The sequence below is a fragment of the Pseudomonas sp. Seg1 genome, assembly GCF_018326005.1.
GTDB lineage: Bacteria > Pseudomonadota > Gammaproteobacteria > Pseudomonadales > Pseudomonadaceae > Aquipseudomonas.
In genome coordinates this window covers 4,629,345-4,744,687 of sequence record NZ_AP021903.1, presented here as the reverse complement: position 1 = coordinate 4,744,687, position 115,343 = coordinate 4,629,345, and the positions used below count along the sequence as shown (strand labels likewise).

The following is a 115,343-nucleotide window of genomic DNA, read 5'->3' as shown; positions in this document are numbered from 1 at the left end:
ACGGTCGACGCCCAGATCACCGGTGATGATCCCGCGCACGATGCCGCTTTCGTCGATCAATGCTTCCTGAGCGGCGAAGCCCGGGTAGATTTCCACGCCGAGGTTCTCGGCCTGCTGGGCCAGCCAGCGGCACAGGTTGCCGAGGGAGATAATGTAGTTGCCTTCGTTGTGCATGGTCTTGGGCACAAAGAAGTCAGGAATCTTTTGCGCACTGTCGGCGTTTTTCAGCACGAAAATGTCGTCGCGGGTGACCGGGGTGTTCAGCGGGGCGCCGAGTTCTTTCCAGTCCGGGAACAACTCGTTCAGGGCACGAGGTTCGAATACAGCACCGGACAGGATGTGTGCGCCGACTTCGGAGCCTTTTTCGACCACGCAGACGCTGATTTCCTTACCGGCTTCGGCGGCCTTCTGCTTCAGACGGCAGGCGGCGGACAGGCCAGCGGGGCCGGCACCGACGATGACCACGTCGAATTCCATGTATTCGCGTTCCACAGGCTATCTCCTACTCAAGGCTCAACAGTTTTTTTTCTAATTTGGAGGTTTGATGTCGCATCCGTTATGCCTTTACGTTAACGTCAAGGGGGATAAAGGAGAAGCCACCTTTCTCTCTAGGGGGCGCATTATATCTACACCACTCCGAGCGTCCAATACAAACGTTTGTTTGAATTGGCTCCAGCCCAGAGAAATCAAAGAAGCGCGGCTTATGAACGACCATTTTGCCGTATTGACCGGAATAGGCGTTCCGGTCAAGATACGGGCGGTTTTGCGCTCGTCGTAGGCAGACTGGCGGTTTCAAGAGCACCTCTAAAGACAGGGCACAGGCAGTAGAAGGTGATGCGCAGCGCAGGTCCGGCGCGCAGTTTACACAGCGTGAAGATCCATGACTTGTCAGTCACCACTGACGAACGGTCACAGCTCCTCTCACCGTGAATCACCCCGCACCCATGTCGGCGTTTTTAGAGGTGCCCTTTTAGCCTGATGAGCATCAACCGCCAGGTTCGCCTAGGCGACTTTCTTTTCACCGGAGAGTAACGAGGAATCCATGAAGGTTCTTGTAGCTGTCAAACGCGTTGTGGATTACAACGTCAAGGTTCGCGTCAAGGCGGACAATTCCGGCGTCGATCTCGCCAACGTCAAGATGTCGATGAACCCGTTCTGCGAAATCGCAGTGGAAGAAGCCGTACGCCTGAAAGAGAAAGGTGTTGCGACTGAAATCGTCGTCGTCTCCATCGGCCCGACCACCGCTCAGGAGCAGCTGCGTACCGCACTGGCTCTGGGTGCCGACCGTGCCATCCTCGTCGAATCCGCTGAAGATCTGACCTCGCTCGCCGTGGCCAAGCTGCTCAAGGCTGTGGTCGACAAGGAACAGCCTCAGCTGGTGATCCTTGGTAAACAGGCCATCGACAGCGACAACAACCAGACCGGCCAGATGCTCGCTGCACTGAGCGGCTACGGTCAGGGCACGTTCGCTTCGAAAGTCGAAGTCTCGGGCGACAGCGTTGCCGTGACCCGCGAAATCGACGGCGGCGCGCAGACTGTTTCGCTGAAACTGCCAGCGATCGTCACCACCGACCTGCGTTTGAACGAGCCGCGCTACGCGTCTCTGCCAAACATCATGAAAGCCAAGAAGAAGCCTCTCGAAGTGCTGACTCCAGACGCTTTGGGCGTTTCCACCGCCTCCACCAACAAGACCCTGAAAGTCGAAGCGCCGGCTGCACGCAGCGCAGGTATCAAGGTCAAGTCGGTGGCTGAACTGGTCGAGAAACTGAAAAACGAAGCGAAGGTAATCTGATCATGACTATCTTGGTAATCGCTGAACACGACAACAAGGTGCTGGCTCCGGCCACACTGAACACCGTGGCTGCTGCTGCCAAAATCGGCGGCGACATTCACGTTCTGGTTGCAGGTCTTGGCGCTGGCGCCGTGGCTGAAGCTGCTGCGAAAATCGCTGGTGTGAGCAAAGTCCTGAACGCTGACAATGCCGCTTACGCGCATCAGTTGCCGGAAAACGTTGCTCCTCTGGTTGCTGAGTTGGGCAAGGGCTACAGCCACATCCTGGCTGCCGCGACCTCTAACGGCAAAAACATCCTGCCGCGCGTTGCCGCTGCGCTGGACGTTGACCAGATCTCCGAGATCATCTCGGTCGAAAGCGCTGACACCTTCAAGCGCCCGATCTACGCCGGTAACGCCATTGCTACCGTGCAATCGACCGCTGCGATCAAAGTGATCACCGTACGTGCCACCGGTTTCGACCCGGTTGCCGCTGAAGGTGGTTCGGCTGCTGTTGAAGTCGTTGGCGCTGCGCACGACGCTGGTATCTCCAGCTTCGTCGGCGAAGAACTGGCCAAGTCCGATCGTCCGGAACTGACCGCTGCCAAGATCGTCGTTTCCGGCGGCCGCGGCATGCAGAACGGCGACAACTTCAAACACCTGTACGCTCTGGCCGACAAGCTGGGCGCTGCCGTGGGTGCTTCGCGCGCCGCGGTCGACGCAGGTTTCGTACCGAACGACATGCAGGTCGGTCAGACCGGCAAGATCGTTGCGCCACAGCTGTACATCGCCGTCGGTATCTCAGGCGCGATCCAGCACCTGGCCGGCATGAAAGACTCCAAAGTGATCGTTGCGATCAACAAGGACGAAGAAGCGCCGATCTTCCAGGTGGCCGATTACGGTCTCGTGGCTGATCTGTTCGAAGCGGTACCTGAGCTGGAGAAGCTGGTCTAATCCAGCGGCTTCACTTATAAAGAGCCCGACCTTTTGGTCGGGCTTTTTTTTGACTCGGATTTGAGCGGGAGCGTTTTGCCATGGATCTGCGCCGCAGGTTGTTATTAGGATTGATCCTCTTGCCGGGGATGGCTGCGGCTGCCGGCAAGTGCGAGCGCCTCGTCGTCACCGGCAGCCCGGACGCGCCGCCGTACCTGTGGCAGGATCCGCAGAACCCCAAACAACTGATCGGTGCGAGCGCCGACCTGTTGCAACAAGTCGCCAAAGACCTCGGCATAAAGGTCGAGTTGCTTTACGCCGGCAAACGCTCGCAAGCCCTCGACGAAGTGCGCAGCGGGCGCATGGACATGCTGGCTGATGCGCCGCTGGCCTTCACCGAGCTGGAAAATCTCGACTACATCCATCCGCCACTGCTGGAAAACGACTATCTGGTGTGGACCCGCAAGGGCTCGACGCTGGCTTACAGTGAAGCCCGCGACCTGCACGGTCATACGGGTGGCTTGTCGGAAAAGTCTCGTATGACCCAGGCATTCGGCACTTTCGCCGAGCAGAATCTGACCCTGACCCGGACAGCAAACCTCACTCAGGCCTTTCAGAAATTGCTGTTGGGTGAAGTGGAATATGTACTCGCTGGCCGCTACTCCGGCATGGCCGCCGCGCAGGCGCTGGGTATGGCCAATGACCTGCTGGCGTTTGAGCAACCCATCGATCGGCCGGGGCTGTTCCTCGCGGTTTCCCATAACTCGGCGTGCAACGATCCGTGGTTGCGCGGACAGTTGGCCAAAAAGATGACAGAATTGCCCGCGTCCGGACTGACGGAAGCCGCGCTGCAACGCAATATCGAGCGCTGGAAGGCGCAGCAGCAAAAGCCGCAACAACCTGTCAGTGCCCCAAAACAGTAGGGATTCTTAGTGAGTATTCGACCTCTTTTCGCGGCTGTGGCCGTTCTGGCCCTGGCCGGTTGCGCGACCGATCCGGCACCCGTTGAACAAATGCGCCTGACCGAACAGACCATTGCCCAGGCCAAGGCCGTAGGCGCCACCGCTGATGACGTGCCGGAAATGAAACTGGCCGAAACCAAATACAACCGCGCCAAAGGCAACATGGCTGACGAGTCCTACCGCAATGCGCGCATGCGCGCGGAACAGGCCGAACTGGATGCGCGTCTGGCCGAAGCCAAAGTGCTGACCCAAAAGAGCGAAGAACAGGTGAATGTGCTCAACACTCGCATCGCCCGTTTGCGCAAGCAGTTGGGAGACGCCCAATGAGCCTCAAGCCCAGAGTTCTCGGTGGTCTGATCCTCGCCGGTTGCGCCAGCCTTTACGGCTGCGCCGGGCAACACAGCGAATCCGCTTTGCAAGAAGCCGGCGCCGATTTCCAGAAGGTCAAGGAAGACTCCAACGTGCTGCGTATTGCGCCGAAAGACGTGATTCGCGCCGGTGAGTCCCTGGCCCGTGCCGATCGCCTGTCCACTTACTGGGGCAGTGGTTCGGACGTGGTGCATTACGCCTACCTGAGCCAGCGCTACAGCGAAATCGCCCGCGAGCATACCAATCAGGTGCTTAACGAGGAGCGCGCTGCCAAGCTCGAACTGGAGCGTCAGCGTATGCAACTGGCCCTGCGTGAATCGAAACTGCTAAGCGTGCAGCAACAGGGCAAATGGCTCGAAGAACAAATCGTCGCGCTGGCCACCACGCAGACCGATCGTGGTCTGGTGATGACCCTCGGTGATGTGTTGTTCGACACGGGTGAGGCGGAGCTGAAAAACTCGGCCAATCGTGTCGTCCTGAAGATCGTGCAGTTCCTGCAGTTGAACCCGAAGCGTGTGGTACGCATCGAGGGCTATACCGACAGCACCGGCGGAAAACAGGAAAACCTCAAACTGTCCCGCGACCGCGCGCAATCGGTGGCCGATGTGCTGATGGATCTGGGCATCGACGACAAACGCATTCAGGTTGAGGGTTACGGCGACGAATACCCGGTGGACGCCAACGCTTCCGAGCGTGGACGCGCACAGAACCGTCGCGTTGAAATTGTTTTCTCCGACGAAAAAGGCCAGCTCGGCGCCGCCCGCTAAGGGTTGCGTCTCTGGAAAGCCCGGGCTGTCATGCAGTACCGGGCTTTTTTACGTCTGTCGAATAGCTCGCAAATCGATACAGTTGTGGCAGACACTGCACTGTATGGTCGACTAGAGTGACAACTGTCCCAGTACACTTCTAAACTGTTCCGGTATTGTTTCACACAAGAATAAAATGCCCGTGAAATCGAGTGCTGCGTCATGACCAATCTCTTGCTTTACCAACGTATTGCTCAGCAACTGGCCGAAGACATTCGCCGTGGTGTCTATCAACCGGGGGAGCGCGTGCCTTCGGTGCGCAAGATGAGTTCGCAGCTCAACGTCAGCCATGCGACGGTGTTGCAGGCATACGCCAACCTCGAGGATCAGGGGCTGATTCGTGCGCGGCCGCAATCAGGTTATTACGTGCACCAGACGCCTGCGCTGACTGCACCGACGCCGGATATCGCCCGGGTCGAGCGCCCGGGCCTGGTTACGCGCAGCAGCATCATTCAACAGGTGCTGGTCGAGTCGCGCCGCGAAGGTGTCTTCCCGTTGGGCGCCGCCGTACCGAGTGTTGATTACTTGCCGGTGCGGGCATTGCATCAGCAATTGGCCAAAGTCACGCGCTTCCACAGTCCGCGTGCGTTCAGCTACATGTTCAGCCCGGGTTTCGAACCGCTGCGTCGACAAGTGGCGATCCGCATGCGCGACGCCGGAGTGGTGGTTGATCCCTCGGAAGTGGTGATCACCCACGGCTGCGTCGATGCCTTGCAGATGTCGTTGCGAGTGCTGACCCGTCCGGGCGATCTGATCGCCGCCGAATCACCGACCTATTACGGTCTGCTGCAACTGGCCGACCTGTTGGGCCTGAAAGTCATCGAAATCCCCAGCGATCCTGCCACCGGTATGAGCCTCGAAGCCCTGCAACTGGCGGCCAATCAATGGTCGATCAAAGCGCTGGTGCTCACCACTCGCCTGAGCAATCCGCTGGGCGGCACCATGCCCGAAGAGCGTCAGAAACAACTGCTGCGCCTAGCCTCGGATTTCGATATCCAGATCGTCGAGGACGACATCTATGGTGAGTTGATGTTCGAACAGGGGCGCACCAAAGCGCTCAAGGCCTACGACCGGCTGGACCGGGTGATCTACTGCTCGAGTTTCTCGAAAACCCTGTCGCCCGGTGTGCGCATCGGCTGGATGATTGCCGGCAAGTATCAGCAGGAAATTCAGCGTTTGCAGACCTTCAGCACGCATTCGGCGTGTAGCGTTACGCAGATGGCGATTGCCGCCTATCTGGAAAACGGTGGTTATGACCGGCATTTACGGTACATCCGCCAGGAATACCGGAAAAACCTCAGTGCCTTCCAGTTGGCGGTGCAGCAGTACTTCCCCGAAGGTACGCAAATGACCCGGCCCACGGGCGGTTTCATCCTTTGGGTGAGTCTGCCGGGGCGAGTCAATACGCAAGAATTGCATGTCCGCGCATTGCAGCAGGGCATCAGCATCGCACCGGGACTGATTTTCAGTAACACCGAGCAATTCAACCACTGTATCCGCCTGAACTGCGGCATTCCGTGGAACCGTGAGGCGGAGCGGGCGTTGATGACGCTGGGCCTGCTGGCGACCCAACTGTGTCAGGAAACGGCCGGCGGATTCTGAACGAGCGGTCGGACATGCTTGTCTTGTAGCGTCCAACAAGCGAGCATATGGCCCTCTGCCGTTAGTGTCGTTGGGTCCATGAAAGCGATTTTTTCTGCCGCTGGGGTTTTGTTCTGTTTGCTGATGATCAGTCATGCGCCTGGTGTAATGGCGGCTGCGACTCAGGAAAAACCGGCAGCGACGACCACAGCAAAAAAATCGGCGGCAGTTGAAAAGGCTGCGCCTGCGAAGAAGTCGCAGCAAAAAGCCGTTAGAAAACGCACCCCGATTGCCTCCAAGTCGAAACCTGCCAGCGAAGTGGTGAAAACCAAATTGCCGCCGGCCAAACTGGACTTGAGCCTGCCCAAGGACATGGTCCAGGAGCTGAAACCGCCTGGTACCGTCGTCCTGCCCAAACGCGAGCCGATCCTACCGCAGTTTTTTGGCGAGAAAAACAGTGGGTTCCAGCTCAACGGCCGTTTGCTCAGCAACGAAATGCAGCTGCAACTGCGCAACGAAGAGCGCCGGGAAGTGGAAGGTGCGGCGTTGGATTTTGAATTCAAGCAGTAAATGCCATGCATCTGTGACCCGCGAACCAGACGCTTTGTCGGAGACTGGTCAGTCACATTCACTTATCCGTAAAAACCCCGGTTCAGGGAATTTTAAACAGCCGTTTTAGCGGTTACTCTGTTCCGCGTGCCTTTTACACATCGCCCGTCGCGAGGAATTGTTCGTCATGAAATGCCGTGAAGGCTGTGGCGCTTGCTGCATTGCCCCTTCCATCAGTTCGCCGATTCCCGGCATGCCTGATGGCAAACCTGCCGGCGAACGTTGCGTGCAACTCTCGGTCGAAAACCTGTGCAGCATTTTCGGCCGCCCGGAGCGCCCGGCAGTCTGTTCCGGCTTCGCTGCTGATGTCGAAGTCTGTGGCAGCAGTTCGGAAGAAGCGATCAGATTGATCGGCTGGTGGGAGCAAATGACGGCGGCGTGATGTGTCAAACGAACGGAACTTCAACAATAAGGAATAAGACTATGGGTTCGCTGCATCGTATCGCTGTGTTGTGTGGTTTGACTGCTGTGCTGGCGACGTCCGTCGCTCAGGCTGAGGACTGGAAGGTCGCCAAGGAGCAGGATGGCATCAAGGTCTCGCTGGCCGAAGTGCCGGGTTCTGATTACAAGTCCTACCAGGGTGTATCCCTGATGAAGACCACCATTGCCAAACTGCGCGCCTTGCAGGAAGACGTCTCCGGCGCCTGCGCCTGGATCTACGAATGCAAGTCGCAGAAGCTGCTCAAGCACGAAGGCGATCAAAGCTGGACCTACACTCAGTTCAACACGCCGTGGCCAGTGACCTCGCGTGATTCGGTGCTGCACATCACCACGGTTGAAGGCGCTGATGGCAGTCTCACTCGTAACCTCGAAGGTCTGCCGAAGTACATTCCGGAAGAGAAAGGTTTTGTCCGTGTCACTCAGGTCAAAGGCTTCTGGAAGTTCGTACCGAAAGGCGATCAGGTCGAAGTGACCTATCAAGTGCACACCGAGCCAGGCGGCAGCGTCCCGGCGATGGTCGCCAACAAGTTTGTGGTTGATGCGCCGTTCAACACACTGAAAGCCCTGAAAGAACGCGCGGAAAAGTAATCGTCGCGCAGACAGCAAAACGCCCCGATCAAGTCGGGGCGTTTTGCTTTGTATCTATATTGTGTTTCCAGATATGCGTTGCACGAAATTTTCACAACCTGTTCAAGACAATTCACCCGCGCTGTTTGCACGCTGTTCCGGTCTGCCGCCGCTTTAAATGAAAGTGTCGGATGGCGGGGCAGTAATCAATGGCAATGGTGCGAGTGATCGTGCAACATTTGCGCACCGCGCACGCCCCGGGGTCTGGAATGACCAACAGAGGGCATGGCGCCGCTGTATTTTTGCAACTTCAACTTCCAATGGGTCCTAAAACGACATGGCAAACCCGGACGCCCTGAATCAGCAGCGATCTTCTGCTCGCCTGCTGCAACCGACCGTCAAATCGCATCTGGCCTACACGCTGCTGTGTGCATTGGTCATGATGGTGATGTTTTCCGTGCTGCGCCTCGCGCTGCTGGTCTACAACCGCGAGATGATCCTCGACACCCCGGCCTCGACCTTCCTCGAAGCTTTCGCCAATGGCCTGCGTTTCGACCTGCGCCTGGTGGTCTACGTCTGCATTCCGCTGGTGCTGGCCCTGTTCAGCGCCCGGGCGATGGCTGCACGTGGTTTCTTCCGTCTGTGGCTGACGATCGCCTCGAGCATTGCCTTGTTCCTCGGCCTGATGGAGATGGACTTCTATCGCGAGTTTCACCAGCGCCTCAACGGCCTGGTGTTCCAGTACGTGAAAGAAGACCCGAAAACCGTGATGAGCATGCTCTGGTACGGTTTTCCGGTGGTTCGCTATCTGCTGGCCTGGGTGATTGGCACCGTTATTCTGACTCTGGCATTCAAAGGTGCCGACCGTGCCACGCGTCCACGCGGGCCGTTCAGCGGTGGCAGCGTTAGCACCCGTCAGGTGGCGCCGTGGTACACACGTCTTGCGGTATTCGTGGTCTGCCTGCTGATCTGCGTGGTCGCGGCCCGTGGCACTCTGCGCCAAGGCCCGCCAATGCGCTGGGGCGACGTCTACACCACCGACTCGAACTTCGCTAACCAGCTCGGCCTCAACGGTACGCTGTCGCTGATCGCCGCCGCCAAGGACCGCATGGGCGAAGATCGCGACAACATCTGGAAAGCCACGCTGCCGCAAGAACAAGCGCAGAAAGTCGTGCGCGACATGCTACTGATGCCGGACGACAAACTGGTCGATGCCGACATCGCCGCCGTGCGCCGCGAGTACACGCCGCCGGCCGACAAGACCCTGCCGATCAAGAACGTTGTGGTGATCCTGATGGAAAGCATGGCCGGTCATTCGGTCGGCGCATTGGGGGCACCGGGCAACATCACGCCGTATCTGGACAAGTTGTCGAAGGAAGGCCTGCTGTTCGACCGCTTCTTCTCCAACGGTACGCACACCCACCAGGGTATGTTCGCGACCATGGCCTGCTTCCCCAACCTGCCAGGTTTCGAATACCTGATGCAGACCCCGGAAGGCAGCCACAAACTGTCCGGTCTGCCGCAGTTGCTCAGTGCCCGTGACTACGACGACGTGTACGTCTACAACGGTGACTTCGCCTGGGACAACCAGTCGGGTTTCTTCAGCAACCAGGGCATGACCAACTTCGTTGGCCGTAACGACTTCGTCAACCCGGTGTTCTCCGACCCGACGTGGGGCGTGTCCGACCAGGACATGTTCGACCGTGGTCTGGTCGAGCTGAAGGCGCGGGAAAACGGCAAGCCTTTCTACGCATTGCTGCAAACCCTGTCCAACCACACGCCATATGCGCTGCCGACGCCATTGCCGGTCGAGCGCGTAACTGATCGCGGTTCGCTCAACGAACACTTGACCGCCATGCGTTACGCCGACTGGGCACTGGGTCAGTTCTTCGAAAAGGCGCGCAAAGAGCCGTACTTCAAGGAAACCCTGTTTGTCATCGTCGGTGACCACGGTTTCGGCAACGAACGCCAGATCACCGAAATGGACCTGGGCCGCTTCAACGTGCCGATGCTGATGATTGCCCCGGGCATTCAGGAGAAGTTCGGTACGCGTGACCACACCGTGGGTACGCAGATCGACATCGTGCCGACCATCATGGGGCGTCTGGGTGGCGAAGTGCGTCATCAGTGCTGGGGCCGTGACCTGCTCAACCTGCCGGCAGGCGATACCGGTTTTGGTGTAATCAAGCCGTCGGGCAGTGAGCAGACCACCGCCATCGTCACCGCTGACCAGATCCTCGTGCTGCCGAAAGACAAGGAAATGGGGCCGAAGATGTGGCAGTACCAGTTGGGTGCCAATCCACACGCCGAGATCGTGCCGAATGCACCGCGCACCGAAGAGTTGAAACTCAAGCTGGAGTCGTTCCTGCAAACGGCGACCAAGAGCCTGATGGACAACACCGCCGGTGTGATTAACGGCAAGCCGGACTGATTGTTCGTTAGCGCAAAATCCGCGCAATAAAAAAGAGGCCCTGAACAGGGCCTCTTTTTTTATGCCTGAATCTTTATATCCTGCCGAGTAACAACAGTACCAACAGCACGACCAACACCACGCCGATAATGCCCGAAGGACCATAACCCCAACTTCTGGAGTGCGGGAAGACCGGCAGACCACCGATCAGCAACAGGATCAGGATAATGATAAGAATTGTGCCCATGTCGATTTCCTTGTTGATTGTGTTCGAGAAGTCTTGCTGTTCAAGGGGCGACTGGAGACTAAGTAATTCCAGACGGCTTATAAATTCCGACCGGTGCGGATGAAAGAAAATTCAATGTTTTTTTAAGGTATTTGGATTACTCGCTTATTTCCTTTACAGCGAATGATCAAAAGATCGCAGCCTGCGGCAACTCGTGCAGGAATCGATGTAGGAGCTGCCGCAGGCTGCGATCTTTTGATCCTCCATTCAGCAACTTGATGGAGCGTGGGCCCACACGGTTCCTTCGCTACACTCGGCGCATCTTTCCCGGAACAACAAGGCTGTCCGCTATGCAAAATCGCATGATGATCACTGGTGCAGGCTCGGGCCTGGGTCGCGAAATCGCGCTGCGCTGGGCGCGTGAAGGCTGGCGACTGGCCTTGTCCGACGTCAGCGAACCCGGTCTGCAGGAAACCCTGAAAATGGTCCGCGAGGCGGGCGGCGACGGTTTTATCCAGCGCTGCGATGTGCGTGATTACAGCCAGCTCACCGCGTTCGCTCAGGCCTGCGAAGAGAAACTCGGCGGCATCGACATCATCGTCAATAACGCCGGTGTCGCCTCGGGCGGGTTCTTCAGCGAGCTGTCGCTGGAAGACTGGGACTGGCAGATCGCGATCAACCTGATGGGCGTGGTCAAGGGCTGTAAAGCGTTCCTGCCGCTGCTTGAACAAAGCAAAGGCAAGATCATCAACATCGCCTCCATGGCCGCGCTGATGCAAGGCCCGGCGATGAGCAACTACAACGTGGCCAAGGCTGGCGTGGTGGCGTTGTCGGAAAGTCTGTTGATCGAACTGGCGCAACAGGAAGTCGGTGTGCATGTGGTTTGCCCGTCGTTCTTCCAGACCAATCTGCTCGATTCTTTCCGTGGCCCGACCCCGGCCATGAAAGCTCAGGTCGGCAAGTTGCTGGAAAGTTCGCCGATTACTGCTGCGGACATCGCCGACTACATCTATCAGCAAGTGGCGGCCGGCGAGTTCATGATTTTGCCTCACGAGCAGGGCCGCATGGCCTGGGCAATCAAACAGAAGAATCCGCAACTGCTCTACAACGAAATGACCGCCATGGCCGAAAAGATGCGTGCCAAGGCCAAGCAGAACAACGGCTAAACTTGCCCCTGGCTTGACGCGTCGATAGGGTGGCCGCAATGGTCACCCTGTCTGGACGTGCAAATGCTCAACTACCTGTGGTTCTTCCTCGCGGCGCTGTTTGAAATTGCCGGTTGTTTCGCCTTCTTCATGTGGCTGCGTCAGGGCAAAAGCGCCTTGTGGGTGATTCCTGCGCTGCTCAGTTTGACCCTGTTCGCGCTGTTGTTGACGCGCGTCGAGGCGGCCTATGCCGGTCGCGCCTACGCCGCTTATGGCGGGATCTACATCGTGGCTTCGATTGGCTGGCTGGCGGTGGTCGAGCGGGTTCGGCCGCTGGGCTCAGACTGGATCGGCGTGGTGTTGTGCGTGATCGGTGCCAGCGTGATTCTATTTGGTCCGCGCTTTTCCGCCGCGTGAGAAAACGCGTGTTTAACGATTTGCAGGAAATGTCTGAAGGGCGGCCGCGCTGCACGGCGTAGGGCATTACTGATTTGCTCGCCACGCATTGTAGAGCCGCCGCAAGCCGCGCATCTTCAGGGCTCGTTAACCCTGAAGGACGAATCTCATGCTTGTGCTCAGCCGTGTCGTTGGTGAGTTGATTTCAATCGGTGATGACATCACCTTGCGCGTTCTGTCCGTGAACGGTTCCAGTGTGCGCTTTGGCGTCGAAGCGCCACAGAAGGTCAATGTGCATCGCTCGGAGGTCTATGAGCGGATCCAGCGCAAACAAGCCACGGAAAAGCTTCGCTGAGGCTTTCAGTCGAACAGGTGCTTGGGCACGTCGTGTTTGAGCATCAGTTGGCACTGCTCGCTTTCCGGATCGAAGACGATCAGTGCCTGGCCTTTGGTCAGCGCCTGGCGCACGCGCAATACGCGGGTTTCCAACGGGGTGTCGTCGCCGTTGTCGGTGCCGTCGCGGGTGACGAAATCCTCGATCAGGCGGGTGAGGGTGTCGACTTCAAGGGCGTCGTAAGGAATGAGCATGGGCACCTCGGCTAAATCAATGGCGGGATGCTACGGCGATTGATGTTTGGCTGCCAGTTTTTGTGTTGCCTGTGCCGGCCTCATCGCTGGCAAGCCAGCTCCCACAGTATTTGAGGGGTACACAAATACTGTGTTCCACCCTGAACCTGTTGGAGCCAGCTCCCACAGTATTTGTGGGGTACACACATACTGTGTTCCACCCTGAACCTGTGGGAGCTGGCTTGCCAGCGATGGGGCCGGTCCTGTCACCGCAGAAAATGGATTAACTCTCCGAACGCTGCCCCACCAGACTGTCCACCGACGGCACGCGCGTATCGCTTTCCATCTGCGTGTCATGCTCGATCTGATGACTGAAGCGGTCGAGTGACGCATTGGCTGGCGCTGCATCGCTGGCGAATACCGGCGGGCTCAGAATGTAGGCCCCGAGCAAGCGACTGAGCGCCGCGAGGCTGTCGATGTGCGTGCGCTCGTAACCGTGAGTCGCGTCGCAACCGAAGGCGAGCAGGGCGGTGCGGATGTCGTGGCCGGCGGTCACCGCCGAGTGTGCATCGCTGAAGTAGTAGCGGAACAGGTCGCGGCGCACCGGTAGCTCGTTTTCACCGGCCAGACGCAGCAAGTGCCGCGACAGGTGATAGTCGTAGGGCCCGCCGGAATCCTGCATGGCCACGCTCACCGCGTGTTCGCTGGAGTGCTGCCCCGGCGCGACCGGTGCAATGTCGATGCCGACGAACTCGCTGACGTCCCACGGCAATGCCGCCGCCGCGCCGCTGCCGGTTTCCTCGGTGATGGTGAACAGCGGATGACAGTCGATCATCAGTTCCTGGCCGCTGTCGACGATGGCTTTGAGCGATGCCAGCAGCGCGGCAACGCCGGCCTTGTCGTCGAGATGGCGGGCGCTGATGTGGCCGCTTTCGGTGAACTCCGGCAGCGGATCGAACGCCACCACATCGCCGACGCTGATGCCCAGCGAATCGCAATCGGCCTTGGTCGCGCAGTAGGCGTCCAGACGCAGTTCGACGTGATCCCAACTGATCGGCATCTCATCCACGGCGGTGTTGAAGGCATGCCCGGAGGCCATCAGCGGCAACACGCTGCCGCGAATCACGCCGTTGTCGGTAAACAGGCTGACGCGACTGCCCTCGGCAAAGCGGCTCGACCAGCAGCCGACCGGGGCGAGGGTCAGGCGACCGTTGTCTTTGACTGCGCGCACAGCGGCGCCGATGGTGTCCAGATGCGCGGAGACGGCGCGGTCGGGGCTGTTTTTCTTGCCCTTGAGCGTGGCGCGAATGGTCCCGCGGCGGGTCATTTCGAAGGGAATGCCGAGCTCTTCAAGACGTTCGGCGACATAGCGCACGATGGTGTCGGTGAACCCGGTGGGGCTGGGAATGGCGAGCATTTCCAGCAGGACTTTTTGCAGGTAGTTGAGATCTGGTTCAGGGATTTGTGTGGTCATGGAAACTCCTGATGGGTTGAGCACATCGATGGTTTCGATGAGAGGAAATTTTGTGTTGCCTGATCGGGCCTCATCGCTGGCAAGCCAGCTCCCACACGTTTCATGGTGCACACAAAAACTGTGGGAGCTGGCTCGCCAGCGATGGCGTCAGCCCGGATAACAGAGATTCAAGAAACAGCCGGCTGACTGTGCGGAAACAACAGATCGACAAAGCGCTCCGCCGTCGGCTGCGGCTCATGGTTGGCCAGCCCTGCGCGTTCATTGGCCTCAATAAACACGTACTCCGGCTGATCCGCCGCCGGCACCATCAGATCGAGGCCGACCATCGGAATATCCAGCGCCCGCGCCGCCCGCACGGCCGCATCGACCAAGGTCGGATGCAGAATCGCCGTGACATCTTCCAGGGTGCCGCCGGTGTGCAGATTCGCCGTGCGCCGTACGAATAGATGCTCACCGGCCGGCAGAATGCTGCTGTAGTCGTAACCGGCCGCATGCAAAGTGCGCTGGGTTTCATGATCCAGCGGGATTTTGCTTTCGCCGCCCGTAGCGGCTTGCCGACGGCGGCTCTGGGCTTCGATCAGCGCACCAATCGAATGCTGACCATCGCCAATCACTTCCGCCGGACGACGAATCGCTGCCGCCACCACTTCAAAGCCGATCACCAGAATTCGCAGATCGAGCCCTTCATGAAAGCTCTCCAGCAGCACGCGGCTGTCGAACTGCTTCGCCGTTTCGATGGCCTGCTGCACCTCTTCGATGCTTTGCAAATCCACCGCCACGCCTTGGCCCTGTTCACCGTCGAGCGGTTTGACCACCACGCGCTGATGCTCATCGAGAAACGCTAGATTGTCGTCAGCGTTGCCGGCCAATTGTTGCGAGGGCAATTTCAGCCCTGCGGCTTTCAGCGCTTTGTGGGTCAGGCTTTTGTCCTGACACAGGCTCATGCTGATCGCACTGGTCAAATCGCTCAGCGATTCACGGCAACGCACGCGGCGCCCGCCATGGCTGAGGGTGAACAATCCGGCCTCGGCATCATCCACTTGCACGTCGATCCCGCGTCGGTGAGCTTCCTCGACGATGATCCGTGCATAGGGATTGAAATTGGCTTCCGGTCCCGGACCGAGAAACAGCGTCTGATTGATACCGTTCTTGCGCTTGATCGCGAAGGTCGAGAGATTGCGGAAACCGAGCTTGGCGTAGAGGTTTTTCGCCTGACGGTTGTTGTGCAGCACGGACAGATCCAGATAGCTCAGACCGCGACTCATGAAGTGTTCGATCAGGTGGCGCACCAGCACTTCGCCGACACCGGGACGCGAGCACTGCGGATCAACCGCGAGGCACCACAGGCTGCTGCCGTTTTCCGGATCATTGAAGGCCTTGTGATGATTCAGGCCCATGACGCTGCCAATCACCGCGCCGCTGTCGTCATCCTCAGCGAGCCAGTACACCGGGCCGCCCTGATGATGCGGGGTGAGCAGCGTGGCATCGATCGGCAGCATGCCGCGCGCCTGATACAGCTGATTGATCGCCTGCCAGTCCGCCTCGCTTTGCGCACGTCGAATGCGGAAGCCGCGAAACACGCGGGTGGCCTGACGGTAATCGCTGAACCACAGGCGCAGCGTGTCGGACGGATCGAGGAACAATTGCGTCGGTTCAAGACCGAGAATCTGCTGCGGCGCGGCAACGTACAGGGCGATATCACGCTCGCCCGGTTGCTCGTTGAGCAGTTCCTGAGCAAGCGTTGCCGGGTCGGGAAAGGTGTGGCCGATCAGCAACCGGCCCCAGCCGCAATGCACGGCAATCGGGGCGGTCGCAAGTTCGTTGCCGTCTTCGGCCAGACGCGCCTGCAAACGTTCATACGACGGCGTCTGGCCGCGAATCAGGCGTTGGTTGATGGCCGTGGCGTGGGGTTTCATCAATCAGATTCCTTGTTCACTGAGCCACAGGTTCAGGGCTGCCAGTTGCCACAGCTTCGAGCCGCGCAACGGCGTCAGTTGGCCTTGCGGATCAGTCAGCAGTTTGTCGAGCATGGCCGGGTTGAACAGGCCGCGATCCTGACTCGGATCGAGCAGCAGTTCGCGCACCCAGTTGAGGGTGTCGCCCTGCAAATGCTTGAGGCCTGGCACCGGGAAGTAACCTTTTTTGCGGTCGATCACTTCACTCGGAATGACCCGGCGTGCCGCTTCTTTCAGCACTTGTTTGCCACCGTCCGGGAGTTTGAACTTGCCCGGCACTCGCGCCGACAGTTCAACCAGGCGATAGTCGAGAAACGGTGTGCGCGCTTCCAGGCCCCAGGCCATGGTCATGTTGTCGACGCGTTTGACCGGGTCGTCCACCAGCATCACCGTGCTGTCCAGACGCAAGGCTTTATCGACTGCCGCCTCGGCGCCGGGTTGTGCGAAATGTTCCTTCACGAAGTCGCCGGCAGCGTCATTGGCGGTTAGCCATTTCGGTTGCACGGTGGCGGCATAGTCGTCGTAGCTGCGGTCGAAAAACGCCTGGCGATACGCCGCGTAAGGATCGGTCGCGCCGTCCACTTGCGGGTACCAGTGATAGCCGGCGAACAACTCGTCGGCGCCCTGGCCGCTCTGCACCACTTTGCAGTGCTTGGCCACCTCGCGAGACAGCAGATAGAACGCGATGCAGTCATGACTGACCATCGGCTCGCTCATCGCGCGGAACGCGGCGGGCAGTTGCTCGATGATCTCTTTCTCGTCGATGCGCAGTTGGTGGTGCTGGGTGCCGTAGTGCTTGGCGATCAGGTCGGAATACTGAAACTCGTCGCCGCGCTCGCCGCCGGCATCCTGAAAACCGATGGAAAAAGTCGACAGGTCTTGCACACCGACTTCACGCAACAGCCCGACCAGCATGCTCGAATCGACACCGCCGGACAGCAACACGCCGACATCCACGGCAGCCCGTTGGCGAATCGCCACCGCTTCGCGGGTGCTGTCGAGTACGCGGTCGACCCAGTCTTCCAGGGTCAGATTTTTCTCGTCGTCGTGTGGGCCGTAGGGCAGGGTCCACCAGGTTTTCTGCTCGGTGGTACCGTCGGCTTCAATGCGCATCCAGCTCGCGGGTGGCAGCTTTTCAATACCGGCCAGCAAGGTGCGCGGCGCAGGCACCACGGCGTGAAAGTTCAGGTAATGGTTGAGCGCCACCGGATCGAGGATCGGGTTGATATCGCCACCCTTGAGCAGCGCCGGCAAAGCCGAGGCAAAACGCAAACGCTGGCCGGTGCGCGACAGGTACAACGGCTTCACGCCGAGACGGTCGCGGGCGATGAACAGGCGCTGGGCGTCGCGCTCCCAAATGGCGAAGGCAAACATGCCGTTGAGTTTCGGCAGCAGCGCTTCACCCCAGGCGTGATAGCCCTTGAGCAGCACTTCGGTGTCGCCACCGGAATAGAACGCGTAACCGAGCTCTTCAAGTTCGGCGCGCAGTTCCGGGAAGTTGTAGATCGCACCGTTGAAGGCCAGTGACAGGCCTAACTGACTGTCGATCATCGGCTGCGCCGAGCCGTCCGACAGGTCCATGATTTTCAGGCGACGATGGCCCAGGGCAATCGGCCCTTGGGCATGGAAGCCCCAGGCGTCCGGGCCGCGAGGGGCCAGGTGATGGGTAATTCGTTCAACGGCTGCAAGGTCTGCAGGTTGATGATCAAAACGTAACTCGCCAGCTAATCCGCACATAAAGTCCTTACCGGTTTTTCCGTTGGGGAGGGGTCAAACACTACCTCGCCAAAAGGGCGGGTACTCAGAAACTGACCCGCCTCGGTAAGTGGAGTTTTAGAACGATAAGTTATAAGACCGCTGGCAGTGTCGCTGCGGGGAGTGAGCTGACCGGTTCTGCTGCCACTTGGGTTTCAGCCTTTTTTGCTGCTCCGGTGACGGAGCGTTTGTGCTGCAAGTTCCAGCCGTTGCCTGGGGAATAGACCACGGGCGGGCGGTAGGCCGCTTCATTCAGTGGATGACGAATGCGCCAGGCCAAGGGGTTTGGCTCGACTTCATAGACACTGCCGGCAACCCGGATGAAATGCCGTCCGTTGTAGTTGCGCACTCGCTGATCATCGTCATCGGGATACGCCTGATCCATGATCCGGTTGGCGGCGTGGGCTTTTTGTTCGTATCCGGACAGAGCCCGTTTCCAAAGCAAAGCGTTTTTTTGCGGATTGGAATGGTCTTGCAGCTCAAACTTTTTGAAGAAAACAGCTGCCAACTCGCTGGACGAATCGGGGCTTTGGGCATGGGCGCTTTGACTATTGGCCTGCGCTGGGGAGAGTTTTTCCTTCAGGTCCAGCAGGGCGTTGAGTCCCTGCAGCTTTTCGCTGAACGTCCAGTCTTCGACACCGATAAACACTTCGCTCAGCAGAGTATCTGGCGTACCGGCGCGGATACGTCTGCTGAAATCGTAGATCAAGGTTTCGGAGAGTGACGGGCGTTGCTGTAATGCGCGATTTTCACGTCGTTTGTCATGCATCGACTGGTTGACCTCGGCGACGGGTACAGCCAGTTGCTTGACGTCGGAGGCGAATTTATCCAGTTGCCGTTTAAACAGGTATTCGAATAGTCCATGACTCAACGGGGCGAAATTTATGTCTTTTGAAAATGACACGACGGCCAGTTTTTCATTGAGGAAATCCTCCTGATCGCTGCTGTTCAGTTGAGAGGCGAATACGTTCCGCAGCGGCGATTGGCCAAGCAGACTGGCGGCCAGACGGATCCGACAGTTGTCTTCATTGTCGTCCTGGTAAAAGCCGCTGCCTTTGTCGTCAGGCACATAAAGGATGTAACGATCCTGAGTGGATTCATGAGTCAGGCGACAGATAATCAGCACAGCATTTACCAGATACTTGCCAAAGAGTTGCACTGAACAAAGTTGGATCGGCGCGTTATTGAAGCACTCACCATTGAATATATCGTCATTGCCCTCGGTAAATTGAGTCAGCATGAATAACTGCGATAGTTGAATGTCTTTACTGAAGTACCGGTTGTAAGCGGCCAGCCTCATATTGAGTTTGCCAAGCCGCATGGCTTGCAACTGGACATCTGGCCCTGCAAATTTTTGCGCAATCAGTTTCTGGTATTGATCACCCAGATCGAGTTTACGACTCAACGCTGCGAACGCCTGCGCGGTAAGTCTTGAATCTGCGGCGCCTTCGGCGGGTGCATCCTGAGCATCGGATAGCGTTGCGCTATCGGCGGAAAAGTAATCAGCAGCGGCCTCGGTCTCGGTGAAATTGAGCATTGCTGCCCGCAGCAAGGTACAGGCGTGCCTGTCCTTTTCCGAACCTGCCTTGGGTACGAGCTTGATGAGGTCCTGGACCCTGAACCGGGGGCCGTAGGTGGTACGCAACTCGTCTCGAAGTATCCGTCCGCAAAACTTGTTGGGGCTATCCAGTGTGGGCAGCAATGTTTCAAAAAAGGTCTGGAGCGGCAGTGCCTTTTTCAGTTCGGATCGATAGTCGGCAATTCTCGTTTTGTCGGCGTTCGGCAGCTTGTCGGTCAGGAATTTTTCGACAATTTTTGCTTTGTCCCAGTCATTGATCTCATTGAAGACCTGAGTCAGTAAGTTGTCGTTTCTTGGTGGGGCAGGTTGTTGCTCCAATGGCAAAGTCATACAAACACTCTCATCGCGGAAGGAACCCTGATGTTAGGCGCAGTGGCTGCGAAAAAATAACGCCATTAATGAATGGTTTGGTGCGTGAGTTCAGCGAGATTTTGAACGTTTGATATACGTATATACCGCACGCTTATTGGCCGAATATGTCTATTGCATCTGCATTGAAAACTATCGGTTTTTGTATTTCCTGTTTTTGTTTTAAATCGATAAGGTCAATGGCACATACCTGCAATAAAGGACTATTGCGATGACAACCACCCAGAACAAACCCGAGCTGCGGGCGCCGACGCAGACCGAGATACTCGGCACCTTGCTCGAAGCCACTGGCGATCTGGACAGTGCCGAAACACTGCAAAAGAGCCTGCCCGAGATACTCCTGAAAAGCTCGATTGCCACGCTGGCTGCGCTGGATCAGATCGCACGTGACCTGCATGCCATTCAGCTCAAGGTTGAAAAGGATCTGCTCCCGCTCAAACCCTTGAACACCTTCTGTATCACCGAATTGACCCTTGCGTTGAAGGGCAAGTGGTCAGCGGTGTTTGATGTTGAACAGGATCTTCTGAGTCTGCCGGGGCCCGATTGCGGTTGTGCGCCGACATCGACCGACGACAAGGGCATTGAAACCGTCCCGCATGCCACCCAGTCCCTGCTGCAAGCCGCCATGCAGAATTTCAGTGAAGACGAGGCGGCCGACGGTTTCCCCGAGGGCAGTCTGGTGCGGGTGAATAGTGCGCCGTCTGGTGTTGAGGGATTGACCCCGGCCGCGTTCGCCAAATTCTGTCGTGAACTGGATCTGGGCAAGCGGTATCAGGAACACCTTCAAAAGGTGTTCAGCATCGTCGAAAGCGACGGCAGGATTACGGCCAGCAGCGGCATGACCCGCGACATCGCCACGATGAAAAAATACCTGCTGCAACTGGATATGCATCTGGCCGGGCTCAGGTCTCACATCACGCCGGAAGGCGTGCGCATGTTGCGACAATTGGCGGCCGCTGACGGCAAGCCCTCCGCACAAACCCTGCGATACGGGCAAAGCCCCATGATCATGCAAGGCATCGAAATCCTCGACAGTTGCATCTGGGGCGTCGTGGTGTTTTCCGCACGGTCGGTCGAGTCGTACCCGGACGAATGGTGCCTTGTGTACATGGCCGGCGAGCCCGAACGGCCGCTGTACGAATACCCCAGTTTTACCGCGTTCAAACAGTACCTCACGCAGAAGCTGAGCGTGAAAAGCTACAAGGACTACTTCACCCACAGTCTCGATGAAGATGACAAGGCAGACTTCTTCAAAACTTTCGCCAGCACCTCCGATATAGGGCACATCCGGCAATTACCGATCAGCGTGCCGTTGTTCGAATTCATGCTGCAGAGTCATGTCGGCAAGCTGCAGATCGACGCGCGCAAACTGGCCGTGCCGACCGCCGATATCGATGAAGAGGTGCGAGACAAACGCCTGCTCGATTTCCTTGAGCTGGGTGTGACGATTGCGACGGTGGCGGGTTTTTTCGTGCCGGTCGTCGGGCAGTTGATGATGGGCGTCGCGGCCGGGCAACTGCTCGCCGAAGTGTACGAAGGTGTCGAGGATTGGCGCCGGGGCGATCATCAGGAGGCACTCTCGCATCTGTTCAGTGTCGCGGAAAACATCGCCTTGATGGGGCTGTTGGCCGGTGGGCAGAAAGCGGTGGGGTTGCTGGGCAGCAAACTGCTCAGTGCTCATCCGGAGTTCTTTGGGCAGTTCACTGCTATTACCAATCCGGCCGGACATCCACGGCTGTGGAAGCCTGACTTCACGATGTATGAGCATCGACTGCCGGAGGGGTTCACGGTGGCCGCCGATTCCAAAGAGATGTACGAGATCAGGGGCAAGATGGTCGGTCGCGTCGACCATCGGATCGTCTCCGGCTTCGTCGATGCGCAGACCCGGCGCTGGCGCCTCGACCATCCGCAGCGCCCGCAAGCCTATGCCCCTGAGCTGGAGCGCCATGTCGAGGGTGGCTGGCGATTGGCGAGCGAACATCCCGAGCTGGGGACCAGCACGCCCTATACCCTCAAGCGCATGGACCCGCATCTGAGCGAGTTCGTCGACAGCGATCTGGACATGATGCGCCGACTCAGCGGCGTTACCGAGGATGAGTTGCAGCGTGCCTTTATCGACAACCTCGCGTTGCCTGTTCGGTTGCGCGATACCGTGGAACGAGTGCGCATCGAGCGGCAGTTGCGCCTGCTCATCCGCGAGCTGGGCTTGGGTGAAATCCACTCGGATCAGCCAGTGCAGGAACAACTGCACGGTTTACCGAAGTTGTCAGGTTGGCCGACGGACCGTTACATCGAAGTCCAAGATAGCGAAGGAGCCGTCAGTGCCAGGTATCCCGCGCCCAGCACCCCTGACGACACACTCAGTGTGGTGGTCAGCGAGGATGAGCTGGATTCCGGGCAATTGCTGCAAACGGTGATCGACGGCCTGTATCAGAAGGAGGTCGATACGTTGCTGGGCAGCAAGGTGAATGGCGAAGGCGAAAGTCAAGCACTGGCGAAGAAGCTGGGTGCGGCACTCAAGGCTGATCGTCGTGCAGTGTTCGAGCGCATGTATCAGCGCTATGACCAGAGTGAGGTCGACGAGGTGAAGAAGTTGCGCAGCGTGTTTGCCGACATTCCTGCGCGTTACGCTCAGCAGTTGATCGAACAGGCGTCGAGCGTCGAGCGTGTGCATTTGCGCGCGACCGGGCGGGTGCCCCTGGGGCTGGCGCAGAAAGTCTGTGATGCCAGCGCCGCTGTGCGCCTGGATCGGGCGTTGAGCGGGTTTCACCTGCCGCGGATTGCCAATCCGGATAACGAAAAACTCGCCATCCAGTTGCTGCCCCGTTTGAGTGGTTGGGATCCGGCTCTGCGTCTGACCGTGCGGGAGAAGTCACTGACCGGGCCAGTACTGGAAGCCATCGGCGAGACGACGGCGCCCCCCTCGAATACCTGCACGCTGGTCAAATCCAGTGACGGTTATGAGGTATTCGCCGGCGACGAAAAATCCCTCGGACGCGTGGCGGCGAGCCCGGACAGCCTCTACACCGCGGTCCTCAAGGCTCTGTCGCCGCGCCAGCGTCTGGCCGCCGGTTTTCCCGATCCTGTTGACGCCGACAGTGCACGGCTGCGCAGCAAGCTGTTCGATGTGGCACTGGATGAGCGTGAAGCCAGTGCGCGGATCCTGACCGAGGGCAAGCTTGAACCACTGGTCGCTGAGCCTGCCTGCCTTCAGGCCGATCAAGCTCCGGCAGCGACGAGCCATCCCCGGACGTTACTGCGCAAGGTCAAAAAGCTCTATCCACGGTTTTCCGAGACGCAGGCCAGTGAGTTTATTGACGGCCTGGGAACTGACTCGCTGACCCGCGCAACCCAGGTCAGAACGTTGCGCCGCGACCTTGAGCACTTGCGCGAGGTGCTGGATAAATGGAGCGAGGACAAGGACGCCATCAAAGCGGTGGGCGGCGATTCGGCTGAAGTGCAGCACAGTCGCAAGTGGGCCGCCGAGCAGATCGAGAACAGCTTTCGACGGATTCTGCTGACTACCGATGAGAGTGGAAAATCAGTCTGCACCTTGAATCTGGACGGCATGCGGGTCGGCAAACTGCCAACGTTACCCTCCGGATTGAATTTCGATCACATACAACAGTTGTCGCTGAAGAATATGGCGCAGGACGACGACCTCGTGTATTTCCTCAAGGCCTTCAAGCAGGTCGAATACCTTGAACTCGACAGCAATACTCTGACCCGGCTACCTGAAGTGCTGTCGCACATGCCCAAGCTTGCCCGGTTGAGCCTGGCCGGCAACCAGATCAAGCTGACCGAACACACCCTGGCCAAACTGAGCCAATTGCGGACACTGCGCCGCCTGAACCTGAGCGGTAATCCGCTGGGCGCGACCCCGGACGTGAGCAAACTGTTTGACTTGCGTGCCTTGGCCCTGAACGACACCCGCGCCACCGAATTGCCCAAAGGCCTTGCACGCCTGCCGTATCTGGATTGGGTCGATTTGCGCGGTAACGAGATCAAGGACCTGCCGGCGTGGCTGTTCAAGGCTCCGAAACATTTCACTCAGGCACTCAATCTGCGTGGCAATCCGTTGTCGCTGAGCAGCCGCACCCATCTGGCCGACTATCGAAAAAACATCGGCATCGGCATGGGCTATCTGGAAGACGACATCGCTCGCCTCGATGAGCAGCAGGCGCGCTCGTTGTGGTTCAAGGATGGGGCTGGCGCGGATTGGGGGCGGCGTAACCGGATCTGGACGGCCTTCAAGGATGATCCGAGGGCCGAGGGCTTGTTTCATCTGCTCGCGGAACTGGGTAATACGGCCGACTCTGAAAAGGTGAGTGAGGACATGCATCGACGAGTCTGGTCGGTGCTTGAAACGGCCGAACCCGATGTGATCCTGAGTGAGCAGGTGCTGAACCTGGCCGCCAACCCGATCAACTGCACCGACAGTGCAGCCATGAACTTCAGTCATCTCGAAGTCGCGGTGGAAGTCAACAGAGTGACGCGGATTGCGAGCGGTCAAAGCAGCAGCGCGAAACCGCTGCTCATGCTTGGCCGAGGTCTGTTTCGGCTGGATCAGCTTGATCGGATTGCGCTTAAGCATGCCAGCCAAAATCCGGCGGCTGATCCGCTGGAAGTGAACCTCGCCTATCGCGTTGGTTTGGCCGATGCGCTCAATCTGCCGGGGCAGCCACGGCATATGAAGTTTGCCGTGTTGGGCGGAGTGACCGCGGCGGATCTGGAAACGGCAACAAACACGGTCAAAGCGGCGGAGCTGTCTTCCGAATGGCTGACGTTCATGCAGCGTCAACCATTCTGGGGTGACTACCTCAAGCGCACGTTTGCACGAAAATTCACCGCCATTGATGAGAAATTCGCGCCGCAGATGAACACGGTTTTCGAACAGGCAACCCAACTGACCACGGCGGATTATCTGAGCCAGATGGATGCCATCCAGTCAAAGCGAGAGAAGGCGGTACAAGCCGAACTCTCACGCCTGACCGACGATGCGATACGCCTCGTCGATCTGGGCATCTGTGCGTTGCCCGATGCGTGAAATCTACTTGCCGCGAATCAGCTGGCGCAGCGCGAAACGGTTCGGATGACAGGCCTCCGCCACGCTTCTTGGCAGCGGCAACGGCTCGTTGTCCAGCCAGGCGGCGAGCAGTTCGCCGGACAATGGCGCGGTAATCAGGCCGCGCGAGCCATGGCCACTGTTGACGTATAAACCGTCGAGCCATGGGCAGGCGATGTCCGGCACTTGCCGGGCATCCTTGCTCAGCGCGGCATAGGCTTGAATGAACGCTTCACGGTCGGCAAGGGGGCCGACGATCGGCAGGTAGTCCGGGCTGGTGCAACGGAAGGCCGCTCGGCCCTGGAGGTCTTCAGGCGCCTGTTGATCGATTTGCAGACGCGCCACCAGATCGCTGGAAATCTCCTCGAGCATGGCCAGATTGCCCAAGTGTTCGGCGATGGTCGGAGTCAGTTCGTTGCTGTTGAAATCGAAGCTGGCGCCCAGGGTGTGTTCGCCCAAGCGTGCGGGTGCGACGTAACCTTCGGCGCACACCACCGTGGCCAGTGTCTGGCTGTGTGCAGTCTGCGCCAGCCGGGTGATCTGTCCGCGAATGCGCTTGAGTGGCAACTCGGCGCTTTGCGCAAAACGCTTGATCTCGGCAGCGCCGGCCAATACCACGACGGGCGCGCTGGCGAGCAGACGGTCGCCGTCGAAGGCCTGCCACTGGTCATCGACCTTGCGCAGATCAAGCACTTCGCGATGGCTGAGCAGTTCGACATTCGCTTGCGCGGCTTGCGCCTGACACAACGCGGGTGGATGCACCCAACCGCCTTCGGGATAGTACAAACCGCCGTGGGCCACACCGACCCCGGCGCGGGCCTGTGCCTCGGGCTGGTCGAGCCACTGCAGCAGGTCTGGCGGGAATGCTTCTGCCAATTGCGCGTGGCGCTCGGCTTCCTTGGCGTTGAACGCCAGCTGCAGCACGCCACAATCGTCCCAGTCGCTGCCGCGTTGCAGGGTTTCCAGCAGGCGTCGGGTGTAGCCGAAGCCGCTGACAATCAGTTGCGACAACGCCGTGCCATGGGCTGACAGTTTCAGGTACAGCACGCCTTGCGGGTTGCCGGACGCTTCTTGCGCAACGGCTGCGTGGCGCTCCAGCAAACTCACTTGCCAGCCGCGTGACGCAAGGCTGGCTGCCGTGGCGCAACCGGCCAGACCGGCGCCGATCACCAGCACCCGCCGGTCACCGTTTAGCGGCGCAGGGCGCGCGAACCAGGGTTTTTCCGCTGGCGGCGGGGCGACGTCCTCGGGCCAGCCGAGGAATTCGCCACGGAGAATTTCCCATTTGTGGCCGATGCCCGGCGTGCGTTTCATCTTGAACCCGGCGGCGTTGAGCAAACGCCGCACCCAGCCGGTGCTGGTAAAGGTGCTGATGGTCGAGCCGGGCGCCGCCAGACGGGCCAGTTCGACGAACAGTTCGGCGGTCCACATATCGGGGTTCTTCGCCGGGGCGAAACCGTCGAGGAACCACGCGTCGATTTGCGCGTCCAGCTGCGGCAACTGCTCCAGGGCATCACCGATCAACAGCGTCAGCGTCACTCGACCGTTGGCCAGGGTGATGCGCTGGAAGCCTTGATGGATGGCCACGTAATGTTTGAGTAACTGATCGGCGAGCGGTTTCAGCGCCGGCCATAACGCCAGTGCGCGTTGCAGGTCGGCAGGGCTCAACGGGTACTTTTCGACACTGACAAAATGCAGCCGTGCGCTGGCCGAGGCATGCGCTTCGAACAGTTGCCAGGCGCAGAGAAAATTCAACCCGGTGCCGAATCCGGTTTCACCGATGACCAATCGCCCGTCCGCCGGCAATGCTGCGAAGCGCTCGGCCAGACGGTTCTGTTCAAGGAACACATAACGGGTTTCCTCCAGCCCCGACTGGTCGGAAAAATACACGTCATCGAACACTCGCGAACGCGGGCGTCCCTGGTCATCCCAGTCGAGTTGGGCGTGGGGCATTACAGGTTTCATGGCAGGCTCGGCAGCAACAAGGCCGCCATTCTAGCCGATCGCGCAGGGGCTGCTTGATCCATGGCAAGCCTTGGGTTTGCAAGCTCAAGGACAATGGGTGATTCAAGACCTGAACCGATAACCCTGTGGCGAGGGGATTTATCCCCGATGGGTAGCGAAGCGGCCCCAAAACCATTCAACCCTGCTGCCTCAGTCAAACCGCGTCTAATGGCTTTACGACTGCTACGCAGCCGGTCGGGGATAAATCCCCTCACCACAAGGGTTTCCATGCACGTCAGGTTTGGCACGCAATTCAAGGGTTGCCATTGCGCACAGAATCAGGGGAATTTCTCCTCCTTGCCCGTGCCCAATCCGCTAGTCTTGCTGAACCCTGGAAGGAGCCGTCCCATGTTTGAATCCGCTGAAATCGGTCACGCCATCGACAAAGACACTTATGAGGCTGCCGTCCCGGCACTGCGTGAAGCACTGCTGGAAGCGCAGTTCGAGTTGCAGCAGCAGAAGCGCTTCCCGGTGATCATTTTGATCAACGGTATCGAGGGCGCGGGCAAGGGCGAGACGGTCAAATTGCTCAACGAGTGGATGGACCCGCGCCTGATCGAGGTGCGCACTTTCGATCAGCAGACCGACGAAGAACTGGCGCGGCCACCGGCCTGGCGCTACTGGCGGATGCTGCCGGCCAAGGGGCGGATGGGGATTTTCTTCGGCAACTGGTACAGCCAGATGCTCCAGGGCCGGGTGCACGGATTGTTCAAGGACCCGCGCCTGGATCAAGCGATCAACGCGGCCGAGCGCCTGGAAAAAATGCTCTGCGATGAAGGCGCGCTGATCTTCAAGTTCTGGTTCCACCTGTCCAAGAAACAGATGAAGGCGCGGCTCAAGGCCCTCGCTGACGACCCGTTGCACAGCTGGCGCATCAGCCCGCTGGACTGGCAGCAATCGGAGACTTACGACAAGTTCGTCAAGTACGGCGAGCGCGTGCTGCGCCGGACCAGTCGCGACTACGCGCCGTGGCACATTATCGAAGGCGTGGATGCGCATTACCGCAGTCTGGCGGTCGGCAAGATTCTGCTTGAGGGTTTGCAGAACGCCCTGAAGCGTCCGGACGTGCATCCCCACGATGTCAGTGCTGCGCCATTGGGCACGGCGGTTGATCAGTTGAACCTGCTCGACAGCCTTGATCTGACCCAGCGTCTGGACAAGAAAGACTACGAAGAGCAACTGATCACCGAGCAGGCGCGGCTGTCCGGCCTGATGCGTGACAAACGCATGCGCCGCCACGCCTTGGTCGCCGTCTTCGAAGGTAATGATGCGGCAGGCAAGGGTGGGGCGATTCGCCGGGTGGCGGCGGCGCTCGATCCGCGTCAGTACAGCATCGTGCCGATTGCCGCGCCGACCGAAGAGGAGCGCGCGCAACCGTACCTGTGGCGGTTCTGGCGGCATATTCCGGCGCGGGGCAAGTTCACCGTGTTCGACCGTTCCTGGTATGGCCGGGTGTTGGTGGAACGGGTCGAAGGCTTTTGCAGCACCGCCGACTGGATGCGCGCCTACGGCGAGATCAATGACTTCGAGGAGCAGGTCGCCGACGCTGGGGTGATCGTGGTCAAATTCTGGCTGGCCATCGACAAGGACACGCAAATGGAGCGTTTCCAGGAGCGCGAGGAAATCCCGTTCAAGCGTTTCAAGATCACTGAAGACGACTGGCGTAACCGCGACAAGTGGGACGATTACCGCGCCGCCGTTGGCGACATGGTCGACCGCACCAGCACCGAGATCTCGCCATGGACGCTGATTGAGGCCAACGACAAGCGCTGGGCCCGGGTCAAGGTCTTGCGCACGATCAACCGGGCTCTGGAAGAGGCGTTCGAAAAGTCCGACAAGAAGGCCAAAAAGCACAAGGACTGAGCCGATGAACACGCATACGCGGGGTGAATGATTGTCGCGGTCGGTAATCGGGTGGACTTATGCTCAGGTCCACTCTCAACCGACAACAACAATGAGGTATGCCATGCGTGAAGTGGTGATCGTCGACAGCGTCCGGACGGGCCTGGCCAAGTCCTTTCGCGGCAAGTTCAACCAGACCCGCCCTGACGACATGGCGGCGCACTGCGTCAACGCGCTGCTGTCGCGCAATGACATCGACCCGGCGAGCGTCGAAGATTGCATCGTCGGCGCCGGCTCCAACGAAGGCGCGCAGGGCTACAACATCGGTCGTAACGTCGCGGTGCTCTCGCAACTGGGCACGGGCGTGGCCGGCATGACCCTCAATCGATTCTGTTCGTCGGGTTTGCAGGCGATCGCGATTGCTGCCAATCAGATCGCCTCGGGCTGCAGCGACATCATCGTCGCCGGCGGCGTCGAGTCGATCAGCCTGACCCTGAAAAGCGTCAACACCGATCACCTGATCAACCCGCTGCTCAAACAGCAGGCGCCGGGCATCTATTACACGATGGGGCAGACCGCCGAAGTCGTGGCGCGGCGTTATGGCGTCAGCCGTGAGGCGCAGGATCGCTATTCCCTGCAAAGCCAGATTCGTACCGCACAGGCGCAGGCCGCCGGCTTGTTCAACGATGAAATCGTGCCGATGGCGGTGAAGTATCGCGTCGAGGACAAGAACAGCGGTGCCGTGCAGATTCTCGATGGCATCGTTGATCGTGACGATTGCAACCGCCCGGACACCACTTACGAAAGCCTCGCCGCGTTGAAACCGGTGTTTGCCGAAGACGGTTCGGTGACGGCGGGCAACTCGTCACAACTGTCGGACGGTGCGTCGATGACGCTGGTGATGAGCCTGGAGAAAGCGTTGCAACTGGGCCTCAAGCCGAAAGCGTTTTTCCGCGGTTTCACCGTGGCCGGTTGCGAGCCGGACGAGATGGGCATCGGCCCGGTGTTCTCGGTGCCGAAACTGCTCAAGGCCAAGGGTTTGCAGGTGGCGGATATCGATTTGTGGGAACTGAACGAGGCGTTCGCCTCGCAGTGCCTGTACAGCCGGGATCGGCTGGAGATCGACAACGAGAAGTACAACGTCAATGGCGGCTCGATCTCCATCGGACACCCGTTCGGCATGACCGGGTCGCGTCAGGTCGGGCATCTGGTGCGGGAGTTGCAGCGGCGCAATCTGCGTTACGGCATCGTCACCATGTGTGTTGGCGGGGGGATGGGCGCGACGGGGTTGTTTGAGGCGGTGCGTTAAATAGGCAGGATTTGTGTTGTCTGATCTGGCCTCTTCGCGGGCAAGCCCGCTCCCACAGGTTTTGTGGTGTTCGCCACTGATCCTGTGGGAGCTGGCTTGCCAGCGATTGGATCACCCTTTATTACCGGTTTGAATCCAGAAGCTGCATCCGCGCGATATAGGCTTTTATCTCCAGCTCAGCTTTCTCGGGACTGTCAAACGGCCCCTCAAGGGTATTTTCCCGCGTGCTGAAAAACAGTTCGCCATTGACCCGACACACCCGGTCGCTGCGAAAGTGCGTGGCGGGGGCGGGGTCCTGGCGGCGCATGCCTAACATGGCGAGTCTCCTGATGGCGGTGGCAGTGGATCCAATGAGCTTATGCCTGAAGCACTTACCCTGCTTGCTCTGCCGATCAACGGCGGCGCGTCAATTTAATGCTGCGACCTGCACAGTTTCATTCGCGGCGTGTCCTGAACTGTCCCTGTGTTGCGTCCGTTGCCAAGCCTAGAATGAGCGCACTTGTCGGCAGGCTTCGGGGTTCGCATGCACATTTCATCGGGTCGCTGGGTGTACGGCTTGTTCCTGGCGCTGCTGACGGCGTTTTTGTGGGGCATCCTGCCGATCAAGCTCAAACAGGTCTTGCTGGTGATGGACCCGATCACGGTGACCTGGTTTCGCCTGACGGTGTCCGGCGGCTGTCTGTTCATTTACCTGGCGGCGGTCAAACGCCTTCCGAGCCGCAAAGTGCTTGGGCCCAAGGGCGGCTGGCTGGTGTTGATGGCCGTGCTCGGGCTCGTCGGTAACTACGTTTTGTACCTGATGGGCCTGAACCTGCTGAGTCCCGGCACTGCGCAACTGGTGGTGCAGATGGGGCCGATCATGTTGCTGATCGCCAGTCTGTTTGTGTTCAAGGAGCGCTTCAGCATTGGCCAGGGCATTGGCCTGGCGGTGTTGCTGATCGGGTTTGTGCTGTTTTTCAATCAGCGTCTGGCGGAGTTGCTGACCTCGCTGTCGGATTACACCGCCGGGGTGTTGCTGGTGCTGCTGGCGTCGACGGTCTGGACCTTTTATGCGCTGGGTCAGAAGCAATTGCTGACGGTGTGGAATTCGCTGCAAGTGATGATGGTGATCTACCTGTTCTGCGCCTTGTTGCTCACGCCTTGGGTGCATCCGCTCGAAGCGCTTGAGTTGAGCCCGTTGCAGGGCTGGCTGCTGTTGGCGTGCTGCATGAACACGTTGATTGCCTATGGCGCGTTTGCCGAAGCGTTGGCGCATTGGGAGGCATCGCGGGTCAGTGCGACGTTGGCGATCACGCCGTTGGTGACGTTCGGGGCGGTGGCAATTGCGGCCGGGGTCTGGCCGGAATATGTGCATGCCGAGCAGATCAATGCGCTCGGTTATGGCGGCGCGGTGCTGGTGGTGCTGGGGTCGGCGCTGGTGGCGTTGGGGCCTTCGTTGATTGCCGGATTGAAGGCGCGGCGGCTGAAGGTGGCAGCGAGTTGAACCGCGTCATCGTTCATCGCGGGCAAGCCATGCTCCCACAGGTATGCACATAACCCTGTGGGAGCGGGCTTGCCCGCGATGGCGGACGTTCAGGTGCTGAAGGACTCAGCCCTTGGCGCCAGCCTCGATCATGTTTTCCGGCCGCACCCACGCATCAAACTCTTCATCAGTCAGATAGCCCAGTTCCAGCGCGGCCTCACGCAAGGTCAGCCCTTCGCCGTAAGCCTTCTTGGCGATTTCCGCTGACTTGTCGTAACCGATGTGCGGGTTCAGCGCCGTCACCAGCATCAACCCACGTTCCAGATGTTGCGCCATGACTTCGGCGTCCGGCTCAAGACCGGCAATGCAGTGCTGCTGGAAGTTGCTGCAGCCGTCGCCGAGCAGGCGGATCGATTGCAGCAGGTTGTGGATGATCACCGGTTTGAATACGTTCAACTGCAAGTGACCCTGACTGGCGGCAATGCCGATTGCCACGTCGTTGCCCAACACCTGGCAGGCGAGCATCGACAGCGCTTCGCACTGGGTCGGGTTGACCTTGCCGGGCATGATCGAGCTGCCCGGCTCGTTGGCCGGCAAGCGCACTTCGGCAAAACCTGCGCGTGGGCCGGAGCCGAGCAGGCGCAGGTCGTTGGCGATTTTCATCAGCGCCACGGCGAGGGTCTTCAGTGCGCCGGACAGGCTGGTCAGCGGTTCGTGACCGGCCAGTGCGGCAAACTTGTTCGGTGCAGTAACAAACGGCAGGCCCGATAGCGCGGCCAGTTCCGCCGCAATTGCCTCGCCAAAACCGTGCGGCGAGTTCAACCCGGTACCGACTGCGGTGCCGCCCTGCGCCAGTTCACACACCGCCGGCAGCGCGGCGCGGATCGCCCGTTCGGCGTAATCGAGCTGCGCGATGAAACCGGACAATTCCTGACCGAAGGTGATCGGCGTCGCATCCATCATGTGCGTGCGACCGGTTTTCACCAGTTTCATGTGCCGGGCGGCCAATTCGGCGAGGCCACCGGACAGTTCGGCAATCGCCGGCAGCAGTTGCTCCTGCACGGCTTTGACGGTGGCGATGCTCATGGCGGTGGGGAAGCAGTCATTGGAGCTTTGCGAGCGGTTGACGTGATCGTTCGGGTGCACCGGCGTCTTGCCGCCGCGCGGGTTGCCGGCCAGTTCGTTGGCGCGACCGGCGATCACTTCGTTGACGTTCATGTTGCTCTGCGTGCCGCTGCCGGTCTGCCAGACCACCAGTGGAAACTGGTCGTCATGCTGGCCGTCGAGGACTTCGTCGGCGGCTTGTTCGATCAGGCGGGCGATGTCGGCGGGCAGGTCGCCGTTGCGGTCGTTGACCCGTGCGGCGGCTTTCTTGATCAGGGCCAGGGCATGCAATACCGGCAGCGGCATGCGTTCCTGACCAATGGCGAAGTTGATCAGCGAGCGTTGCGTCTGAGCACCCCAGTAGGCGTCGTCCGGGACATCGATCTGGCCCAGGCTGTCGGTTTCGATACGGCTCATCGTGCACACTCCTGTTGGTCTGTTTGCGCAGTTTAGGCCGGTGTCGGCCCAGGTGGTTCCCTCGATCCGATTGTTGACCGGCAAATCCCCGTCAATCAAGCGCGGCAAGGCCGGGGGTTGAGCCGCAGCGATTTTTAGGCGCAGAATGGTCGCCCTTGGGGTTTTACCTCGCTTTGCTTAAAAGGAAACTCGATGACTCGTCTTCGTGCCATCTGTACCGCGGTTGCACTGGTTTGCGCCAGCGGCCAGGTGCTTGCCGATACCGCCAGCCACAACGCCAGTGCCGAAGCTTTCCTGACCCTGGCGCACGCTGACAAACTGGGTACCCCGGTGTACATGCAAGTGCAGCAAATGTTCGCCCAGCGTTTTGAACAGACCAAAGCCCCGGAATCCAAGAAAGCTACCCTGGAAACCTATCAGGCCAAGGCCAACGCCGCTCTGGACCAGGCCATTGGCTGGAACAAGCTGAAGCCGGACATGGTCAAGCTCTACACCAGCAACTTCAGCGAATCCGAGCTCAAGGACCTGGTTGCGTTCTACCAGTCGCCACTGGGCAAGAAAGTCCTGGAAAAAATGCCGCAGCTGACCCAGCAATCGGCCCAGATGACCCAGGCCAAGCTGGAAAGCGCAGTACCGGTGGTCAACAAGCTGCTGGAAGACATGACCAACGAGCTGGCCCCGAAAGGCGCTGCTCCGGCCAAGAAAAAGCCGTAAGCGGAGTTCGTGATGACCATGCAACAACGCATCGAATCGACGCTGGGTCTGCTTCAGCCCGAGCATCTGCAAGTGCTGGATGAAAGCCACATGCACAGTCGCGGGTTACAGACCCACTTCAAGGCTGTGGTGGTCAGCGCGCAGTTCGACGGCCTGAACCGGGTCAAGCGCCACCAGAAGGTCTACGGCACGCTCGGCGAGCTGATGGGTGAGTTCCATGCGTTGGCGCTGCACACCTACACCCCGCAGGAATGGGCAGAGATCGGCGCCGCGCCGGCGTCGCCGACCTGTGCCGGCGGTAGCAAACACTGATATTGGACGGTTTTGTTCGTGGTGCTTTTGTGATGAGGGAATTTTTGTGGCGAGGGGATTTATCCCCGATGGGTTGCGCAGCAGCCCCAAAACCACAGAACTCGATACCTGAAATACGCATTATCAGGGTTTGGGGCCGCTTCGCGCCCCATCGGGGATAAATCCCCTCGCCACAGAGACATCAGCAGATCCTAAAACCACAGTGTTTTTGCTAGAATCCGCAACGCGCCGCTTAGTCGGCGCGTTTTTTTTGAATCCGGTTCACCCTTTACGAGGGTAGCCACCTGGAGAAATACCCATGACACAACCGATTGTCGTGGCGGCACTGTATAAGTTCGTCACCCTCGAAGATTACGTCAACCTGCGCGAGCCACTGCTGCAAGCGATGGTCGACAACGGCATCAAAGGCACCCTGCTGATCGCCGAAGAAGGCATCAACGGCACGGTTTCCGGCACGCGCGAAGGCATCGACGGCCTGCTCGCCTGGTTGAAGAACGACCCGCGCATGGTCGACATCGACCACAAGGAATCGTACTGCGACGAGCAGCCGTTCTACCGCACCAAGGTCAAACTGAAAAAAGAGATCGTCACCCTCGGCGTCGAAGGTGTGGACCCGAACAAAAAGGTCGGCACTTACGTCGAGCCGCAGGACTGGAACGCGCTGATCAGCGACCCGGAAGTGCTGCTGATCGACACCCGCAACGACTACGAAGTGGCGATCGGCACCTTCGAAGGCGCCATCGATCCGAAAACCACCAGTTTTCGCGAATTCCCCGACTACATCAAAGAACACTTCAACACGGCCGTGCACAAGAAGGTCGCGATGTTCTGCACCGGTGGCATTCGTTGCGAGAAAGCGTCGAGCTACATGCTCGGTGAAGGCTACGAAGAGGTTTACCACCTCAAGGGCGGCATCCTGAAGTACCTCGAAGAGGTGCCGCAGGAAGAAACCAAGTGGCAGGGCGACTGCTTTGTGTTCGACAACCGCGTGACCGTGCGCCACGACCTCAGCGAAGGCGACTACGATCAATGTCATGCCTGCCGCACGCCGGTCAGCGTTGAAGATCGCGCCTCCGAACATTACGTCGCCGGTATCAGCTGCCCGCACTGCTGGAACAGCCTGAGCGAGAAAACCCGTCGCAGCGCCACCGATCGGCAGAAGCAGATCGAACTGGCCAAGGCGCGCAACCAGCCGCACCCGATCGGCTACAACTATAAGCAAGCATCCACCGAGGCTTAACCATGTCTGCGCGCCTGCTCTATGTGATGGATCCGATGTGTTCGTGGTGCTGGGGGTTCGCTCCGGTGGCCAAGGCACTGGTCGAGCAGGCGCAGGCAGCCGGGGTGGAGTTGCATCTGGTGGTCGGTGGTTTGCGCACCGGCAGCGGTTCGGCGCTGGAACCGACCACGCGTCGTTACATCCTTGAGCACTGGCAAGCGGTCACCGAGGCCACCGGCCAGCCGTTCAAGTTCGACGGCGCGCTGCCCGATGGCTTTGTTTACGACACCGAACCTGCCTGCCGCGCGATCGTCACCGCGCGCAGCCTTGCGCCCGATTGTGCGTGGACACTGGTCGGGCTGATTCAGCAGGCGTTTTACGCTGAAGGTCGCGATGTCACTCAGGCCAGCGTACTGGTGGAACTGGCCGAGCAGGCCGGTGTGCCGCGTATCGAATTCGCCGCGCTGTTCGATCATGCCGATCAACACAAAGCGACTCAGGCCGATTTCAGTTGGGTACAGGATCTCGGCATCGCCGGTTTCCCGACCTTGCTCGCCGAACGCAATGGCCAACTGGCGTTGCTCACCAACGGCTATCAACCGCTCAGCGAATTGTCGCCCTTGCTCGGCCGCTGGCTGGAGCGCGCCGCCTGTGCCTGACCACGCCGATGACACGCCAGCCGTAAAGCGTGTCGACCGGCTGAGCTGGGCAGAAGTCCGGCGCCTGGCACTCAATCACAAAAAATCCCTGTGGATCGCCAACGGCGTGGCCGTGCTGGCGACGCTGTGCAGTGTGCCGATTCCGTTGCTGTTGCCGTTGCTGGTCGACGAGGTGTTGCTCGGCCACGGCGATGCCGCGCTGAAAGTCATGAACCATGTGCTGCCGACGATGTGGCAGCAGGCGGCGGGTTATATCGGCCTCATGCTGGTGGTCACCCTGACACTGCGATGCAGCGCGTTGTGTTTTGGCGTGTTGCAGTCGCGGCTGTTCGCACGGCTGGCCAAGGACATCGTCTATCGCATCCGCGTGCGCCTGATTGATCGGCTCAAACGTATTTCCCTCGGCGAGTACGAAAGTCTCGGCAGCGGCACGGTGACCACGCATCTGGTCACGGACCTGGACACCCTCGACAAGTTTGTCGGTGAAACCCTCAGCCGTTTTCTGGTGGCGATGCTGACGTTGGTCGGCACCGCGAGCATTCTCATGTGGATGCACTGGAAACTGGCCTTGCTGATTCTGCTGTTCAACCCGCTGGTGATTTACGCCACGGTGCAGTTGGGCAAACGGGTCAAGCATCTGAAGAAACTCGAGAACGACAGCACGGCGCGTTTCACCCAGGCGCTGAGCGAAACCCTCGATTCGATTCAGGAAGTGCGTGCGGGCAACCGTCAGGGTTACTTCCTTGGCCGGCTCGGCTTGCGCGCGCAGGAAGTGCGTAATTACGCAGTCAACTCCCAGTGGAAAACCGACGCATCCAATCGCGCCAGTGGCCTGCTGTTCCAGTTCGGTATCGATATATTCCGTGCGGCGGCGATGCTCACCGTGCTGTTTTCCGACCTGTCGATCGGTCAGATGCTCGCGGTGTTCAGTTACCTGTGGTTCATGATCGGCCCGGTGGAACAGCTGCTGAATCTGCAATACGCCTACTACGCGGCCGGCGGTGCGCTGGCGCGGATCAACGAGTTGCTGGCACGCGCCGATGAGCCGCAGTACCCGGGCGGTGTCGATCCGTTCAAGGGCCGCGACACCGTGGGCATTCAGGTGCAAGGCCTGAGCTTCGGTTATGGCGACGAATTGGTGCTGAACAAGCTGGACCTGTCCATCGCGCCCGGTGAGAAGGTGGCCATCGTCGGCGCCAGCGGCGGCGGCAAAAGTACCCTGGTGCAGTTGCTGTTGGGACTGTACACGCCGCTGGCCGGGACCATCCGTTTCGGCGGTTCGACCCAACAGGAAATCGGCCTGGAGACGGTTCGCGAAAACGTCGCTGTGGTGTTGCAACACCCGGCGCTGTTCAACGATACCGTGCGCGCCAACCTGACCATGGGCCGCACCCGCAGCGACGAAGCCTGTTGGCAGGCGCTGGAAATCGCCCAGCTCGAACCCGCTATCCGCGCCTTGCCGGACGGCCTCGACAGCATCGTCGGGCGCTCCGGCGTGCGCTTGTCTGGCGGCCAGCGCCAGCGTCTGGCGATTGCGCGAATGATCCTCGCCGAGCCCAAAGTGGTGATCCTCGACGAAGCCACCTCGGCCCTCGACGCCGCCACCGAATACAACTTGCACCAAGCCATGGCGCGCTTTCTCAACGGCCGCACGACGCTGATCATTGCCCACCGCCTGTCGGCTGTGAAGCAGGCTGATCGGGTGCTGGTCTTCGATGGCGGGCAGGTTGCCGAAGATGGCGATCATCAGCAGTTGATTGCCGACGGCGGGCTGTACGCCAAACTCTATGGCCACCTGCAACAAATCCAGCGCCCTTGAGTTTTGTCGGCGTTTCTGTGCTTAGTGCTTGAATTGCTTTGACTAAAGACGCCCGGAATACCTCCGCGGACAGCAACGTTGCACGATCGACATAGAGGACGGCAGCGCTGTCCCTTTGACATGTCGAAAATTAGCCTAGGCTGAGCTGTCAGGAGCGGTATTTTCCGGTGTTCATCTGGCAGTGCTTGCGCAAGGGATCTCATGAAGCAAAAGCGGACTCTCGGAACGCCACGGTTGTTGGGCATCGTCTGGCCATTTATTGCCGTCGTGTTATTTCAGGCCCTGTTGGGGGGCGTGAGTCTTTACGTGCTGTCGGCCGTTCGCGGGTATGTGGCGGGGGAGAGTCTCTGGTCCAAGGGCCAGAAAGACGCCATCTACTACCTCAATCTGTACGCCGACAGTCGTGACGAGTCGATTTTCCTCAAATACCAGAATGCGATTGCCGTGCCTCAGGGCGGCCATCAGTTACGCCTCGCACTGGATCGCCAGCCGCCGGATCTGGCTGCTGCGCGCGAAGGCATTCTCAAGGGCGGCAATCACCCCGATGACGTCTCCAGCCTGATCTGGCTGTACCTCAACTTCCGTCATTTCAGTTACCTGGAAACCGCCATCGACCGCTGGACCGTGGGTGACGCCTATCTGGTCGAGCTCAATGACGTGGCGCGCGAGATGCATCGGAGCATTGCGCAGAACAGCGCCAGCAGCGCCGACATCCAGGGCTGGAAGGCGCGGATCTTTGCCATCAATGACGGCGTGACCCCGGCGGCGAAAGCGTTCAGCGATGCCCTGGGCGAAGGCTCGCGGATGATCCTGCGGCTGCTGCTGTTCACCAACCTGGCCACGGCGCTGGGCTTGATCGTGCTGGCCTTGTTACGCACGCACAAACTGCTCAAGCAGCGTCATGCCTTCGCCGAAGCGCTGCAACTGGAGAAGGACCGCGCGCATGTCACGTTGCAATCGATTGGCGATGGCGTCATCACCACTGACGTGAGCGGCGCTATCGATTACATGAACCCCGCCGCCGAAGCCATGACCCACTGGAAGGCCGAACAGGCCGCAGGACTGCCACTGGCGGCGTTGTTCAACTTGCTCGACGACAACGCCCAGACCGAAGGCCTGACCCTGATCGAGCACATTCTCAGCGGCCAGCTCAGTGGTGGCAGCGAGCACTCCAAGCTGATCCAGCGTCTGGATGGCAGCACGGTTTCGGTGACGCTGGTTGGCGCGCCGATCCGCAATAGCGGCAAGGTCATTGGCACGGTGCTGGTGCTGCACGACATGACCCAGGAGCGGCAATACATCGCCAATCTGTCGTGGCAGGCCACCCATGATGCGCTGACCGGGCTGGCCAACCGCCGCGAGTTCGAATATCGCCTGGAACAGGCATTGCACAACCTCACGCGCCAGTCCGGGCGGCATGCGCTGATGTTCCTCGATCTGGATCAGTTCAAACTGGTCAACGACACCTGCGGGCATGCCGCCGGCGATGAACTGTTGCGGCACATCTGCACGTTGTTGCAATCAGGCCTGCGCGAGGGCGACACGCTGGCGCGCCTGGGAGGTGACGAGTTCGGCATTCTGCTGGAGAACTGCGCGCCGGAAGCGGCTGAGAAGATCGCCGAGTCGCTGCGCCAGACCGTGCAGAATCTGCATTTTGTCTGGAAAGGGCGGCCCTTCCTGACCACCGTGAGTATCGGCCTGGTCCATGTCGCGCAAACGCCGACAACCCTCGAAGCCTCGCTGCGTGCTGCCGACATGGCCTGCTACATGGCCAAGGAGAAGGGGCGCAACCGCGTGCAGGTCTACCATGCCGACGATTCCGAGCTGTCGCTGCGCTTCGGCGAAATGGCCTGGGTGCAACGACTGCACATGGCGCTGGAAGAGAACCGCTTCTGCCTCTATGCCCAGGAAATCTCGCCGCTGAAACCGAGCGACGGCAAGGGTGGGCACATCGAGATTCTGCTGCGTCTGCACGATGAAGCCGGTCGGATGATTCTGCCGGACAGTTTCATTCCGGCCGCCGAACGTTATGGTTTGATGAGTCAGTTGGATCGCTGGGTAGTGCAAAACGTATTTAAGGTTATTGCTCAATGTATTGCACAAGAACATAAAGGCCCATTAGCAATGTGTGCGATTAATCTGTCAGGCATTACTATCGGAGATGACGCGTTTTTGCACTTCCTGCGGGAACAGTTTGTTATTTATTCGATTCCGCCTGAAATGATTTGTTTTGAAATTACTGAAACCAGTGCAATTTCAAACTTGGGTAGTGCAATCAGATTTATTAATGAACTCAAAGGCTTGGGCTGCTATTTCTCGCTTGATGACTTTTGTGCCGGAATGTCTTCATTCGCTTATCTGAAACATTTGCCTGTAGACTTCCTGAAGATCGATGGGAGTTTCGTAAAGGATATGCTGGACGACCCGATTAACCGCGCAATGGTCGAAGTGATCAATCACATCGGCCATGTCATGGGTAAGCAGACAATTGCCGAGTTTGTTGAAACAACCCAGATCGAGCAGGCATTGCTTGAGATTGGTGTGGATTACGCTCAGGGTTATGTTATTGAACGCCCGCAATTGTTTACCTGCGACAGTTTGCTAAGTCGCCCCGCCAGACCGCAGCCGCTGTTATTCAAAGCGCCTGGCACGTTCCGTTGAAATCTCTCGCCGATCCTTACAATCACAAATCAAAAGGAGCCGAACAGTGATCGACACATTCAACCGAACCGGACCACTCATGGAAGCTGCAAGTTATCCCGGCTGGGCACAACAGCTGATCGAGGATTGCAGCGAGAGCAAGCGCCGGGTTGTCGAACATGAGTTGTATCTGCGCATGCGCGATAACAAGCTCAGCGCCAAAACCATGCGCCAGTACCTGATCGGGGGCTGGCCGGTGGTTGAGCAATTTGCCTTGTACATGGCGCAGAATCTCACCAAAACCAAATTTGCCCGTCACCCGGGCGAAGACATGGCGCGGCGCTGGTTGATGCGCAACATCCGCGTTGAACTCAATCACGCCGATTACTGGGTGCACTGGAGTCGCGCGCACGGCGTCAGTATGGAAGATCTCCAAGCCCAGCACGTGCCGCCCGAACTGCATGCGCTGAGTCATTGGTGCTGGCACACCAGTTCTGCCGATTCGCTGATCGTGGCCATCGCCGCGACCAATTACGCTATCGAAGGCGCGACCGGGGAGTGGTCGGCGCTGGTCTGTTCTACCGGGGTTTACGCCGCTGCGTTCCCCGAAGAAGACCGAAAGCGGGCGATGAAGTGGCTGAAGATGCACGCCCAATACGATGATGCTCATCCGTGGGAGGCGCTGGAAATCATCTGCACCCTGGCGGGCATGAACCCGAGCAAGGCTTTGCAGGCCGAGCTGCGTCAGGCGATCTGCAAGAGCTATGACTACATGTACCTGTTCCTGGAACGCTGCATGCAGCTCGAAACGTCGGAGCGTTTGCTGGTAAGTCGTGAGCGCAGGGTCGTGGTCGAGAGCTGATATTCGGCTAAACGCAAAACCAAATGTGGGAGCGAGCCTGCTCGCGAAAACGGTGTGTCAGTCAACTCATTGTTGAATGTCAGATCGCATTCGCGAGCAGGCTCGCTCCCACACTGTTTTGTGGTGTATGGAGGGACTCAGCCCGCCATCGCCAAGCGATTACGCCCTTCGCGTTTGGCCACGTATAGCGCACTGTCCGCGCGGCGCAACAGGCTTTCTACCGATTCGCCCGGAAGCAGGGTCGAGCAACCGAGGCTGACCGTCAATTCGATCAACTGCCCATCCGCGTAATACTCCGCCGCCTGCGCCGCATAGCGCAGACGCTCGCCGACCATCGCCGCCGCTTCCCGGCTGGTGTTGGACAGCAGGATCAGAAACTCTTCCCCGCCATAGCGAAACACCATGTCGACGTTGCGCAACTGTCCCTTGATCGATGCGGCCACGGCTTTGAGCACGGTGTCGCCAGCGCTGTGTCCATGACTGTCATTGACGCGTTTGAAGTGGTCGATATCGAGCATCAGCACGGATAAAGGTTGCAGATGCCGACGCGACATTTCGATCTCGCGTTGCAGCGTTTGCTCCATGGCGATGCGGTTGCCGGCGCCGGTCAACGGATCACGCAATGCGCTTTGCGTCGCGGCGCGATAGAGCAGGGCATTGCGCATCGGAAACAGCAACGACGACAGCAGCGATTCGAGATTGCCCTGATCCTGTTCGTTGAAACGTTGATTGCGCCGGAACACCAGTTCGCCCATGTGCTCGCCTTCGTGGCTCAAGCTGTAGCTGACCGAATGATGGCCTCGGGCGCCGAATTCCAGGCGCAGGTCACTGCCCTGATGCGCGTAGCTCAAGGCATCCAGCGGCACAAGACGTTGTACTTCGCGGAAGAACAGACCGAGGATCCGTTGCGGTTCAAGACTGGTTTGCAGTTGCAGGCTCATTTGCTGGCGCAGTTGCGCCAGGCTGGTCGGTCGCTCCAGAAGGGGAGGCAGCTGACCAAAGCCCAGGCGTTGCAATTTGGCACTGTCAAAGTCAATTGCATTGGTCTGGGAGGGTGATTTCATATGGCGTGAGCCCCTAAGCAGTAAGTCTGTCTTACAGGCTGGGTGAGAGCGGCTATGGGCTGCGCGTCATACTGATCCATCAGTCCCGTAGGACATTTGGCGTAAGTTTAGTCTGCCTGATGACGATTAGTCAGCTATCGAATCAGGCCTTGCCCCATTGCCTTCACACGGCATGCTTTGAGGAAAATTAGAGCGAAAGTCGTGCCATTCGGTTCGGTTTTATTTAACCCGTTATAAATCAACGACTTGATATGAAAGGTAAGGAGGTTGTGCTGGATATTTGACTGTTATGTGACGGCAGGCAGCGGCAAATGCGTGCCGCGACGGTAATCCGCCACGGCAACAAATGCGACGTATGGCATTACTGTGCGTTGAATGCCTGGCCGTTGATGCCGGTACTGTCCGGGCCCATCAAGTACAGATAGACCGGCATGATTTCCTCCGGAGTCGGATTGTTCAGCGGGTTTTCTCCCGGGTAAGCCTGCGCGCGCATGCTGGTGCGAGTGCCGCCCGGGTTGATGCTGTTGGCGCGTACTGGCGCCACGCCGTCGACTTCATCGGCGAGGGTTTGCATCAGGCCTTCGGTGGCGAACTTCGACACGCCGTAAGCGCCCCAGTAGGCACGACCCTTGCGCCCGACGCTGCTGGAGGTGAACACCACCGAAGCATCCTGCGACAGCTTGAGCAGCGGCAGCAGAGTGCTGGTGAGCATGAACATGGCGTTGACGTTGACCTGCATGACGCGCATGAAGTTTTCGCCGGACAACTGCTCGATCGGCGTGCGTGGGCCAATGATCGAGGCGTTGTGCAGCAGGCCATCAAGATGACCGAATTCACTTTCGATCATCGCTGCCAGCTCATCGTACTGATGGGGCAGGGCGGTTTCGAGGTTGAACGGAATCACCGCCGGTTGCGGATGGCCCGCCGCTTCGATCTCGTCGTAAACCTGGGTCAGATTCGCTTCAGTCTTGCCCAGCAGCAGTACGGTAGCGCCATGCGCGGCGTAGGTCTTGGCGGCAGCCGCGCCAATGCCGCGCCCGGCACCGGTGACCAGAATGACCCGATCCTTGAGCAATTCGGGACGAGCGGAGTAATCGAACATAAAAACCTCACAATCCATTCATGAAGACCTGCTTCACCCTTTGTGGTGAGGGGATTTGTCCCCGATGGGTTGCGCAGCAGCCCAGCATTCTTTCAGGTCGATTTGACGTGCAGGTTTAACGACGGCTTCGCCGTCGATCGGGGATAAATCCCCTCGCCACAAACGGCTCCTGCAAACAGTCGGGTCAGCAGCTGCAAAGCGCGCTATCGAGCACCTTGCGCAACTCCGACGGATGATCCACCACAACATCCGCACCCCAGTGCCGTGGGTTGTCATCCGGATGAATGTAGCCAAACGTCACCGCTGCCGTTTTTGTACCGGCATCGCGGCCCGACTCGATATCGCGTAGATCATCGCCTACAAACAGAACCGTCGACGGATCCAGATCAAGCATCTTGCACGCAAGGATCAACGGCTCCGGATCCGGCTTGCTGTTTTTCACATGATCGGGGCAGATCAGCAGCGCCGAGCGCTCGGCCAGCCCCAGTTGTTGCATGATCGGCTCGGCGAAGCGCAGCGGCTTGTTGGTCACCACGCCCCAAACCAGATTGGCTTTCTCGATGTCGGCCAGCAGTTCACCCATGCCGTCGAACAGCTTGCTGTGCACTGCGCAGCCAACCAGATAGCGTTCGAGGAATTCCAGACGCAATTGCTCGAAGCCCGGCGACTCCGGATCCATCGAAAACGTCACCGCAACCATGGCTTTGGCGCCGCCGGAAATTTCGTCGCGGATGTGCTTGTCGTTCATCGGCGGCAAGCCGCGATCCGCGCGCATCGCCTGACAAATGGCGATGAAGTCCGGCGCGGTGTCGAGCAGGGTGCCGTCCATGTCGAAAAGGACTGCTCTGATGGCCATCGGCTTACTCCTCGCGCAGGGTCTGGATCATGTAGTTGACGTCAACGTCGTTGGCCAGTTTGTAGTGCTTGGTCAACGGGTTGTAGGTCAGGCCGATGATGTCCTTGACGGTCAGGCCGGCCATGCGGCTCCAGGCGCCCAGCTCGGACGGGCGGATGAATTTCTTGAAGTCGTGGGTGCCGCGCGGCAGCAGCTTCATGATGTATTCGGCGCCGACGATGGCAAACAGGTACGCCTTCGGGTTGCGGTTGATGGTCGAGAAGAACACCTGGCCGCCCGGTTTGACCATGCGGAAGCAGGCGCGGATCACTGACGATGGGTCGGGCACGTGCTCAAGCATCTCAAGGCAAGTTACTACGTCGAACTGCTCGGGCATTTCTTCGGCCAAAGCTTCGGCGGTGATCTGCCGGTATTCGACACTGACGCCGGATTCCAGCTGATGCAGTTGCGCCACCGCCAATGGCGCTTCGCCCATGTCGATGCCCATCACGGTGGCGCCGCGCTGGGCCATGGCTTCGCTGAGGATGCCGCCGCCGCAACCGACGTCGAGGACCTTCTTGCCAGCCAGATTGACCCGCTCGTCAATCCAGTTGACCCGCAGCGGGTTGATGTCGTGTAGCGGTTTGAATTCGCTTTCACGATCCCACCAGCGATGGGCCAGGGCTTCGAATTTGGCGATTTCGGCGTGGTCGACGTTGCTCATGTTCAATTCCTCGAAAAACTTGAAAAAGGCTGTAGCCGCGGATTGTGTTCCGCGGTGTTTACGATTCGGTGTGGCCGCTGATGCGCTGGCCCCAGGTGCGGGCGGTGGCGCCCAGCTGTTGTTCGTCCATGCGCGTCAGGCGCCGGTCGTCGAGCAATTGTTTGCCGGCGACCCACAGATGTTTCACGCAATCGCGACCGGTGGCATATATAAGCTGCGAAACCGGGTCATAGACCGGCTGCTGGGCCAGGCCGGAGAGGTCGAAGGCGACGATGTCGGCGGCTTTGCCGATTTCCAGCGAGCCGACCTGCGATTCTATGCCCAGCGCCCGCGCGCCGTTGAGAGTGGCCATGCGCAGGGCGCGGTGGGCATCGAGCGCGGTGGCCGAGCCGGCGACGGCTTTGGCCAGCAGTGCGGCGGTGCGGGTTTCACCCAGCAGGTCGAGGTCGTTGTTGCTCGCTGCACCATCAGTACCGACGGCGACATTCACCCCGGCCTGCCACAAACGCTCCACCGGGCAGAAACCGCTGGCCAGTTTGAGGTTCGATTCCGGGCAATGGATCACGCTGGTGTTGCTTTCTACCAGCAACGCCAGGTCGTCATCGCTGATCTGCGTCATGTGCACCGCCTGGAAGCGCGGGCCGAGCAAACCGAGTCGGCCGAGGCGGGCCAGCGGCCGTTCGCCGCGCTGCTCGAGCGCTTGCTGGACTTCAAAGGCAGTTTCATGGACGTGCATGTGAATCGAGGCGTCGAGCTCCTCGGCGATCACGCGGATTTTCTCAAGGTTCTCGTCGCCGACGGTGTAGGGTGCATGAGGGCCGAAAGTGATCTTGATCCGTTCGTGATGCTTCAAGTCGCCGAACAGCTCGACACCCTGACGAATGGCTTCATCGGCGCTGCTGGCGCCGGGAATCGGGAAATCGAGGATCGGAATGGCGATTTGTGCACGGATACCGCTGTTGTGTACACGCTCACTGGCAACCTTCGGGAAGAAATACATGTCCGAGAAGCAGGTGATGCCGCCCTTGATCTGCTCGGCGATGGCCAGATCGGTGCCGTCACGGACGAAGTCTTCATCGACCCATTTGGCCTCGGCCGGCCAGATGTGGTTTTCCAGCCAGGTCATCAGCGGCAGATCGTCGGCCATGCCACGGAACAGCGTCATCGCCGCGTGGCCGTGCGCATTGATCAGGCCGGGAGCGAGCAGCACATCCGGCAGCTCGCGGATTTCCGTGGCGTTACATTTCAACGCTTCGGCGCGCGGGCCGATAAACACGATGCGACCGTCGCGGATGCCCAGGCCGTGCTCCTTGAGCACAACGCCTGCAGGTTCGACGGGTACCAGCCAGGTCGGCAGCAATAATAAGTCGAGCGCAATGGCAGGTTTCGGCATCGAGGGTCGGTTCCAGTGCTTTTATAAAGGATGGCGAAGTATACCCGAGCGTCTTCGCGGGGGATCGCTATAATCGGCGGCTTTTGTTCATGAGTGCGGGGTGAGGGATGCGCGATCGACTGTTGGCTGCGGAGAAAGTAAAGGCCATCGATTGGCGAGATGGCGCGCTCCACCTGCTGGATCAGCGTATTTTGCCGTTCGAGGAAACCTGGATTGCCTACACCAGCGCCGCCGGCGTGGCTGAAGCGATTCGCTCGATGGTGGTGCGCGGCGCGCCGGCCATCGGCATCAGTGCGGCTTATGGCATTGTGCTTGCGGCCCGTGCGCGGGTCGCCGAAGGGGGCGACTGGTACGCGGCGCTGGAAGAGGATTTCGCACTGCTGGCCGATTCTCGTCCGACTGCGGTCAACCTGTTCTGGGCGCTGGGTCGCATGCACGATCGGCTTGATCGTCTGAAGGACAATGCCGATCCGCTCGCCGCGCTGGAAGCGGAAGCCATTGCCATTCATGAAAGCGACCGCGAAGCCAATCTGACTATGGCGCAGCTGGGCGTCGACCTGATCCGTAAGCATCAGGGCAATGCCCAGGCGATCCTGACCCATTGCAATACCGGCGCACTCGCCACGGGTGGTTTCGGTACGGCGCTGGGCGTGATTCGCGCGGCGTTCCTTGAGGGCATGGTCGAGCGTGTTTATGCCGACGAAACCCGTCCATGGCTACAGGGCTCACGCTTGACGGCGTGGGAGCTGGCCAACGAAGGCATCCCTGTCACTCTGAATGCCGACTCCGCCGCCGCGCACATCATGAAGACCAAAGGCGTGACCTGGGTGATAGTCGGTGCTGATCGGATCACGGCCAATGGTGACGTGGCGAACAAGATTGGCACCTATCAACTGGCCGTCAATGCGATGCACCACGGTGTGCGCTTCATGGTGGTGGCGCCGAGTTCGACCATTGACATGAATCTGGCCAGCGGCGATGACATCCCGATCGAGGAGCGTGACGGTGCCGAGTTGCTGGAAGTCGGCGGCAAACGTGTCGGCGCCGATGTTGAGGCGTTCAACCCGGTGTTTGACGTGACGCCGGCGGACCTGATCGATGCAATCGTCACGGAGAAAGGCATCGTCGAGCGCCCGGATACCGCGAAGATGGCCCAGTTGATGTGCCGCAAACGCCTGCATTGATGGGGTATGGCGTCTGTGAAGACGCCATCGCTGGCAAGCCAGCTCCCACAGGTTTTGTGCTTGCCACCGATTCTGTGGGAGCTGGCTTGCCAGCGATGAGGCCTTAAAAGTCAATAAACATCCGCAATCCACGCCCCAATTCTGCATTCAAAGAAGCTCTGAGCCTCTCTCGTCCCCGTTAAGCCTGTCACCGGTCAACTAACTATGCTCCATGCGCATCTGGGGGATAGGTGCGTGGCGGCCTTTGTGATAACATCCGGCGTTTTCCGAGGCAGCTCCGCGGAGCTGTCTTTACTGCGCAAATCCACTCTCCAGATTGTTGATTTGTCGTAAGTCGGTGCATGGCACTCAGCCTGCCCCGACGAGCTTCGTTGCTCCCACATGGATATGACGAAGTTTCACCAGAAAAAGGAATCAGGCTTCTCATGGGCGAACTGGCCAAAGAAATCCTCCCGGTCAATATCGAAGACGAGCTGAAACAGTCCTATCTCGACTACGCGATGAGCGTAATCGTCGGCCGTGCACTGCCGGATGCGCGCGATGGCCTCAAGCCCGTGCACCGTCGCGTACTGTTCGCGATGAGCGAGCTGGGCAACGACTTCAACAAGCCGTACAAGAAATCTGCCCGTGTTGTCGGCGACGTGATCGGTAAGTATCACCCGCACGGTGATACCGCGGTGTACGACACCATCGTCCGCATGGCTCAGCCTTTCTCCCTGCGCTACCTGCTGGTCGACGGTCAGGGCAACTTCGGTTCGGTCGACGGCGACAACGCTGCGGCCATGCGATACACCGAAGTGCGCATGACCAAGCTGGCGCACGAACTGCTGGCTGACCTGCATAAAGAAACCGTGGACTGGGTGCCGAACTACGACGGCACCGAACTGATCCCGGCGGTCATGCCGACCCGCGTGCCAAACCTGCTGGTCAACGGTTCCAGCGGTATCGCCGTGGGCATGGCGACCAACATTCCGCCGCACAACCTCGGTGAAGTCATCGACGGTTGCCTGGCGCTCATCGACAATCCTGAGCTGACCGTCGATGAGCTGATGCAATACATCCCCGGTCCGGACTTCCCGACTGCCGCGATCATCAACGGTCGCGCCGGCATCATCGAAGCCTACCGCACCGGTCGCGGGCGCATTTACATGCGTGCCCGTTCGATCATTGAAGACATCGACAAGGTCGGTGGTCGTCAGCAGATCGTCATCACCGAGCTGCCGTACCAGCTGAACAAGGCGCGTCTGATCGAGAAGATCGCCGAGCTGGTCAAAGAGAAGAAGCTGGAAGGCATCACCGAACTGCGCGACGAGTCCGACAAGGACGGTATGCGCGTCGTGATCGAACTGCGTCGCGGCGAAGTGCCTGAGGTGATCCTCAATAACCTGTACGCCCAGACCCAGTTGCAATCGGTATTCGGCATCAACATCGTTGCGCTGATCGATGGCCGCCCACGCATCCTTAACCTCAAGGATCTGCTGGAAGCCTTCGTTCGTCACCGTCGCGAAGTGGTCACCCGTCGTACCGTGTTCGAACTGCGCAAGGCGCGTGAGCGTGGCCACATCCTCGAAGGCCAGGCCGTCGCCCTGTCGAACATCGACCCGGTTATCGCTCTGATCAAGGCTTCGCCGACTCCTTCGGAAGCCAAGGAAGCGTTGATCAGCACGCCTTGGGAATCTTCCGCCGTAGTGGCGATGGTTGAACGAGCCGGTGCCGATTCGTGCCGTCCTGAAAACCTCGATCCGCAATACGGTCTGCGCGAAGGCAAATACTTCCTTTCGCCAGAGCAGGCGCAAGCCATTCTGGAACTGCGTCTGCACCGTCTGACCGGTCTGGAGCACGAAAAGCTGCTGGCCGAGTATCAAGAGATCCTCAACCAGATCGGCGAGCTGATCCGCATCCTCAACAGCGCCGTGCGCCTGATGGAAGTGATCCGCGAAGAGCTGGAAGTGATCCGTGCCGAATATGGCGATCAGCGTCGCACCGAGATTCTCGATGCCCGTCTCGACCTGACCCTGGGTGACATGATCCCGGAAGAAGAGCGCGTCGTGACCATTTCCCACGGTGGCTACGCCAAGACTCAGCCATTGGCTGCGTACCAGGCTCAGCGTCGTGGCGGTAAGGGCAAGTCGGCTACCGGCGTCAAGGATGAGGACTACATCGCTCACCTGTTGGTTGCCAACAGCCACACCACGCTGCTGCTGTTCTCCAGCAAGGGCAAGGTGTACTGGCTCAAGACCTACGAGATTCCGGAAGCGTCCCGCGCCGCCCGTGGTCGTCCGCTGGTCAACCTCTTGCCGTTGAGCGAGGGCGAATACATCACCACCATGCTGCCGGTCGATCTCGAAGCCATGAAGCGTCAGGCTGACGAAGAAGAAGCCGAAGGCGTTGAAGCTGATGTAGAAGACCTCGAAAACAGCAACGAAACCGACGAGGAGCGCCGCGCGCGCATCAAGGCTGCCGACCGCAAGAAGGCGCCGTTCATCTTCATGTCGACCGCCAACGGTACGGTCAAGAAGACTCCGCTGGTGGCCTTCAGTCGTCAGCGCAGCGTCGGTCTGATCGCCCTGGAGCTGGACGAAGGCGACATTCTGATCTCCGCTGCCATCACCGATGGCGAGCAGGAAATCATGCTGTTCTCCGACGGCGGCAAAGTGACCCGCTTCAAGGAATCCGAAGTTCGCGCCATGGGCCGTACCGCCCGGGGTGTGCGTGGCATGCGTCTGCCGGAAGGACAGAAGCTGATCTCCATGCTGATTCCGGAAGAAGGCAGCGAGATCCTCACTGCTTCCGAGCGTGGTTATGGCAAGCGTACTGCCATCACCGAGTTCCCTGAGTACAAGCGTGGTGGTCAAGGTGTTATCGCCATGGTCAGCAACGAGCGTAACGGCCGCCTGGTCGGCGCGGTTCAGGTGCAGGATGGCGAAGAAATCATGCTGATCTCCGATCAGGGCACTCTGGTGCGTACTCGTGTCGACGAAGTGTCGAGCCTGGGTCGTAACACGCAGGGCGTCACCCTGATCAAACTGGCCAAGGATGAAACCCTGGTCGGTCTGGAGCGGGTTCAGGAGCCTTCGGAAGTCGAAGGTGAAGAGCTTGAAGGTGAAGAGGGCGAGGAGTTCGAGGGCAACGTCGTGATCGACGATGCCGCCGAAGACCAGCAGCTCGACGCCGCAGCAGACGAAGAGCCGCAAGAATAAGCGGACAAGCGAGGGGGCGGATGAAAATTCGCCCCCTTGTTATTTGTCCGGTATGAAATTTCGACATCATGGAGATTCCCTTTGGGAGCGAGCCTGCTCGCGAATGCAGACGCTGCGGTACCTCTGACACACCGCGGTGATGCATTCGCGAGCAGGCTCGCTCCCACAGGGCCATGTTGATCGGTAGTGTGATTTATTGCGTGATATCACCAAATCAGAGCGAGACTGGATGTGAGCAAGCGAGCCTATAACTTCTGCGCCGGCCCTGCGGCGCTTCCCGAAGCTGTCCTGCAACGCGCCCAAGGTGAACTCCTTGACTGGCACGGCAAGGGCCTGTCGGTCATGGAAATGAGCCATCGCAGCGATGAGTTCGTGTCCATCGCGACCCAGGCCGAGCAGGATTTGCGTGACCTGCTGAATATCCCTTCGAACTACAAAGTGCTGTTTCTGCAAGGTGGTGCCAGCCAGCAATTCGCGCAGATTCCACTGAACCTGTTGCCTGAAGGCGGCTCTGCCGACTACATCGACACCGGTATCTGGTCACAGAAAGCCATCGAAGAAGCGTCGCGCTACGGCCACGTCAATGTTGCCGCCACCGCCAAGCCTTACGACTATTTCGCCATTCCGGGTCAGAACGAGTGGAACCTGTCGAAAGACGCCGCTTACGTTCACTACGCGCCGAACGAAACCATCGGCGGTCTGGAATTCCAGTGGATCCCGGAAACCGGCGACGTACCGCTGGTGGCTGACATGTCCTCGGACATTCTGTCGCGCCCGGTCGACATCTCGCGTTTCGGCATGATCTACGCGGGTGCGCAGAAAAACATCGGCCCGAGCGGCATCGTCGTCAACATCATCCGCGAAGACTTGCTCGGCAAGGCCCGTGCCCTGTGCCCGACCATGCTCGACTACAAGGTCGCTGCCGATAACGGCTCTATGTACAACACCCCGCCGACCCTGGCCTGGTACCTGTCCGGTCTAGTGTTCCAGTGGCTGAAAGAGCAGGGTGGCGTCGAAGCCATCGCCAAGCTCAACGACGTCAAGCAGCGCACGCTGTATGACTTCATCGATGCCAGTGGTCTCTACAGCAACCCGATCAACAAGTCCGACCGCTCGTGGATGAACGTGCCGTTCCGTCTGGCTGATGATCGTCTGGACAAGCCGTTCCTGGCCGGCGCCGACGCACGCGGTCTGCTCAACCTCAAGGGCCACCGCTCCGTGGGCGGCATGCGCGCCTCCATCTACAACGCCGTCGACATCACCGCCGTCAATGCGCTGGTGGCGTACATGGCTGAATTCGAGAAGGAACACGGCTGATGTCCGAGCAAGAACTCAAGGCGCTGCGCGTTCGCATTGACGCTCTGGACACCAAAGTCATGGAGCTGATCAGTGAGCGTGCGCGTTGCGCCCAGGAAGTCGCACGAGTAAAGATGGCTTCGCTGGCCGAAGGCGAAGTGCCGGTGTTCTATCGTCCCGAGCGCGAAGCTCAGGTGCTCAAGCGCGTGATGGAGCGCAATCAGGGGCCGTTGGGCAACGAAGAGATGGCGCGGTTGTTCCGCGAAATCATGTCTTCCTGTCTGGCGCTGGAGCAGCCGCTGAAAGTGGCTTATCTCGGCCCTGAAGGCACCTTCACGCAAGCGGCGGCCATGAAACACTTCGGTCACGCAGTCATCAGCAAGCCGATGGCGGCAATCGACGAAGTGTTCCGTGAAGTCGCGGCCGGTGCGGTGAATTTTGGCGTGGTGCCGGTGGAAAACTCCACCGAAGGCGCGGTCAACCACACGCTGGACAGCTTCCTCGAGCACGACATGGTGATCTGTGGCGAAGTCGAGCTGCGTATCCACCATCACCTGTTGGTCGGTGAAAATACCAAGACCGACAGCATCAGCCGCATCTATTCCCATGCGCAGTCGCTGGCCCAGTGCCGCAAGTGGCTGGATGCGCATTACCCGAATGTCGAGCGCGTGGCGGTGTCGAGCAACGCCGAAGCGGCCAAGCGGGTCAAGGGCGAGTGGAATTCGGCGGCAATCGCTGGCGACATGGCGGCCGGGCTGTATGGCCTGACTCGTCTGGCCGAGAAGATCGAAGACCGTCCGGACAACTCGACGCGCTTCCTGATGATCGGTAACCAGGAAGTGCCGCCGACCGGCGACGACAAGACCTCGATCATCGTGTCGATGAGCAACAAACCCGGCGCGCTTCACGAGTTGCTGGTGCCGTTCCATGACAACGGGATCGACCTGACCCGCATCGAAACCCGTCCGTCGCGCAGCGGCAAATGGACTTACGTGTTCTTCATCGACTTCGTCGGCCACCACCGTGATCCGTTGATCAAGGGTGTATTGGAGAAGATCAGTCAGGAAGCAGTGGCACTCAAAGTGCTGGGTTCCTACCCGAAAGCAGTTCTGTAAGGGGCGGTAGTAATGAGTGGCAATTTCCTCGCTCTGGCACAGCCGGGCGTGCAACAACTTTCGCCGTACGTTCCGGGCAAGCCTGTGGATGAACTGGCGCGTGAGCTGGACCTTGATCCGGCCAAAATCGTCAAACTGGCAAGCAACGAAAACCCGCTGGGCGCCAGCCCGAAAGCGCTGGCGGCGATCCGCGAAGAACTGGCCGAGCTGACCCGTTACCCGGATGGTAATGGTTTCGCGCTGAAATCCCTGCTGGCCGAGCAGTGCCGTGTCGACCTGAACCAGGTCACCCTGGGCAATGGCTCGAACGACATTCTCGAACTGGTCGCGCGCGCCTATCTTGCGCCGGGCCTGAATGCCGTGTTCAGCGAGCACGCGTTCGCTGTGTATCCGATTGCCACTCAGGCGGTCGGTGCCGAGGCCAAAGTCGTCCCAGCCAAAGATTGGGGGCACGATTTGCCGGCGATGCTCGCGGCCATCGATGCCAACACCCGCGTAGTATTCATCGCCAACCCGAACAACCCGACCGGCACATGGTTCGGCGCCGAAGCGCTGGACGAATTCCTGCAGGACGTACCGGAGCATGTGCTGGTGGTGCTGGACGAGGCGTACATCGAGTACGCCGAAGGCAGCGATCTGCCGGACGGTCTGGACTTCCTCGCTGCGTACCCGAATCTGCTGGTTTCGCGCACGTTCTCCAAGGCCTATGGTCTGGCGGCGTTGCGCGTTGGTTATGGCCTGTCCACTCCGGTAGTGGCGGACGTGCTGAACCGTGTTCGCCAGCCGTTCAACGTCAACAGCCTGGCTCTGGCCGCTGCCTGTGCGGCTTTGAAGGACGAAGAGTATCTGGCGCAAAGCCGTCAGCTCAACGAATCCGGCATGCAGCAGTTGCAGGCGGGTTTTCGTGAGTTGGGTCTGAGCTGGATCGAGTCCAAAGGCAACTTCATCTGTGTCGACCTCGGTCAGGTAGCCGCGCCGATTTTCCAGGGGCTGCTGCGCGAAGGCGTAATTGTGCGTCCAGTGGCCAATTACGGCATGCCGAACCACCTGCGGGTGACCATCGGTCTGCCGGCGGAAAACAGCCGCTTCCTCGAAGCGCTGCGCAAGGTTCTGGCTCGTGGGTGATGTCACTGCTCTGCAATCTGCTGCACCTATGATCGGTCGCCTTGTAGTGGTCGGTCTGGGGTTGATCGGTGGTTCGTTTGCCAAGGGCTTGCGTGAAAGCGGCGTGTGCCGCGAAGTGGTTGGGGTCGATCTCGATCCGCAGTCGCGCAAGCTGGCGGTCGAGTTGGGTGTGGTGGATCGCTGCGAAGATGACCTGGCGGCTGCATGCCAGGGCGCGGACGTGATTCAGTTGGCGGTGCCGATTCTGGCGATGGAGAAAGTGCTCGCGCGATTGGCGAGCATGGATCTGGGTCAGGCGATTCTGACCGATGTCGGCAGCGCCAAAGGCAATGTCGTGCGCGCGGCAACCGAAGCGTTTGGTGGTATGCCGGCGCGCTTCGTGCCGGGCCATCCGATTGCCGGTTCCGAGCAGAGTGGGGTGGAAGCCTCCAATGCCGAGCTGTTCCGTCGCCATAAAGTGATCCTCACGCCGCTTGAGCAAACAGATCCGGCTGCGCTGGCGGTGGTCGATCGTCTGTGGCGCGAACTGGGCGCCGACGTCGAGCACATGCAGGTCGAGCGTCACGATGAAGTGTTGGCCGCAACCAGTCATCTGCCGCACCTGCTGGCGTTCGGTCTGGTCGATTCGTTGGCCAAGCGCAATGAAAATCTTGAGATCTTCCGTTACGCTGCGGGCGGTTTCCGCGATTTCACAAGAATCGCCGGAAGCGACCCGGTGATGTGGCACGACATCTTCCTCGCCAACCGCGAGGCTGTCCTGCGCACACTCGATACATTTCGCAGCGACCTCGACGCCTTGCGCGACGCGGTCGATGCAGGGGATGGGCACCAATTGTTGGGCGTTTTCACTCGCGCCCGGGTTGCCCGCGAGCATTTCAGTAAAATCCTGGCCCGCAGGGCCTATGTGGACGCTATGAATTCCAACGATCTGATCTTCCTGGCTCAACCTGGTGGCCGCCTGTCCGGTCGGATTCGCGTACCGGGTGACAAATCCATTTCCCACCGTTCGATCATGCTCGGCTCGCTGGCCGAAGGCGTCACCGAAGTCGAAGGTTTCCTTGAGGGCGAAGACGCCCTGGCAACCTTGCAGGCATTCCGCGACATGGGCGTGGTCATCGAAGGCCCGCACCACGGCCGCGTGACCATTCACGGTGTTGGCCTGCACGGCCTGAAACCTGCGCCGGGCCCGATCTATCTGGGCAACTCCGGTACCTCGATGCGTCTGCTGTCCGGTCTGTTGGCCGCGCAGAACTTCGACAGCACCCTGACCGGTGATGCTTCGCTGTCCAAGCGTCCGATGAATCGCGTGGCCAATCCACTGCGTGAAATGGGCGCCGTGATCGAAACTGCCGCTGAAGGTCGTCCGCCGATGACCATTCGTGGTGGCCACAAGCTCAAAGGTCTGACCTACACCATGCCGATGGCCAGTGCTCAGGTGAAATCCTGCCTGCTGCTCGCCGGTCTGTACGCTGAAGGCAAGACCACGGTTACCGAGCCTGCGCCGACCCGCGACCATACCGAGCGCATGCTGCGTGGCTTTGGCTACCCGGTGAGCGTTGATGGTGCGACGGCTTCGGTCGAGTCCGGCGGCAAGCTGACCGCTACTCATATCGAAGTACCAGGCGACATCTCGTCGTCGGCGTTCTTCCTGGTGGCTGCTTCGATTGCCGAAGGTTCGGAGTTGGTGCTTGAACACGTCGGCATCAACCCGACCCGTACCGGCGTCATCGACATCCTCCGTCTGATGGGCGCGGACATCACTCTGGAAAACCAGCGTGAAGTCGGCGGCGAACCTGTGGCTGACCTGCGCGTGCGGGCAGCTAAACTCAAGGGTATCGAGATTCCCGAAGCGCTGGTTCCGCTGGCCATCGATGAATTCCCGGTACTGTTCGTGGCCGCTGCCTGCGCCGAAGGGCGCACCGTGCTGACTGGTGCCGAAGAGCTGCGGGTCAAGGAATCGGATCGCATTCAGGTGATGGCGGACGGTTTGCTGGCGCTGGGCGTCAAATGTCAGCCAACTCCGGACGGCATCATCATCGACGGCGGCCAGATTGGCGGCGGCGAAGTGCATGGTCACGGCGATCACCGTATCGCGATGGCCTTCAGCGTTGCATCCTTGCGCGCCACTGCACCGATCCGCATCCATGATTGCGCCAACGTCGCGACGTCGTTCCCGAACTTCCTCGCATTGTGCGGTCAGGTCGGTATTCGTGTGGCACAAGAGGCTCAGTCGTGAAGAACATTGCACCGGTCATCACCATCGATGGGCCAAGCGGCTCGGGCAAAGGCACCGTTGCCGGGATTCTGGCCAAGCGTCTTGGCTGGAATCTGCTGGATTCCGGTGCGCTTTACCGTTTGCTGGCGTTCGCTGCGCACAACCATGGTGTCGACCTGACCAATGAAGAGCTGTTGAAGAAACTTGCCGCTCATCTGGATGTTCAGTTCATTGCGGCGACCGACGGTCAATTGCAACGGATCATTCTGGAAGGTGACGAGGTCAGCGATGTCATTCGCACCGAAAGCGTCGGCTCCGGCGCTTCGCAAGTGGCTGCATTGCCGGCCGTGCGCGAGGCGCTGCTGCAGCGCCAGCGTGCTTTCCAGGAAGCGCCGGGCCTTGTAGCTGACGGTCGCGACATGGGTACGGTGGTTTTTCCCGATGCACCGCTGAAGATTTTCCTGACTGCCAGTGCCGAGGAACGGGCGCGCCGTCGATATTTGCAGTTGAAGGGCAAAGTCGAGGGTGTTAGTCTGTCGAGTCTGCTAGATGAGATCCGTGCACGCGACGAGCGTGACACCCAGCGCGCAGTGGCCCCGCTCAAACCGGCGGCCGACGCGATACAGCTGGATTCCACGGAGTTGTCCATCGATCAGGTGCTTGAACGCATCATGAGCGAGATCGCCATTCGCGATATCGCCGGGTGACCAAGAAGGCCGCAGGGGACCAGTCATAGTCCTGCAGCGCTTCTTTTAAATGAAACTAACCCACACCGTCTGGGGTGTGGAGATGGGCGTATTCTTCGCCCTCATCTACAGGAATTAAAATGAGCGAAAGCTTTGCGGAACTCTTTGAAGAAAGCCTAAAAACCCTGAACCTTCAGGCAGGCTCCATCATCACCGGTGTTATCGTTGATATCGATTACCAAGCTCGCTGGGTAACCGTTCACGCTGGCCTGAAGTCTGAAGCACTCATCCCGCTTGAGCAGTTCTACAACGACGCTGGCGATCTGACTATCAATGTCGGTGACGAAGTTCACGTTGCTCTGGACTCGGTTGAAGACGGTTTCGGTGAAACCAAGCTGTCCCGTGAAAAAGCCAAGCGCGCCGAGTGCTGGATCGTTCTGGAAGCAGCCTTCGCAGCTGAGGAAGTGGTCAAGGGCGTTATCAACGGTAAGGTTAAAGGCGGCTTCACTGTCGACGTTAACGGCATCCGTGCGTTCCTGCCAGGTTCCCTGGTTGACGTCCGTCCAGTGCGCGACACCACGCACCTGGAAGGCAAAGAGCTGGAATTCAAGGTCATCAAGCTGGACCAGAAGCGCAACAACGTTGTCGTTTCCCGTCGCAGCGTCCTGGAAGCCGAGAACTCCGCCGAGCGTGAAGCTCTGCTGGAATCCCTGCAGGAAGGCCAGCAAGTCAAAGGTATCGTCAAAAACCTCACCGATTACGGCGCATTCGTCGATCTGGGTGGCGTGGACGGCCTGCTGCACATCACCGACATGGCCTGGAAGCGCATCAAGCATCCTTCCGAGATCGTCAACGTTGGTGACGAAATCGACGTCAAGGTTCTGAAATACGATCGCGAACGCAACCGTGTTTCCCTGGGCCTGAAGCAACTGGGTGAAGATCCATGGGTTGCTATCAAAGCCCGTTACCCAGAAAGCACTCGCGTTACCGCTCGTGTAACCAATCTGACCGACTACGGCTGCTTCGCTGAGCTGGAAGAAGGCGTTGAAGGTCTGGTACACGTTTCGGAAATGGACTGGACCAACAAGAACATCCACCCTTCGAAAGTCGTACAAGTCGGCGACGAAGTGGAAGTTATGGTTCTGGATATCGACGAAGAGCGTCGTCGTATCTCCCTGGGCATCAAGCAGTGCAAATCTAACCCATGGGAAGATTTCTCTGGCCAGTTCAACAAGGGCGATAAAATCTCCGGCACCATCAAGTCGATCACCGATTTCGGTATCTTCATTGGTCTGGACGGCGGCATCGACGGTCTGGTTCACCTGTCCGACATCTCCTGGAACGAAGTTGGCGAAGAAGCTGTTCGTCGTTTCAAGAAGGGCGACGAGCTGGACACCGTTATCCTGTCGGTTGACCCAGAGCGCGAGCGTATCTCCCTGGGTATCAAGCAACTGGAAAGCGATCCGTTCTCCGAGTACGTCTCGGTTAACGACAAAGGCGCAATCGTTACTGGCACCGTGAAAGAAGTTGACGCCAAAGGCGCCATCATCGTTCTGGCCGACGATATCGAAGCGACTCTGAAAGCCTCCGAAATCAGCCGTGACCGCGTTGAAGACGCGCGCAACGTTCTGAAAGAAGGCCAGGAAGTAGAAGCCAAGATCATCAGCGTTGATCGTAAGAGCCGCGTGATCCAACTCTCCATCAAGTCGAAAGATGATGCTGAAGAGAAAGAAGCTATCCAGAGCCTGAAAGAGACTCCGGAAGCTGTTACCGGCGAGACCACCATGGCGGCATTGATGCGCCAGGCATTGGCCAAACAGAACTAAGTTCTGCTTGATCATTAAAAAGGGCGACTTCGGTCGCCCTTTTTTGTGCCTGTGATTTGATGGGTGTGCTTACTTTTTGTGCGAACAGCGCTGCTTGTGAAACCATTCCATGCGCCCGATTGTCTGTTTCTTTAATCGGATCAATCGCCTATTCGCGACTAAGCTTGTCTTAAGCGTGTAGTGGTCGGGCGTAGCCTGGCATAAGGAAGTGAATGAACAAGTTTATTGCCCTCATGGCTGTGTTGGTTTTGGCAGGCTGCACCACTAGCGCCAAGACTCATGCGGTACGTGGCGTCAGCGGTATCGAGGTCGACTGCTCTGGATTGGGTTCTGGCTGGGAGAAGTGTCAAAAACGAGCAGCGAAGGAGTGCAAGGGGGCTGGCTACAAAGTGATCACCCGATCGGATGATGCCAAGGATGAGGATGAGTTTCCTTTTGGCTTCAACCCTGCTGGCTACGTGACGCGAACCATGTTGGTCATCTGTCGCTGAGTGTCGTGAGCTGGTTTGTTGATTTGATGCCCTGAAAATGGGCGTTTCAACGCCGAGGAATATATGTCAATCCCTGGGCTGTTCAAAATCTTCCGGGCGTGCTAAAACCTTTCAAGCGCTGATCTAGCTGCTTGAAAAAGAAGGGAAAAATATGACGAAGTCGGAGTTGATCGAACGAATTGTCACCCATCAAGGGCTGCTCTCATCCAAGGATGTGGAGTTGGCCATCAAGACCATGCTTGAACAAATGTCCCAGTGCCTGGCTACCGGAGATCGCATCGAGATCCGTGGGTTTGGCAGTTTCTCTCTGCATTATCGTGCGCCGCGCGTTGGGCGCAATCCGAAGACCGGTCAGTCGGTCAGTCTGGATGGCAAGTTCGTTCCGCATTTCAAGCCAGGTAAAGAACTGCGTGATCGAGTGAACGAGGAAGAGGAGGAGGGGGTTTGACAATCGCTATTTTTCCTGGGGTGGCTCATGCGTAACCTCAAGCGTATCTTTCTTGGCGTTTTCATTCTTTTATTGGTGCTATTGATTCTGGCATTTGTGCTGGAGAACCAGCAGTCGGTATCGTTAGTGTTTCTGGGTTTGTCTGGTCCGCAGTTGCCGGTTTCGCTTGTTGCGGTTTTGGCGTTGCTCATCGGCATGCTGATTGGTCCGATTCTTGGCTGGTTTCTAGGACGTTCGTCCAAAGCAGCGCGCAAACGTCTTACTTGAAACGATAGATGCAGGGCATCTGTCGAATTGCGTCTCTACCTGCCTATATCCATTCGTAAAACGTCCGTTAAGCTGTAAAATGCAGCCCTTGTTCGACAACGCCTTTAACGCACGTCGATTCAGACTGACTTTGACGGAGGCCATAATTGATGGCTTCTGAATTCATGGATTAGATGGTGCTCGTTGATGGCACTGTCCGCAGCTCAAGGGTATGGTTTCGCGTGAAAATTTTAGTTACCGGCGGCGCCGGGTTCATCGGCTCGGCAGTCATCCGTCATATCATCTCCAATACAACCGACTCAGTCGTTAACGTCGATAAACTGACTTACGCCGGTAATCTGGAATCCCTGGCAGAGGTTAGCCAGGACGCGCGTTATGCATTTGAGCACGTTGATATCTGCAATCGCGATCAAATCGACCGTGTTCTGCATGAACATCAACCAGATGCGATCATGCATCTGGCCGCAGAGTCTCATGTCGATCGCTCGATTTCCGGACCATCCGAGTTCATTCAAACCAATATCATCGGTACTTACACCCTGCTGGAAGCCGCGCGCCACTATTGGGCTGCATTGGAGGATGGGCGTAAAGCCAACTTCCGCTTTCACCACATTTCTACTGATGAGGTTTACGGTGATCTTGAAGGTCCGGAAGACCTCTTCACCGAAACTACGCCTTATCAGCCAAGCTCGCCTTACTCGGCAAGCAAGGCAAGTTCCGACCATCTGGTTCGCGCTTGGGCCCGTACTTATGGCCTGCCTACTCTGGTCACCAATTGCTCGAACAATTACGGCCCCTGTCATTTTCCTGAGAAATTGATTCCTCTGATCATTCTCAATGCACTTGAAGGCAAGCCGCTGCCGGTCTATGGCAAGGGCAATCAGGTTCGTGACTGGCTGTACGTAGAGGATCACGCTCGTGCGTTATACAAGGTCGTGACGGAGGGGGACATCGGTGAGACCTACAACATTGGTGGTCATAATGAGAAGCAGAATATCGAAGTGGTGCATACCCTATGTGCATTGCTGGACGAGCTGCGCCCTGACTCCGCTCACCGTCCGCACGCAAGTTTGATCACTTATGTTCAGGATCGCCCTGGTCACGATCAACGCTACGCAATCGATGCGAGCAAGATCCAGCGCGAGCTGGGGTGGACTCCCCAGGAAACTTTTGAAACCGGTATTCGCAAGACCGTCGAATGGTACTTGAGTAACACCGAATGGGTAGAGCACGTAAAGAGTGGTAGCTACCTGCAATGGATTGACCAGAATTACGCAGGTCGCTCGAACAAGGTATGAAAATTCTCTTGTTGGGAAAAAATGGCCAGGTTGGTTGGGAGCTGCAGCGCTCCTTGGCGCCGCTTGGTGAGTTGATTTCCCTTGATCGCGATACGGTCGATGGTTTGTGCGGCGACGTGTCTGACCTGGACGCGTTACGCGCCACCATACGTCAGGTAGCCCCGAATGTTATCGTCAACGCCGCCGCATATACTGCCGTGGATAAGGCAGAGTCTGAGCCGCAACTCGCTGAGCGAGTAAATGGTCAGGCACTTTGTGTGATGGCAGAGGAAGCGCTGTCCTGCGATGCATGGCTGATTCATTACTCGACTGATTATGTCTTCAGTGGGGATGGTTCTGCACCTTGGCGGGAAGATGATCCGGTCGCTCCCCTGAATCAGTACGGTGCCAGCAAGCTTCTAGGCGAGCAGGCGATTGTCGATTCGGGGTGTAAGCATCTAATTTTTCGTACCTGTTGGGTATATGCTGCTCGCGGCAACAACTTCGCAAAAACCATGTTGCGACTGGCGAAAGATCGTGAGTCTCTCGATGTTATTGCCGATCAGGTAGGCGCGCCAACCGGTGCTGATCTGATTGCCGACGTGACTGCTTTTGCAATTCTCAAAGTGATGCAGCGTCCCGAATTGGCGGGTGTTTATCACTTGGCCGCCCGTGGAGAGGTTTCATGGCATGGGTATGCCACCCAAGTCATCGATTTCGCCAAAGACAACGGCGAAGCGCTCGCCGTGACGTCTGTAAACGAGATAGCCACGACTGCTTATCCAACGCCTGCACGTCGCCCACTCAATTCACGGCTGAATACTCAGAAGTTGCGCGACAATTTTTCTCTGCACTTGCCGGATTGGCAAAGTGGTGTAACCCGAATGCTTAGGGAAGTTTTGAACAAATGACCACGACAAATCGTAAAGGCATCATCCTCGCCGGTGGCTCCGGCACTCGTCTGCATCCTCTGACTCTTGGGGTGTCCAAGCAGATGTTGCCGATTTACGACAAGCCGATGATATTTTATCCGCTGTCGGTGCTGATGCTGGCGGGCATGCGTGAAGTCCTGATTATTTCCACGCCTGAAGATTTGCCATGTTTCCGTAAACTGTTGGGTGATGGCAGCCTGTATGGCATCAAGCTGACGTACGCCGAGCAACCAAGTCCGGATGGCTTGGCACAGGCTTTTATTATTGGTGAAGAGTTCATCGGCGAGTCCCCTTGCTGCCTGATCCTCGGTGATAATATTTTCTACGGTCAGCACTTCTCGGATAATTTGCGCTCTGCCAGCTCTCAGCAGCATGGTGCGACCGTATTTGGTTATCACGTCTCCGATCCCGAGCGTTTTGGTGTTGTAGAGTTCGACAAAACCGGCCGGGCGCTAAGTATTGAAGAAAAACCGCTGAAGCCAAAATCCAACTATGCAGTGACCGGGCTGTATTTCTACGACAACGATGTTGTCGAGATCGCTAAAAATATCAAACCGTCCGATCGTGGCGAACTTGAAATCACCGATGTTAACCGTGCGTACCTCGAGCGCAAGACACTCAATGTTGAAATGCTAGGGCGTGGTTTCGCCTGGCTCGACACCGGGACCCATGATTCTCTACTCGAAGCGAGCCACTTTGTGCACACCATTGAGCAACGCCAAGGCCTGAAAGTGGCTTGTCTTGAAGAGATTGCCTATCACAATGGTTGGATTACCGCCGAGCAGTTGGGCGCTCAAGCTGATGCACTAAAGAAGACCGGGTACGGTCAGTACCTGCAGAAGCTGCTGGATTCACCATCTCGCTGATTCGAGCGCCGAGCCTTTTCGAGTCGAAGCGTTTTAACCGGTGCAAGCAGGAATGGCATGCCAGTAAAACATCCCAAGGTCGCGGTTTTGCTGGCTGCCTACAATGGTATGCAGTGGATCGAGGAGCAATTGGCCTCGATCCTCGGCCAGTTAGCTATCGACGTAACTATTTATATCAGTATTGATCCCTCCACTGATGGTACCGAAGGGTGGTGTGCTGCTTACGCCGCTGAGCATCCTGAAGTTTTAGTCTTGCCGGCTGCCGGCAGCTTCGGTGGAGCATCTCGAAATTTCTTTCGACTCATACGCGATGTCGACTTTGACGGTTACGATTTTGTTGCCTTCGCTGATCAGGATGACATCTGGCACACGAACAAGCTTCAGCGTGCGACGCATGTCCTCCAAACCCGTGAGGTGGATGCCTACTCCAGTAACGTCACGGCTTTCTGGCCAAATGGCAAAACTCATTTTCTGGACAAGGCACAACCTCAGGTTGCCTGGGATTTTCTTTTCGAGGCTGCGGGGCCCGGCTGTACGTACGTAATGAGTAAGAGCCTCGCGGATTCTCTAAAAAAATCGATGCTCGATAATTGGCGGCTTTTACAAGATGTCAGTTTGCATGACTGGTATTGCTATGCATTTGCCCGCAGCCATGGTTATCGTTGGTACATCGATCCTGAACCATCCATGAACTACCGCCAACACGAGCGTAACCAAGTGGGCGCCAACAAGGGTTTAAGCCCACTGGTTGCCCGCTACAAAACCATTCACGATGGTTGGTGGTTTAATCAGGTGCAACTGATTGCGCACTTGATCGGGCATGACTCACACCCCTTTGTACGAACCTGGCTGAAATTGCGGCGCAGGCACCTTTTGAGGCTGTCCTTCAGCGCCTGCCATTGTCGACGCCGGATGCGCGATAAGATTTTTTTCTTTTGCATTTGCTGGGTTACTGCGTTGATAGGGAAGATGACTAGATGATGGCCCCGAAGGTATTAGTTACAGGGGGGGCTGGTTTTGTTGGCGAAGCGGTAGTTTTCAAGCTGTTAGTGGACAAGAAGTTCTCCCCAATTGCATCTGCGCGCGGTATCACGCGCCTGAATGGACTGTGCCCGACCCAAATCTTCGACTTGACCCGCGTCGATGCCTTGCCCGTCCTTGATGATGTACAAGTTGTCATTCATGCCGCTGCTCGAGTGCATGTCATGAATGAGGCCTCAATGGACGCTTTGGCCGAGTTCCGTAAAGTAAATGTGATCGGCACCCTCAGGTTGGCGGAGCATGCTGCTGCATCAGGGGTTAAACGCTTCATCTTCGTTAGTTCAATTAAGGTCAATGGCGAAAGTACATGCTTGGGTATGCCGTTCAAAGCCGATGATCGACCCGATCCGCAGGATCCATACGGCGTATCCAAATACGAGGCTGAGGAGGGATTAAAGCAATTAAGTCGAGACACCGGCATGGAAGTGGTGATCATTCGCCCTCCACTGGTCTATGGTCCAGGGGTGAAAGCAAACTTTCGCAGCATGCTGAGTTGGCTGGCCAGACGTATCCCTTTGCCTCTAGGTGCTATCAGCAATCAACGAAGTCTGGTTTCGATCGGAAATCTGGTGAGTCTTATTGTTACGTGCATTGATCATCCCGCAGCCGCCAATCAGATCTTTCTGGTGAGCGACGGTGAAGACTTGTCTACAACTGAACTGCTCCGTCGGCTTTCTAAGGCGTTGGGTAACTCCGCGCGGCTTGTGCCATTCCCTGAGACGTTATTAACGCTAATGGCATCAGCGCTGGGGAGGAAGGCTATCGCGCAGAGAGTCTGCGGTTCCCTCCAAGTCGATATTAGTAAAAATCGTGATTTATTGGGATGGAGTCCTTCCGTCAATATGGACAAAGCCATGCGTCAGACCGCTGGCTATTATCTGGATGAACAATCGAAATGACTGTTTGGTGGCTTCTATTCGCAGTTTTCGCCATTTCATGGGCATCGACGTTTGTCTTGCGCCGTTATGCGCTGACGAAGAGTTTGATGGATATACCTAACGAGCGTAGCTCTCATTCGGTCCCTACGCCGCGCGGGGGCGGGGTGGCCATTGTAGTTTCCTTCCTTCTAGCGCTTCCCGTGCTTGCGGGTCTTAATCTGATAAGCGCCTCTACGCTGTATGGGGTCTTTGGCTCGGGTCTACTCGTCGCGTTGATAGGGTTCGCTGATGATCATGGCCATATTGCCGCCAGGTGGCGTTTGTTGGGTCATTTCATTGCGGCGGTATGGGCTCTGTTCTGGTTTAACGGTTTCCCCACAATCGATTTATTTGGCGTCGTTATTAATCTGGGGTGGTTTGGTGACATCCTGGGTGTGGTGTATTTGGTTTGGATGTTGAATCTGTATAACTTCATGGACGGGATTGATGGTTTGGCCAGCGCCGAGGCTATCAGTGTTTGCCTTGGAATGGGGTTGGTTTGTTGGATCAGCGGGAGCAGTGACTTGGCTTGGATGCCTTTGATTCTGGCAGGGGCAGTAGCAGGTTTTCTATGGTGGAATTTTCCACCCGCACGGATTTTTATGGGAGATGCAGGAAGTGGTTTTCTGGGGTTGGTGCTTGGGGGGTGGCAATCCAGTCTTCGGGAAATTCACCGGAAATGCTGTGGAGTTGGATGATTATGCTCGGCGTTTTTATTGTCGATGCAACCTGGACTTTAATTCAGCGTCTCTTGCGCGGCGACAAAGTATACGAAGCCCATCGTAGTCACGGATATCAGCATGCAACTGATCGGTGGGGTAGTCATGGACTGGTAACGGCGGGGGTCGTGATAATAAATGTGTGTTACTTGTTTCCACTGGCATTGATGGTCGGAAACAATTGGTTAAATGGTGCTTTCGGTGCGCTCTTGGCCTATTCCCCGCTAATGGTGCTGGCATGGAAGTTTAATGCTGGAGTGGCGGCATCCAAGTAGTCGGAGATATTTGAAGGGATATTAAAATTTTCGAGGAAAAGAGAGTTTCCAGGGCTTCCTTTTAATAAGCCTATCTGTCGATGTTTTGCGAGCTAGCCAGTCCGCGATCAAGGTGGCTGAGATCTTATAGTTAACAGCCCGCTGTTTTTTGAAAGCAACTTCGTAGGCGTTCAAAAAACGGCGGGCTGTTTAGATTACATTGGGGTCAATTCAGTTGAGTTGTTTTCCTGTTAGGCGCCGGCTCATCCTCTGAGTCGGCGGCCCAGATGAGCCAGTTTGCGTAAGATTTTCCACCCGGTACGCCCACATTTTCTTACTGCATCAAACAACGCAGGGTATTGTGCGAGCCGGTTGGCCAGGCTGCGCACCGCTCTGACTCCGCCTCTGTTTAGCTCCTGGCGACTAGAGTTAATCTCTTGCTGAAGGATACTGAGCTCTACCTGAAGTGCAGCTAAGCGATGTCGAGATTCCGCTTCCTGCGCTGTGACGTCGCGATAGCTACGGAGCATTGCCTGCAGGCGGAAATTTTCATATCTAGGCAGCCCGAGCATGTTGTTCGCCAGTCGACGCATGGCAGGCCAGGTCTTATATGTACGCAGCATTGACTGTGGACGGACACGATAAAGGCAACCAATCTTTGGAATGATCGCAATTTTTCGACCCGCTGCCGTCAACTTCAAGTAAAGCGCCCAATCTTCCCACATGGCCTTGCTGGATTCGTCCCATCCACCAAACTCTCTCAGCGTGGATGTTCTAAACCCTGCGTTCGCATGCCCAAGCTGGTTATCCAGTTGCGACGCAATTACACCGTCGCCAAGAGGGCGGTACACATACATGCCAGATCGCACGATGTTGAAATCAGTACCGTCATCAAAAGCACAAAGATAAGGAACGGCCGCGGCGTGCTGCGGATTTGATCTGAGAGAGAAAACGATATCTCTTACAAAATCATTCAACGGTACATCATCTGAGTCGATATTGATGATGAAATCAGTTTGTGCGGCCGCGAGGCCCGTATTTCGCGCCCCAGCCAAGCCCTTGTTTTGGGGGTGCCGTATTATCCGGTATGGTAATAGCAGATGTTCTTTTACCAGACTTTGCAATCCATCAACGTAATCTTCCTCTGACGCGTCATCGACGAAAACAACTTCTGCTGGTTTCAGGCTTTGATTGTTGATTCCGAAAATGAGGTCTTCGATGTAATCAAGCGGTGTATTAAATACAGGAACAATTATCGTGGCTTCGCCTGTGTTCCCTGCAAGTAGCTTGGGCTGCTGATCTCCAGGGAACGCCTTGACCAACTCATTGATATCATTTTGAGTTTGAGCCATCGTCGAAACGAAGGACTCTCGCAAATCATGAAATGCAGCTGACGACAATGAGAGGAGGCCATGAATTCGCGCGCGGAAGCTCAAAGCATTGGGGTCGGCTAAACAAATGCTTCGGAATTCCTCGGGGATCATTTCAGGAACCCCGCCGGCGTTGGCCATCAACGGGACAGTTGTGGAGAAGGCAACATCAAGTAGTGCGTAGGGATGATTGTCACCAAGATAGGGCATCAGGCAAATCGCGCGGTGCGCTCGCTCGTGTAAAGCATCAATCGCCTGCTGCCGACTTAAATTACAAAATTCCTCAACCTGATAATGCTCTCGCAATACCTCAAGCATGGAATCTGTTTGTGGGTTGCCATGAACTTTAGGCCCGATCAGGCAAATGGTGGTAATCCCGGCTTTTTTCCATTGCTCTACATCCACGCCAGCAAGGGAGTCCAGGAGCAAGTCATAGCCTTTCATACGGGAACGTTTCCCGTAAAAAATCAACGTATCAATCTTGGTCGATGCGTCAAGCTCAGAGACTGGGCTATGAAGAGGGTAGCGCAGCAGGACATTGTTTTCCGCTGGGACGTTAATGCCGGCTTCAGCATAAAGCTCGCGCAGGAAGGTAGTAGGGAAGACTGCTAAGTCAGCACCTTCCACAGAAATTTTTTCTTTTTCGGCCGTACCCGAATGGGATAGTCCGAGCCACGATTCATGCGCATTCTCAAGATAATGGGTTATGCCATGGCAGTGGGCGATAATTCTGATCGTTTGCGGCAGCAACCCTGTTTGTTTCGCCTGAGCGATTCGGCAGCCGATACCTTGATAATCGCCATATTGAATTGTCGAAATATCAGGAAAATAAAATAGAAATTGCTGCACTGCTTTTAGAAATTGATCTTCTAAAGGTAAGGACTGTATGTCGGATTCAACCAATAACATTGAAGTGGACACAAGTTTTTCAGCGCGCAGAATTTCCTGGGTGAGTCCGTTAGCTACGCCGCCGAACAAGCAAAGTGATTTGTCGTAGCCGTAAGACTCTCGTTGCTCTCGAACGAATGTACCAATTCCTCCAGTGTTGTGAATTCCGGCGTATTCCGTAGTCACTAGAAGATGCTGTGGCCACTCATCGCCATGCAGTAAGCCAACGTCGATAAGGAATTCTTTGTAGAACTCTTCGGAGCAAGCGCATTCAATGAAAATCGTAGAGATAACCGGATCGTATTGATTCGCACGAGTATGCCCTGATCGGATGATCTCCAAGCCACTTGAGACGAAATAACGTTCAAGTTCCGTAAAGGACCATTCCCGGACGTGTGATTTGTTCTCAGGTCGGCTATTTACATCTTCATAATCGAGAAGTGTACGATCAGGAGTTGATACAACTAGACGGCTGCCAGGGCGCGCGATTAATTGCGCGCGCATCCATGCGACCAGAGGTCTTGGGTCGGTCAAATGTTCGATTACATCTGACAAAATCATGACGACTGGAGCTGTATTCGTCAGTTCCAGTGAGATTCGGGAAAGATCATCCCAGGATGTCAGGTCACATTCTACCCATTGCCATTCAGGATAGGCGGCGCGGCTTAGGGATAGGGAACCATGATAGTCGATCCCCATGACGTCATATCCGCCACCCTGGAAATAGTGAACGAGCTTATGGCCGCCACCGCACCCGATATCGATCACATGGGTGATTCCCTGGCGATCAGCTATATTTCTCGCCTCCCAGAGAACATCCGGTTGCCAGACTACGTCGTTATTCTGGGCGTCTTCGTAAATGACGTTAACGGAGCGTGCCTCACCTTCGGAGGAAAAATTACGCTCAGGCGTTGTAAAATGCAGACCAATCGCTGGTAATTCATGCTCTTGCGTGGCGATTAGTTCGTTTTCGAAGTTAAATTTTGACATAGGCCTGAAAAATATCTCTACGAATGTAAGGTACGATGTTTTTAAACGATATTTACACAGTTGATTCGGGCGAGGAGGTCGGCTCGCCTTCGTCTGCCGTGCTGCTTGGCAGCGCGACCTCTCCCCAGAACTTCTTGTTGCCAGTCACGCTGATAGCGCAAAAATCGTAGAGTCCATAGCACTCTTGATAAACTTGCAGGGAGTCGTGTCGCGCTATTCCTGCGATTAGCAAGTATTCGCGTGGTGCCACGTCAAGCTTGATCTTGGTTAAAAGGCAGCGTCGTTCTCCAGCTTTTATTGGGCCAATCGATGAGTTTTCATACATTGAGTGTGCCCCCCAATCAATGTGCCCGACTGGTCGCGAATGCCGACACCGAAATCCACCGAGTCAAAGGCTGCATTAAACTTCACGACCAGGCGAACGGTCATCCATTCCCCTATACCAAAATTCGAGCGCTGAACGCCTTCATCATCGGTTATATACACTTCTTCAATGAGCGCGCTGTGATCACCCACGACATGGTCTCGCCGAATGTCAATAGACTCAAGTTCGGCCAGCTGGGAGTGCTTTTCCTCTGATTGAGCGGTTGTTACGGTGCTCGAATCGACCTGCTTGGTCGGGGCTTTTGCCTCTTCCCGGCTCATTTTGTAGTACACCGTCACGCCATCGGCCGTACCGCCCTCGAACACTTTCTTCCCGTGACTGAGAACGATGGCTCGTGTACATACTCGCTCGACCGCATGGGTGTCGTGAGTAACGAAGAACACAGTACCCCCGTTTTCTCGGAACTCATCTAGCTTGCGCATGCAGCGGGCTTGAAAAAATACGTCACCGACCGACAGGATTTCATCGACGATTAAAATTTCAGGCTCGAAGGATATTGCGACAGCGAAAGCAAGACGTGCGTACATCCCGCTACTGTATGTCTTCACTGGCTGCTCGAGAAAATCTCCGATGTCGGCAAATGCAGCGATTTCATCGAATTTGTTCTCTACGACTTCTTGCGAAACGCCCAGGATTGTAGCGTTCAGAAAGATATTTTCACGGCCTGTAAATTCAGGGTTGAAACCTGAGCCCAACTCTAGAAGAGCAGTTACGCGTCCGTTGATAGCTACCTTGCCTGATGTGGGTGTCAAGGTGCCCGCCAGGATTTGGAGTAACGTTGATTTTCCTGACCCATTACGTCCAATCACGCCAATTGTTTCGCCGCGTCGAACTTCGAAACTAACGTCGTTAAGAGCCCAGAACTCCTTATACAGTTGGCGATGACCGCGATAGATCATTTGCATCATCCGATCGCTCGGCTTGCTGTACACCTGGTACATCTTGGAAACGTTTTCTACAGAAATTACGACATCAGAGGACATCAGCAAATCCTTTTCTCGTTTTTTGGAACCAGGCGTAGCCCAGGCAAGCAATGGCGATCGCCACTAGCGTATATATTCCTAACCCATACCAGTCCGGCATTTGCCCAAAAATCAACACCGCCCTTTGCTGTTCGATGATCATCGTTAATGGGTTGGCGTTCATTATAGGTCGGAGGTTTTCAGGCAAGGCGCTGACAGGATAAAAAACCGGGGCAAGAAAGGTCATAACCGTCATTAGTACGCCGATGGTTTGCCCAATGTCGCGTAGGAAAACTCCGAGCGACGCCAGCATCCATGCAAACCCTAGTGTCATGATTATCAATGGCACGATAATGAGTGGTGCAAAAATAGCTGTCCAATGTAAAAAGCCGTTCAAAATAACAAAGGCTCCCAACAGCACAATGAAACTAACTGCGCAGTGGAACAGTGCGGCCCCCAAGCTGATCACCGGAAGTATCTCCAGAGGAAACACTACTTTTTTTACATAATTAGTATTGCCGATAATTAACCCTGGTGCTCGATTCAGTACTTCGGCAAACAGGCTTTGTACAATCATTCCGACAAACAAGACGACAGCAAACTGAGTTTTGGTTTCCCCAGTGTCAACATTCCAGCGTGCTTTAAATACTACCGAAAAAACGAAGGTATATATAAGCAACATGAAAACAGGGTTCAAAAATGACCAAAGCAGGCCCATCATAGACCCTTTGTAGCGTCCTACCACCTCCCGCTTGATCATCTGCATGATCAACCGACGATTGGTACAAAGGCTTCGGGTCAACGCGAAGATGGAGGTAGGTTGATTGGCGTGTGGGTTCATTGGTATCCCTCTGGGTTTCGTTCTTGCCAGCGCCAACTGTCTGCGCACATCTGCTCTAGGCCACGGCTCGTCTTCCAGCCCCAAACACTTTCTGCATGGGAGGAGCCAAGGTGCTGCTTGAAAACACTCTCCAGCAAAACACTATTCCGGATGTCACCTCCGATGAAGTTCGGACGGGGTTCCAGTATGTCGTGAGCAGAGTGATGGCTGTCGGAAAAATTGTCTGGAATCAGCGTTTTACAGCTCGCCTGAGCAAGAGCTATGACAGTGTGCGAGCCAATGTAGCCTGCTCCACCTGTAACTAAAATCATAGATATACCTCTTTGTGTGTCCACGCTGTGCTCGCTAGTTTGCGTGCGGTAACGTCATGTTTAAGTATGCGAGGAGGTGTCACATTGTCTTCCTCAAGGGCAAAATCACATCTGGCTGGTCATCTCTGGTCCGAGGCAGTCTGGCTGCAGCCGCGAATGTTGATAGCCAAATGTGTTTCAGGGGGTGAGAGGCGCTTTAGCCTCTTGAGGTGCGGGCCGCGGTCACAGGTAGACTGGGCCTGCATTAGATGTGGCTCGCTAAGTGCTGATCAAGGCGCTTACGACAATCTGTATTTGCCAAGGAGTCGGAAAGCGTGGCGAGAGGTCCAGGTTTTCCATCCTGAGATTTTCGCAAGGCGCTGTTGCCCTGCACATGGCTAAGGAAATCAGCCTGCGCGCGGTCAGGAATAGCAGAAACAAACAGGGAGTAATTGATCAAAATTCGCATGAAAAAACGTGCTTCATCCCGATGTTGTGGGAGTTCGTTCTTGCGTTTATCCGAATAGTTAACTTCCTTGATGAATTTGACCATTCGATCAGATACAGGCTGAAAGTCCTGCATAAGTTTTGCATTTATCAACCCTCCACCGCCTGTGACCGACGTCATTCTCTATTCCTGAAACTTGGCTTACTCCCCTAAAGTGTTATCTAAGGGTAGGGTTGTGTTTTCATTTTCGTATTCATTGAATCCGATCCGGCGCTCGCCTTTGACTCCTGTAAAGTAGCTGCTGGCCATAGCGCCGCAGATTGTAATCTAGAGTGGGTGAATTTTCTATTGCCATCAGTTCGGCGCGGTTGCCTGTCCACATTGATTGGCGTGGGCACCCCCCTGGATGGCACGCGGCAGCTTCAAGAAGCCTGGTTTTGGGCTTTCAGCTGGGACGGAAGGGGTATTCCCCCAGGCTGAACCTCAAATGCCAATGGCGGGCGAGGCACCCATTGCGCTACGACGGCATGCTTGACTCCAAAAAAGTGATGATCAGTTCGCAAAGCAGACTTTACCGATGCCTCGGTTTGGCTAAATCAATGGGAAGCAAATATCCGCTTCGACCTCCGTCATCGCTAGGGTTACAATGGGCAATTTGCTAGCGAATAAATCTTTGAAAATCCAGCTTACAGAAAAAAATAAGGGTCGCGGCGTTGGGTTGGTAAGCGACTTGCCTGAGTTGCAGGGCGCAGGTGCTGATGAAGAGCGCGCCGATGTCGCAATACTGATGTGCACCTACAACGGCTCTTCATTCCTGCGGGAGCAGTTAGACTCTTTCGGTCGGCAGTCCTATCGTGACTGGACGCTTTACGTTTCGGACGATTCGTCTGCTGATTCGACGCGCGATATACTTGATGAGTATCAGCGTCGCTGGGGGAGCGGCAAGCTATTCGTTTTTGACGGGCCTTGCCAAGGCTTCGCAAAGAACTTCATGTCGCTCCTCAAAAGACCTGAGGTGCAAGCGCGTTATTACGCGTTTAGCGATCAGGATGATGTCTGGTTCGATGACAAGCTTGAGCGCAGCGTGGTCCGTTTGGCGTCCATGCCAGAGCAGAAGCCGGCATTATATTGTTCAAGAACCAGGCTGACTGATGCCGAGGGTAGTCCGATCGGATTCTCCCCTCTTTTCGCTCGTCCGCCATCTTTTCAGAACGCACTCGTCCAGAGCCTTGCGGGTGCGAATACCATGCTGATCAATCAGGCTGCTCGGGAAGTCCTTTTGAGCGTTCCTGAGGATTCCACGGTGGTAGCGCATGATTGGCTTGCGTATTTATTGGTCACTGCGTGCGGTGGCTGCACGTTCTACGACTCTGGAGCAACTCTGGACTATCGGCAGCATGGGGGTAACATTATCGGGGCGAATGCGAGCTACAAAGATCGCCTCTTTAGGGTCCGCAATATGCTCTCGGGGCGATTTGTCGAGTGGAATGACGCGAATCTCGAAATTCTCAGGGCCTTTTATCCATTGCTGACTCAAGAAGCCCGAGCAACGCTTGAACACTTTGAAGCCGGGCGTACCCTGGGCTTCAAAGGGCGGCTATGTGAGTTCTACAGGGCTGGTATCTATCGTCAGACGCACGCGGCCAACATCAGCTTGATCGTCGCGGCCTGCCTCGGGAAAATATGAAGGCTCAAGAGTGTGCGCTGCGTCAAACACGGGAATGGCTGTCTCGCCGAGCTGCTGCATGCCCTCACCGAATGCCTCTCTGGCCTGCGTATGATAATGTACAAGCGTTTTCAATAGTTTTCTGCTCATGAGGGCGGCCATTGATGTCAGGTTATGCCAGTCAACCGCGGCGGCACCCACTGGATCGCTCAGCATTGGCGCGAGGATCTGAGCAAATTGATTGTTCGCCTGTACCAGGGTACGTCTCGGCGAATCCTTTTCTGCGCATACCGTTGCCACAATGAGCCTGCTGGAATCTTCTCATTGTGTTCGTCAAATATGGAGCGCTGAAAAATCCATAGATTTTTTGGCTCAATCATATGGAAACAACTTCGTTTTTGCCCAGGGCGGAGTACAAATTGTTGGATGGCCGTATTCAGGTGTGCATTTCCCGGAAAATGGTCGAAAACTGATACAAATACGTAATGCACGGATGAAAATTAACTGAATAGCATGTCCGTTGCTATTAGAGCCTAATATGAACACCATAAAAGCCTCCGTCATAATACCTACAAAGAACCCTGGGATGATTTTTCAGGACGTTCTCAGCGCGGTTGTTGCGCAAAAAACCGATTGGCCATTTGAAATAATAGTTATCGATTCCGGTTCTAAAGATGGCACGGTTGAGTTTGTACGAAGTTTTCCTCAGGCGTCGCTAATCGAGATTCCTTCCATTGAGTTTGGCCATGGCCGCACACGCAATCTTGCTATCTCGAAATCCAGGGGTGAGTTTGTCGCGGTTATTACTCATGACGCCAAGCCTGTTAATCATGACTGGTTGGCTAACTTGGTCTCTTGCGCAGAAAGCGACGAAAGAATTGCTGGAGTATTTGGTCGTCATATAGCTTACCCAAACGCGTCAATTTTCACAAAAAGAGAACTGGAACTTCATTTCGGCGGTTTTGACTCCTTTCCGATCGTTCATATGGAAGATGAAAGTCGTTATGCCAATGATGTTGGATACAGGCAGTTTTTACATTTTTTTTCGGACAATAATGCGTTGATCAGGCGCTCGGTATGGGAGTCCATACCCTATCCGGATGTTGACTTTGCTGAGGATCAGGCATGGGCCAAGCTTATTATCGAGGCTGGGTATCGCAAAGCGTACTCCGAAGCTGGCGCTGTTTATCATTCTCATGACTACACGTTGTTCGAGCGCTTCCAGCGCAGCTTCGATGAGAGCTATGCGTTTCGGCGTTTTTTCGGATACGTTCTTTCTCCAGATCTCAAGTCCATGATCCGTTCTGTTGCCGCACTGAGTCGGAGAGACATCAGCTTCGCCAAAAAAACAGGATTACTGAAAGGCTCCCCCGGAATCGTCCTTCACGCGTTGGTGGATAATGTGATGCGGGTTTTGGGACATTACTTGGGAGCACGAGGTGACAGAATACCCGCCGCAATTGTCAGCCGTATATCTCGCGATAAAAAGTTATTTGCTCAGTAGGGATTTCCATGAATTTTACAGTCGCGAAGAACAAAGCCAAGCAAGCGATAAGCTATTATCGTACGCACGGACTGCTGCCCCTGGTAAAGAAAACGATTGAAAGCATCGAGTCAAACAAGTCGGCGATTTTTACAAAGAATGATGTTCTTGGTTTTTATGATTTTGCACTCTACCAACCTTCAGGTGTGACCTATGTGGAAGGGAGTGCTGAAGCAAACACGGTTACATGGGTTGTACCTGCTTATGGCAAAGGATCAGGCGGGCACCTCAATATTTTCCGTTTTGTGTTCCTGCTAGAGAAGCTCGGCTACGAGTGTCGGGTTGTAATCGTCGGGTCTCACCCGGAATACGACATTAAACAAGCAAAGAGACAGATCTCTGACTGGTTTTTCCCATTAAAAGCTCAAGTGTATGATGGTCTGGCTTCTGTTCCGGCTTCTTACTACATGATGGCAACATCCTGGCAGACCGCTTACTATGTTCGCAACTTTCAAAATGCCAAGCATAAATGTTATTTTGTTCAGGATTTTGAGCCCTATTTTTATGCTGTCGGATCGGAGTCTGCGCTGGCCGAAGCTACATATTCTTTCGGATTCAACTGTATAACTGCCGGAGATTGGCTGGCAAACAAGCTTCGAGCGGAATATGGGGCTGATGCATATCCTATTGGTTTTTCATATGATCGTGCTTTGTATAAAGTCAAAGAGGCGAAAAGAACAACTGGGAAGAAGGTCTTCTTCTATGCCCGTCCTCCTACTCCGCGGCGCGCCTTTGAGCTTGGGTTGATTACGTTGAATGAAGTAGTCAAGCGAATTCCCGATGTGGAGGTTATATTTGCCGGTTGGGACGTTTCGTCCTTTAAAATACCGTTCGCTCACGTGAATGCCGGGACCATGAAAGTTAGTGATCTACCCGATCTCTACAACCAGTGCGATGTGGCTCTTGTGCTCTCGTTTACGAATCTGTCGCTCCTTCCGCTAGAGTTGATGGCGTGTGGGGTGCCTGTTGTCAGCAATCGTGCTCCTTGCACTGAGTGGCTGTTGAATGATCGTAATTCCATCCTGACTGAAGCAGTACCTGAACGTCTCGCTGACGCAGTTTGTGAGCTGTTACAGCGCCCAGAGACGCATGCTGCAATTCGCTCTGAGGGACTGGAGACTGCGAATTTTTCCAGTTGGGAATTAGAAGCTGAAAAGCTCAAGAATGCGTTAATTGAAATTGATAACTAATTTGCAGGGCCCGGTAATGCATAACAATCCTCGTTGTATAGTCTTAGGCGCCAGCGGATTTATTGGTTCCCGTCTTTGCGAAAAGCTTGGGGAGAAATACCCCAATGTCAAAGCCTTCGGTCGAAATCCCATGTATAAGGATGCATTCAAGAAATGCAAGTGGATTGAGGGTGATTTTGCCGACGCCAACCAGATTGCGAACGCAATTGGTGATTGCGATACAGTGATTCATCTGGTTAACGCTTCTACGCCAGCAAGTGCAAATATTAATCGTGTTGCTGATCTTCAGGCGAATGTTGTATCGACGCTGAATCTGTTAGATGCATGCGTAAATTCCGGGGTGAAGAAGATAGTATTTTTATCTTCGGGTGGAACGGTGTATGGCGTTCCATCAGTCATTCCGACTCCCGAAGCCTCCGAAAACAACCCAATAACCGCCTATGGCGTCAGCAAGCTCACCATTGAGAAGTACCTTTCTCTATATTATCACCTGTACAAACTTGACTATTGTGTTCTGCGTGTTGCCAATCCATATGGACCGTATCAGACCAACAAAAAGAATCAGGGTGTCATTTCGGCGTTTTTTCAACACGCCATACACGATGAGCCGATAGATGTTTGGGGGGATGGTGGAGTTGTAAGGGATTACGTATTCATTGATGACGTTGTCAATGCTATTGAACTGGCACTTAGTAATAGTAGTCCTTATAAGGTCTTCAATATTGGTTCTGGCGCGGGTATCAGTATCAATGAGATTATCTCGACACTAGAACATACGGTCGGAAAGTCGATCGCCGTTAATTATTTGCCTGGCCGGAATATGGATATTCCTGTAAGCATTTTGGACATTAATCGCGCCAAAACCCATTTGGGGTGGAGTCCTCAGGTTGCTTGGCAGGATGGAATACTTGAAACCTATAACTGGATAAAGTCCTCGGGGCTGTAGTTTTGGGTTAAATGTTTTTTGGCTTTGGTCTATCCGGGGTGATCTTATCATCCCGATTGATTTTTTGTTTCTTTAGTTACAGTGAGCTTTACCGAATTTATTAAGTTTCATGCAAGGCTTTTGCGTCATCGGCTAATTTTCTTCGATATCTGAGGCTGGGCGTAAAACTCTAAGAATATAATGCGGTGAGTCGCGAATAGAGCGCGTCGCTTCCGATGATAACGTTCTTGTTTCTTCTCGATGAAGTGGTGTTGACCGGGTTAATGCCGAATCGATTATTTCCTGAACACACATCAGATATTTCGAGTAAACAGCAACAAAGGTATTTTGATAGCCCGAATGGTGCGATACCGTACCAATCGATTTGTTGTGTACGCTTGGCTTTCACCTCTACCGTGAGCCTCCACTTCGGTTCACCATAAGGAAGGTTCATACGTTTGCATTTCCCACACCTTTTCTGCGTCAATCTACCTTTCTTTGTAGGATTTAAGGCTGCTCACTTGCTCAGATTCGACCGGATGGCCGGGGGCATTTGCCAATGAATTTTTATTTTGGGTGTGGCGAGGATCGGGTTCTGAAGGGACGACGGTGATGCTGACGAAAAAAGACGGGTCACCAAATCTGTTTTTTTGGTTTTAAAGTGAGTGGGATGGGCTTATAAGGTTTCACTAGCTTGAGCGCAGCTGAAGGGAGAATTCTGAGGTGTTTGAAGAGTTTATGGACAAGGTCAGAGAGCGTCTGTTAGCGCTCCCCCGGCGTCAGAAACGACTGATTCAGGTCGGCACAGACATTTTTTTGGTCTGGACTGCCTTGTGGTTGGCGTTCATCGTTCGTCTGGGTATTGATGATATGTACAACCCGTTCAGGGTGCATTTCTGGCTTTTTGTCTGCGCTCCTGTCGTCGCAATTCCTCTTTTTATCCGCTTCGGCATGTATCGGGCGGTCATGCGTTACTTCGGTAACGATGCCTTGATCGCCATTATCAAGGCTGTCAGTTTGTCTTCGCTGATTCTGGCGCTAGTGGTGTATTGGTACAGCAATCATGAGTCTGTGGTACCGCGCTCCATCGTGTTCAACTACTGGTGGCTCAGCCTGGTCATTATCGGTGGATTGCGACTGTGCATGCGCCAGTATTTTATGGGCGATTGGTTCAGTGCGGCTCAGCACGTGCCGTTTGCCAACCGTGACAACGGGTTGACCAAAGTTGCGATTTACGGGGCCGGTGTTGCTGGCAACCAGCTTGTGGCAGCACTGCGTATGGGCAAGGTGATGCGCCCGGTGGCTTTTATCGACGACGATGCCAGCATTGCCGATCGATCAATTTCGGGTCTTCAAGTGTACAAGCCCAAACATATCCAGCAGATGATCGACGTGACGGGCGCGCAGGAAATTCTCTTGGCTTTACCTTCATCTACCCGTGCGCGACGTAGAGAAATCCTCACTATTCTGGAGCGTTTCCCGCTGCACGTCAGAAGCGTACCCAACTTCACCGACCTTGCCAGCGGTCGAGTAAAGGTCGAAGACATTCAGGAAGTAGATATTGCTGACCTTCTGGGACGCGATTCGGTACCAGCGCAAGCGGACTTGCTTGAACGGTGTATCAAAGGCAAGACAGTGATGGTCACTGGCGCTGGCGGTTCGATTGGTGCAGAGCTTTGCCGACAGATTTTCTCACTTGGTCCGACAACACTTCTGTTGTTCGAGCACAGCGAATTCAATCTCTATAGCATTCTGTCTGAATTGGAGCAGCGGGGCTGTCGGGAGTCGGTGACTGTCCGTCTGTTGCCGATCCTGGGCTCCATTCGGCACCAGGACAAACTTCTGGATGTAATGAAGACCTGGAAAGTTGAAACGGTCTACCATGCGGCGGCTTACAAGCACGTGCCCATGGTTGAACACAATATTGCCGAAGGTGTGCTCAATAATGTTATCGGGACGCTTAATACTGCTCAGGCGGCGTTGCAGTCCGGGGTTTCCAATTTTGTCTTGATATCCACGGACAAGGCCGTACGTCCGACCAATGTCATGGGCAGCACGAAGCGGTTGGCCGAGATGACCCTGCAAGCTCTCAGCCGTGAAATTGCCCCCGTGTTGTTTGGCGATAACGACAAAGTATCTCGGGTCAACAAGACGCGTTTTACCATGGTGCGCTTTGGCAATGTGCTGGGGTCATCTGGTTCGGTGATCCCGCTATTTCACAGTCAAATCAAATCCGGTGGCCCTCTCACGGTCACTCACCCGAAGATCACCCGCTATTTCATGACCATTCCTGAAGCTGCGCAACTGGTCATCCAGGCTGGCTCAATGGGTCAGGGCGGCGATGTGTTTGTTCTGGATATGGGAGAACCTGTGAGAATCGTCGAATTAGCAGAGAAGATGATTCATCTTTCTGGTCTGAGCATTCGTTCTGAACGTAATCCTCAAGGCGATATCTCCATTGCGTTCACCGGTTTGCGCCCAGGCGAAAAGCTCTACGAGGAATTGTTGATCGGCGATAACGTAGCCGCTACACCACACCCGATGATCATGACGGCCAACGAGGATCATCTGCCTTGGGATGTGTTGAAAGTCAGATTGAGCGATCTGCTTTTTGCCGTTGAGAAAGACGATTATTCCCGCGTTCGCCAACTCCTGCGCGAAACTGTCAGCGGCTACACCCCCGACGGCGAGATCGTCGACTGGATCTACCAGCAACGCCGTCTCGAACCCTGATTGTTTCACATCCTGTAACGCACGCATTTTTGACATGCTCCATCCATGACCTACTTTTGAATAGCAGCTTGGGAAAAGCTGCTTTCTAAAATGATGATGGAGCGTCACTTATGCGTACCGGTTACTTCTACTCCCTGATATTTGCTTTCCTGACCAGCGCGTCGATTGCAGCAATTGCGGCACCTGCCACACCCCCCCGAGCCAGCGAAGGCGCCGATGGTGATGGACGCTGCGACACCTTCTCAAAGTGCAAAAGTCGATCTCAATGGTGCCGACGCAGCAACGCTGCAAAAGGAGCTGTCCGGTGTAGGCGAGGCGAAGGCCAAAGCGATTGTTGCTTATCGTGAAACAAACGGGCCATTCGCATCGGTGGATGAGTTGCTGGAAGTGAAGGGGATTGGCAAGGCGATCCTGGATCGCAATCGCGATAAGCTGGAAGTGAACTAAGCTGATTGTTCAACGCCAAGGGGCCGGTCATTGACCGGCCTTTTTGTTTTCAGGTGAACAAGGCTAGGCGGAGACGGTGTTGAGGCGTTTATCGGAAAACTGAAAATTACGGCTATCATATTACCTAAAAATTATGCCTATAATAATTTCTGTTGCCTTCGATCACACTGGAGGCCATGTCCCTTATGCATGTCAGGAGCACGTTCATGAATTCTGTTCAGTCCCAAGGTACAGCGCTCGTCACTGGCGCATCGTCCGGTATTGGTGCGATCTACGCGCAACGACTGGCGGCTCGCGGTTTTGATTTGCTGTTGGTCGCCAGGGATCAGGCGCGTCTGGAAAGCGCAGCGAGCAAGTTGCGTGATGCCCATGGCGTTCAGGTCGAGGTACTGAAAGCGGATCTGACGCAGAAAGACGATGTGCTGAAACTCCAGCAACGTCTGCGCAGCGACTCAAGCATCAGTTTGCTGGTGAACAACGCCGGTGTGGCGGCGGACGGACTGCTGGCCAATTCGGACGCGGAACAACTGGAGCGATTGATCCAGCTGAATGTCACAGCCGTCACGTTGCTGGCCTCTGCGGCCGCAGCGAGTTTCGCCAAGGCCGGTCGCGGCACGATCATCAATATTGCCTCGGTGGTGGCGCTGTTTCCGGAGCGTTTCAATGCGACCTACAGCGCCAGCAAAGCTTACGTGCTGAGCCTCACACAATCGTTGAATGCCGAGCTCGATGGCACCGGCGTCAAAGTGCAAGCGGTGCTGCCCGGTGTTACCCGTACGGAAATCTGGGAGCGATCAGGCATCGACGCCAGCGCTATCCCGGCCGAAATGGTGATGGAGGCCGGCGAGATGGTCGATGCCGCGCTGGCAGGTCTGGATCAGGGGGAACTCATTACTATCCCGTCCCTGCCGGATGCGGGCGAGTGGCAAGCCTTTGTCGCTGCGCGGCACGTCATGGTACCGAACCTTTCCCGTAGCTCGGCAGCCAATCGTTACAAGTAAGTTTTCCTCAATCGGTCAGAGGTACACGCGGTATGGATCAGCGTCGAATAGTCGTCACAGGCATGGGCCTGGTTTCACCCTTGGGCAGCGGTGTCGAAGTTGTCTGGCAGCGTTTGCTGGAAGGGCGTTCGGGCCTGCGCAATTTGCCTGAAGCTGTGGTCGCTGACTTGCCCACCAGTGTTGGCGGCAGGGTACCAACCGTGGAAGAGGACGCCGAGGCCGGTTTCGATCCGGATCGCGCCACACCACCCAAAGAACAGAAGAAGATGGATCGCTTCATTCTGTTTGCCATGGAGGCCGCCCGGCAGGCGCTGGAGCAGGCTGGGTGGCATCCGTCTGAAGAAACAAGCCGCGAGCGCACCGCGACGATTATCGGCTCGGGTGTGGGCGGGTTCGGGGCGATTGCCGATGCCGTGCGTACGACTGACAGTCGAGGCCCGCGTCGTTTGTCGCCTTTCACCATTCCTTCTTTTCTGGTCAATCTGGCGGCCGGTCATGTGTCGATCCAGCATGGCCTCAAAGGTCCGCTGGGCGCGCCGGTGACGGCGTGTGCCGCCGGGGTTCAAGCGATCGGTGACGCTGCGCGATTGATTCGTGCCGGTGAAGCCGACATCGCTGTATGCGGTGGAGCGGAAGCTTCGATCGATCGGGTCAGCCTTGCCGGTTTCGCGGCAGCTCGGGCGCTGTCCAGTGGCTACAACGACACCCCGCAGCGCGCCTCGCGACCGTTCGACAGCGGTCGTGATGGCTTTGTCATGGGCGAGGGCGCGGGCCTGCTGGTGATCGAATCTCTGGAGCACGCCTTGGCCCGTGGCGCAAAACCCTTGGCGGAGTTGGTAGGTTACGGCACCACGGCCGATGCCTATCACCTGACAGCGGGTCCTGAAGACGGCAGCGGTGCACGGCGCGCAATGGAGTTGGCGCTGGCTCAGGCCGGCGTTAAGCCGGCTCAGGTGCAGCATCTTAATGCTCACGCCACGTCCACACCGGTGGGTGATCTGGGGGAACTGGCGGCGATTAAAAGCGTATTCGGCAAGGAAAACAAAATCGCTGTGACCTCAACCAAGTCCGCCACCGGACATTTGCTTGGCGCTGCCGGCGGGCTTGAAGCGATCTTCACATTACTGGCAATTCGTGATCAGGTCGTACCGCCAACGCTCAACTTTGAAAACCCCGACCCTGCGAGCGAAGGGGTAGACATTGTCCATGGCCAGGCCCGGGTGATGCCGATCGAATATGCCTTGTCCAATGGCTTCGGTTTCGGCGGGGTAAACGCCAGCGTGCTATTCAAGCGTTGGCAGGATTAGTCTTCCGTCTGTTTGAGATGGTCGCGGGTGACGTCAAGAATGCGCTGCGCAAACTCGGCATCCGCGACACTGCGTGACAGCAACAGAGCGCCGACCAGGGTCGACATGATGACGATGGCGCGGTCGGCACGATTGTCACCTTCAAGGGTGTTATCGATCTGCCCCAGTCGCGCGTTGAGTACGGCATCGCTGGTCGGGCTGGGTTGTCCGCGCAGACCCAGTTCCGAGGAGATGGTCAGGAGAGGACAGCCTTCCTGCGGGGAGGTCTGATGCCATTCGGACAGGTAGGTGTCGATAAACGCGTGCAGCGGATTTTCTTGCGCAAAGATTTCCGCGCAAAGCCCATCAACCTGATCACTCGCTTCCTGCAGTGCCTTTTCGACCAACTCATCCTTGGATTTGAAGTGCGAGTAGAAACCGCCGTGGGTCAAACCCAATGCCTTCATAAGTGGCTGCAGACCGGTCGCGCCGATGCCGTCCTTGCGAAATCGTGCCGAGGCTTCCTTGATGATGCGCTGATGGGTCTGGGCTTTGTGGTCTTGCGAGTAACGCATTTGGAGCTCTCCGCAACAATGCCCCCATCTTAACCAAGGAAAATTAGATGGTGACTGTACTTCTACTTCTAAAAAGCATGCAGGCAGGTCCGAACGGATCTGAAAAAACAAACCCCGCCATTCAGGCGGGGTTTTCTTTAGCGGTCTTGCGCTTCTTTCGCGTCCATTTCCGCGTTGCGTTGCGCGACGCGCTTGCGTTCTTCATCGGTCAGTTCGACCTTGTTGGCGGTGTCTCGCAACATCATCAACCCGCCAACGATCGAGCCGATTGCAACGACCAGAATCAACCAGGCATACCAAGGCATAACGGCTCTCCTTAAAGGCAGATCGGTGGGCGAGGATTTCGCCGTGAACCGCTGCATATAACTTTTGAGCGAGATCAGTTCGCAGTGGTTCCATTCTAGGCCCGTTATGCCTGTTGCATGCGATCAAATCCTAAAGACCGGTGAGCATGGCATCGGCTGGTGCGTTGGCGCGCAGTTGGCCGGTAAGAAGGAAGTAGCCGAAGCCTACGGCCATGAACCCGAGGAAAATCAGCCCGATCAACGCGTTGAACCACGCCATCGCCACCAGACACACCACCGCCAGCACCAATGCAATCAGCGGAATCAGCGGATAGCACGGCGCACGGAAGGTGCGTTCCAGATTCGGTTCCGATTTACGCAGTTTGAACAGGCTGAGCATGCTCATGATGTACATCACGATGGCGCCGAACACGGCCATGGTGATCATCGCCGCCGTGAGGGTCATACCGCCGAGATTGATCAGGCCGTCGCTATAGATGGCGGCGATGCCGATGATGCCTCCGACAATGATCGCGCGATGCGGGGTCTGGAAGCGCGACAGCTTGGCCAGTGAGGCCGGTAGGTATCCGGCGCGGGAGAGGGCAAAGAACTGGCGCGAGTAACCGAGGATGATCCCGTGGAAACTTGCCACCAGGCCGAACAGGCCGATCCACACCAGCATGTGCAGCCAGCCGGAGTTGTCGCCGACCACGGTTTTCATGGCTTGGGGCAGTGGGTCGTTGATGTTGGCCAGGGTGCGCCAGTCGCCAACGCCGCCGGCAAAGAACATCACGCCCATCGCCAGCAACACCAGGGTCAGGATGCCGCTGATATAGGCCTTGGGAATCGTGCGTTTTGGATCCTTGGCTTCTTCGGCGGCCATGGCTGCGCCTTCGATGGCGAGGAAGAACCAGATGGCAAACGGAATCGCCGCGAACATTCCGGCAATCGCTGGCGCCCCGAACACATCTGAACCCGCCCAGCCATTGAGGGCGAAGTTGCTGAAGCTGAACGCCGGTGCGACGACGCCCATGAAGACCAACAACTCGGCGACGGCCAGAACACAGACAATCAACTCGAAGGTTGCCGCCAGCTTCACGCCGAGGATGTTCAAGCCCATGAACACGATGTAGGCGCCGACCGCCGCGTGTTTCGGATCAAGTGCGGGGAATTGCACATTCAGGTAAGCGCCAATGGCCAGGGCAATGGCCGGCGGCGCGAAAACGAATTCGATCAGCGTTGCCAGCCCGGCAATCAATCCACCTTTTTCACCGAAGGCGCGGCGGCTGTAGGCGAACGGTCCACCCGCGTGCGGGATCGCCGTGGTCAGTTCGGTGAAGCTGAAAATGAAGCAGGTGTACATGGTCGCGACCATGAACGAAGTCACCAGAAAACCCAGTGTTCCGGCCACGCCCCAGCCATAACTCCAGCCGAAATATTCACCGGAAATCACCAGCCCGACAGCGATGCCCCACAGATGCAAGGTGCCCAGGGTGGGTTTGAGTTGTGTGTTCATGTGTTTGCTCCCTGAAGGTTTGGAAAGCTCGGGGGAGGCTGTGTGCAGCGGGCGTGCCATTGCGGGGAATCAGGTCGTAATGTGCTGAAAGCTGTCGTATCGAAGATGTTCGCCGCCTGACCAGCACATTTCTGTGCGCCAGTTGAGTGCGATGTTGTCTGTACTGCCGCCATCGCGGGCAAGCCCGCTCCCACAGGGTTTTGTGCCGACCGCAGAATCTGCTTTCACCGCGAAACCTGTGGGAGCCGGGCTTGCCCGCGATGTGGCCGGCCCAGCCAGCGCAAAACCTGGCTGTAAAGCCCGCATAAACCGACTCTTTACGCTTTCTTTATGCCCAGCCAATCCCCTCGGTCTCGTTCCTTTACAGCCTCCTTTCCGACAATGCCTCCACACGCGGCAATACGCCGTAACACGGAGATCTTCCATGAGCGTTCTGGACGGGGTGTCCCTGCTGCTGGCAGTGGGACTGTTCATTTATCTGTTGGTTGCGCTGTTGCGCGCGGACCGGAACTAGGAGCGGCTATGCACAGTTATGACTATTGGCTGATCCTCGCGTTCTTCGCGGTGGTCTTGCTGCCGGCGCCTTTCCTCGGGCGCTTCTACTACAAAGTGATGGAAGGTCAGCGCACTTGGCTGACGCCGATTCTCGGCCCGGTCGAGCGCGGCTGTTATCGCCTTGCCGGGGTCGATCCGCAGGCTGAACAGAGCTGGCAGAAATACACGCTGGCGCTGCTGGCGTTCAACCTCGCCGGTTTCCTGCTGCTGTTTGCGATCCTGTTGTTCCAGGATCATCTGCCGCTCAACCCGCAAAACCTGCCGGGTCAGGAGTGGACGCAAGCGTTCAACACCGCCGTCAGTTTCATGACCAACACCAACTGGCAGTCCTACAGCGGCGAAGCGACCCTCAGCTACCTGAGTCAGATGGTCGGCCTCACCGTGCAGAACTTCGTCAGCGCCGCGACTGGCCTGGCTGTACTGGTTGCGCTGTGCCGTGGTATTGGTCGCAAGTCGGCCAAGACCCTTGGCAACTTCTGGGTCGACATGACCCGCGCCACCCTATACGGCTTGTTGCCACTGTGCCTGCTGCTGGCGCTGTATCTGGTCTGGCAGGGCGTGCCGCAAACTTTCGCGCAATATGTGAATGCCGTGACGATGCAGGGCGTTGATCAAGTGATCCCGCTGGGGCCTGCGGCCAGCCAGATTGCGATCAAGCAACTGGGCACCAACGGTGGTGGCTTCTTCGGCGTGAACTCGGCGCACCCGTTCGAGAACCCGACCGCGTGGAGCAACCTGTTCGAAGTCACTTCGATCATCTTGATCCCGGTGGCGCTGGTGTTCACCTTCGGCCACTACGTCAAGGACCTGCGTCAGAGCCGCGCGATCATCGCCTGCATGCTCGCACTGTTCCTGATCGGCGGCGCGACCTCGCTGTGGGCCGAATATCAGCCTAACCCTGCGCTGAACAACGTTGCTGTCGAACAGACTGCGCCGCTGGAAGGCAAGGAAGCGCGCTTTGGCACCACCGCCACTGTGCTGTGGTCGGTGACCACCACGGCGGCGTCGAACGGTTCGGTCAACGGCATGCATGACAGCCTCAACCCGCTCAGCGGCATGGTGGCGTTGGTCAACATGATGGTCGGCGAAGTGATCTTCGGCGGCGTCGGTGCCGGGCTCTACGGCATGTTGCTCAACGTACTCATCGCGGTGTTCCTCGCCGGCCTGATGATCGGCCGCACCCCGGAATACCTCGGCAAGAAACTGCAGGCGCGGGAAGTGCAATTGCTGGTCGTCACGCTCCTGGTGATGCCGGTTGGCGTGCTGGTGCTCGGTGCGATTGCCGCCGTTCTGCCAGGCCCTGCGGCAACCATCAGCAACCCCGGCCCGCACGGTTTCAGCCAATTGCTCTACGCCTATACCTCGGCCAGCGCGAACAACGGTTCGGCGTTCGGCGGCCTGAGTGCGAACACACCGTTCCACAACCTGATGCTCGGTCTGGGCATGTTGATCGGGCGCTTCGGTTACATCCTTCCGGTACTGGCACTGGCCGGCAGCCTGGCGATGAAGAAAACCGCACCGATCGGCCAGAACAGCTTCCCGACCCACGGCCCGCTGTTCGTGACCCTGTTGACCGTGACCATTTTGCTGGTGGGCGGCCTGACCTTCTTGCCGACCCTGGCGCTCGGCCCTATCGCCGAACATCTGAGCATGGGCTTCTGAGGACTGAATGATGAATATGCCCGCAATCAAACCCGTTGCCGCCAAGGCACCGGAACAAGCGAAAACCGCGATCTCGGCCCTGTGGCGCCCGGCGCTGGTGCAAGCCTTCGTCAAGCTCGACCCTCGGCAACTGGTGCGCTCGCCAGTGATGCTGGTGGTTGAACTCACCGCGATCTTCACCACCGTGTTGTGCTTCATTCCGGACAATGTCGTACCGACGTTCGTCGCCGCACAAATCGCCCTGTGGCTGTGGTTCACGGTGCTGTTCGCCAACTTCGCCGAAGCCTTGGCCGAAGGTCGCGGCAAGGCCCGCGCCGACAGCCTCAAGGCCGGCAGCGAAGGCCTCAGCGCCCGACGCAAACAGGCCAATGGCAGCTTCCAGGTTGTGCCCGCAGCCAGCTTGCGTAAAGGCGATATCGTGCGCGTCGAAGCGGGGGAAATGATCCCCGGTGACGGCGAAGTCATCGAGGGTATTGCGGCGGTCAACGAAGCGGCAATCACTGGTGAATCCGCTCCAGTGATTCGTGAGTCCGGCGGCGATCGCTCGGCGGTCACTGGCAACACCCGACTGGTCTCCGACTGGCTGCTGGTGAAGATCACCGCCAACCCCGGTGAGTCGACCCTCGACCGCATGATCGCGCTGGTCGAAGGCGCCAAACGCCAGAAAACCCCGAACGAAGTGGCGCTGGATATCCTGCTGATCGGCCTGACCCTGATCTTCTTGCTGGTGGTCGTGACCCTGCAACCGTTCGCCCACTTCGCCAATGGCAGCTTGCCGCTGGTGTTCCTGGTGGCGCTGCTGGTGACGTTGATTCCGACCACCATCGGTGGCTTGCTGTCGGCCATTGGTATCGCCGGGATGGATCGCCTGGTGCGCCTGAACGTGATCGCCAAATCCGGGCGTGCAGTGGAAGCGGCGGGTGATGTGCATGTGTTGTTGCTGGACAAGACCGGCACCATCACCTTCGGCAACCGTCGGTGCAGTGCGGTGTATGCCGCGCCGGGTGTCAGTGGTCGCGATCTGGCCGAGGGTGCGCTGTTTGCCTCGCTGGCAGATGACACCGCCGAAGGTAAATCCATCGTCGAGTACCTGCGCGGTCTGCATCCGCAACCTGAGCCGTCGCTGGAAACCCTGACCGCTGTGCCGTTCAGTGCGGAAACCCGTTTGTCCGGTGTCGATTATCAGGGCCGCGTGTATCGCAAGGGCGCGGTGGATTCGCTGTTGAATTTCCTCGGCCAGAAACGCACCGATCTGGCCCCGGCGCTGTCGCGGGAAATCGACAAGATCGCGCAGAGCGGCGGCACACCGTTGCTGGTGTGTGCCGACGGTAAACTGCTCGGCGCGATCCATCTCAAGGACGTGGTCAAGCCAGGTATCCGCGAGCGTTTTGCCGAACTGCGCAAGTTGGGGATTCGCACGGTAATGGTCACTGGCGACAACCCGCTGACCGCTGCGGCGATTGCTGCCGAAGCAGGCGTCGATGACGTCCTCGCCGAAGCGACCCCGGAGAAAAAACTTGCGCGTATTCGTCACGAACAGAACGACGGTCGCCTGGTCGCGATGTGCGGCGACGGCGCCAACGATGCTCCGGCGCTGGCTCAGGCTGACGTCGGCATGGCGATGAACGACGGCACCCAGGCTGCCCGCGAAGCGGCGAACATGGTCGACCTCGACAGCGACCCGACCAAGCTGTTGGACGTGGTGCAGATCGGCAAGGAATTGCTGGTGACACGCGGCGCGCTGACGACCTTTTCCATCGCCAACGACGTGGCCAAATACTTCGCGATCCTGCCAGCGCTGTTTGCCTCGATCTACCCGCAACTGGGCGTGCTGAACATCATGCACCTGACCAGTCCGCAGAGCGCGATTCTGTCGGCCATCGTCTTTAACGCCTTGATCATTGTGGTGCTGATTCCACTGGCGTTGCGTGGTGTGCGAGTGCAGGCGGCGAGTGCGGCGGCGTTGTTGCGACGCAATCTGCTGATTTACGGATTGGGCGGGATTGTGGTGCCGTTCGTGGGGATCAAGGCGATCGACATGCTGCTGACGGCGTTGCATCTGGTGTGAGGCTGCAAAGAGCCCCTCACCCTGACCCTCCCGAAACGTCGGACCGCCCGGAGGGAGAGGGGACTGACCGAGGTGTTTTTTGGGGCTGCACCGACCTGAGAGATCGAGTCGAACTGAGGTTTTGAACAATGCGATGTTCGGCTCCCTTTCCCCCCTCGCCCCTTGGGGGAGAGGGCTGGGGTGAGGGGGAAAAGAATTCCCTGACACTCCACCAAAGTTTGCCCAACGAATTCGAGGATTCTGAAATGTCCACAATGATACGTCCGGCCCTGAGCCTGCTGGTGCTGATGACCCTGGTCACCGGCGTTGCCTATCCACTGGTGGTGACTGGCGTCGCGCAAGTCGCGTTCCCCGCACAGGCCAACGGCAGTCTGGTTCACGACGCCGATGGCAAGGTTCGCGGCTCGTCTCTGATCGCCCAGGATTTTGTCGGCGATGCCTGGTTCCACCCACGGCCATCGGCCGGTGCGTTTGCGACCGTTTCCAGCAGCGCGAGCAACCTGGCGCCGAGCAATCCGGCACTGGCCACACGGGTGATCGACGACGCCAACAAATTGCAGGTTCCCGGGCAAGGTCCAGTGCCATTGGCGCTGCTGACCACTTCCGGCAGCGGCCTCGATCCGCACTTGCCTCCAGCGGCAATTGCCTATCAACTGGCGCGTGTCGCGCAAGCGCGCAATCTGCCGGTGTCGACCTTGCAGCAACTGCTCGATGCGCACATCGAACAGCCGTTGGTAGGGCCGCCGGTGGTGAATGTGCTTGAGCTGAACATGGCACTGGAAAAACTGTAGAAGATGATCGTTCCCACGCTCTGCGTGGGAATGCATCAATGGACGCTCCGCGTCTGCATTAGTGGGACGCAGAGCGTCCCGGGCTGCATTCCCACGCAGAGCGTGGGAACGATCAACATCTGACTGAAGAGATCAAGCATGAGCGACTCCGGCCGCGCCGACGCACTGTTAGCTGACCTGCCCCGCGACGGCCGTGGCCGACTCAAGGTTTTTCTCGGCGCCGCTCCCGGCGTCGGCAAGACCTATGCGATGCTCCAGGCTGCCCACACCCAACTGCGCCAGGGCGTAAAAGTCATCGCCGGGGTCGTCGAGACCCATGGCCGCGCCGAAACCGAAGCGCTGCTCGGCGGCCTGCCGCAGCAGCCATTGGTGCGCTCGGAATACCGTGGTGTGATGCTGGAAGAAATGGACCTCGACGGCATCCTCGCCGCCAAACCGAAACTGGTGCTGGTCGATGAACTGGCACACAGCAACGCTCCCGGCAGTCGCCATACCAAACGCTGGCAAGACATTCAGGAACTGCTCGCCGCCGGCATCGACGTGTTCACCACGGTCAACGTCCAGCACCTCGAAAGCCTCAACGATCAGGTGCGTGGCATCACCGGTGTGCAGGTGCGCGAAACGCTGCCCGACTGGGTGCTGCAGGAAGCCTACGAACTGCTGCTGATCGACTTGCCACCGCGCGAATTGCTTGAGCGACTGCGCGAAGGCAAGGTCTACGTGCCGGAGCAGGCCCGCGCTGCGATCGATGCATTTTTTACCCAGACCAACCTCACCGCACTGCGCGAGCTGGCGATGCAAACCGCTGCCGCACAGGTCGATAACGATCTCGCTCAGGGCTATCGGCAACTCGGTCAGGCCGCGCCGGCGGTGCGCGGACGTTTGCTGGTCGGTGTCGATGGCGATGCGCAGGCCGAACGCCTTGTGCGTCACGCCAGTCGGGTGGCGCAGCGTCGGCATTTGCCGTGGAGTCTGGTGCACGTCGACAACGGCACGGTGCGTGACGAGCAATCGCGTCTGCGCCTGCAAAGCGCTCAGCAGCTGGCCGAGCGCCTCGGCGGCGAAGTGGTGTTGCTGCGTGCCGGCGAAGTGGCGAAAACCCTGATCCAGCATGCCGCTGAACGCCGGGCGAGTCTGGTGCTGGTCGGCCAATCGCGACCGCGTCTGCGTCGTCGCTTGTTCGGTGGCGGCTTGGCTGCACGCTTGTTGCGGCAGGCCCATGGTCTGGAAATCAACGTCCTCGACAGCGATCAGGAGCAGCATCAACCGCGCCCTCGATCAACGCCGACACTGGTGTGGTTCGACTACGCGCTGGCGCTGGTCGCCACGGTGCTGGCCAGTGCCCTGGCGTGGGCGGTGTCGAGTGTGTTGCCGCTGCCGAATATCTCGCTGGTGTTCCTCGCGGCAGTGTTGCTGGTGGCGGTGCGCAGCAGTCTTGGCCCGGCGCTGGCCTGCGCGGCGTTGTCGTTTCTGACCTACGACTTTCTGTTCATCCCACCGAATTTTTCCTTCAGCATCCAGCGCGAAGAAGACGTGCTGACCTTGCTGTTCTTCCTGTTGATGGCGGCGCTCACCGGTAATCTCGCGGCACGTCAGCGTCGGCAATTGCAAGCGTTGCGCGACACCCAGGAAGAAACCAGCGAACTGCTCGATCTGTCGCGCAAACTCACCGCTGCTACTGATCGGCAGGCCGTGGTCAGCGCCGCTGCGCAGCACCTCAATGGCTGGAGCGATCTGCAATTGTGTCTGCTCAATCGCGACGGCCAGGGTGGCTGGAAAGTCGAGACCGGCGGGCCACTGGAATTCACCGAGTCCGAACGCGCCGCCGCCGACTGGGCCTGGCAGCACGATCAACCGGCCGGCATGGGCACGGGCACGTTGCCGTTCGGTCGCTGGTGGTGGTGGCCGCTGTCGGTCGAAGACGGGCCGTTGGCCTTGCTCGGTGTTTGCGCCAAAGAAGGCCAGACCCTGAGTGGCCAGCGTCGTCGTTTGCTCACCGCGCTCAGTCAGCCATTGGCGCAAGCACTGGCCCGCGCGCAACTGGCGGACGATCTGGAAGCGGCGCGCCTGCACGGCGAAACCGAGCAACTGCGCAGCGCCTTGCTCGCCTCGGTATCCCACGATTTGCGCACACCGCTGACCTCCATGCGCGGCAGCATTGACAGTCTGTTGGCCCTCGGCGAAGCGATCCCCCTGGAGGATCGTCGTGAGCTGCTCGAAGGCACCCGCGATGAAGCCGAGCGCCTCGACCGCTACATCCAGAACCTGCTCGACATGACCCGCCTCGGCCACGGCGCGCTGAAGCTGGCGCGGGACTGGGTGTCGCCGGCCGACATCGTCGGAAGTTCGCTCAATCGCCTGCGTGCGGTGCTCGCACCGTTGCAGGTCAGCACCGATGTGCCGGCCGAGTTGCCGTTGTTGTTCGTGCATGCGGCGCTGATCGAGCAGGCACTGGTCAATGTGCTGGAAAACGCCGCGCGCTTCTCGCCCCTTCACGGTCGTTTGCAACTGAGCGCCGGAGCGAATAACGATGAGATTTTTTTCTCGGTCAGTGATGAAGGGCCGGGCATTCCCGAAGATGAGCGAGCGAAGATTTTCGACATGTTCTACACCGCCGCCCGTGGTGATCGCGGTGGCCAAGGCACGGGGCTGGGCCTGGCGATTTGTCAGGGCATGGTCGGTGCGCACGGCGGACGAATCAGCGTTGGCGACGGCATCGATGGGCGCGGCACCCGCATCACCCTGCACCTGCCGTTGCAGACGCAACCGGGGATGGACGATGAAGCCTGATTGCGACTGCGCTACTCTCTTGCCAATCTTTTCTGTTGATGTGAATTCATGAGCCAGACTGCGACCATTTTGGTCATCGACGACGAACCGCAGATCCGCAAGTTCTTGCGCATCAGCCTCGCTTCACAAGGCTACAAAGTGCTCGAGGCCGGCACCGGTGCCGAGGGTTTGGCGCAAGCGGCGCTGAACAAACCGGACTTGCTGGTGCTTGACCTGGGCCTGCCGGACATGGACGGTCAGCAGGTGCTGCGCGAGTTCCGCGAGTGGGCCACGGCGCCGGTGCTGGTGCTGTCGGTGCGCGCCAGCGAAGGGCAGAAAGTCCAGGCGCTGGATGGTGGCGCCAATGATTACGTGACCAAGCCGTTCGGCATTCAGGAGTTTCTTGCCCGGGTGCGCGCCTTGTTGCGCCAGGCACCGGCGGGCGAGGCGCAGCAGGCAGCGCTGAATTTCGGCCCGTTGACCGTGGATCTGGCGTATCGGCGCGTATTGCTGGACGGCGCCGAAGTGGCGCTGACCCGCAAGGAATATGCGGTGTTGGCGCAACTGGCGCGGCATCCTGGGCGGGTGATCACGCAGCAGCAATTGCTCAAGGATATCTGGGGGCCGACGCATACCGAGGACAGTCACTATCTGCGGATTGTGGTGGGGCATTTACGCCAGAAACTGGCGGATGATCCGACGCAGCCGCGGTTTATCGTGACGGAGGCGGGGGTCGGGTATCGACTATTGGAGGGTGGGTTCAATCAGTAGTGAAGGACGCTGATTAAAAGCTCCGGGATTACTCGCGCATACCATTCGTCGGGACTGTCATTTCTGTCAGGTGCCAACCGCTATTCGCCCGCTGTAGCTTGCTCTCGCCGAGCTCACATATTCAACTGCCTGCGACTCGGTGACTAACTCGACCAACGGATCGACGTGGAGCACTTATGGACAAACTCGCCAAATTTGAAATGGATCAGTCTGAGGCTGTCATCACGGGAGCCGCTCATTCTTTACAGATGCATCCCGGATTGATGCCACACGGCTCGGCTGATACGACGCTATCAGCGTCAGCCTAGCGGTGGTAAAAAACCGTATAGCTTCGAGGTTAATGACCCACGCATTGCTAATGTCAACGATCAGGGCCTTGTCACTGCATTAAGTGCGGGTCAAGTCACGGTGACAGCCAAGGATGCGACAGGGCAACATAAAAGCTACATCTTGAGTATCCCTAACGGACATCGCTATTTTTCTTTAGGCCCGGGGCCACTGGCTACCCTGGTAGATGACGCAAATAGAGAAAGAGTGAGGTTGGCAGATATCAATGAGTTAAGGATTCTTCACCAGCGCTTTGGCGATCAGTGGCCGCTGAATGATGGACAGTTCTGGTCGACAACAGGGTCTACGGATAAGCCAGAGCCTCAGCCTCCTTATCCGATTGAAACCGGAATAAACGTTTACACGAAGAACCTGAAAACGGGAGTTGAGCAGACAAATGACACTGGCCATGTCTTTAATGCACTCGGCAGAAATCTGTAGGGGCAGGCCTTCAGCTATTTGCGAGTGATTCAGGGAGCTGATAGTCGGCTCCCTGTGCGTTGCATATAACCAAAATATCTAGGGTTTGCTGATGCGCTCATCCCTGTTCGCTGTCATACCGATCCAGCGTATCCCGCGCAATCTCGCGTCCCAACGCGATCAACTCCGGCGCCTTGTAAAACTCGAAAAACCGGCAAACCCGCTTCGGCACATTGATCAGGATATCTGGCGGGTATCCGGCAATCTTGTACTGCGCCAGCGAGGTCTGCATCACCTCGAAACTCTGGTTGATCAAATCCAGCAGCGAGGCCGGGCCGACGTTGTCGATGATGAATGACCCGGTGGCGGATTTCGGCGCGCCTTCGCGTTCGGGCGCGGCGGCGGGTTGCTGGGCTTCGGGTTCGGCGCCTTCGAGCCACGGGTTGATGTCGGCGGCCTCGGCGCGCAAGGCTTCCTGTTCCAGTCGCAGTAACTGTTCAGCTTGTGTCCGGCGGAACGGCATCTTCGAACCCAGCGAACTGATCAGGCTGTCGAACCGGCTGCGAAATGCCGCAGGACGCTGGATCACCGGCAATTTGTAATGGCGCTGGTTGGTCGAGTTGAGATTGACCGCGATGATCAGATCGCAGTGACTCGACACCACCGGCACGATTGGCAGCGGGTTGAGGATGCCGCCGTCGACCAACATCCGATTGCCCTGCATGACCGGAGTAAACAGACTGGGAATCGCCGCCGAGGCACGCATCGCCTGATGCAGGCAGCCTTCCTGAAACCAGATTTCTTGCTGATTGGTGAGATCCGCGGCGACGGCTGTATAGGGAATGCGCAAGTCCTCAATGTTGATCTCGCCAACGATCTTGCGGATCTGGCCGAAGACCTTTTCGCCACGAATCGCGCCGAGGCGGAAGCTCACGTCGACCAGGCGCAGCACATCCAGATAATCGAGACTTTCGATCCAGTTTTTGTAAACGTCGAGTTTGCCGGCGGCGTAGATCCCGCCGACAACCGCGCCCATCGAACACCCGGCAATGCAGGCAATTTCGTAACCGCGTTTCTCGATCTCTTCAATGACTCCGATATGGGCATAACCCCGGGCGCCACCGGAGCCCAGCACCAGTGCGACTCGTTTTTTCATCCAGCTTCCTCCCGACAAGGTTCCACAATGCACCCATCGCCGGGCTGGCTCAATCGCCGAAGTCGTTGAGTGCGCCGCTGACGTCGTTTTTTCGATACTGCATGCCCCTTCAGCGCTATCCTTCTCAGTTGCGCGGATTCAAGCGCCGGCAAGGCACTTTTTCGCCGCCTGACCGTCTTACCTGCACGACTGTTGACCTATTTTGAGGTGTAAGTGATGAAAGCCTGGATCTGTGTGCCGTTGATGGCTCTGGCATTGGCCGGTTGCGCCGGTAAAACCGCTTACCGCGACAGCTGTGGCAGCCAGCTCGATGCGGCGTGGCATGAACTGGATCTGGCCAAGGCCGAAGGTTTCGCCGGTACGGTCAGCTACTCCAAGGCCCTGTCGTTGCTGACGGCCGCCAAGACCCAACAGCAATTCGAGGGTTTCGAAGGGTGCAGCAACAAGGCCGAGAAGGCGCGTTTCTACATTCGCGAATCCCGCGCCGGACGCTAAGCTGCTGACGTAGCGCAAGGATGCGGCTGCGACACAACGGCAGACTCATCCGCAAAGCCATTTGAATCAGGAGCAAGTGATGTCTGCATTGGTTGATCGTCTGGTGGCCCATGTCCTGAGCCTGGAAGTGCGGCTGCTGGCCTGTCAGGCGCGATTGACTGCACGTACCGACCCCGAAGCGCTGCACGATCTGCGCACTACGGTACGGCGCTTGCGCAGCCTGTTGCGGCCGTTGCGTGGTTTGCCGGGTGTCGAGCAGTTGGAGGGCGCGGCGTCGGCGGTCGGCCAGTTGACCACGCCGTGGCGTGATCGCGAAGTGCTCGCGGCGTATCTGCTTCAACACGATCAGCCTGAAGCCGCGCAACGGCGTCTGTTGCAAATGGCCGAGGCCTATCCGGCACTGGCGGCGAGTCAGGAGGTGGCTTCGCTGTTGATGATGCTCGATGCGTTCCCGCGTTTTCTGCGCGCATCCCAGCGTCAAGGCTTGCTCAAGGGGCTGGATAAACGCATCGAAAAACGCCTCGGCAAACAATGGCAGAAACTCGACGAGGCGCTGCACGATCCGGCCCATGACCGCCATCGTCTGCGTCTGCTGATCAAGCGCGTGCGCTATGGCATCGAAGCCTATCCCGAACTGGATCGCTTGCCGCAACCGGCGCTGGAGCGTTTGAAGTCAGCCCAAGGCGCGCTCGGTGACTGGCACGATTGCTGGCAGTGGCTGGCGAAAGCCGAGCAGGAAGCGGACTTGCAGCCCTGCGTCGCGACGTGGCAGTCGACCATGCTCAAGGCCGAAGCCAAGGCTGATCGCGTGCTCGAAAAACTCAGTTCGACCTGCTTCAAGTAATCCTGAATCAACCCAAAACCCCTGTAGGAGTGAGCCTGCTCGCGATAGCGGTCTGACATTCAACAACTGTGTTGGCTGTCAGACCGCTATCGCGAGCAGGCTCACTCCTACAAGGGATTTCAGTGTGGCTGATATGGGTTTAAGGCCTTTCTGTCAGCGCATTTGACCGGAATAGACGCTGCGGCGCTGTCTTTGGCTGGTTAAGATCCCCGCATTCACTTTTCGCTTTCCGAGGTTGCCATGCGCTTTTGTGATCTGCTCGAGGCGGTCCGCCGCGATCCGCAACTGACCATTCCCGCCGAATGGGGTCAGGGCCGCGCCAGTTTTGGTGGTCTGGTGGCTGCGCTGCAATACGAAGCCATGCGCGCCAAGGTGCCGGCAGATCGCCCGGTGCGTTCGCTGGCGATCACCTTTGTCGGCCCGGTCGAACCTGAAGTTCCGGTGAGCTTCGAGGTGGATGTGCTGCGTGAAGGCAAAGCGGTCAGCCAAGTGCTGGGGCGCGCCATGCAGAACGGTCAGGTGGTTACGATAGTGCAAGGCAGCTTCGGTGCATCGCGGCCTTCGGAAGTGGCGGTTGAAGCCTATCCGGCAGCAGAAATGAAACACTGGGACGAATGCCCGGAGTTGCCCTACATCAAAGGCGTAACGCCTGAGTTCATGCGCCATCTGGCAATGCGCTGGACTGTAGGCGGCATGCCGTTCACCGGTACTCCATCACGGCTGATGGGCGGCTGGGTGCGGTTGCGCGGGGATGTGAGGGAAGAGCCGGTCAGTGAGGCGCATCTGCTGGCGCTGGTCGATGCGTGGCCACCGGCGTTGCTGCCGTACCTGAAGAAGCCGGCACCTGGTAGCACGTTGACCTGGACCATTGAGTTTGTTCAGCCGTTACATGATCTGAGCACGCTGGACTGGTGCAAATACCTCGCCGACATCGAATACGCCGCCGACGGTTACGGCCACGTCGCCGCCAAGTTGTGGAGCGCGCAAGGTCAGTTGATTGCGATGAGCCGCCAGACCGTCACGATCTTCGCCTGACTCAATGCCGACGGTGGCGCTCACGCCAGGCGCGCCACCAGCCGCCGCTGAGAAAGAAGCGCGGAAAAGTCAGAAACTGTTCAACCAACAACCGTGACACGGCATCTTTGCGATCACTGAACGGCTCGGAGGCTTGCGCCTCCAGGCTGTGACCGTGACGCTGCAAACCCAGCGCCGCGACGATACCGATCACGCCGATGGCCACACTGGCCAGACTCAGGCTGAACACCCCGGAAACTATCAGCAGAAACGCAACGATGAACAACGGCACGGCAATCAGATGCAGCACCAGATTGGTCGGGTGCTGATGATTGCCCGGGTACGCGCGCCATTGCCACGCGGGAAGGTTGGGGTGACGTTTGCCCATGTTGACTACTCCTCGATCCATGTTGAACACATGGGTTGAAGAATAGGCCGGGGCGGGGAGGGCGGCGAATCAAGGTTGGCTATTGAAGTGATAGGGACAATGGTCATATTTGATGCTGGTTCGGCTGACGCCATCGCGGGCAAGCCTGCTCCCACAGGGATCTCCACCGAACACAGATTCCGTGCACACCAGTGATTCTGTGGGAGCGGGCTTGCCCGCGATAGGGCCCTTAAAGTTTCAACTGCCCGATAGCCTTGCTCAATTCCCCGGCCAACGTCGCCAACTCATTACTGGTCGTCGCCGAATCCACCGTCTGTTGCACGGTGTTCTCGGTCACATCGCGAATGCTCACCACCGCGCGATTCATCTCTTCGGCCACCTGACTCTGCTGCTCCGCCGCCACGGCAATTTGGGTGTTGCTCTCACGCATCTGCGCCACCGCTCCGGTGATCTCCGCGAGTGCTTCGCCAGCCTCTTGCGCCTGCTGCACGCAGTCGTCAGCCTTGTACGAACTCTCCTGCATGAAATCCACCGCATCGCGCGTGCCGGCCTGCAATGCCGAAACCATGGTGGTGATCTCATCGGTTGAGGTCTGCACTCGTTTGGCGAGGTTGCGCACTTCATCGGCAACCACCGCAAAACCGCGGCCCATCTCGCCGGCCCGGGCCGCTTCAATGGCGGCGTTGAGCGCGAGCAGATTGGTCTGTTCGGCGATGCTGTGGATCACGCTGACCACGCCGTTGATCTTCTGGCTGTCCTCGGCCAGACGCTGGATCATCTCGGCGGTCTGCTGCACGCCGCTCGATAACCCGGCAATCGAATGCTGCACCCGGGCCACCACTTGCTGACCACTGCCCGCCAGACCGTCAGCGGTCTGCGACAGATCGCGGGTGGCGCCGGCGTGTTGGGCAATGTGATAAACCGTGGCGGTCATCTCGTTGATCGCCGTGGCGGCCTGATCGGTTTCGCTTTGCTGGCCGAGCATGCCGTGACGCACTTCGTTCATGCTTAATGCCAGGCGCGCGGCACCGACATCCAGTTGCCGCGCGGTGTTGGCCACGGTGGTCACCACGCGTTGATAACCGGCCTGCATCGCGTTGAAGGCATTGGCCATCTGCCCGACTTCGTCTTTGCAGGCCAGCGGCACCCGGGCGGAAAGGTCACCGCTTTTTTCGACATGCAACATCACATCTTTCAACGTGTTGAGCTGGCTGAGCAGGAAGCGGATCAACAGTTGCGAAGCGCCGAGCATCGCCAGCATCAGGATGAGCACGGCCACCGCGTAATTGGCGAAACGTTCGCTGAATACCTGCGTCAGGCTTGGGCCATAGGCGATCACCGCGACTTGCTCACCATCGGCGCGACTGAACACTTCGGCGCCCATCAACGGGTTGTCGCCGAACAGCGGCATGTGATTGATCTCGTTCCAGCCGTGGTTGTCGGTGATCTCCAGCAGCGGTTGATCGTTGAGGCGTGGCGCTTCTCCACGTTTGAAAGTCAGCACCTGATCGGCCTTGGGCAAGGCTTGGCCGACTGGCCAGGCCTTGAGCAATTGCGCCTGAGCCTGAGCGGACGCCCGCGCCGCGTGGCTGCGGGCCTGCTGTTCAAGTTGCACGGCGTACAACACCAGCAGCAGGGTGGTGACGAAGGCGACCGCGTTGACCGCCCAGAATTTGTATTTCAGCGAGATATTGCTAAGCCAGGCACCCATGGAGGTCTTCTCTGATAGCGGAAACAGTTTTGGCAAGGTGCCAGCATTGTGCCGCTACGCAGGTCTGCAGATCTTGATATGGGTCAACAGACGATGGGGTCCCGCCTTTGTAGGAGTGAGCCTGCTCGCGATGGCGGTGTGTCAGTCGCCTCAAAGTTGAATGAGCTGCCGCCATCGCGAGCAGGCTCACTCCTACAGGGGGAATTCTGGTGTGTCAGGAGAGACTGGGGAGCTTGAAGAATGCGCGGGCGCACGCAGTGCTATGCGCCGCCAGATCTTCCTCGGTCTCACCTCGATGCAACGCTACCTCGCGCAGCACTTCGGTCAGATACGCCGGTTCATTGCGACCATTCTTCGGCTTCGGGCGCAAGGTGCGCGGCAACAGGTACGGCGCATCGCTCTCCAGCATCAGCCGTCCGCGTTTGATCTCTTTGACCAGCGGATGCAAGTGCGTGCCCCGGCGTTCGTCGCAGATCCAGCCGGTAATGCCGATGTGCAAGTCCAGGTCGAGATAACTGAACAGCGCCTTTTGCTCGCCTGTGAAGCAATGCACCACGGCGGCGGGAAGGTGATCGCGGAAGTCTTTCAAGATTTCCAGCAGGCGCTGACTGGCGTCACGTTCATGCAGGAACACTGGAAGTTGCAGTTCGACGGCCAGTGCCAGATGTTCTTCGAGGACTTTTTCCTGCTGCGGGCGCGGCGAGAAATCACGGTTGAAGTCCAGTCCGCATTCACCCACCGCCACCACGTTGGTTTCCTTCAGCAAACTGCGCAGACGGCGGGCGCTGTCAGCATTCCATTCACTGGCCGAATGCGGATGAATCCCTGCGGTGGCGAACAGGCGTTGCCCGCCGTCATCCAGTTGCTGGCACAGCTCCAGTGCTTGCTCGCTACCCTCGACGCTGGTGCCGGTCAGCACCAATTGGCAGACCCCGGCCGCATAGGCGCGGTCGAGGACGGCCTGGTGTTTGTCGGCGAAACTTGGGTTGGTCAGGTTGACGCCGATATCGATGAGTTGCATGGTTGCTACCTCGGGCCGAAGGCCGGAAAGCATACCAGAGCTGTAGATTCATAAGAAAAGCCAAGAACTACAACGAGTTATAGCTGTCTTTTGATGCCGCGACGCAGCCCGGTTTGGCAAAGTTGCCACTACTGTGCCAGTCTCTCGCACTTTGCCAGCGCTCATGGCGCTCTGTTTTCGTCGGTGATTTCGACCGTTCAGCGGTGAAATCGCCCCGTATTCTTTTCGGAGAGTGGATGGTTCGTCCCTCGGTTTTGTTGCTGTTGTGTGGATCGTTGCTACTGCCGATGACGGCGGTTGCGCGCCTGCCCGGGCCGCTACAAGCCGTGCCGGCAGCGAAAGTCCGCGATCTGGCGGAAATTCGCAGCAGTCGCGTGCTGCGGGTGCTGGTCAACCAGAGCCGCAACAGCTCCGGCGAAGTCCAGGGTCAGTCCATCGGTATCGAATACCATCGCCTGCGCGCCTTCGAGCAATACCTCAACGGTCATGCCCGTGACGGTCAGGAAATCACTCTCAAGATCATTCCCAAAGCCAAGGATCAATTGCTCGGTGCATTGCAGCGCGGCGAAGGCGATCTGGTCGCGCCGGGTGAATTGCTTGAGCTGCAACCGGGGCACGCGGTAGCCAGCAGTGAGCCGATCGCCAGCAACGTGCCGCTGGTGCTGGTTGGCATCAAGGGCGAGCGGCGCTACACCAAGGTCGAGCAACTGTCCGGTAAAACCCTCGCGTTGCCCACCGGCAGTGCGGCGGGCGAAGCGGTCAGCCAGCTCAATCAGAAACTGGCCTTGCACAAACTGGCGCCGATCAAGATCGAATGGGTCGACCCGACACTGGCGGTCGAAGACGTGCTGGAAATGGTCCAGGGCGGAATCTTTCACCTGACCATCGTCGAGCAACCGATTGCCGAGCGCTGGGGCAAGATCCTGCCAAAACTGCGATTTGATCGACAGGTGATGATCAGCGAACCGGGCGAGGAATACTGGTTCGTGCGCCGGGATGCTTCGATGCTGCGCGCGAGCATTGATCGCTTCCTCACCGGTTACAAGAAACCGGCGAACGAAGACGCGGCGTTCCTGCGCATCTATCGCCGTCTCTATCAAGTTCACTATCCATTGGCCAAGGCTGATCGCCAGCGTCTGGAAAAACTGCGGCCAACCCTGCAAAAGCATGCCGAAGCGCAGCGCATGGATTGGCTGAATCTGGCAGCACTGGCGTTCAAGGAATCGGCGCTGCAACCCAATGCCCGCAGCGGCAGTGGCCCGACCGGCCTGATGCAGATCACCCCGTCCGCCGCGCAACGGGTCGGCGTCAACAATATTCAGAATCTCGATGCAAACGTGCAGGCCGGAGCCAAGTACCTGGCAATGATCCGTCGCAAATTCTTCAACAGCCCAAAACTCAATGAGCGCGAGCGCATGGCGTTCACGCTGGCGGCCTACAACATCGGCCCCGAGCGAGTGCAGGGCATGCGTGCCGAGGCCCGCCGGCGTGGGTTGAATCCCAACCAGTGGTTCTTCCAGGTCGAGCGCATCGCCATGGAGCAGGTGGGAATGGGGCCCGTCAGCTATGTTAATAGCGTGAACAAGTATTACTTGGCGTTCGACCGGGAGCGGGAGTCGTTGGAGCCCGGGGCGCAGAAAGTCGTCTCACGAAAATGATCGAATAATTTGATTGTTATGGCGGAATATTTGCGCTTTTAACATGAAATTAACTGATTAATATAGCGGCCAACCAACACACACAACTTCTCGCAAAAACAAGGAACGCCCCATGAGCTCTCTGATCAACAAAGTACTGTTCACCCGCGCTGGTTACGGTCTGACCATTCTGCGCATTGCTGTCGGCGTGATCTTCGCCGCCCACGGTTCGCAGAAGCTTTTCGGTCTGTTCGGTGGTTACGGTCTGGCGGGCACCGCGCAGTACATGGACAGCATTGGCCTGCACCCGGGCTACGTGATGGCTACGCTGGCTGGCGGCACTGAATTCTTCGCTGGCCTGGCATTGATCATCGGCCTGCTGGTGCGTCCGGCCGCGCTGGGTCTGACCTTCCTGTCGCTGGTGGCAATCTTCACCGTGCACATCAGCAACGGCTTGTTCATGGCCAACAACGGCTACGAGTTCGCACTGGCCCTGCTCGGTGGCAGCCTCGCCGTACTGATCGAAGGTGCCGGCAAGCTTTCGGTGGATCGCGCCATCGCCGGTTGAGCGCTCTAGGTCAAGCCAAAAGGCCCGCATTGTGCGGGCCTTTTTTGTTGCGGCTGATTCTTGACACTGATCGGTCACGTTCTCTAGGATGTTGCCCATGCGCCGATTTAAACAGCTACTTGCGGGGCGCCAGGTGACTTCAACAGTTGCCGTCAGAAGCCGGAACAGGGCTTCGAAATACCGCTAAAGCGCTGGTTCGGTGTTGCCTCTCACCTGCCATGCAGACTTTTGAGGCAGAGACACGAAACGATGAATGCACTACGCCCTCCAGCACGTCCCGCGCCGATCACGGCACATATCACCCAGCGCAACCCGAAAATCCTCCTTGGCGGTAAACATCAGCCGACGCTGTTGCGTTATCTCGATGGCTGGCCACGTCGCAGTGGCGGTCCTGCCGCGTTCCTGATCCAGTTTGTTGAAGACGGCGAGTCGCTGGTGCGTTTCGCCAGTGACAGTTTTGATCTGGCGGTGATTCAGGCGCCGTGTGCGCAAGATGCGCCGGAGATGATCAAGCAACTGACCCGCGTTGCACGACAGGGCCTGATCACTCGCCGCTGATACGCCTTACAGGTATTCGATCGCCACGATATAGACGAATTGCTCGCCAGTGGGCGTTTGTACTCGCACTTCTGCATCCAGCGCCTTGCCGATCAAGGCGCGGGCCAATGGCGAGTCGATGCTGATCAGGCCCAGTTTCAGGTCAAGTTCATCCGGGCCGACGATACGGTAGCGCGATTGCTTGCCGTCTTCGTCTTCGATGGTCACCCAGGCGCCGAAGTAGACCTTGTTCGGATCGCTGGGTTTTTCACTGACGACTTTCAATGCTTCCAGGCGTTTGGTCAGAAAGCGCACGCGACTGTCGATCTCGCGCAGCATCTTCTTGCCGTAGGTGTACTCGGCGTTTTCCGAGCGATCGCCCTGAGCCGCCGCCTCGCTGACCGATTGCGTCACCTGCGGGCGGCGCACATGCCACAACTCATGGAATTCAGCACGCATCCGCGCTTCACCTTCAGGGGTGATCAGCGCGGTGCCGGCGGTGCGGGGAGGGCGATAACGGCTCATGGCAACTTCTTGTGATTAAGACGGCTGGAGTCTATCAACCCTCGCGCAACACTGTCAGCGGACTTGCGTTGAGTGCCCGACGCGTGCCGAACACCCCGGCACCGCCAATCAGCGCCGCGCCAATCAGCGGCAGCACCAACAACCACGGATGCGGATGCCACGGCAGATCGAACGCGTAGCGATACAGCACCAGACTCACGACTTCCGAACCGATGGCCGCAAGCAAACCGCTGACCGCGCCGAGCAGGCCGAATTCGATGCGTCGGGCCTTGATCAGCAACTTGCGCTCGGCGCCGAGTGCCCGCAACAGCGCGCCCTGGCGAATGCGTTCATCCAACGTTGCCTGCAAGCCGGAAAACAGCACCGCCATGCCGGCCGCCAAGACAAACAACAATACATATTCCACCGCCAGAGTGACCTGAGCGAGGATGCTGCGCAGCTGTTCGAGCAGCGCCTCGACCTGAAGAATGGTCACCGCCGGGAAGGCCCGCGACAGCTCGATGATCTGCTGATCGTGACCGGGCGCCAGATAGAAACTGGTCAGGTAGGTTGCCGGCAGATCCTTCAAGGTGCCGGGCTGGAAGATCATGAAGAAGTTCGGCTGGAAGTTGTCCCAGTTGATCTCGCGCAGGCTGGTGACCTTCGCTTCACGATTGACGCCGCCAACACTGAACACCATGTGATCGCCGAGCTTGAGCTTGAGGCTTTCCGCTACTTTGCCTTCCACCGAAACGCCCGGCACATCGTCGGTTGGCTGATCTTGCCACCATTGGCCGGCAGTGAGCTTGTTGCCCGCCGGTAAATCCGCCGCCCAGGTCAGGCTCAAGTCGCGCTGCACCGCACGGTCGCCCGCCGAATCCTTGCTGACGATTTGCTGCACCGGTTCGCCGTTGATGCTGATCAGTCGCCCCGGAACCACCGGGTACAGCGGCGCCGCTTGCGCCGATACCTTGATCAGATGATCGGTGAACGCCTGTTTGTCCGCCGGCAGGATGTTCAGGGCGAAGTAGTTCGGCGCGTTTTTCGGCAACTGGTTTTGCCAGGTGTCGAGCAATTCGCCGCGCAGCAGGGCGATCAACGCCATCGACAATAGAATCAGACCAAACGCCAATGATTGCCCGGCAGCCGCCAATGGATGGCGCAACAGTTGGCCAAGACCCAGACGCCATGGCAGCGAAGCGCGGGCCAACAGGCGGCGCAAACTGTTCAGCAACAACAGCAGCAGCCCGCCGAGGATGACCGCCGCGACGACACCGCCACCGAGCAGGGCAAACGTCAGCAGCAGATCAAGACTCAAGCGCCACATGATCAGACCCAGCGCGCCCAACGCGGCGCCGTAAACCATCCAGGTGCTCGATGGAATCGGTAGCATGTCCCGACGCAATACGCGCAACGGCGGTACCCGACCCAGCGCGGCGAGCGGCGGCAGGGCGAAACCTGCCAGGGCCACCAGCCCGGTGCCGATCCCGGCAATCGCCGGAAACACACCACCCGGTGGAACATCGCTGGGCAGCAGATCATGCAGCAGCGCGAACAATCCCAGTTGTGCCAGCCAGCCGAGCAACGCGCCACTGAGTGCGGCGAACAGCCCCAGCACGGTCAGTTGCACACTGAACAGCAGCATGGTTTCCCGGCGTGACAAACCAAGGCAACGCAACAAGGCACTGGCGTCGAAACGCCGACTGGCAAAACGATTCGCCGACAACGCCACGGCCACACCGGCCAACAGAACCGCGACCAGACTGGCCATGTTCAGATAGCGCTCAGCCTTGCCCAACGCGCCGCCAATCTGCCGATTGCCGTCGCGGGCATCCTGAATTCGCTGGTTCGCCGCCAGGCCCGGTTTGATCAATTGCCGATAGGTTTCCAGCGCCTGTGGTTCGCCACGCCACAGTTCGCGAAAACTCACGCGGCTGCCGGGCTGCACCACGCCAGTGGCGGCAAGGTCATCGAGATTGATCATCACCCGGGGTGTCAGGCTATAGAAGTTGCCGGCGCGATCCGGTTCATAAGTCAGTACGCGAGTCAGTTTCAACGTCTTCATGCCGACATCGATGCTGTCGCCGATCTTCAGATCCAGCGCCGTCAGCAGGCGGGCTTCGACCCAGGCTTCGCCGGGTTGTGGTTCACCGCCGGATTGTTCTGCGGCAAAGGGCGCTGGCGCACTTTTAAGTTCGCCGCGCAATGGATAGGCACGGTCGACGGCTTTGATGCTCGACAACTGAATGCCATTGTCGGTGGCGATAACGCTGGAGAATTCCACCACTTGCGCATGCTTCAGGCGCAGCTCGGTGCCACTCCTGATCTGCTCGTCACGGGCCGGCGAGCTGCCTTCCAGCACCAGATCGGCGCCGAGAAACTCGGTTGCGCGCAGCATCATCGCGCCGTTGAGGCGGGCACCGAAATAACCGATGGCAGTGCTAGCCGCCACAGCGACAACCAACGCAAAGAACAACACCCGCAATTCCCCGGCGCGGGCGTCGCGCAGCAGTTGGCGAATGGCGAGACTGAACAGGCGCAACAGCGGCAGACGTGCCATCAAGGCTCCAGAGGGGCGACCAACAGCCCGGCTTCAAGACGGATCAGGCGCCGGCAGCGATGAGCCAGGCGTTCGTCGTGGGTCACCAGCACCAGGGTGGTGCCGCGTTCCTTGTTCAACTCGAACAGCAAGTCGCTGATGCGCTCGCCGGTATGGCTGTCGAGATTGCCGGTGGGCTCGTCGGCGAACAGCACGTCAGGCTCGGCGGCAAACGCACGGGCAATCGCCACACGTTGCTGCTCGCCGCCGGAGAGCTGGCGCGGCGAATGCGTCAGGCGCTGGCCAAGGCCGACGCGCTGGAGCAATTCGGTGGCACGCTCGCGGGCGTCTTTGCGGCCATCGAGTTCCAGCGGCAGCATGACGTTTTCCAAAGCGTTAAGACTGTCGAGCAACTGGAACGACTGAAAGACAAAACCGACATGCTCGGCACGGATACGTGCGCGCTGATCTTCATCGAGGTTGCTCAGGCTCTGGCCAGCGAGGGTGACTTCGCCGCTGCTGGGCAGGTCGAGGCCGGCGAGCAGGCCGAGGAGGGTGGATTTGCCGGAACCGGACGCGCCGACGATGGCCAGGCTGTCGCCCTTGTTCAGTTCCAGGCTGAGTTCGTGCAGGATAGTCAGTTCACCTTCCGCGCTGGGAACCACTTTGCTGAGGTTCTTCGCGGTGAGAATGCTTGCGCCCATGGAGAATCCGATGCGTGTGTGGTTTTTGAGTGCTGGCCTGGCCTTGACGTGCATGGCCCAGAACGCAGCGGCGGGTACTGTCCTGATCGTTGGCGATAGTATCAGCGCCGGTTTCGGACTGGATACCCGCTTGGGATGGGTGTCGTTGCTCGAACAACGGCTCAAGAAGGAGGGTTTTGACGACAAAGTGGTCAATGCCTCCATCAGTGGCGACACCAGTGCCGGAGGCCAGGCGCGGCTGCCGGCGCTGCTTGCAGAGCATAAGCCGGAACTGGTGATCCTCGAATTGGGCGGCAACGATGGCCTGCGCGGAATGCCGCCCATTCAATTGCAACAAAACCTTGCGGCGATGATCGACAGCTCCCGCCAGAGCGGCGCCAAGGTACTGTTGCTCGGCATGCAATTGCCGCCCAACTATGGCAAGCGCTACACCGACGCCTTCGCCGAGGTCTACGGCAAACTCGCCAACGACAAAAAGATCCCGCTGGTGCCGTTTTTCCTCGACGGCGTGGGCGGTCATCCGGACTTGATGCAGGCCGATGGTCTGCACCCGGCGGCCGGGGCTCAGGGCAAGTTGCTGGAAAATGTCTGGCCGACGCTAAAACCGCTGTTATGAGGCTTTTCTAAGGGCAGGCTTTCGGCTAATGTGGCGCCCCCTTATTTGGAGCCCCCGATGTCGCGTTCTGCCTGGTCCCTGTTTGCCTACCAACTGATCGAGCCTGACGAGCAGCTGGATCTGTTCGCCTGCCAGGAAGTGCGGGTGCATCTGGTGACCCGTCAACTCGAACTCGGCGGCTCGGCCGATCGCACCCTCTGCGGCAGTCTGCTGCCGGCGCAGCCGCGCTGGTCGAGCGTGGATCGCCGGGTGTTTCAGGATCAGCGCCTATGCTCGCTGTGCCGGGCGATTCTGGAGTCGCAGAAGCGCGGCACGTCGCCGATCTGGCCTGAGTTGCGATTCGAGCTTTAAGATCAAAAGATCGTCCGATCGCGGCCCGAGCCTGCGGTAGCTCCTGCATTAAGAGTTCTGGCTGCCCATCGGCGTGTCTCCCCGAATATTCAAAGTGCGGTGTACAATCGCGCTCTTATACCCTTGTTGATCATGCGAAGGATTTTCCGGATGTTGCCGCGCTTTCCTGCCGTCACCCGCTGCCTGTCACTTGCCGCCCTGTGTGTGGCCGGTCCCGTTGCTGCATTGGAGTTTCCCCTGCCACCACCCGGTGAAGACATCATCGGCCAGGTGCAGGTGATCAAAGCCAAGTACGAAGACACCTTCGCCGACCTGGGCACAAAGTACGATCTGGGCTATTCGGAAATGGTCGCGGCCAACCCGGGCGTCGATGCCTGGTTGCCCGGTGCCGGCACCGAAATCGTTCTGCCGACGCGCTTCATTCTGCCGCCGGGCCCGCGCGAAGGCATCGTGATCAACCTTGCCGAATACCGCCTCTACTATTTCCCGAAAGGCCGGAACGTGGTGTACACCTTCCCGCTGGGTATCGGTCGTGAAGGGTGGGGTTCGCCGATTGCGCACACCTCGATCACCGCCAAGACACCGAACCCGACCTGGACTCCGCCAGCCTCGATCAAGGCTGAACACGCCGCCGACGGTGATCCGCTGCCGAACGTGGTGCCGGCCGGTCCCGACAATCCGCTGGGGCCGTTCAAGTTCACCCTCGGCACGCCGGGCTACCTGATCCACGGTTCGAACAAGAAGTTCGGCATCGGCATGCGCACCAGCCACGGCTGCTTCCGCATGTTCAACAACAACGTGCTGGAGATGGCCGGCATGGTGCCGGTCGGTACCTCGGTGCGCATCCTCAACGATGCTTACAAGTTCGGGCGCAGTGGCGGCAAGGTCTATCTGGAAGCGCACACGCCGATCGACGACAAGGGCAACCCTTCGGTAGTCGACAAGCACACCGCGGTGATCAACGCGATGCTCAAGCGTGAGGACATCACCAACAACCTGCGCATGAACTGGGATGTGGTGCGTGACGTGGTTGCGGCCGAGGATGGCCTGCCAACGGAAATCGGCACGCCGGGCACCTCGGCGCCCATTGTCTCGAGCGCACCGATCGACCTGCAACAGTAAGCTGAGAAACAAAACCCGCCGATGTCAGCATCGGCGGGTTTTTTAATGCCCGGACAAAAGCATCGCGCATAAAAAAGCCGACCCAAAAAATGGGTCGGCTTGATAACAATCCCGAGGGATTATTACTTGCGGCTAGCTTTGTCCAGCATGCGCAGAGCACGCTCGTTAGCTTCGTCAGCAGTCTGTTGTGCTTTTTGAGCAGCAGCCAGAGCTTCATCAGCTTTACGGTAAGCTTCGTCTGCACGAGCCTGGGAGCGAGCAGCTGCGTCTTCAGTAGCGGTCAGACGTGCTTCGGTTTCTTTCGATGCGCTGCTGCAACCGGTAGCCAGAACTGCGGCCAGAGCCAGAGCAGAGAATTTCAGAACGTTGTTCATCGTGTTCCCCTTCAAGGACTTTCAATTAAGTGGCTGTCTCCTCCGATTGAGGAAATAGCCGGCGTACATACTACCCATTACTTGTAGTAAGTAAACTGACGTAAGGCAAGAAGCAAAAAAAATTGTAGGCGTTGATTCTTTTTCGAGCAACTTTTAACTGCGTTGTTTAAAAAATATCCAGCTGCAAGCCCCGAGCTGAGCGAGTTAATGAGAAAAAGTTCCCGTTGCTCCGTGCTGTTTTTGCAGTCTTGGCTAAAGTCTGTCTAGATGAATACGTCCATACTTTTGTTCCGATTTTGCGCACTGCTTCGCGTATCTTTCTGCATGTTGAGGTGACTTTAAAAAAGGCCGCACGTCTTAAGTCTCAACATCCGGCAATGTTCAGGTGAGCAGCCCGGGAAGATCTTCTCCCAGGCCCACCCTGCGTCCATCGGAGCAACCCCCGTCAACTCGCTTGATGACGAGCGTACCTTGAGCATTTTTGCCAATGGTGCCTACTATTTATCAGGTGCCAGGTTGCGCGAGATCGGTGTGGCTCTTCTCGGTGTCCATCAGGCACGGGGTGGCGTAGATGTTCCTTCGCCGGAAAAACATCGGTAAGGTAGGGGTCAGAATTCAAGACCCGCGAGGAGTAGTGATGAGCGAGGCGTTGTCCATCCACCATGACCAGGCTGGTCATCAGTTCGAGACCAATGTGGACGGTCATCGTGCCTACCTGACCTATATGGATCTGGGGAAACAGACCCTGGATATCTATCGCACCTTCGTGCCCAACGCCCTGCGTGGCCGTGGCATTGCCGCGGCGCTGACTGAAAGCGCGCTGCAATACGCCGAAGAAATGGGCTACACGGTGATCCCGTCGTGCTCCTACGTCGAGCGCTACATGGAACGCCATCAGAAGCGCGCCGCGAAAATCTGAATCGCACATACAAAAACGCCGGGCATTGCCCGGCGTTTTTTTATGCCTGTAAAACGCGTATCAGCTGCGCTGGCGTTTCGGCAGAACATCCTTGAGCTTGGCGTGCATGCTGCGCAGGGTGTTCTCGGTGGCGGACCAGTCGATGCACGCATCGGTGATCGACACGCCGTATTGCAGGTCGGCGAGATCTTTCGGAATCGCCTGGCAGCCCCAGTTCAGATGACTCTCGACCATCAGGCCGATGATCGACTGGTTGCCTTCGAGGATCTGGTTGGCAACGTTTTCCATCACCAGCGGTTGCAGGGCCGGGTCCTTGTTGGAGTTAGCGTGGCTGCAATCGACCATGATGTTCGGCTTGATCTTCGCTTTGTTCAGCGCCTGCTCGCACAGGGCAACACTGACCGAATCATAGTTCGGCTTGCCATTACCACCGCGCAGCACCACATGACCGTAGGCGTTGCCTTTGGTGGTGACGATCGACACGCCACCTTCCTGGTTGATACCGAGGAAACGGTGCGGGCTGGAAACCGACTGCAAGGCGTTGATCGCCACGGTCAGGCCGCCGTCGGTGCCGTTCTTGAAGCCTACGGCCGAGGACAGGCCGGAAGCCATTTCGCGGTGGGTCTGGGATTCGGTGGTACGTGCGCCGATGGCCGACCAGCTGATCAGGTCCTGCAGGTATTGCGGGGAGATCGGGTCGAGGGCTTCAGTGGCGGTTGGCAGGCCTTTTTCGGCCAGATCCAGCAGCAACTGGCGACCGATGTGCAGACCGTCCTGGATCTTGAACGAGTCGTCCAGATACGGATCGTTGATCAGGCCTTTCCAGCCGACCGTGGTGCGCGGCTTTTCGAAATACACGCGCATGACCAGATACAAGGTATCGGAGACTTCCGCAGCCAGCACCTTCAAACGGTCGGCGTATTCGTGGGCAGCCTTGATGTCGTGGATCGAGCACGGGCCGATCACGACGAACAGACGGTGGTCAGTGCCATCAAGAATGTTGCGAATGACTTCACGGCCCTTGGTGACGGTGCGCAAGGCAGCACCGCTCAGAGGGATATCACGCTTGAGCTGATCGGGAGTGATCAGGGTCTCGTTAGAGGCGACGTTTAGGTCGTTGATCGGTAAATCAGCCATCGTTTACTCGTCAGGTCACGGGTGCCGGCCGCCAGCGATCCCCGCGCGGCGGAGCACAGCAGATTTAAGCGCGTCGGGGAGCGGAACCTTAGCGCGTTACGCGCCTGCTCGACAATGGGCAAACGCCGCTTTAATCCAGCACTGGCTGGGCAAAAGCCTTGCGAACGCTGTCGTGGGAGAACTCATCGGCATGTTGTTCGACCCATTGCAGGGCCAGCGCCTGGATATCCTGCAGGTCATCGTGGGCATCGTTCATGCGGCAGTAGCGTTCGATCTGACACACCTGCTCACCCATTCGCGCGCTGAACAGCGTTTGTTCGTCGGTGAACGCTATCCCCACCAGATAACCTTTTTTGCGACGCAGACACCACGCCACATAGCCCGGATAACAGATGTCGGCATTGAGCGTTGGCATGCGCACTTGCAGGGCCGTGCCATGGCGCCAGGCACGGTGGTAATTGCAAGCGATGCCGCCGAGGCTGATAGTGTGCAGCTGTTGCCTGGAAATGCACTCAGGCGTGAGCAAGGTTAATTCAACCGGCACCTCGTCCGGATGAGGAATGAAACGTCCCATGAGCACAGACTCCCTGTGTCGGCCATTTGACATTGTTTCCCCCAGTATAGTGGTCGAATCCGAACTGACCGATTTCGACGCCGACCAACGGCTTTTGGCGATGAGCGGCGTTTCGCTGGTGATTTTCACCAGCGTCGGCTGCGCCAGTTGCCGTTATGCCCGCGAAGTGTTGCCGGATATGGCGCTGGCGATTGATCGCCTTTGCTGGATCGACGCTGGCAACAACGGCGGGTTGGTGGAGCGGTATCAGGTCTTTCATTTGCCTGCGCTGTTTGTCGTGCGCGACGGCGAGTTCTTTGGGGCATTGCACACGCGCCTGACGGCCGATGCGCTGAACGCAGCGCTGGCGCAGGCACTGAGTCGAATTGCAGAGGAGTTGCCATAAATGGGGACAATCAACAAACCGGTCGTGGGGATTATCGGCACCGGTGCCATCGGCGGGTTTTACGGCCTGATGCTGGCGCGTGCCGGTTTCGATGTGCATTTTCTGCTGCGCAGCGAGTTTTCCGCGGTGGCCGAGCACGGCCTGCAGGTGGACAGCGCGGTGCATGGTCTGCTGACGCTCAACCCGGTGCAGGCCTACTCTTCGGCTGAAGACATGCCCAAGTGCGACTGGCTGCTGGTGGGCGCCAAGACCACCAGCAATGCCAGCCTTGCGCCATCGATCATTCAAGCGGCAAAACCCGATGCGAAAGTGCTGGTGCTGCAAAACGGCCTCGACGTCGAGGACAGCCTGCGTGAACGGCTGCCTGACTCGCTGCATCTGCTCGGTGGTCTGTGCCTGATCTGCGTGCATCGCGAGGGCCCCGGGCAGGTGACCCACCAAGCACTTGGCGCGGTGAACGTCGGCTACCACAGTGGCCCGGCGGCTGATGACATTGCGCGTATGGTGCTTGTCGAGGAAGGTTCGGGACTGTTCCGCGCCGCCGGCATCGATTCCCAGGCGATGCCCAATCTGCATCAGGCACGCTGGCAGAAACTGATCTGGAACATCCCCTATAACGGTCTTTCGGTATTGCTCGGCGCCAGCACTACGCCGCTGATGGCCGATGCCGACAGCCGCGCATTGATTCAGGCGTTGATGGCCGAAGTGGTGCAGGGCGCCAAGGCGTGCGGTGTGGAAGTGCCAGCCGGGTATGCCGATTTCCTGTTTACGATGACCGAGAAAATGGCCGATTACTGGCCGAGCATGCATCACGACTTTTTGCATAAACGACCGCTGGAGCTGGAGGCAATCTACGCCCGACCACTGGCGGCCGCCAAAGCGGCGGGGTGTGAACTGCCGCGAATCGAGGCGCTGTATCGAACATTGAGCTTTATTGATCGACGCAACACTTGAGTCGTTTTTTTGCGGGTGCTGGGGGAAAACATGGCGAAAAACATTGATGACAAACTGGTGCTGGCGATCTCGTCGCGCGCTTTGTTCGACCTGAGCGAGAGCCATAAGGTCTACCTGTCGAGCGGCGTCGAAGCCTATCGGCAATATCAGATCGAGCACGAAGACGAGATCCTCGCGCCCGGCGATGCCTTCCCCCTGGTGGAAAAACTCCTGAGCCTGAACAGTCGCCTCGGCCGCGCCCGGGTCGAGGTGATTCTGGTGTCGCGCAACAGCGCCGACACCGGGTTGCGCGTGTTCAACTCGATTCATCACTACGGCCTGGCGATTTCCCGCGCAGCGTTTGTGGGGGGCGCAGTCCTTATCCGTATCTCAAAGCCTTTGGCTGCGACCTGTTTCTTTCGACCCACGCCGAGGATGTACGCGCAGCGCTGGATGCAGGTTTTGCCGCTGCGACGATTCTGTCCGGGGGCGCCAGCCGAGCGGCCAGCGATGAGTTGCGCATCGCCTTCGACGGCGACGCGGTGATTTTTTCCGACGAATCGGAACGGATCTATCAGTCCGGCGGACTCGAAGCGTTTCAGGCCAAGGAGCGTGAGGCCGCACGCGAGCCATTGCGCGGTGGGCCGTTCAAGGGCTTTTTGGCGGCGCTCAATCTGTTGCAACGCGAGTTCCCCGACGACGACTGCCCGATCCGCACGGCACTGGTCACCGCACGTTCGGCGCCGGCGCATGAGCGAGTGATCCGTACGCTGCGGGAATGGGACATTCGCC

The 115,343-nt window shown here is 57.8% G+C and carries 99 protein-coding genes and 3 pseudogenes (2 of these 102 cut by a window edge); 69 read left to right on the top strand and 33 right to left on the bottom strand.

The genetic code is table 11. From position 1 onward, the window contains the following. A protein-coding gene (locus KI231_RS21240; RefSeq protein WP_103306674.1) for an electron transfer flavoprotein-ubiquinone oxidoreductase crosses the window boundary here: on the bottom strand, positions 1–492 show its 5' portion. Its footprint begins 1,173 nt before the window's first position; the window shows 492 of its 1,665 coding nt (coding positions 1–492); its start codon is at positions 490–492; its stop codon lies beyond the left edge, outside the window. A 550-nt stretch (positions 493–1,042) separates the two neighbouring features. Between KI231_RS21240 and KI231_RS21235 the strand changes: the two genes are divergently transcribed. From KI231_RS21235 to KI231_RS21190, 10 genes are all read left to right on the top strand, one after another. Beyond that, positions 1,043–1,792 carry an electron transfer flavoprotein subunit beta/FixA family protein gene (locus tag KI231_RS21235; RefSeq protein WP_007908338.1) on the top strand — a complete coding sequence of 250 codons (750 nt, stop codon included), beginning with the start codon at positions 1,043–1,045 and terminating at the stop codon, positions 1,790–1,792. A 2-nt stretch (positions 1,793–1,794) separates the two neighbouring features. Further along, positions 1,795–2,724, top strand: coding sequence for an electron transfer flavoprotein subunit alpha/FixB family protein (locus tag KI231_RS21230; RefSeq protein ID WP_213026254.1), 930 nt, complete (start codon positions 1,795–1,797; stop codon positions 2,722–2,724). Positions 2,725–2,804: 80 nt separating this feature from the next. Next, the gene (locus KI231_RS21225) at positions 2,805–3,626 is read left to right on the top strand and encodes a substrate-binding periplasmic protein (protein ID WP_213026253.1); all 822 of its coding nucleotides are present in this window, start codon (positions 2,805–2,807) and stop codon (positions 3,624–3,626) included. Between the two features lie 9 nt (positions 3,627–3,635). After that, positions 3,636–3,992 (top strand): DUF4398 domain-containing protein, encoded by a 357-nt coding sequence (locus KI231_RS21220; protein WP_103305641.1) that lies wholly within the window; start codon positions 3,636–3,638, stop codon positions 3,990–3,992. Then, positions 3,989–4,801, top strand: a complete 813-nt coding sequence (locus tag KI231_RS21215; RefSeq protein WP_213026252.1) for an OmpA family protein — start codon at positions 3,989–3,991, stop codon at positions 4,799–4,801. The genes KI231_RS21220 and KI231_RS21215 overlap by 4 nt, the downstream gene beginning before the upstream one ends. Before the next feature lie 201 nt (positions 4,802–5,002). Next, on the top strand, positions 5,003–6,442 hold the full coding sequence (locus KI231_RS21210) for an aminotransferase-like domain-containing protein (protein WP_103305643.1): 1,440 nt from the start codon (positions 5,003–5,005) through the stop codon (positions 6,440–6,442). 78 nt (positions 6,443–6,520) lie between these two features. After that, positions 6,521–6,991: a translation initiation factor 2 gene (locus tag KI231_RS21205; protein ID WP_213026251.1), complete on the top strand. Its 471-nt coding sequence runs from the start codon at positions 6,521–6,523 to the stop codon at positions 6,989–6,991. A 166-nt stretch (positions 6,992–7,157) separates the two neighbouring features. Further along, positions 7,158–7,412: a YkgJ family cysteine cluster protein gene (locus tag KI231_RS21200; RefSeq protein ID WP_007908349.1), complete on the top strand. Its 255-nt coding sequence runs from the start codon at positions 7,158–7,160 to the stop codon at positions 7,410–7,412. Positions 7,413–7,453: 41 nt separating this feature from the next. Next, entirely contained in the window at positions 7,454–8,059 is a 606-nt protein-coding gene (locus KI231_RS21195) for an START domain-containing protein (RefSeq protein WP_213026250.1), read from the top strand. 316 nt (positions 8,060–8,375) lie between these two features. Beyond that, on the top strand, positions 8,376–10,469 hold the full coding sequence (locus tag KI231_RS21190; RefSeq protein ID WP_213026249.1) for an LTA synthase family protein: 2,094 nt from the start codon (positions 8,376–8,378) through the stop codon (positions 10,467–10,469). 73 nt (positions 10,470–10,542) lie between these two features. On the opposite strand, the gene KI231_RS21185 is transcribed toward KI231_RS21190, so the two are convergent. Further along, positions 10,543–10,701: a DUF3309 family protein gene (locus KI231_RS21185; protein WP_169432680.1), complete on the bottom strand. Its 159-nt coding sequence runs from the start codon at positions 10,699–10,701 to the stop codon at positions 10,543–10,545. 323 nt (positions 10,702–11,024) lie between these two features. Here KI231_RS21185 and KI231_RS21180 point away from each other — a divergent pair, with 323 nt between their 5' ends. From KI231_RS21180 to csrA, 3 genes are all read left to right on the top strand, one after another. Continuing rightward, the gene (locus KI231_RS21180; protein ID WP_103305647.1) at positions 11,025–11,840 is read left to right on the top strand and encodes an SDR family oxidoreductase; all 816 of its coding nucleotides are present in this window, start codon (positions 11,025–11,027) and stop codon (positions 11,838–11,840) included. Positions 11,841–11,903: 63 nt separating this feature from the next. Continuing rightward, positions 11,904–12,236 carry a YnfA family protein gene (locus KI231_RS21175; protein ID WP_213026248.1) on the top strand — a complete coding sequence of 111 codons (333 nt, stop codon included), beginning with the start codon at positions 11,904–11,906 and terminating at the stop codon, positions 12,234–12,236. A gap of 148 nt (positions 12,237–12,384) precedes the next feature. Further along, on the top strand, positions 12,385–12,570 hold the full coding sequence (gene csrA / locus KI231_RS21170) for a carbon storage regulator CsrA (RefSeq protein ID WP_103305648.1): 186 nt from the start codon (positions 12,385–12,387) through the stop codon (positions 12,568–12,570). Between the two features lie 5 nt (positions 12,571–12,575). Here the strand turns inward: csrA and KI231_RS21165 are convergent, their stop codons facing one another. From KI231_RS21165 to KI231_RS21145, 5 genes are all read right to left on the bottom strand, one after another. Then, positions 12,576–12,803 (bottom strand): YheU family protein, encoded by a 228-nt coding sequence (locus KI231_RS21165; RefSeq protein WP_003192759.1) that lies wholly within the window; start codon positions 12,801–12,803, stop codon positions 12,576–12,578. Positions 12,804–13,065: 262 nt separating this feature from the next. Next, positions 13,066–14,256, bottom strand: a complete 1,191-nt coding sequence (locus tag KI231_RS21160; RefSeq protein ID WP_103305649.1) for an osmoprotectant NAGGN system M42 family peptidase — start codon at positions 14,254–14,256, stop codon at positions 13,066–13,068. 167 nt (positions 14,257–14,423) lie between these two features. After that, positions 14,424–16,172, bottom strand: a complete 1,749-nt coding sequence (gene ngg, locus KI231_RS21155; RefSeq protein ID WP_103305650.1) for an N-acetylglutaminylglutamine synthetase — start codon at positions 16,170–16,172, stop codon at positions 14,424–14,426. Positions 16,173–16,175: 3 nt separating this feature from the next. After that, the gene (locus tag KI231_RS21150; RefSeq protein WP_213026247.1) at positions 16,176–17,948 is read right to left on the bottom strand and encodes an N-acetylglutaminylglutamine amidotransferase; all 1,773 of its coding nucleotides are present in this window, start codon (positions 17,946–17,948) and stop codon (positions 16,176–16,178) included. A 109-nt stretch (positions 17,949–18,057) separates the two neighbouring features. Continuing rightward, entirely contained in the window at positions 18,058–19,875 is a 1,818-nt protein-coding gene (locus tag KI231_RS21145) for a dermonecrotic toxin domain-containing protein (protein ID WP_213026246.1), read from the bottom strand. A 250-nt stretch (positions 19,876–20,125) separates the two neighbouring features. Here KI231_RS21145 and KI231_RS21140 point away from each other — a divergent pair, with 250 nt between their 5' ends. Further along, the gene (locus KI231_RS21140; protein ID WP_213026245.1) at positions 20,126–24,961 is read left to right on the top strand and encodes an NEL-type E3 ubiquitin ligase domain-containing protein; all 4,836 of its coding nucleotides are present in this window, start codon (positions 20,126–20,128) and stop codon (positions 24,959–24,961) included. 3 nt (positions 24,962–24,964) lie between these two features. Here the strand turns inward: KI231_RS21140 and mnmC are convergent, their stop codons facing one another. Beyond that, positions 24,965–26,944, bottom strand: coding sequence for a bifunctional tRNA (5-methylaminomethyl-2-thiouridine)(34)-methyltransferase MnmC2/FAD-dependent 5-carboxymethylaminomethyl-2-thiouridine(34) oxidoreductase MnmC1 (gene mnmC / locus KI231_RS21135; protein ID WP_213026244.1), 1,980 nt, complete (start codon positions 26,942–26,944; stop codon positions 24,965–24,967). A gap of 387 nt (positions 26,945–27,331) precedes the next feature. On the opposite strand from mnmC, the gene pap reads away from it, so the two are divergent. Next, positions 27,332–28,846 carry a polyphosphate:AMP phosphotransferase gene (pap, locus tag KI231_RS21130; RefSeq protein WP_213026243.1) on the top strand — a complete coding sequence of 505 codons (1,515 nt, stop codon included), beginning with the start codon at positions 27,332–27,334 and terminating at the stop codon, positions 28,844–28,846. Positions 28,847–28,949: 103 nt separating this feature from the next. Continuing rightward, entirely contained in the window at positions 28,950–30,134 is a 1,185-nt protein-coding gene (locus KI231_RS21125) for a thiolase family protein (protein WP_213026242.1), read from the top strand. 121 nt (positions 30,135–30,255) lie between these two features. Here KI231_RS21125 and KI231_RS21120 read toward each other — a convergent pair whose 3' ends face one another. After that, complete coding sequence (locus KI231_RS21120; protein ID WP_103305657.1) at positions 30,256–30,450, bottom strand: DUF6316 family protein; 195 nt, start codon at positions 30,448–30,450, stop codon at positions 30,256–30,258. Between the two features lie 207 nt (positions 30,451–30,657). Here KI231_RS21120 and KI231_RS21115 point away from each other — a divergent pair, with 207 nt between their 5' ends. Then, the gene (locus KI231_RS21115; RefSeq protein ID WP_213026241.1) at positions 30,658–31,617 is read left to right on the top strand and encodes a DMT family transporter; all 960 of its coding nucleotides are present in this window, start codon (positions 30,658–30,660) and stop codon (positions 31,615–31,617) included. A 105-nt stretch (positions 31,618–31,722) separates the two neighbouring features. On the opposite strand, the gene KI231_RS21110 is transcribed toward KI231_RS21115, so the two are convergent. Beyond that, positions 31,723–33,117 carry a class II fumarate hydratase gene (locus tag KI231_RS21110; RefSeq protein WP_213026240.1) on the bottom strand — a complete coding sequence of 465 codons (1,395 nt, stop codon included), beginning with the start codon at positions 33,115–33,117 and terminating at the stop codon, positions 31,723–31,725. A gap of 192 nt (positions 33,118–33,309) precedes the next feature. Here KI231_RS21110 and KI231_RS21105 point away from each other — a divergent pair, with 192 nt between their 5' ends. The 7 genes from KI231_RS21105 to KI231_RS21075 all read left to right on the top strand — a co-directional run bounded on the left by KI231_RS21105 (position 33,310) and on the right by KI231_RS21075 (position 41,342). Further along, on the top strand, positions 33,310–33,831 hold the full coding sequence (locus KI231_RS21105; protein WP_103305660.1) for a DUF2059 domain-containing protein: 522 nt from the start codon (positions 33,310–33,312) through the stop codon (positions 33,829–33,831). Between the two features lie 12 nt (positions 33,832–33,843). Next, on the top strand, positions 33,844–34,143 hold the full coding sequence (locus KI231_RS21100) for a BolA family protein (RefSeq protein WP_095125183.1): 300 nt from the start codon (positions 33,844–33,846) through the stop codon (positions 34,141–34,143). A gap of 298 nt (positions 34,144–34,441) precedes the next feature. Then, the gene (gene trhO, locus KI231_RS21095) at positions 34,442–35,383 is read left to right on the top strand and encodes an oxygen-dependent tRNA uridine(34) hydroxylase TrhO (protein ID WP_213026239.1); all 942 of its coding nucleotides are present in this window, start codon (positions 34,442–34,444) and stop codon (positions 35,381–35,383) included. A gap of 35 nt (positions 35,384–35,418) precedes the next feature. Further along, positions 35,419–36,021, top strand: coding sequence for a DsbA family protein (locus KI231_RS21090; protein WP_172828209.1), 603 nt, complete (start codon positions 35,419–35,421; stop codon positions 36,019–36,021). Next, on the top strand, positions 36,014–37,840 hold the full coding sequence (locus KI231_RS21085) for an ABC transporter ATP-binding protein (RefSeq protein ID WP_213026238.1): 1,827 nt from the start codon (positions 36,014–36,016) through the stop codon (positions 37,838–37,840). Before KI231_RS21090 ends, KI231_RS21085 begins: the two co-directional genes overlap by 8 nt. A 201-nt stretch (positions 37,841–38,041) precedes the next feature. Next, positions 38,042–40,501 carry an EAL domain-containing protein gene (locus KI231_RS21080; RefSeq protein ID WP_213026237.1) on the top strand — a complete coding sequence of 820 codons (2,460 nt, stop codon included), beginning with the start codon at positions 38,042–38,044 and terminating at the stop codon, positions 40,499–40,501. Positions 40,502–40,580: 79 nt separating this feature from the next. Then, entirely contained in the window at positions 40,581–41,342 is a 762-nt protein-coding gene (locus tag KI231_RS21075; RefSeq protein ID WP_502937187.1) for an iron-containing redox enzyme family protein, read from the top strand. 137 nt (positions 41,343–41,479) lie between these two features. Here the strand turns inward: KI231_RS21075 and KI231_RS21070 are convergent, their stop codons facing one another. From KI231_RS21070 to KI231_RS21050, 5 genes are all read right to left on the bottom strand, one after another. Continuing rightward, positions 41,480–42,406, bottom strand: a complete 927-nt coding sequence (locus tag KI231_RS21070) for a GGDEF domain-containing protein (protein WP_103305666.1) — start codon at positions 42,404–42,406, stop codon at positions 41,480–41,482. Between the two features lie 361 nt (positions 42,407–42,767). Beyond that, positions 42,768–43,508 carry a YciK family oxidoreductase gene (locus KI231_RS21065; RefSeq protein ID WP_103305667.1) on the bottom strand — a complete coding sequence of 247 codons (741 nt, stop codon included), beginning with the start codon at positions 43,506–43,508 and terminating at the stop codon, positions 42,768–42,770. 184 nt (positions 43,509–43,692) lie between these two features. Beyond that, entirely contained in the window at positions 43,693–44,364 is a 672-nt protein-coding gene (mupP, locus tag KI231_RS21060; protein ID WP_213026235.1) for an N-acetylmuramic acid 6-phosphate phosphatase MupP, read from the bottom strand. A 4-nt stretch (positions 44,365–44,368) separates the two neighbouring features. After that, positions 44,369–45,067, bottom strand: coding sequence for a bifunctional 2-polyprenyl-6-hydroxyphenol methylase/3-demethylubiquinol 3-O-methyltransferase UbiG (gene ubiG / locus KI231_RS21055; protein WP_025113081.1), 699 nt, complete (start codon positions 45,065–45,067; stop codon positions 44,369–44,371). A gap of 58 nt (positions 45,068–45,125) precedes the next feature. Continuing rightward, on the bottom strand, positions 45,126–46,460 hold the full coding sequence (locus tag KI231_RS21050) for a TRZ/ATZ family hydrolase (RefSeq protein ID WP_213026234.1): 1,335 nt from the start codon (positions 46,458–46,460) through the stop codon (positions 45,126–45,128). Between the two features lie 107 nt (positions 46,461–46,567). Here KI231_RS21050 and mtnA point away from each other — a divergent pair, with 107 nt between their 5' ends. From mtnA to KI231_RS20965, 17 genes and pseudogenes are all read left to right on the top strand, one after another. Next, on the top strand, positions 46,568–47,644 hold the full coding sequence (gene mtnA / locus KI231_RS21045; protein ID WP_103305670.1) for an S-methyl-5-thioribose-1-phosphate isomerase: 1,077 nt from the start codon (positions 46,568–46,570) through the stop codon (positions 47,642–47,644). 425 nt (positions 47,645–48,069) lie between these two features. Further along, the gene (gene gyrA / locus KI231_RS21040; RefSeq protein WP_213026233.1) at positions 48,070–50,844 is read left to right on the top strand and encodes a DNA gyrase subunit A; all 2,775 of its coding nucleotides are present in this window, start codon (positions 48,070–48,072) and stop codon (positions 50,842–50,844) included. A gap of 231 nt (positions 50,845–51,075) precedes the next feature. Further along, complete coding sequence (gene serC / locus KI231_RS21035; protein ID WP_213026232.1) at positions 51,076–52,161, top strand: 3-phosphoserine/phosphohydroxythreonine transaminase; 1,086 nt, start codon at positions 51,076–51,078, stop codon at positions 52,159–52,161. Continuing rightward, on the top strand, positions 52,161–53,255 hold the full coding sequence (gene pheA / locus KI231_RS21030; RefSeq protein ID WP_007908404.1) for a prephenate dehydratase: 1,095 nt from the start codon (positions 52,161–52,163) through the stop codon (positions 53,253–53,255). Before serC ends, pheA begins: the two co-directional genes overlap by 1 nt. A gap of 12 nt (positions 53,256–53,267) precedes the next feature. Beyond that, positions 53,268–54,380 (top strand): histidinol-phosphate transaminase, encoded by a 1,113-nt coding sequence (gene hisC, locus KI231_RS21025; protein ID WP_213026231.1) that lies wholly within the window; start codon positions 53,268–53,270, stop codon positions 54,378–54,380. A gap of 28 nt (positions 54,381–54,408) precedes the next feature. Beyond that, positions 54,409–56,616 carry a bifunctional prephenate dehydrogenase/3-phosphoshikimate 1-carboxyvinyltransferase gene (locus KI231_RS21020; protein ID WP_249412162.1) on the top strand — a complete coding sequence of 736 codons (2,208 nt, stop codon included), beginning with the start codon at positions 54,409–54,411 and terminating at the stop codon, positions 56,614–56,616. Next, complete coding sequence (gene cmk / locus KI231_RS21015) at positions 56,613–57,302, top strand: (d)CMP kinase (protein WP_015093983.1); 690 nt, start codon at positions 56,613–56,615, stop codon at positions 57,300–57,302. The genes KI231_RS21020 and cmk overlap by 4 nt, the downstream gene beginning before the upstream one ends. Before the next feature lie 119 nt (positions 57,303–57,421). Further along, entirely contained in the window at positions 57,422–59,107 is a 1,686-nt protein-coding gene (gene rpsA, locus KI231_RS21010) for a 30S ribosomal protein S1 (RefSeq protein WP_103305675.1), read from the top strand. A gap of 212 nt (positions 59,108–59,319) precedes the next feature. Next, complete coding sequence (locus KI231_RS21005) at positions 59,320–59,598, top strand: hypothetical protein (protein WP_103305676.1); 279 nt, start codon at positions 59,320–59,322, stop codon at positions 59,596–59,598. 151 nt (positions 59,599–59,749) lie between these two features. Then, positions 59,750–60,046, top strand: coding sequence for an integration host factor subunit beta (ihfB, locus tag KI231_RS21000; protein ID WP_003189779.1), 297 nt, complete (start codon positions 59,750–59,752; stop codon positions 60,044–60,046). A gap of 27 nt (positions 60,047–60,073) precedes the next feature. Further along, positions 60,074–60,313, top strand: a complete 240-nt coding sequence (locus KI231_RS20995) for a LapA family protein (protein WP_213026229.1) — start codon at positions 60,074–60,076, stop codon at positions 60,311–60,313. A gap of 221 nt (positions 60,314–60,534) precedes the next feature. Continuing rightward, positions 60,535–61,611 carry a dTDP-glucose 4,6-dehydratase gene (gene rfbB / locus KI231_RS20990; protein WP_177431439.1) on the top strand — a complete coding sequence of 359 codons (1,077 nt, stop codon included), beginning with the start codon at positions 60,535–60,537 and terminating at the stop codon, positions 61,609–61,611. Then, positions 61,608–62,501 carry a dTDP-4-dehydrorhamnose reductase gene (gene rfbD / locus KI231_RS20985; RefSeq protein ID WP_213026228.1) on the top strand — a complete coding sequence of 298 codons (894 nt, stop codon included), beginning with the start codon at positions 61,608–61,610 and terminating at the stop codon, positions 62,499–62,501. The genes rfbB and rfbD overlap by 4 nt, the downstream gene beginning before the upstream one ends. Then, positions 62,498–63,388, top strand: coding sequence for a glucose-1-phosphate thymidylyltransferase RfbA (gene rfbA / locus KI231_RS20980; RefSeq protein ID WP_103305679.1), 891 nt, complete (start codon positions 62,498–62,500; stop codon positions 63,386–63,388). Before rfbD ends, rfbA begins: the two co-directional genes overlap by 4 nt. A 57-nt stretch (positions 63,389–63,445) precedes the next feature. Next, positions 63,446–64,369 carry a glycosyltransferase gene (locus tag KI231_RS20975; RefSeq protein ID WP_213026227.1) on the top strand — a complete coding sequence of 308 codons (924 nt, stop codon included), beginning with the start codon at positions 63,446–63,448 and terminating at the stop codon, positions 64,367–64,369. Continuing rightward, positions 64,366–65,328 (top strand): UDP-glucose 4-epimerase family protein, encoded by a 963-nt coding sequence (locus KI231_RS20970; protein ID WP_103305681.1) that lies wholly within the window; start codon positions 64,366–64,368, stop codon positions 65,326–65,328. The genes KI231_RS20975 and KI231_RS20970 overlap by 4 nt, the downstream gene beginning before the upstream one ends. Continuing rightward, a pseudogene (locus KI231_RS20965) lies at positions 65,325–66,340 on the top strand (MraY family glycosyltransferase). Before KI231_RS20970 ends, KI231_RS20965 begins: the two are co-directional and overlap by 4 nt. A 242-nt stretch (positions 66,341–66,582) precedes the next feature. On the opposite strand, the gene KI231_RS20960 reads toward KI231_RS20965, so the two are convergent. The 5 genes from KI231_RS20960 to KI231_RS20940 form a co-directional block, all read right to left on the bottom strand. Then, the gene (locus KI231_RS20960; protein ID WP_213026226.1) at positions 66,583–69,567 is read right to left on the bottom strand and encodes a glycosyltransferase; all 2,985 of its coding nucleotides are present in this window, start codon (positions 69,565–69,567) and stop codon (positions 66,583–66,585) included. Positions 69,568–69,861: 294 nt separating this feature from the next. Continuing rightward, positions 69,862–70,935 carry an ABC transporter ATP-binding protein gene (locus tag KI231_RS20955; RefSeq protein ID WP_213026225.1) on the bottom strand — a complete coding sequence of 358 codons (1,074 nt, stop codon included), beginning with the start codon at positions 70,933–70,935 and terminating at the stop codon, positions 69,862–69,864. Then, positions 70,925–71,755 (bottom strand): ABC transporter permease, encoded by an 831-nt coding sequence (locus tag KI231_RS20950; protein WP_103305685.1) that lies wholly within the window; start codon positions 71,753–71,755, stop codon positions 70,925–70,927. Before KI231_RS20950 ends, KI231_RS20955 begins: the two co-directional genes overlap by 11 nt. Further along, positions 71,752–72,066: an NAD-dependent epimerase/dehydratase family protein gene (locus KI231_RS20945; RefSeq protein WP_103305686.1), complete on the bottom strand. Its 315-nt coding sequence runs from the start codon at positions 72,064–72,066 to the stop codon at positions 71,752–71,754. The genes KI231_RS20950 and KI231_RS20945 overlap by 4 nt, the downstream gene beginning before the upstream one ends. 244 nt (positions 72,067–72,310) lie before the next feature. Continuing rightward, on the bottom strand, positions 72,311–72,673 hold the full coding sequence (locus tag KI231_RS20940; RefSeq protein WP_213026224.1) for a hypothetical protein: 363 nt from the start codon (positions 72,671–72,673) through the stop codon (positions 72,311–72,313). 466 nt (positions 72,674–73,139) lie between these two features. Between KI231_RS20940 and KI231_RS20935 the strand changes: the two genes are divergently transcribed. The 8 genes and pseudogenes from KI231_RS20935 (at position 73,140) to fabF (ending at position 83,305) form a co-directional block, all read left to right on the top strand. Further along, positions 73,140–74,180 carry a glycosyltransferase family 2 protein gene (locus KI231_RS20935; RefSeq protein WP_283246338.1) on the top strand — a complete coding sequence of 347 codons (1,041 nt, stop codon included), beginning with the start codon at positions 73,140–73,142 and terminating at the stop codon, positions 74,178–74,180. A 517-nt stretch (positions 74,181–74,697) separates the two neighbouring features. Beyond that, positions 74,698–75,663 (top strand): glycosyltransferase family A protein, encoded by a 966-nt coding sequence (locus tag KI231_RS20930; protein ID WP_103305688.1) that lies wholly within the window; start codon positions 74,698–74,700, stop codon positions 75,661–75,663. 8 nt (positions 75,664–75,671) lie between these two features. Then, positions 75,672–76,892 (top strand): glycosyltransferase family 4 protein, encoded by a 1,221-nt coding sequence (locus KI231_RS20925; protein ID WP_103305689.1) that lies wholly within the window; start codon positions 75,672–75,674, stop codon positions 76,890–76,892. Between the two features lie 16 nt (positions 76,893–76,908). Then, positions 76,909–77,838: an NAD-dependent epimerase/dehydratase family protein gene (locus KI231_RS20920; protein ID WP_146041258.1), complete on the top strand. Its 930-nt coding sequence runs from the start codon at positions 76,909–76,911 to the stop codon at positions 77,836–77,838. Between the two features lie 717 nt (positions 77,839–78,555). Then, positions 78,556–80,550 (top strand): polysaccharide biosynthesis protein, encoded by a 1,995-nt coding sequence (locus KI231_RS20915; protein WP_213028824.1) that lies wholly within the window; start codon positions 78,556–78,558, stop codon positions 80,548–80,550. 110 nt (positions 80,551–80,660) lie between these two features. Further along, positions 80,661–80,997, top strand: a pseudogene (locus KI231_RS20910) (ComEA family DNA-binding protein). A 206-nt stretch (positions 80,998–81,203) separates the two neighbouring features. After that, complete coding sequence (locus KI231_RS20905; protein ID WP_213026223.1) at positions 81,204–81,998, top strand: SDR family NAD(P)-dependent oxidoreductase; 795 nt, start codon at positions 81,204–81,206, stop codon at positions 81,996–81,998. Between the two features lie 32 nt (positions 81,999–82,030). After that, positions 82,031–83,305 carry a beta-ketoacyl-ACP synthase II gene (fabF, locus tag KI231_RS20900; protein ID WP_213026222.1) on the top strand — a complete coding sequence of 425 codons (1,275 nt, stop codon included), beginning with the start codon at positions 82,031–82,033 and terminating at the stop codon, positions 83,303–83,305. On the opposite strand, the gene KI231_RS20895 is transcribed toward fabF, so the two are convergent. From KI231_RS20895 to eat, 3 genes are all read right to left on the bottom strand, one after another. Beyond that, the gene (locus KI231_RS20895; RefSeq protein WP_213026221.1) at positions 83,302–83,859 is read right to left on the bottom strand and encodes a TetR/AcrR family transcriptional regulator; all 558 of its coding nucleotides are present in this window, start codon (positions 83,857–83,859) and stop codon (positions 83,302–83,304) included. The genes fabF and KI231_RS20895 overlap by 4 nt on opposite strands. A gap of 137 nt (positions 83,860–83,996) precedes the next feature. Beyond that, a complete protein-coding gene (locus tag KI231_RS20890) occupies positions 83,997–84,164 on the bottom strand; it encodes a DUF2897 family protein (protein WP_103305695.1) in 168 nt (55 codons plus the stop codon). 130 nt (positions 84,165–84,294) lie between these two features. Then, positions 84,295–85,659, bottom strand: coding sequence for an ethanolamine permease (gene eat, locus KI231_RS20885; protein WP_213026220.1), 1,365 nt, complete (start codon positions 85,657–85,659; stop codon positions 84,295–84,297). Positions 85,660–86,083: 424 nt separating this feature from the next. On the opposite strand from eat, the gene kdpF reads away from it, so the two are divergent. The 7 genes from kdpF (at position 86,084) to KI231_RS30380 (ending at position 95,043) form a co-directional block, all read left to right on the top strand. Then, the gene (gene kdpF / locus KI231_RS20880; RefSeq protein ID WP_007899818.1) at positions 86,084–86,173 is read left to right on the top strand and encodes a K(+)-transporting ATPase subunit F; all 90 of its coding nucleotides are present in this window, start codon (positions 86,084–86,086) and stop codon (positions 86,171–86,173) included. Positions 86,174–86,181: 8 nt separating this feature from the next. Beyond that, a complete protein-coding gene (gene kdpA / locus KI231_RS20875; RefSeq protein ID WP_213026219.1) occupies positions 86,182–87,876 on the top strand; it encodes a potassium-transporting ATPase subunit KdpA in 1,695 nt (564 codons plus the stop codon). 10 nt (positions 87,877–87,886) lie between these two features. Then, positions 87,887–89,944 (top strand): potassium-transporting ATPase subunit KdpB, encoded by a 2,058-nt coding sequence (gene kdpB / locus KI231_RS20870; protein ID WP_213026218.1) that lies wholly within the window; start codon positions 87,887–87,889, stop codon positions 89,942–89,944. Between the two features lie 245 nt (positions 89,945–90,189). Then, positions 90,190–90,735 carry a potassium-transporting ATPase subunit KdpC gene (gene kdpC, locus KI231_RS20865; RefSeq protein WP_103305699.1) on the top strand — a complete coding sequence of 182 codons (546 nt, stop codon included), beginning with the start codon at positions 90,190–90,192 and terminating at the stop codon, positions 90,733–90,735. Between the two features lie 138 nt (positions 90,736–90,873). Then, complete coding sequence (locus KI231_RS20860) at positions 90,874–93,525, top strand: DUF4118 domain-containing protein (RefSeq protein WP_213026217.1); 2,652 nt, start codon at positions 90,874–90,876, stop codon at positions 93,523–93,525. 48 nt (positions 93,526–93,573) lie between these two features. Then, positions 93,574–94,275, top strand: coding sequence for a response regulator (locus KI231_RS20855; RefSeq protein ID WP_213026216.1), 702 nt, complete (start codon positions 93,574–93,576; stop codon positions 94,273–94,275). A 279-nt stretch (positions 94,276–94,554) separates the two neighbouring features. Then, positions 94,555–95,043, top strand: a complete 489-nt coding sequence (locus KI231_RS30380) for an Ig-like domain-containing protein (RefSeq protein ID WP_213028823.1) — start codon at positions 94,555–94,557, stop codon at positions 95,041–95,043. 97 nt (positions 95,044–95,140) lie between these two features. Here the strand turns inward: KI231_RS30380 and KI231_RS20845 are convergent, their stop codons facing one another. Next, positions 95,141–96,178, bottom strand: coding sequence for a patatin-like phospholipase family protein (locus KI231_RS20845; protein WP_213026215.1), 1,038 nt, complete (start codon positions 96,176–96,178; stop codon positions 95,141–95,143). A 216-nt stretch (positions 96,179–96,394) separates the two neighbouring features. Here KI231_RS20845 and KI231_RS20840 point away from each other — a divergent pair, with 216 nt between their 5' ends. The 3 genes from KI231_RS20840 (at position 96,395) to KI231_RS20830 (ending at position 98,552) form a co-directional block, all read left to right on the top strand. Next, positions 96,395–96,673, top strand: a complete 279-nt coding sequence (locus tag KI231_RS20840) for a hypothetical protein (RefSeq protein WP_064120270.1) — start codon at positions 96,395–96,397, stop codon at positions 96,671–96,673. 79 nt (positions 96,674–96,752) lie between these two features. Then, the gene (locus KI231_RS20835; RefSeq protein WP_213026214.1) at positions 96,753–97,517 is read left to right on the top strand and encodes a CHAD domain-containing protein; all 765 of its coding nucleotides are present in this window, start codon (positions 96,753–96,755) and stop codon (positions 97,515–97,517) included. A gap of 240 nt (positions 97,518–97,757) precedes the next feature. Continuing rightward, positions 97,758–98,552, top strand: a complete 795-nt coding sequence (locus tag KI231_RS20830) for an acyl-CoA thioesterase (RefSeq protein ID WP_213026213.1) — start codon at positions 97,758–97,760, stop codon at positions 98,550–98,552. Between the two features lies 1 nt (position 98,553). Here KI231_RS20830 and KI231_RS20825 read toward each other — a convergent pair whose 3' ends face one another. The 3 genes from KI231_RS20825 to KI231_RS20815 all read right to left on the bottom strand — a co-directional run bounded on the left by KI231_RS20825 (position 98,554) and on the right by KI231_RS20815 (position 101,651). After that, entirely contained in the window at positions 98,554–98,919 is a 366-nt protein-coding gene (locus KI231_RS20825; RefSeq protein WP_007908547.1) for a DUF962 domain-containing protein, read from the bottom strand. Between the two features lie 229 nt (positions 98,920–99,148). After that, positions 99,149–100,630: a methyl-accepting chemotaxis protein gene (locus KI231_RS20820; protein WP_213026212.1), complete on the bottom strand. Its 1,482-nt coding sequence runs from the start codon at positions 100,628–100,630 to the stop codon at positions 99,149–99,151. A gap of 214 nt (positions 100,631–100,844) precedes the next feature. Continuing rightward, on the bottom strand, positions 100,845–101,651 hold the full coding sequence (locus KI231_RS20815) for a TatD family hydrolase (RefSeq protein WP_213026211.1): 807 nt from the start codon (positions 101,649–101,651) through the stop codon (positions 100,845–100,847). Positions 101,652–101,887: 236 nt separating this feature from the next. Between KI231_RS20815 and KI231_RS20810 the strand changes: the two genes are divergently transcribed. From KI231_RS20810 to KI231_RS20800, 3 genes are all read left to right on the top strand, one after another. Then, positions 101,888–103,309, top strand: a complete 1,422-nt coding sequence (locus KI231_RS20810; protein WP_103304722.1) for an MltF family protein — start codon at positions 101,888–101,890, stop codon at positions 103,307–103,309. A gap of 112 nt (positions 103,310–103,421) precedes the next feature. Next, positions 103,422–103,856 carry a DoxX family protein gene (locus KI231_RS20805; RefSeq protein WP_103304723.1) on the top strand — a complete coding sequence of 145 codons (435 nt, stop codon included), beginning with the start codon at positions 103,422–103,424 and terminating at the stop codon, positions 103,854–103,856. A gap of 249 nt (positions 103,857–104,105) precedes the next feature. After that, positions 104,106–104,414 (top strand): class I SAM-dependent methyltransferase, encoded by a 309-nt coding sequence (locus KI231_RS20800; protein WP_213026210.1) that lies wholly within the window; start codon positions 104,106–104,108, stop codon positions 104,412–104,414. A gap of 6 nt (positions 104,415–104,420) precedes the next feature. Here the strand turns inward: KI231_RS20800 and greB are convergent, their stop codons facing one another. The 3 genes from greB to KI231_RS20785 are packed head-to-tail and all read right to left on the bottom strand — an operon-like array spanning position 104,421 to position 108,140. Continuing rightward, positions 104,421–104,918, bottom strand: a complete 498-nt coding sequence (gene greB / locus KI231_RS20795; protein WP_008079921.1) for a transcription elongation factor GreB — start codon at positions 104,916–104,918, stop codon at positions 104,421–104,423. 34 nt (positions 104,919–104,952) lie between these two features. Next, the gene (locus tag KI231_RS20790; protein WP_213026209.1) at positions 104,953–107,457 is read right to left on the bottom strand and encodes an ABC transporter permease; all 2,505 of its coding nucleotides are present in this window, start codon (positions 107,455–107,457) and stop codon (positions 104,953–104,955) included. Beyond that, positions 107,457–108,140 (bottom strand): ABC transporter ATP-binding protein, encoded by a 684-nt coding sequence (locus tag KI231_RS20785; protein ID WP_103304726.1) that lies wholly within the window; start codon positions 108,138–108,140, stop codon positions 107,457–107,459. The genes KI231_RS20790 and KI231_RS20785 overlap by 1 nt, the downstream gene beginning before the upstream one ends. A 10-nt stretch (positions 108,141–108,150) precedes the next feature. Between KI231_RS20785 and KI231_RS20780 the strand changes: the two genes are divergently transcribed. The 3 genes from KI231_RS20780 (at position 108,151) to KI231_RS20770 (ending at position 110,229) form a co-directional block, all read left to right on the top strand. Further along, positions 108,151–108,756 (top strand): arylesterase, encoded by a 606-nt coding sequence (locus tag KI231_RS20780; protein ID WP_177431411.1) that lies wholly within the window; start codon positions 108,151–108,153, stop codon positions 108,754–108,756. Between the two features lie 57 nt (positions 108,757–108,813). Next, positions 108,814–109,107, top strand: a complete 294-nt coding sequence (locus tag KI231_RS20775) for a hypothetical protein (RefSeq protein WP_007908575.1) — start codon at positions 108,814–108,816, stop codon at positions 109,105–109,107. A 150-nt stretch (positions 109,108–109,257) separates the two neighbouring features. Then, a complete protein-coding gene (locus KI231_RS20770) occupies positions 109,258–110,229 on the top strand; it encodes a L,D-transpeptidase family protein (protein WP_103304731.1) in 972 nt (323 codons plus the stop codon). Positions 110,230–110,351: 122 nt separating this feature from the next. Here the strand turns inward: KI231_RS20770 and oprI are convergent, their stop codons facing one another. After that, positions 110,352–110,603, bottom strand: a complete 252-nt coding sequence (gene oprI / locus KI231_RS20765; RefSeq protein ID WP_003199355.1) for an outer membrane lipoprotei OprI — start codon at positions 110,601–110,603, stop codon at positions 110,352–110,354. A 637-nt stretch (positions 110,604–111,240) separates the two neighbouring features. On the opposite strand from oprI, the gene KI231_RS20760 reads away from it, so the two are divergent. After that, complete coding sequence (locus KI231_RS20760) at positions 111,241–111,522, top strand: GNAT family N-acetyltransferase (RefSeq protein WP_025113131.1); 282 nt, start codon at positions 111,241–111,243, stop codon at positions 111,520–111,522. A 60-nt stretch (positions 111,523–111,582) separates the two neighbouring features. Here KI231_RS20760 and KI231_RS20755 read toward each other — a convergent pair whose 3' ends face one another. Further along, positions 111,583–112,659 carry a 3-deoxy-7-phosphoheptulonate synthase gene (locus tag KI231_RS20755; protein ID WP_103304732.1) on the bottom strand — a complete coding sequence of 359 codons (1,077 nt, stop codon included), beginning with the start codon at positions 112,657–112,659 and terminating at the stop codon, positions 111,583–111,585. 130 nt (positions 112,660–112,789) lie between these two features. Further along, on the bottom strand, positions 112,790–113,233 hold the full coding sequence (locus tag KI231_RS20750) for a PilZ domain-containing protein (protein ID WP_103304733.1): 444 nt from the start codon (positions 113,231–113,233) through the stop codon (positions 112,790–112,792). Between KI231_RS20750 and KI231_RS20745 the strand changes: the two genes are divergently transcribed. From KI231_RS20745 to KI231_RS20735, 3 genes and pseudogenes are all read left to right on the top strand, one after another. After that, positions 113,232–113,618, top strand: coding sequence for a thioredoxin family protein (locus KI231_RS20745; protein WP_103304734.1), 387 nt, complete (start codon positions 113,232–113,234; stop codon positions 113,616–113,618). The two genes, KI231_RS20750 and KI231_RS20745, sit on opposite strands and share 2 nt — an antisense overlap. Then, a complete protein-coding gene (locus KI231_RS20740; RefSeq protein WP_213026208.1) occupies positions 113,619–114,572 on the top strand; it encodes a putative 2-dehydropantoate 2-reductase in 954 nt (317 codons plus the stop codon). It abuts the gene before it with no gap. A gap of 30 nt (positions 114,573–114,602) precedes the next feature. Continuing rightward, positions 114,603–115,343: pseudogene (locus KI231_RS20735) on the top strand (5'-nucleotidase) (it continues 164 nt past the right edge of the window).

Excerpts from the sequence above, each read along its gene's own strand:
- KI231_RS21235 (WP_007908338.1), top strand. The coding sequence starts at position 1,043 with ATGAAGGTTCTTGTAGCTGTCAAACGCGTTGTGGATTACAACGTCAAG.
- KI231_RS21230 (WP_213026254.1), top strand. The coding sequence starts at position 1,795 with ATGACTATCTTGGTAATCGCTGAACACGACAACAAGGTGCTGGCTCCG.
- KI231_RS21225 (WP_213026253.1), top strand. The coding sequence starts at position 2,805 with ATGGATCTGCGCCGCAGGTTGTTATTAGGATTGATCCTCTTGCCGGGG.
- KI231_RS21215 (WP_213026252.1), top strand. The coding sequence starts at position 3,989 with ATGAGCCTCAAGCCCAGAGTTCTCGGTGGTCTGATCCTCGCCGGTTGC.
- KI231_RS21210 (WP_103305643.1), top strand. The coding sequence starts at position 5,003 with ATGACCAATCTCTTGCTTTACCAACGTATTGCTCAGCAACTGGCCGAA.
- KI231_RS21205 (WP_213026251.1), top strand. The coding sequence starts at position 6,521 with ATGAAAGCGATTTTTTCTGCCGCTGGGGTTTTGTTCTGTTTGCTGATG.
- KI231_RS21200 (WP_007908349.1), top strand. The coding sequence starts at position 7,158 with ATGAAATGCCGTGAAGGCTGTGGCGCTTGCTGCATTGCCCCTTCCATC.
- KI231_RS21195 (WP_213026250.1), top strand. The coding sequence starts at position 7,454 with ATGGGTTCGCTGCATCGTATCGCTGTGTTGTGTGGTTTGACTGCTGTG.
- KI231_RS21190 (WP_213026249.1), top strand. The coding sequence starts at position 8,376 with ATGGCAAACCCGGACGCCCTGAATCAGCAGCGATCTTCTGCTCGCCTG.
- KI231_RS21180 (WP_103305647.1), top strand. The coding sequence starts at position 11,025 with ATGCAAAATCGCATGATGATCACTGGTGCAGGCTCGGGCCTGGGTCGC.
- KI231_RS21175 (WP_213026248.1), top strand. The coding sequence starts at position 11,904 with ATGCTCAACTACCTGTGGTTCTTCCTCGCGGCGCTGTTTGAAATTGCC.
- csrA (WP_103305648.1), top strand. The coding sequence starts at position 12,385 with ATGCTTGTGCTCAGCCGTGTCGTTGGTGAGTTGATTTCAATCGGTGAT.
- KI231_RS21165 (WP_003192759.1), bottom strand. The coding sequence starts at position 12,803 with ATGCTCATTCCTTACGACGCCCTTGAAGTCGACACCCTCACCCGCCTG.
- KI231_RS21160 (WP_103305649.1), bottom strand. The coding sequence starts at position 14,256 with ATGACCACACAAATCCCTGAACCAGATCTCAACTACCTGCAAAAAGTC.
- ngg (WP_103305650.1), bottom strand. The coding sequence starts at position 16,172 with ATGAAACCCCACGCCACGGCCATCAACCAACGCCTGATTCGCGGCCAG.
- KI231_RS21150 (WP_213026247.1), bottom strand. The coding sequence starts at position 17,948 with ATGTGCGGATTAGCTGGCGAGTTACGTTTTGATCATCAACCTGCAGAC.
- KI231_RS21145 (WP_213026246.1), bottom strand. The coding sequence starts at position 19,875 with ATGACTTTGCCATTGGAGCAACAACCTGCCCCACCAAGAAACGACAAC.
- KI231_RS21140 (WP_213026245.1), top strand. The coding sequence starts at position 20,126 with ATGACAACCACCCAGAACAAACCCGAGCTGCGGGCGCCGACGCAGACC.
- mnmC (WP_213026244.1), bottom strand. The coding sequence starts at position 26,944 with ATGAAACCTGTAATGCCCCACGCCCAACTCGACTGGGATGACCAGGGA.
- pap (WP_213026243.1), top strand. The coding sequence starts at position 27,332 with ATGTTTGAATCCGCTGAAATCGGTCACGCCATCGACAAAGACACTTAT.
- KI231_RS21125 (WP_213026242.1), top strand. The coding sequence starts at position 28,950 with ATGCGTGAAGTGGTGATCGTCGACAGCGTCCGGACGGGCCTGGCCAAG.
- KI231_RS21120 (WP_103305657.1), bottom strand. The coding sequence starts at position 30,450 with ATGTTAGGCATGCGCCGCCAGGACCCCGCCCCCGCCACGCACTTTCGC.
- KI231_RS21115 (WP_213026241.1), top strand. The coding sequence starts at position 30,658 with ATGCACATTTCATCGGGTCGCTGGGTGTACGGCTTGTTCCTGGCGCTG.
- KI231_RS21110 (WP_213026240.1), bottom strand. The coding sequence starts at position 33,117 with ATGAGCCGTATCGAAACCGACAGCCTGGGCCAGATCGATGTCCCGGAC.
- KI231_RS21105 (WP_103305660.1), top strand. The coding sequence starts at position 33,310 with ATGACTCGTCTTCGTGCCATCTGTACCGCGGTTGCACTGGTTTGCGCC.
- KI231_RS21100 (WP_095125183.1), top strand. The coding sequence starts at position 33,844 with ATGACCATGCAACAACGCATCGAATCGACGCTGGGTCTGCTTCAGCCC.
- trhO (WP_213026239.1), top strand. The coding sequence starts at position 34,442 with ATGACACAACCGATTGTCGTGGCGGCACTGTATAAGTTCGTCACCCTC.
- KI231_RS21090 (WP_172828209.1), top strand. The coding sequence starts at position 35,419 with ATGTGTTCGTGGTGCTGGGGGTTCGCTCCGGTGGCCAAGGCACTGGTC.
- KI231_RS21080 (WP_213026237.1), top strand. The coding sequence starts at position 38,042 with ATGAAGCAAAAGCGGACTCTCGGAACGCCACGGTTGTTGGGCATCGTC.
- KI231_RS21075 (WP_502937187.1), top strand. The coding sequence starts at position 40,581 with ATGGAAGCTGCAAGTTATCCCGGCTGGGCACAACAGCTGATCGAGGAT.
- KI231_RS21070 (WP_103305666.1), bottom strand. The coding sequence starts at position 42,406 with ATGAAATCACCCTCCCAGACCAATGCAATTGACTTTGACAGTGCCAAA.
- KI231_RS21065 (WP_103305667.1), bottom strand. The coding sequence starts at position 43,508 with ATGTTCGATTACTCCGCTCGTCCCGAATTGCTCAAGGATCGGGTCATT.
- mupP (WP_213026235.1), bottom strand. The coding sequence starts at position 44,364 with ATGGCCATCAGAGCAGTCCTTTTCGACATGGACGGCACCCTGCTCGAC.
- ubiG (WP_025113081.1), bottom strand. The coding sequence starts at position 45,067 with ATGAGCAACGTCGACCACGCCGAAATCGCCAAATTCGAAGCCCTGGCC.
- KI231_RS21050 (WP_213026234.1), bottom strand. The coding sequence starts at position 46,460 with ATGCCGAAACCTGCCATTGCGCTCGACTTATTATTGCTGCCGACCTGG.
- mtnA (WP_103305670.1), top strand. The coding sequence starts at position 46,568 with ATGCGCGATCGACTGTTGGCTGCGGAGAAAGTAAAGGCCATCGATTGG.
- gyrA (WP_213026233.1), top strand. The coding sequence starts at position 48,070 with ATGGGCGAACTGGCCAAAGAAATCCTCCCGGTCAATATCGAAGACGAG.
- pheA (WP_007908404.1), top strand. The coding sequence starts at position 52,161 with ATGTCCGAGCAAGAACTCAAGGCGCTGCGCGTTCGCATTGACGCTCTG.
- hisC (WP_213026231.1), top strand. The coding sequence starts at position 53,268 with ATGAGTGGCAATTTCCTCGCTCTGGCACAGCCGGGCGTGCAACAACTT.
- KI231_RS21020 (WP_249412162.1), top strand. The coding sequence starts at position 54,409 with ATGATCGGTCGCCTTGTAGTGGTCGGTCTGGGGTTGATCGGTGGTTCG.
- rpsA (WP_103305675.1), top strand. The coding sequence starts at position 57,422 with ATGAGCGAAAGCTTTGCGGAACTCTTTGAAGAAAGCCTAAAAACCCTG.
- KI231_RS21005 (WP_103305676.1), top strand. The coding sequence starts at position 59,320 with ATGAACAAGTTTATTGCCCTCATGGCTGTGTTGGTTTTGGCAGGCTGC.
- ihfB (WP_003189779.1), top strand. The coding sequence starts at position 59,750 with ATGACGAAGTCGGAGTTGATCGAACGAATTGTCACCCATCAAGGGCTG.
- KI231_RS20995 (WP_213026229.1), top strand. The coding sequence starts at position 60,074 with ATGCGTAACCTCAAGCGTATCTTTCTTGGCGTTTTCATTCTTTTATTG.
- rfbD (WP_213026228.1), top strand. The coding sequence starts at position 61,608 with ATGAAAATTCTCTTGTTGGGAAAAAATGGCCAGGTTGGTTGGGAGCTG.
- rfbA (WP_103305679.1), top strand. The coding sequence starts at position 62,498 with ATGACCACGACAAATCGTAAAGGCATCATCCTCGCCGGTGGCTCCGGC.
- KI231_RS20975 (WP_213026227.1), top strand. The coding sequence starts at position 63,446 with ATGCCAGTAAAACATCCCAAGGTCGCGGTTTTGCTGGCTGCCTACAAT.
- KI231_RS20970 (WP_103305681.1), top strand. The coding sequence starts at position 64,366 with ATGATGGCCCCGAAGGTATTAGTTACAGGGGGGGCTGGTTTTGTTGGC.
- KI231_RS20960 (WP_213026226.1), bottom strand. The coding sequence starts at position 69,567 with ATGTCAAAATTTAACTTCGAAAACGAACTAATCGCCACGCAAGAGCAT.
- KI231_RS20955 (WP_213026225.1), bottom strand. The coding sequence starts at position 70,935 with ATGTCCTCTGATGTCGTAATTTCTGTAGAAAACGTTTCCAAGATGTAC.
- KI231_RS20950 (WP_103305685.1), bottom strand. The coding sequence starts at position 71,755 with ATGAACCCACACGCCAATCAACCTACCTCCATCTTCGCGTTGACCCGA.
- KI231_RS20945 (WP_103305686.1), bottom strand. The coding sequence starts at position 72,066 with ATGATTTTAGTTACAGGTGGAGCAGGCTACATTGGCTCGCACACTGTC.
- KI231_RS20940 (WP_213026224.1), bottom strand. The coding sequence starts at position 72,673 with ATGACGTCGGTCACAGGCGGTGGAGGGTTGATAAATGCAAAACTTATG.
- KI231_RS20935 (WP_283246338.1), top strand. The coding sequence starts at position 73,140 with ATGGGCAATTTGCTAGCGAATAAATCTTTGAAAATCCAGCTTACAGAA.
- KI231_RS20930 (WP_103305688.1), top strand. The coding sequence starts at position 74,698 with ATGAACACCATAAAAGCCTCCGTCATAATACCTACAAAGAACCCTGGG.
- KI231_RS20925 (WP_103305689.1), top strand. The coding sequence starts at position 75,672 with ATGAATTTTACAGTCGCGAAGAACAAAGCCAAGCAAGCGATAAGCTAT.
- KI231_RS20920 (WP_146041258.1), top strand. The coding sequence starts at position 76,909 with ATGCATAACAATCCTCGTTGTATAGTCTTAGGCGCCAGCGGATTTATT.
- KI231_RS20915 (WP_213028824.1), top strand. The coding sequence starts at position 78,556 with ATGGACAAGGTCAGAGAGCGTCTGTTAGCGCTCCCCCGGCGTCAGAAA.
- KI231_RS20905 (WP_213026223.1), top strand. The coding sequence starts at position 81,204 with ATGAATTCTGTTCAGTCCCAAGGTACAGCGCTCGTCACTGGCGCATCG.
- fabF (WP_213026222.1), top strand. The coding sequence starts at position 82,031 with ATGGATCAGCGTCGAATAGTCGTCACAGGCATGGGCCTGGTTTCACCC.
- KI231_RS20895 (WP_213026221.1), bottom strand. The coding sequence starts at position 83,859 with ATGCGTTACTCGCAAGACCACAAAGCCCAGACCCATCAGCGCATCATC.
- KI231_RS20890 (WP_103305695.1), bottom strand. The coding sequence starts at position 84,164 with ATGCCTTGGTATGCCTGGTTGATTCTGGTCGTTGCAATCGGCTCGATC.
- eat (WP_213026220.1), bottom strand. The coding sequence starts at position 85,659 with ATGAACACACAACTCAAACCCACCCTGGGCACCTTGCATCTGTGGGGC.
- kdpF (WP_007899818.1), top strand. The coding sequence starts at position 86,084 with ATGAGCGTTCTGGACGGGGTGTCCCTGCTGCTGGCAGTGGGACTGTTC.
- kdpA (WP_213026219.1), top strand. The coding sequence starts at position 86,182 with ATGCACAGTTATGACTATTGGCTGATCCTCGCGTTCTTCGCGGTGGTC.
- kdpB (WP_213026218.1), top strand. The coding sequence starts at position 87,887 with ATGAATATGCCCGCAATCAAACCCGTTGCCGCCAAGGCACCGGAACAA.
- kdpC (WP_103305699.1), top strand. The coding sequence starts at position 90,190 with ATGTCCACAATGATACGTCCGGCCCTGAGCCTGCTGGTGCTGATGACC.
- KI231_RS20860 (WP_213026217.1), top strand. The coding sequence starts at position 90,874 with ATGAGCGACTCCGGCCGCGCCGACGCACTGTTAGCTGACCTGCCCCGC.
- KI231_RS20855 (WP_213026216.1), top strand. The coding sequence starts at position 93,574 with ATGAGCCAGACTGCGACCATTTTGGTCATCGACGACGAACCGCAGATC.
- KI231_RS20845 (WP_213026215.1), bottom strand. The coding sequence starts at position 96,178 with ATGAAAAAACGAGTCGCACTGGTGCTGGGCTCCGGTGGCGCCCGGGGT.
- KI231_RS20840 (WP_064120270.1), top strand. The coding sequence starts at position 96,395 with ATGAAAGCCTGGATCTGTGTGCCGTTGATGGCTCTGGCATTGGCCGGT.
- KI231_RS20835 (WP_213026214.1), top strand. The coding sequence starts at position 96,753 with ATGTCTGCATTGGTTGATCGTCTGGTGGCCCATGTCCTGAGCCTGGAA.
- KI231_RS20830 (WP_213026213.1), top strand. The coding sequence starts at position 97,758 with ATGCGCTTTTGTGATCTGCTCGAGGCGGTCCGCCGCGATCCGCAACTG.
- KI231_RS20825 (WP_007908547.1), bottom strand. The coding sequence starts at position 98,919 with ATGGGCAAACGTCACCCCAACCTTCCCGCGTGGCAATGGCGCGCGTAC.
- KI231_RS20820 (WP_213026212.1), bottom strand. The coding sequence starts at position 100,630 with ATGGGTGCCTGGCTTAGCAATATCTCGCTGAAATACAAATTCTGGGCG.
- KI231_RS20815 (WP_213026211.1), bottom strand. The coding sequence starts at position 101,651 with ATGCAACTCATCGATATCGGCGTCAACCTGACCAACCCAAGTTTCGCC.
- KI231_RS20810 (WP_103304722.1), top strand. The coding sequence starts at position 101,888 with ATGGTTCGTCCCTCGGTTTTGTTGCTGTTGTGTGGATCGTTGCTACTG.
- KI231_RS20805 (WP_103304723.1), top strand. The coding sequence starts at position 103,422 with ATGAGCTCTCTGATCAACAAAGTACTGTTCACCCGCGCTGGTTACGGT.
- KI231_RS20800 (WP_213026210.1), top strand. The coding sequence starts at position 104,106 with ATGAATGCACTACGCCCTCCAGCACGTCCCGCGCCGATCACGGCACAT.
- greB (WP_008079921.1), bottom strand. The coding sequence starts at position 104,918 with ATGAGCCGTTATCGCCCTCCCCGCACCGCCGGCACCGCGCTGATCACC.
- KI231_RS20790 (WP_213026209.1), bottom strand. The coding sequence starts at position 107,457 with ATGGCACGTCTGCCGCTGTTGCGCCTGTTCAGTCTCGCCATTCGCCAA.
- KI231_RS20785 (WP_103304726.1), bottom strand. The coding sequence starts at position 108,140 with ATGGGCGCAAGCATTCTCACCGCGAAGAACCTCAGCAAAGTGGTTCCC.
- KI231_RS20780 (WP_177431411.1), top strand. The coding sequence starts at position 108,151 with ATGCGTGTGTGGTTTTTGAGTGCTGGCCTGGCCTTGACGTGCATGGCC.
- KI231_RS20775 (WP_007908575.1), top strand. The coding sequence starts at position 108,814 with ATGTCGCGTTCTGCCTGGTCCCTGTTTGCCTACCAACTGATCGAGCCT.
- KI231_RS20770 (WP_103304731.1), top strand. The coding sequence starts at position 109,258 with ATGTTGCCGCGCTTTCCTGCCGTCACCCGCTGCCTGTCACTTGCCGCC.
- oprI (WP_003199355.1), bottom strand. The coding sequence starts at position 110,603 with ATGAACAACGTTCTGAAATTCTCTGCTCTGGCTCTGGCCGCAGTTCTG.
- KI231_RS20760 (WP_025113131.1), top strand. The coding sequence starts at position 111,241 with ATGAGCGAGGCGTTGTCCATCCACCATGACCAGGCTGGTCATCAGTTC.
- KI231_RS20755 (WP_103304732.1), bottom strand. The coding sequence starts at position 112,659 with ATGGCTGATTTACCGATCAACGACCTAAACGTCGCCTCTAACGAGACC.
- KI231_RS20745 (WP_103304734.1), top strand. The coding sequence starts at position 113,232 with ATGAGCACAGACTCCCTGTGTCGGCCATTTGACATTGTTTCCCCCAGT.
- KI231_RS20750 (WP_103304733.1), bottom strand. The coding sequence starts at position 113,233 with ATGGGACGTTTCATTCCTCATCCGGACGAGGTGCCGGTTGAATTAACC.
- KI231_RS20740 (WP_213026208.1), top strand. The coding sequence starts at position 113,619 with ATGGGGACAATCAACAAACCGGTCGTGGGGATTATCGGCACCGGTGCC.